99 protein-coding genes, 1 tRNA gene and 3 pseudogenes (2 of these 103 only partly in view) are annotated in these 115343 nt (G+C 68.5%); 50 read left to right on the top strand and 53 right to left on the bottom strand.

Features of this window, described 5'->3' with window-relative positions:
• The 5 genes from lepB to JQX13_RS39230 all read right to left on the bottom strand — a co-directional run.
• On the bottom strand, positions 1 to 659 hold the 5' portion of the coding sequence (gene lepB, locus JQX13_RS39250; protein WP_203404534.1) for a signal peptidase I. 598 nt of this gene lie to the left of the window's left edge; 659 of the gene's 1257 nt are visible here — the first part of the coding sequence; its start codon is at positions 657 to 659; its stop codon lies beyond the left edge, outside the window.
• Positions 660 to 662: 3 nt separating this feature from the next.
• Positions 663 to 2474 (bottom strand): translation elongation factor 4, encoded by a 1812-nt coding sequence (gene lepA / locus JQX13_RS39245; protein WP_203404533.1) that lies wholly within the window; start codon positions 2472 to 2474, stop codon positions 663 to 665.
• A 135-nt stretch (positions 2475 to 2609) separates the two neighbouring features.
• Positions 2610 to 3536, bottom strand: a complete 927-nt coding sequence (locus tag JQX13_RS39240) for an SDR family oxidoreductase (RefSeq protein ID WP_203404532.1) — start codon at positions 3534 to 3536, stop codon at positions 2610 to 2612.
• A gap of 61 nt (positions 3537 to 3597) precedes the next feature.
• Positions 3598 to 4557, bottom strand: coding sequence for a UDP-glucuronic acid decarboxylase family protein (locus tag JQX13_RS39235; RefSeq protein ID WP_203412414.1), 960 nt, complete (start codon positions 4555 to 4557; stop codon positions 3598 to 3600).
• Positions 4558 to 4578: 21 nt separating this feature from the next.
• The gene (locus tag JQX13_RS39230) at positions 4579 to 4767 is read right to left on the bottom strand and encodes a ribbon-helix-helix domain-containing protein (protein ID WP_203404531.1); all 189 of its coding nucleotides are present in this window, start codon (positions 4765 to 4767) and stop codon (positions 4579 to 4581) included.
• Between the two features lie 103 nt (positions 4768 to 4870).
• Between JQX13_RS39230 and JQX13_RS39225 the strand changes: the two genes are divergently transcribed.
• Entirely contained in the window at positions 4871 to 5473 is a 603-nt protein-coding gene (locus JQX13_RS39225; protein ID WP_343211038.1) for a hypothetical protein, read from the top strand.
• A 16-nt stretch (positions 5474 to 5489) separates the two neighbouring features.
• On the opposite strand, the gene manA is transcribed toward JQX13_RS39225, so the two are convergent.
• From manA to JQX13_RS39200, 5 genes are all read right to left on the bottom strand, one after another.
• A complete protein-coding gene (manA, locus tag JQX13_RS39220) occupies positions 5490 to 6689 on the bottom strand; it encodes a mannose-6-phosphate isomerase, class I (protein ID WP_203404529.1) in 1200 nt (399 codons plus the stop codon).
• 104 nt (positions 6690 to 6793) lie between these two features.
• Positions 6794 to 7672, bottom strand: a complete 879-nt coding sequence (locus JQX13_RS39215; RefSeq protein WP_203404528.1) for an SPOR domain-containing protein — start codon at positions 7670 to 7672, stop codon at positions 6794 to 6796.
• A gap of 152 nt (positions 7673 to 7824) precedes the next feature.
• Entirely contained in the window at positions 7825 to 8871 is a 1047-nt protein-coding gene (gene mnmA / locus JQX13_RS39210; protein ID WP_203404527.1) for a tRNA 2-thiouridine(34) synthase MnmA, read from the bottom strand.
• A 141-nt stretch (positions 8872 to 9012) separates the two neighbouring features.
• Positions 9013 to 10287 (bottom strand): CCA tRNA nucleotidyltransferase, encoded by a 1275-nt coding sequence (locus tag JQX13_RS39205; RefSeq protein WP_203404526.1) that lies wholly within the window; start codon positions 10285 to 10287, stop codon positions 9013 to 9015.
• An 11-nt stretch (positions 10288 to 10298) separates the two neighbouring features.
• Positions 10299 to 11042, bottom strand: coding sequence for a lysophospholipid acyltransferase family protein (locus JQX13_RS39200; protein WP_203404525.1), 744 nt, complete (start codon positions 11040 to 11042; stop codon positions 10299 to 10301).
• A 183-nt stretch (positions 11043 to 11225) separates the two neighbouring features.
• On the opposite strand from JQX13_RS39200, the gene JQX13_RS39195 reads away from it, so the two are divergent.
• The 4 genes from JQX13_RS39195 (at position 11226) to JQX13_RS39180 (ending at position 20480) form a co-directional block, all read left to right on the top strand.
• A complete protein-coding gene (locus JQX13_RS39195; RefSeq protein ID WP_203404524.1) occupies positions 11226 to 12509 on the top strand; it encodes a hypothetical protein in 1284 nt (427 codons plus the stop codon).
• Positions 12510 to 12594: 85 nt separating this feature from the next.
• Positions 12595 to 15978 (top strand): hypothetical protein, encoded by a 3384-nt coding sequence (locus JQX13_RS39190; RefSeq protein ID WP_203404523.1) that lies wholly within the window; start codon positions 12595 to 12597, stop codon positions 15976 to 15978.
• 1837 nt (positions 15979 to 17815) lie between these two features.
• Complete coding sequence (locus JQX13_RS39185; protein WP_203404522.1) at positions 17816 to 19414, top strand: hypothetical protein; 1599 nt, start codon at positions 17816 to 17818, stop codon at positions 19412 to 19414.
• A gap of 154 nt (positions 19415 to 19568) precedes the next feature.
• Entirely contained in the window at positions 19569 to 20480 is a 912-nt protein-coding gene (locus JQX13_RS39180; protein ID WP_203404521.1) for a fatty acid desaturase family protein, read from the top strand.
• 22 nt (positions 20481 to 20502) lie between these two features.
• Here the strand turns inward: JQX13_RS39180 and JQX13_RS39175 are convergent, their stop codons facing one another.
• Together JQX13_RS39175 and JQX13_RS39170 are read right to left on the bottom strand one after the other, a co-directional pair.
• Positions 20503 to 22017 carry an alkaline phosphatase family protein gene (locus JQX13_RS39175; RefSeq protein WP_239014120.1) on the bottom strand — a complete coding sequence of 505 codons (1515 nt, stop codon included), beginning with the start codon at positions 22015 to 22017 and terminating at the stop codon, positions 20503 to 20505.
• Positions 22014 to 22826: a hypothetical protein gene (locus JQX13_RS39170; protein WP_203404520.1), complete on the bottom strand. Its 813-nt coding sequence runs from the start codon at positions 22824 to 22826 to the stop codon at positions 22014 to 22016. Before JQX13_RS39170 ends, JQX13_RS39175 begins: the two co-directional genes overlap by 4 nt.
• A 337-nt stretch (positions 22827 to 23163) precedes the next feature.
• Here JQX13_RS39170 and JQX13_RS55685 point away from each other — a divergent pair, with 337 nt between their 5' ends.
• The 4 genes from JQX13_RS55685 (at position 23164) to JQX13_RS39155 (ending at position 25576) form a co-directional block, all read left to right on the top strand.
• Positions 23164 to 23295, top strand: a complete 132-nt coding sequence (locus JQX13_RS55685; RefSeq protein WP_275424906.1) for a hypothetical protein — start codon at positions 23164 to 23166, stop codon at positions 23293 to 23295.
• Positions 23296 to 23505: 210 nt separating this feature from the next.
• Positions 23506 to 24498: an IS1380 family transposase gene (locus JQX13_RS39165; RefSeq protein WP_203404519.1), complete on the top strand. Its 993-nt coding sequence runs from the start codon at positions 23506 to 23508 to the stop codon at positions 24496 to 24498.
• Position 24499: 1 nt separating this feature from the next.
• Positions 24500 to 24919: a transposase gene (locus tag JQX13_RS39160; RefSeq protein WP_203404518.1), complete on the top strand. Its 420-nt coding sequence runs from the start codon at positions 24500 to 24502 to the stop codon at positions 24917 to 24919.
• Between the two features lie 303 nt (positions 24920 to 25222).
• On the top strand, positions 25223 to 25576 hold the full coding sequence (locus JQX13_RS39155; protein ID WP_203412412.1) for a DUF2381 family protein: 354 nt from the start codon (positions 25223 to 25225) through the stop codon (positions 25574 to 25576).
• Positions 25577 to 26084: 508 nt separating this feature from the next.
• Here JQX13_RS39155 and JQX13_RS39150 read toward each other — a convergent pair.
• Positions 26085 to 26528, bottom strand: a complete 444-nt coding sequence (locus tag JQX13_RS39150; protein ID WP_203404517.1) for a hypothetical protein — start codon at positions 26526 to 26528, stop codon at positions 26085 to 26087.
• A gap of 438 nt (positions 26529 to 26966) precedes the next feature.
• Here JQX13_RS39150 and JQX13_RS39145 point away from each other — a divergent pair, with 438 nt between their 5' ends.
• Genes JQX13_RS39145 through JQX13_RS39135 form a run of 3 tightly spaced genes read left to right on the top strand, consistent with a single transcriptional unit; the run spans position 26967 to position 29913 of the window.
• Entirely contained in the window at positions 26967 to 28604 is a 1638-nt protein-coding gene (locus tag JQX13_RS39145) for a phage tail sheath family protein (protein WP_203404516.1), read from the top strand.
• A gap of 18 nt (positions 28605 to 28622) precedes the next feature.
• A complete protein-coding gene (locus JQX13_RS39140; RefSeq protein ID WP_203404515.1) occupies positions 28623 to 29156 on the top strand; it encodes a phage tail protein in 534 nt (177 codons plus the stop codon).
• A gap of 25 nt (positions 29157 to 29181) precedes the next feature.
• Positions 29182 to 29913 carry a hypothetical protein gene (locus JQX13_RS39135; RefSeq protein ID WP_203404514.1) on the top strand — a complete coding sequence of 244 codons (732 nt, stop codon included), beginning with the start codon at positions 29182 to 29184 and terminating at the stop codon, positions 29911 to 29913.
• Positions 29914 to 31440: 1527 nt separating this feature from the next.
• On the opposite strand, the gene JQX13_RS39130 is transcribed toward JQX13_RS39135, so the two are convergent.
• Both JQX13_RS39130 and JQX13_RS39125 read right to left on the bottom strand, forming a co-directional pair.
• Positions 31441 to 31764 (bottom strand): hypothetical protein, encoded by a 324-nt coding sequence (locus JQX13_RS39130; RefSeq protein WP_203404513.1) that lies wholly within the window; start codon positions 31762 to 31764, stop codon positions 31441 to 31443.
• A gap of 564 nt (positions 31765 to 32328) precedes the next feature.
• Positions 32329 to 32652 (bottom strand): hypothetical protein, encoded by a 324-nt coding sequence (locus JQX13_RS39125; RefSeq protein ID WP_203404512.1) that lies wholly within the window; start codon positions 32650 to 32652, stop codon positions 32329 to 32331.
• A 2901-nt stretch (positions 32653 to 35553) separates the two neighbouring features.
• On the opposite strand from JQX13_RS39125, the gene JQX13_RS39120 reads away from it, so the two are divergent.
• From JQX13_RS39120 to JQX13_RS39105, 4 genes are all read left to right on the top strand, one after another.
• Complete coding sequence (locus tag JQX13_RS39120; RefSeq protein ID WP_203404511.1) at positions 35554 to 36174, top strand: DUF4255 domain-containing protein; 621 nt, start codon at positions 35554 to 35556, stop codon at positions 36172 to 36174.
• Positions 36171 to 38189 (top strand): ATP-binding protein, encoded by a 2019-nt coding sequence (locus JQX13_RS39115; RefSeq protein WP_203404510.1) that lies wholly within the window; start codon positions 36171 to 36173, stop codon positions 38187 to 38189. Before JQX13_RS39120 ends, JQX13_RS39115 begins: the two co-directional genes overlap by 4 nt.
• Complete coding sequence (locus JQX13_RS39110; protein WP_203404509.1) at positions 38186 to 38458, top strand: hypothetical protein; 273 nt, start codon at positions 38186 to 38188, stop codon at positions 38456 to 38458. The genes JQX13_RS39115 and JQX13_RS39110 overlap by 4 nt, the downstream gene beginning before the upstream one ends.
• Before the next feature lie 157 nt (positions 38459 to 38615).
• Entirely contained in the window at positions 38616 to 39506 is an 891-nt protein-coding gene (locus tag JQX13_RS39105) for an ISL3 family transposase (RefSeq protein ID WP_203404508.1), read from the top strand.
• 230 nt (positions 39507 to 39736) lie between these two features.
• On the opposite strand, the pseudogene JQX13_RS39100 reads toward JQX13_RS39105, so the two are convergent.
• The 3 genes and pseudogenes from JQX13_RS39100 to JQX13_RS39090 all read right to left on the bottom strand — a co-directional run.
• A pseudogene (locus tag JQX13_RS39100) lies at positions 39737 to 40126 on the bottom strand (transposase); the annotation flags it as partial.
• 613 nt (positions 40127 to 40739) lie between these two features.
• Positions 40740 to 42767: a DUF4157 domain-containing protein gene (locus JQX13_RS39095; protein ID WP_203404507.1), complete on the bottom strand. Its 2028-nt coding sequence runs from the start codon at positions 42765 to 42767 to the stop codon at positions 40740 to 40742.
• 446 nt (positions 42768 to 43213) lie between these two features.
• Positions 43214 to 43459 (bottom strand): annotated as a pseudogene (locus JQX13_RS39090) (IS66 family transposase); the annotation flags it as partial.
• A gap of 89 nt (positions 43460 to 43548) precedes the next feature.
• Between JQX13_RS39090 and JQX13_RS39085 the strand changes: the two are divergent.
• Both JQX13_RS39085 and JQX13_RS39080 read left to right on the top strand, forming a co-directional pair.
• A pseudogene (locus JQX13_RS39085) lies at positions 43549 to 43770 on the top strand (Mu transposase domain-containing protein); the annotation flags it as partial.
• Positions 43771 to 43930: 160 nt separating this feature from the next.
• Positions 43931 to 44596, top strand: coding sequence for a hypothetical protein (locus JQX13_RS39080; protein ID WP_203404506.1), 666 nt, complete (start codon positions 43931 to 43933; stop codon positions 44594 to 44596).
• A 27-nt stretch (positions 44597 to 44623) separates the two neighbouring features.
• Here the strand turns inward: JQX13_RS39080 and JQX13_RS39075 are convergent, their stop codons facing one another.
• Positions 44624 to 45511, bottom strand: a complete 888-nt coding sequence (locus tag JQX13_RS39075; protein ID WP_239014118.1) for a DUF4157 domain-containing protein — start codon at positions 45509 to 45511, stop codon at positions 44624 to 44626.
• Positions 45512 to 45656: 145 nt separating this feature from the next.
• Positions 45657 to 45884 carry a hypothetical protein gene (locus tag JQX13_RS39070; RefSeq protein ID WP_203404505.1) on the bottom strand — a complete coding sequence of 76 codons (228 nt, stop codon included), beginning with the start codon at positions 45882 to 45884 and terminating at the stop codon, positions 45657 to 45659.
• A 143-nt stretch (positions 45885 to 46027) separates the two neighbouring features.
• Between JQX13_RS39070 and JQX13_RS39065 the strand changes: the two genes are divergently transcribed.
• Genes JQX13_RS39065 through JQX13_RS55680 form a run of 8 tightly spaced genes read left to right on the top strand, consistent with a single transcriptional unit; the run spans position 46028 to position 61816 of the window.
• Positions 46028 to 46327, top strand: coding sequence for a LysM domain-containing protein (locus JQX13_RS39065; protein WP_203404504.1), 300 nt, complete (start codon positions 46028 to 46030; stop codon positions 46325 to 46327).
• A complete protein-coding gene (locus JQX13_RS39060; protein WP_203404503.1) occupies positions 46324 to 47511 on the top strand; it encodes a hypothetical protein in 1188 nt (395 codons plus the stop codon). The genes JQX13_RS39065 and JQX13_RS39060 overlap by 4 nt, the downstream gene beginning before the upstream one ends.
• On the top strand, positions 47508 to 48392 hold the full coding sequence (locus JQX13_RS39055; protein WP_203404502.1) for a phage baseplate assembly protein V: 885 nt from the start codon (positions 47508 to 47510) through the stop codon (positions 48390 to 48392). Before JQX13_RS39060 ends, JQX13_RS39055 begins: the two co-directional genes overlap by 4 nt.
• Positions 48389 to 48757, top strand: coding sequence for a GPW/gp25 family protein (locus JQX13_RS39050; RefSeq protein WP_203404501.1), 369 nt, complete (start codon positions 48389 to 48391; stop codon positions 48755 to 48757). Before JQX13_RS39055 ends, JQX13_RS39050 begins: the two co-directional genes overlap by 4 nt.
• Positions 48754 to 51144 (top strand): baseplate J/gp47 family protein, encoded by a 2391-nt coding sequence (locus JQX13_RS39045; RefSeq protein WP_203404500.1) that lies wholly within the window; start codon positions 48754 to 48756, stop codon positions 51142 to 51144. Before JQX13_RS39050 ends, JQX13_RS39045 begins: the two co-directional genes overlap by 4 nt.
• Positions 51141 to 54980 carry a putative baseplate assembly protein gene (locus tag JQX13_RS39040; protein WP_203404499.1) on the top strand — a complete coding sequence of 1280 codons (3840 nt, stop codon included), beginning with the start codon at positions 51141 to 51143 and terminating at the stop codon, positions 54978 to 54980. Before JQX13_RS39045 ends, JQX13_RS39040 begins: the two co-directional genes overlap by 4 nt.
• Positions 54977 to 57637: a hypothetical protein gene (locus JQX13_RS39035; RefSeq protein WP_203404498.1), complete on the top strand. Its 2661-nt coding sequence runs from the start codon at positions 54977 to 54979 to the stop codon at positions 57635 to 57637. Before JQX13_RS39040 ends, JQX13_RS39035 begins: the two co-directional genes overlap by 4 nt.
• A gap of 9 nt (positions 57638 to 57646) precedes the next feature.
• Entirely contained in the window at positions 57647 to 61816 is a 4170-nt protein-coding gene (locus JQX13_RS55680; protein ID WP_275424905.1) for a TonB family protein, read from the top strand.
• Here JQX13_RS55680 and JQX13_RS39020 read toward each other — a convergent pair.
• Both JQX13_RS39020 and JQX13_RS39015 read right to left on the bottom strand, forming a co-directional pair.
• Entirely contained in the window at positions 61801 to 62157 is a 357-nt protein-coding gene (locus tag JQX13_RS39020; RefSeq protein ID WP_203404497.1) for a transposase, read from the bottom strand. The two genes, JQX13_RS55680 and JQX13_RS39020, sit on opposite strands and share 16 nt — an antisense overlap.
• A gap of 21 nt (positions 62158 to 62178) precedes the next feature.
• Positions 62179 to 62643, bottom strand: coding sequence for a transposase (locus JQX13_RS39015; RefSeq protein ID WP_203404496.1), 465 nt, complete (start codon positions 62641 to 62643; stop codon positions 62179 to 62181).
• A gap of 285 nt (positions 62644 to 62928) precedes the next feature.
• On the opposite strand from JQX13_RS39015, the gene JQX13_RS39010 reads away from it, so the two are divergent.
• Positions 62929 to 63147, top strand: a complete 219-nt coding sequence (locus JQX13_RS39010) for a hypothetical protein (protein WP_203404495.1) — start codon at positions 62929 to 62931, stop codon at positions 63145 to 63147.
• Between the two features lie 211 nt (positions 63148 to 63358).
• Here the strand turns inward: JQX13_RS39010 and JQX13_RS39005 are convergent, their stop codons facing one another.
• The 6 genes from JQX13_RS39005 to JQX13_RS38980 form a co-directional block, all read right to left on the bottom strand.
• Positions 63359 to 64597, bottom strand: a complete 1239-nt coding sequence (locus JQX13_RS39005; RefSeq protein WP_203404494.1) for a DUF4157 domain-containing protein — start codon at positions 64595 to 64597, stop codon at positions 63359 to 63361.
• Positions 64598 to 65042: 445 nt separating this feature from the next.
• Positions 65043 to 67331 carry a glycosyltransferase gene (locus JQX13_RS39000; RefSeq protein ID WP_203404493.1) on the bottom strand — a complete coding sequence of 763 codons (2289 nt, stop codon included), beginning with the start codon at positions 67329 to 67331 and terminating at the stop codon, positions 65043 to 65045.
• Between the two features lie 387 nt (positions 67332 to 67718).
• A complete protein-coding gene (locus JQX13_RS38995; protein WP_203404492.1) occupies positions 67719 to 68522 on the bottom strand; it encodes a tyrosine-type recombinase/integrase in 804 nt (267 codons plus the stop codon).
• Between the two features lie 261 nt (positions 68523 to 68783).
• Positions 68784 to 69008 carry a helix-turn-helix domain-containing protein gene (locus JQX13_RS38990; protein ID WP_239015447.1) on the bottom strand — a complete coding sequence of 75 codons (225 nt, stop codon included), beginning with the start codon at positions 69006 to 69008 and terminating at the stop codon, positions 68784 to 68786.
• Positions 69009 to 69669: 661 nt separating this feature from the next.
• Positions 69670 to 70509 (bottom strand): hypothetical protein, encoded by an 840-nt coding sequence (locus JQX13_RS38985; RefSeq protein ID WP_203404490.1) that lies wholly within the window; start codon positions 70507 to 70509, stop codon positions 69670 to 69672.
• 240 nt (positions 70510 to 70749) lie between these two features.
• Positions 70750 to 71343, bottom strand: coding sequence for a DNA-methyltransferase (locus JQX13_RS38980; RefSeq protein ID WP_239014117.1), 594 nt, complete (start codon positions 71341 to 71343; stop codon positions 70750 to 70752).
• Between the two features lie 233 nt (positions 71344 to 71576).
• On the opposite strand from JQX13_RS38980, the gene JQX13_RS38975 reads away from it, so the two are divergent.
• The 5 genes from JQX13_RS38975 (at position 71577) to JQX13_RS38955 (ending at position 74834) form a co-directional block, all read left to right on the top strand.
• Positions 71577 to 71774, top strand: a complete 198-nt coding sequence (locus tag JQX13_RS38975; RefSeq protein WP_239014116.1) for a hypothetical protein — start codon at positions 71577 to 71579, stop codon at positions 71772 to 71774.
• A 95-nt stretch (positions 71775 to 71869) separates the two neighbouring features.
• The gene (locus JQX13_RS38970; protein WP_203404488.1) at positions 71870 to 72331 is read left to right on the top strand and encodes a hypothetical protein; all 462 of its coding nucleotides are present in this window, start codon (positions 71870 to 71872) and stop codon (positions 72329 to 72331) included.
• 78 nt (positions 72332 to 72409) lie between these two features.
• Entirely contained in the window at positions 72410 to 73468 is a 1059-nt protein-coding gene (locus JQX13_RS38965) for a ParA family protein (protein ID WP_203404487.1), read from the top strand.
• Between the two features lie 163 nt (positions 73469 to 73631).
• Positions 73632 to 74186, top strand: a complete 555-nt coding sequence (locus JQX13_RS38960) for a hypothetical protein (RefSeq protein WP_203404486.1) — start codon at positions 73632 to 73634, stop codon at positions 74184 to 74186.
• A gap of 192 nt (positions 74187 to 74378) precedes the next feature.
• Positions 74379 to 74834, top strand: a complete 456-nt coding sequence (locus tag JQX13_RS38955) for a hypothetical protein (protein WP_203404485.1) — start codon at positions 74379 to 74381, stop codon at positions 74832 to 74834.
• Between the two features lie 73 nt (positions 74835 to 74907).
• On the opposite strand, the gene JQX13_RS38950 is transcribed toward JQX13_RS38955, so the two are convergent.
• The 4 genes from JQX13_RS38950 to JQX13_RS38935 all read right to left on the bottom strand — a co-directional run bounded on the left by JQX13_RS38950 (position 74908) and on the right by JQX13_RS38935 (position 78243).
• Positions 74908 to 75462, bottom strand: coding sequence for a hypothetical protein (locus tag JQX13_RS38950; RefSeq protein WP_203404484.1), 555 nt, complete (start codon positions 75460 to 75462; stop codon positions 74908 to 74910).
• Between the two features lie 605 nt (positions 75463 to 76067).
• Positions 76068 to 76370: a hypothetical protein gene (locus JQX13_RS38945; protein ID WP_203404483.1), complete on the bottom strand. Its 303-nt coding sequence runs from the start codon at positions 76368 to 76370 to the stop codon at positions 76068 to 76070.
• 79 nt (positions 76371 to 76449) lie between these two features.
• Positions 76450 to 77541, bottom strand: coding sequence for an XRE family transcriptional regulator (locus JQX13_RS38940; protein WP_203404482.1), 1092 nt, complete (start codon positions 77539 to 77541; stop codon positions 76450 to 76452).
• 27 nt (positions 77542 to 77568) lie between these two features.
• Entirely contained in the window at positions 77569 to 78243 is a 675-nt protein-coding gene (locus tag JQX13_RS38935) for a hypothetical protein (RefSeq protein ID WP_203404481.1), read from the bottom strand.
• 458 nt (positions 78244 to 78701) lie between these two features.
• Here JQX13_RS38935 and JQX13_RS38930 point away from each other — a divergent pair, with 458 nt between their 5' ends.
• The 17 genes from JQX13_RS38930 to JQX13_RS38850 all read left to right on the top strand — a co-directional run bounded on the left by JQX13_RS38930 (position 78702) and on the right by JQX13_RS38850 (position 95430).
• Positions 78702 to 79439, top strand: coding sequence for a hypothetical protein (locus tag JQX13_RS38930; RefSeq protein ID WP_203404480.1), 738 nt, complete (start codon positions 78702 to 78704; stop codon positions 79437 to 79439).
• A 46-nt stretch (positions 79440 to 79485) separates the two neighbouring features.
• Complete coding sequence (locus tag JQX13_RS38925; RefSeq protein ID WP_203404479.1) at positions 79486 to 80118, top strand: hypothetical protein; 633 nt, start codon at positions 79486 to 79488, stop codon at positions 80116 to 80118.
• Entirely contained in the window at positions 80118 to 81644 is a 1527-nt protein-coding gene (locus JQX13_RS38920) for a terminase large subunit domain-containing protein (protein ID WP_239015445.1), read from the top strand. The genes JQX13_RS38925 and JQX13_RS38920 overlap by 1 nt, the downstream gene beginning before the upstream one ends.
• A 21-nt stretch (positions 81645 to 81665) precedes the next feature.
• A complete protein-coding gene (locus JQX13_RS38915) occupies positions 81666 to 83027 on the top strand; it encodes a phage portal protein (protein WP_203404478.1) in 1362 nt (453 codons plus the stop codon).
• Between the two features lie 359 nt (positions 83028 to 83386).
• Positions 83387 to 84091, top strand: a complete 705-nt coding sequence (locus JQX13_RS38910; protein ID WP_239015443.1) for an HK97 family phage prohead protease — start codon at positions 83387 to 83389, stop codon at positions 84089 to 84091.
• A 151-nt stretch (positions 84092 to 84242) separates the two neighbouring features.
• The gene (locus tag JQX13_RS38905; protein ID WP_203404476.1) at positions 84243 to 85358 is read left to right on the top strand and encodes a phage major capsid protein; all 1116 of its coding nucleotides are present in this window, start codon (positions 84243 to 84245) and stop codon (positions 85356 to 85358) included.
• Positions 85359 to 85391: 33 nt separating this feature from the next.
• Positions 85392 to 85835, top strand: coding sequence for a hypothetical protein (locus JQX13_RS38900; protein ID WP_203404475.1), 444 nt, complete (start codon positions 85392 to 85394; stop codon positions 85833 to 85835).
• A gap of 81 nt (positions 85836 to 85916) precedes the next feature.
• Positions 85917 to 86516 (top strand): N-acetylmuramoyl-L-alanine amidase, encoded by a 600-nt coding sequence (locus JQX13_RS38895; RefSeq protein ID WP_203404474.1) that lies wholly within the window; start codon positions 85917 to 85919, stop codon positions 86514 to 86516.
• Positions 86516 to 87184 (top strand): hypothetical protein, encoded by a 669-nt coding sequence (locus JQX13_RS38890; protein WP_203404473.1) that lies wholly within the window; start codon positions 86516 to 86518, stop codon positions 87182 to 87184. The genes JQX13_RS38895 and JQX13_RS38890 overlap by 1 nt, the downstream gene beginning before the upstream one ends.
• Positions 87181 to 87522, top strand: coding sequence for a hypothetical protein (locus JQX13_RS38885; protein ID WP_203404472.1), 342 nt, complete (start codon positions 87181 to 87183; stop codon positions 87520 to 87522). The genes JQX13_RS38890 and JQX13_RS38885 overlap by 4 nt, the downstream gene beginning before the upstream one ends.
• Positions 87519 to 87989: a hypothetical protein gene (locus JQX13_RS38880; RefSeq protein ID WP_203404471.1), complete on the top strand. Its 471-nt coding sequence runs from the start codon at positions 87519 to 87521 to the stop codon at positions 87987 to 87989. Before JQX13_RS38885 ends, JQX13_RS38880 begins: the two co-directional genes overlap by 4 nt.
• Before the next feature lie 64 nt (positions 87990 to 88053).
• Positions 88054 to 88452: a hypothetical protein gene (locus JQX13_RS38875; protein ID WP_239014115.1), complete on the top strand. Its 399-nt coding sequence runs from the start codon at positions 88054 to 88056 to the stop codon at positions 88450 to 88452.
• A gap of 8 nt (positions 88453 to 88460) precedes the next feature.
• Positions 88461 to 88889, top strand: a complete 429-nt coding sequence (locus JQX13_RS38870) for a hypothetical protein (protein ID WP_203404469.1) — start codon at positions 88461 to 88463, stop codon at positions 88887 to 88889.
• A gap of 35 nt (positions 88890 to 88924) precedes the next feature.
• Entirely contained in the window at positions 88925 to 89335 is a 411-nt protein-coding gene (locus JQX13_RS38865) for a hypothetical protein (protein WP_203404468.1), read from the top strand.
• A 225-nt stretch (positions 89336 to 89560) separates the two neighbouring features.
• A complete protein-coding gene (locus JQX13_RS38860) occupies positions 89561 to 92218 on the top strand; it encodes a hypothetical protein (RefSeq protein WP_203404467.1) in 2658 nt (885 codons plus the stop codon).
• Entirely contained in the window at positions 92218 to 93015 is a 798-nt protein-coding gene (locus JQX13_RS38855) for a hypothetical protein (protein ID WP_203404466.1), read from the top strand. Before JQX13_RS38860 ends, JQX13_RS38855 begins: the two co-directional genes overlap by 1 nt.
• 24 nt (positions 93016 to 93039) lie before the next feature.
• The gene (locus JQX13_RS38850) at positions 93040 to 95430 is read left to right on the top strand and encodes a fibronectin type III domain-containing protein (RefSeq protein WP_203404465.1); all 2391 of its coding nucleotides are present in this window, start codon (positions 93040 to 93042) and stop codon (positions 95428 to 95430) included.
• Here the strand turns inward: JQX13_RS38850 and JQX13_RS38845 are convergent, their stop codons facing one another.
• The 6 genes from JQX13_RS38845 to JQX13_RS38820 all read right to left on the bottom strand — a co-directional run bounded on the left by JQX13_RS38845 (position 95431) and on the right by JQX13_RS38820 (position 98572).
• Positions 95431 to 95883: a hypothetical protein gene (locus JQX13_RS38845; protein WP_203404464.1), complete on the bottom strand. Its 453-nt coding sequence runs from the start codon at positions 95881 to 95883 to the stop codon at positions 95431 to 95433. It abuts the gene before it with no gap.
• Between the two features lie 56 nt (positions 95884 to 95939).
• A complete protein-coding gene (locus JQX13_RS38840) occupies positions 95940 to 96224 on the bottom strand; it encodes a hypothetical protein (RefSeq protein ID WP_203404463.1) in 285 nt (94 codons plus the stop codon).
• A complete protein-coding gene (locus JQX13_RS38835) occupies positions 96224 to 96634 on the bottom strand; it encodes a hypothetical protein (protein WP_203404462.1) in 411 nt (136 codons plus the stop codon). Before JQX13_RS38835 ends, JQX13_RS38840 begins: the two co-directional genes overlap by 1 nt.
• Positions 96628 to 97569: a hypothetical protein gene (locus JQX13_RS38830; RefSeq protein ID WP_239014114.1), complete on the bottom strand. Its 942-nt coding sequence runs from the start codon at positions 97567 to 97569 to the stop codon at positions 96628 to 96630. The genes JQX13_RS38835 and JQX13_RS38830 overlap by 7 nt, the downstream gene beginning before the upstream one ends.
• A gap of 113 nt (positions 97570 to 97682) precedes the next feature.
• Positions 97683 to 98015 carry a hypothetical protein gene (locus JQX13_RS38825; protein ID WP_203404461.1) on the bottom strand — a complete coding sequence of 111 codons (333 nt, stop codon included), beginning with the start codon at positions 98013 to 98015 and terminating at the stop codon, positions 97683 to 97685.
• Positions 98012 to 98572, bottom strand: coding sequence for a hypothetical protein (locus JQX13_RS38820; protein WP_203404460.1), 561 nt, complete (start codon positions 98570 to 98572; stop codon positions 98012 to 98014). Before JQX13_RS38820 ends, JQX13_RS38825 begins: the two co-directional genes overlap by 4 nt.
• 111 nt (positions 98573 to 98683) lie before the next feature.
• Between JQX13_RS38820 and JQX13_RS38815 the strand changes: the two genes are divergently transcribed.
• The gene (locus tag JQX13_RS38815) at positions 98684 to 100006 is read left to right on the top strand and encodes a hypothetical protein (RefSeq protein ID WP_203404459.1); all 1323 of its coding nucleotides are present in this window, start codon (positions 98684 to 98686) and stop codon (positions 100004 to 100006) included.
• Between the two features lie 39 nt (positions 100007 to 100045).
• Here JQX13_RS38815 and JQX13_RS38810 read toward each other — a convergent pair whose 3' ends face one another.
• From JQX13_RS38810 to JQX13_RS38740, 15 genes are all read right to left on the bottom strand, one after another.
• Entirely contained in the window at positions 100046 to 100669 is a 624-nt protein-coding gene (locus JQX13_RS38810; RefSeq protein ID WP_203404458.1) for a hypothetical protein, read from the bottom strand.
• Positions 100666 to 101811: a hypothetical protein gene (locus JQX13_RS38805; protein ID WP_203404457.1), complete on the bottom strand. Its 1146-nt coding sequence runs from the start codon at positions 101809 to 101811 to the stop codon at positions 100666 to 100668. Before JQX13_RS38805 ends, JQX13_RS38810 begins: the two co-directional genes overlap by 4 nt.
• Before the next feature lie 187 nt (positions 101812 to 101998).
• Positions 101999 to 103249, bottom strand: a complete 1251-nt coding sequence (locus JQX13_RS38800) for a hypothetical protein (protein ID WP_203404456.1) — start codon at positions 103247 to 103249, stop codon at positions 101999 to 102001.
• Between the two features lie 59 nt (positions 103250 to 103308).
• Complete coding sequence (locus JQX13_RS38795) at positions 103309 to 103479, bottom strand: hypothetical protein (protein WP_203404455.1); 171 nt, start codon at positions 103477 to 103479, stop codon at positions 103309 to 103311.
• Positions 103476 to 103829, bottom strand: a complete 354-nt coding sequence (locus JQX13_RS38790; RefSeq protein ID WP_203404454.1) for a hypothetical protein — start codon at positions 103827 to 103829, stop codon at positions 103476 to 103478. The genes JQX13_RS38795 and JQX13_RS38790 overlap by 4 nt, the downstream gene beginning before the upstream one ends.
• Positions 103826 to 104779, bottom strand: coding sequence for a DUF5131 family protein (locus JQX13_RS38785; RefSeq protein ID WP_203404453.1), 954 nt, complete (start codon positions 104777 to 104779; stop codon positions 103826 to 103828). Before JQX13_RS38785 ends, JQX13_RS38790 begins: the two co-directional genes overlap by 4 nt.
• Complete coding sequence (locus JQX13_RS38780) at positions 104772 to 105350, bottom strand: hypothetical protein (protein ID WP_203404452.1); 579 nt, start codon at positions 105348 to 105350, stop codon at positions 104772 to 104774. Before JQX13_RS38780 ends, JQX13_RS38785 begins: the two co-directional genes overlap by 8 nt.
• Positions 105347 to 105910 carry a hypothetical protein gene (locus tag JQX13_RS38775; RefSeq protein WP_203404451.1) on the bottom strand — a complete coding sequence of 188 codons (564 nt, stop codon included), beginning with the start codon at positions 105908 to 105910 and terminating at the stop codon, positions 105347 to 105349. Before JQX13_RS38775 ends, JQX13_RS38780 begins: the two co-directional genes overlap by 4 nt.
• The gene (locus JQX13_RS38770) at positions 105907 to 106575 is read right to left on the bottom strand and encodes a hypothetical protein (protein ID WP_203404450.1); all 669 of its coding nucleotides are present in this window, start codon (positions 106573 to 106575) and stop codon (positions 105907 to 105909) included. The genes JQX13_RS38775 and JQX13_RS38770 overlap by 4 nt, the downstream gene beginning before the upstream one ends.
• Entirely contained in the window at positions 106572 to 106763 is a 192-nt protein-coding gene (locus JQX13_RS38765; RefSeq protein WP_203404449.1) for a hypothetical protein, read from the bottom strand. The genes JQX13_RS38770 and JQX13_RS38765 overlap by 4 nt, the downstream gene beginning before the upstream one ends.
• An 84-nt stretch (positions 106764 to 106847) precedes the next feature.
• Positions 106848 to 106921 (bottom strand) — tRNA-Arg (locus tag JQX13_RS38760).
• A gap of 303 nt (positions 106922 to 107224) precedes the next feature.
• A complete protein-coding gene (locus tag JQX13_RS38755) occupies positions 107225 to 110494 on the bottom strand; it encodes a lantibiotic dehydratase (RefSeq protein ID WP_203404448.1) in 3270 nt (1089 codons plus the stop codon).
• A gap of 13 nt (positions 110495 to 110507) precedes the next feature.
• Entirely contained in the window at positions 110508 to 111755 is a 1248-nt protein-coding gene (locus tag JQX13_RS38750; RefSeq protein WP_203404447.1) for a lanthionine synthetase C family protein, read from the bottom strand.
• 210 nt (positions 111756 to 111965) lie between these two features.
• Entirely contained in the window at positions 111966 to 112133 is a 168-nt protein-coding gene (locus tag JQX13_RS38745; RefSeq protein WP_203404446.1) for a hypothetical protein, read from the bottom strand.
• Positions 112134 to 112393: 260 nt separating this feature from the next.
• Positions 112394 to 115343, bottom strand: partial view of a non-ribosomal peptide synthetase gene (locus tag JQX13_RS38740; protein ID WP_203404445.1) — the final stretch only. It continues 10433 nt past the right edge of the window; the window shows 2950 of its 13383 coding nt (coding positions 10434-13383); its start codon lies beyond the right edge, outside the window; its stop codon occupies positions 112394 to 112396.

Raw genomic sequence — 115343 nt, 5'->3', positions numbered from 1 at the left:
TGATCGCCGATCTCCAGCGTCGGCAGCATGGAGCCGGAGGGGATGCGGTACGGCTCGATGATGAAGACGCGGATGACGACCGCGATGGCCAGCGCCTTGGCGAAGCCGGAGACGAAGTCCCAGGCGCTCTGTTTGCGGAAGGCCCCGAGCAGCTGGGTGGCCTGCGTGTCGAGCGTCTTCGTCTCCTGCTCCAGCCGCGCGGCGTCCCCGGCCAGCGAGGCGGTCTCCACCCGCAGCGCCTGCTCGGCGAGCTTCGTGGACACCTCGGCGGAGATCTTCCCCGGCACGCGCTTGTGGATGCGCTCGATCTCCGAGATCAGCTCGCGCGCCTCGTGCCGCAGGTGGCGCAGGCGCTGCTGCTTGGGGAACGCGGTGCGCCAGACGAGCAGCCCCACGAAATAGATGAGCATCGCCAGCGCCAGGTACTGCATGAGCGGCTGGGCCCACCCGGCGGAGGACGGGGCGAACTCGATCAGGACGAGGTAGGGGATGAAGGCCAGGCCCAGGATGACCAGGGGCGCCCACAGGCTGGTGAGCAGCTCGCGCCACAACAGCGCGCGGCTGGCCTTGATCTGCTCCGGCGTACGGCGAGCGGCCATGCTGGCCTCGAGGCCCGCGGACGGCGGAGGAGTCGGGGTCGTCGCGGTGGAGGTGGACATGACCTATTCCTCCGTCTTCAGCACCGCGAGGAAGGCCTCCTGTGGGATCTCCACCGAGCCCACCTGCTTCATCCGCTTCTTGCCCTCCTTCTGCTTCTCCAGGAGCTTGCGCTTGCGGCTGATGTCGCCGCCGTAGCACTTGGCGAGCACGTTCTTGCGGATGGCGGAGATCGTCTCGCGCGAGATGATCTTCGCGCCGATGGCTCCCTGGATGGCCACCTCGTACATCTGCTTCGGGATGACCTCCTTGAGCTTCTGGCACACCTCGCGGCCGCGCTGGTAGGCGCGCTCCTTGTGGACGATGACGCTGAGCGCGTCCACCGGGTCCCCGTTGATGAGGATGTCCAGGCGCACCAGGTCCGCCTCCACGTACCCGGCCAGCTCGTAGTCGAGGCTGGCGTAGCCACGCGTGACGCTCTTGAGCTTGTCGAAGAAGTCGAAGACGACCTCGGCCAGGGGCATCTCGTACGTCACCTGCACGCGCGTGCCGCTGGTGCCCAGGTACTTCATGTCCTTCTGCACGCCGCGCCGGTCCTGGCACAGCTTGAGCACCGCGCCCAGGTAATCGTTGGGCACGTGGATGTGACAGGTGAGGACGGGCTCCTCGAACCTGGCGATCTTCTGCACCGGCGGCAGCTTGGCCGGGTTGTCCACGTGCAGCACCGCGCCCTGCGAGTCGGTGATGCGGTAGACCACCGAGGGCGCCGTGGTGATGAGCGACAGGTTGTACTCGCGCTCCAGGCGCTCCTGGACGATCTCCATGTGCAACAGGCCCAGGTAGCCGCAGCGGAAGCCGAAGCCGAGCGCCGTGGAGGATTCGGGCTCGTAGGTGAAGGCCGCGTCGTTGAGCTTGAGCTTGGCGAGCGCGTCGCGCAGGCCCTCGTACTGCTCGGAGTCCACCGGGAAGATGCCGGAGAACACCATGGGCTTCACTTCCTTGAAGCCCGGGAAGGGCGCGTCCGTGGGACGCAGCTCCTCCGTCACGGTGTCACCCACCTTCGCGTCCTGGAGCTCCTTGATGTTGGCCACCAGCACGCCCACTTCACCGGCGATCAGCTGCTGCACCGGGCGGGAGAACGGGTTGAACACCCCCAGCTCCTGCACCTCGAAGGCCTTGTTGTTGCTCCACAGCTTGATCTTCTGCTTGAGCTTGAGCGTGCCCTCGAGCACGCGCACCAGCGTCACGACGCCGCGGTAGTTGTCGTACCAGCTGTCGAAGATCAGGGCCTTGAGCGGGGCCGCCGGATCGCCCGAGGGCGGCGGCACGTTCTTCACCACGGCCTCGAGGATGTCCTTGATGCCGATGCCCTCCTTGGCGGAGGCCGGCACGGCGCCGGAGCCGTCGATGCCGATCACGTCCTCGATCTCCGTGCGCGTGCGCTCCACGTCGGCGCTCGGCAGGTCGATCTTGTTGATGACCGGGATGATCTCCAGGTTGTGGTCCAACGCCATGTAGACGTTGGCGAGCGTCTGGGCCTCGACGCCCTGCGACGCGTCCACCACCAGGAGGGCCCCCTCGCACGCGGCGAGCGAGCGGCTCACCTCGTAGGCGAAGTCGACGTGTCCCGGGGTGTCGATGAGGTTGAGGATGTACTTCTGGCCGTCGGTGGCGGTGTAGTTCATCCGCACGGACTGGGCCTTGATGGTGATGCCGCGCTCGCGCTCCAGCTCCATGTTGTCGAGGAACTGGTCCTGCGCCTCGCGCTTCGTCACCGTTCCGGTGGCGTCGAGCAGGCGATCAGCCAGGGTCGACTTCCCATGGTCGATGTGCGCGATGATCGAGAAGTTACGGATGTGAGCGTTTTCGGCCGGCATGGTAGGGGGCCTCGGGCTACGTCGAAGCCGGCTTGACTAACACCGAAGCCCACCAAAATCCATGCATCCGCGCACCCGGCGCGCAACCGGGCGGCCGACGGAACGCGTCACCCACCCCGGAGGGTGGGCGGACGGCTAACGGCCCGTGTGCTCCCGGAAGAACGACACCGTGCGGCGCAGTCCCTCGGGGAGCTCCACGGTGGGCTGCCAGCCGAGCACCTGGCGCGCCAGGGTGTTGTCCACACAGGACCGCAGCTGCTCGCCCGGCCTGCCGGGGGCACGCACGGCCGGCTTGTCCACCCCGGCCGACTGGGCCAGCAGGCTGTAGAGCCGGTTGATGTCCGTCTCCGTGCCCGTCCCGATGTTGATGGCCCCCGAGTAGTCCTTCTCCACGGCGAGCAGGTTGGCGCGCGCCACGTCCTCCACGTAGACGAAGTCGCGCGTCTGCTTGCCCTCGCCGTAGATGGTGCACTCGCGGCCGGCCAGCAGGCGCTGGCAGAAGATGGACACCACGCCGGCCTCGCCGTGCGGGTTCTGCCTCGGCCCGTACACATTGGCGTACCGCAGGGCCACGTACTTCAGGCCGTACTGGGCCTTGTAGTAGCCGAGGTACAGCTCACCCGAGGCCTTGGAGACGCCATAGGGCGACACCGGTCGCGTCGCGTGGGTCTCGGGCGCCGGGTAGACGTCCTGCTCCCCGTAGATGGCCCCACCGGTCGAGCTGAACACCACCTTCTGGACACCCGAGGCGCGCGCCGCCTCCAGCAGGTTGAGGAAGCCGAGGATGTTGGCCTCCGCGTCGAAGCGCGGATCCTCCACGCTGCGGCGCACGTCCATCTGCGCGGCCAGGTGACACATCACCTGGGGACGCTCGGCGCGAATGAGCTGCGCCGCCTCGGGGGCGCGGATGTCCATGACCTCCAGACGCACCCTCGGGTCCAGGTTCTCCTTCCTCCCACTCGACAGATTGTCGAGGGCGATGACCTCGTGCCCCGCTCGCACGAACACATCGCACACGTGCGAACCGATGAAGCCCGCCCCACCCGTCACCAGGACTTTCAACGTGCAGCTCCTGCCACCCCCAGGGCGGCCACTAGAAGAAGCGTCGAAACGTGCGGCGAAGTTAGGGGGTGGAGCCCCGGGCGGCAACCGCTCGGAACCACTCGATTGTCTCCCGCAGGCCTTCCTCCAGAGGTACTCGCGGCTCCCACCCGAGCAACTCCCGCGCCCGGCTGATGTCCGGCTGACGCTGCTTGGGGTCGTCCTTGGGGAGGGGCTTGTGGACGATCCGCCCACCCCCACCGGCCGCGGCCCGCACCGCCTCGGCGAACTCGAGCATCGTCATCTCGCGCGGGTTTCCGATGTTGACGGGCTCGGTGACGTCCGACAGCGCCAACCGCACCAGGCCGTCGATCAGGTCGCGCGCGAAGCAGAAGGAGCGCGTCTGCTTGCCGTCGCCGAAGACGGTGAAGTCCTCGCCACGCAGGGCCTGGCCCACGAACGCGGGCACCACACGCCCGTCGTTGAGGCGCATGCGCGGCCCGTAGGTGTTGAAGATGCGGACGATGCGCGTCTTCACCCCGTACGAGCGCGCGTACACCATGGTGAGCGCCTCGGCGTAGCGCTTGGCCTCGTCGTAGCAGGCACGCGGACCGATGGGGTTCACGTTGCCCCAGTAGTCCTCGCGCTGCGGGTGCACGAGCGGATCGCCGTACACCTCCGACGTGGAGGCCTGGAGGAACACCGCGTCCCTGGCCTGCGCCAGCTTGAGCCCGTTCTCCGTGCCCACCGAGCCCACCCGCATCGTCTCGAGCGGCAGCTTCGCGTAGTCGATGGGCGAGGCCGGCGAGGCCATGTTGAACACGTAGTGCACGGGCCCATCCACCGAGAAGGCCTCGGTGATGTCCTGGCGCACCACCTCGAAGCCCGGACGGCCTCGCAGATGCGCCACGTTCTGCTCGTTGCCGGTGACGTAGTTGTCCACCGACACGACCCCGGCGGCTCCGTCGTTCAGCAACCGCTCACACAAGTGCGAGCCCAGGAAGCCCGAGCCCCCCAGCACCACCACCCGCTGCCCCTTCATGCTCTTCTGGATCGTCATGACCTACCTGGAGCTCAGCTCGTCGAAGGACGCCTGGCCCGGCAACTGCGCCTTGTACTTCTCCAGCACGAGATCGATCCCCTGCCGGATGTACTCGGCCACGGGAACCTTCGTCTTCTGGTTCAACGCCTTGAGCAAGTCGTTCTGCTCGGGCGTGATGTAGATGGTCGTGCTGATCTTCTTTCGGGCCATGGCGATATGTGAAAATATATGGAGTTACATGGCCCTTGAAGCCCTGTTTTCGAGACCCGTGAATCGGTCATCAGGAACAGTGCCAGGAGTGGTGATGCCCTCGATGAGCAAGTGGATGGTGGGGCTCGCGCTGGTGGGTCTCTGTGGGTGCGCGTCCGACAAAGCAGCACAGAAGTCGGAGGAGGGTCAGGCGAGGGAGCAGGCGTCGCCCGAGCCCATCCAGCCGCCACCCGCCGCCAACGAGAAGGTGACGAAGAAGGACACCAACGCCGACGAGAAGCCGGACGTGTGGGTGTACACGGTGGACGAGCAGGGGGCGGACGGCCAGGGCCGCGAGCGGATGGTCCGCAAGGAGATGGACATCAACTGGGACGGCCGGGTGGACATCACCACGTACTACGACGCCCGCGGGGAGCGCGAGCGCGAGACGATGGACCTGGACTTCGACGGGAAGGTGGACTCCGTCTACTTCTACGAGAAGAGCATCAACATCCGGCGCGAGCGGGACCTCAACGGGGACGGCCGGCCGGACGTGTGGGCGTACTACGAGAAGGGCAAGCTGGCGCGCAAGGAACGGGACTCCAACGGCGACGGCCGCGTGGACTACTGGGAATACTGGGAGAACGACCAGGTGGATCGCATCGGCGAGGACCTGGACGGTGACGGCAACGTCGACAAGTGGAGCCGCAGCACCCCGGCCGAGTGAGGACCGGGGCCGAGCCTCACAGGCCGGAGGTAGCGCGGAAAACGACTCCGTCGCCCTCGAGCGAGTAGGCCCCATCCGCCGCGCTCACGAACACCGAGGCGCCCCGGGGCAGCGCGATCGCCTCGCCGCCCACCGACAGCCGCGCGGCGCCGCTGGTGCACAGGAGGATCTCCGGCCCCCGACGCTCGGGCCGCGCGGAGACTCCGGGACGGAGCTGGAAGCGGGACAGGCGGAACTCCTCCGTCGGCGTGGTGTAGACGTGCTCCACCCCATCCGTGGACGTCGCCTGCACCAGGCCGATGGGACCGCAGCGGAAGTCCAGCACACGGAGCAACTCCGGCACATCCACGTGCTTGGGCGTGCACCCGCCCCGCAGCACGTTGTCCGAGTTGGCCATGATCTCCACGCCGACCCCCCGCAGGTACGCATGGAGGTTCCCCGCGGACAGGTAGATGGCCTCGCCCGGCCGCAGCCGCACGAGGTTGAGCAGCAGCGCGCCGATGACGCCGGGATCACCCGGGTAGAGTTCCCCGAGCCGCACGGCCCAACGCAGCTCCTCGACGAAGCGGCCCCCCTGCCCCACCCGTGCCGCGCAGGCCGAGACCACCGCGTCCACCAGGGGCCCGCGCTGCTCGCGGGGGCACGTCATCAGCGCCTCGAACAGGCGCGCGACCCCCCGGGCATCGGGCGACGCACGCAGAGGGGCGAGCAACGACTCCAGGGCGCTCAGGCCAAGCTCGTCGAAGAGCGCGAGCGTCTCGTCCGCGCGGCGGAAGCCGCACAACGCGTCGAACGGCGTCAGCGCGCAGATCAGCTCGGGCTTGTGGTTCGCGTCCTTGTAGTTGCGGTTCGGGGCGGTGAGCGGCACACCGAGCCCGTTCTCCCGCGCGTAGCCCTCACGCGCCTGGGCGAGACTCGGGTGGGTCTGCAGCGACAGCGGAGTCTCCGCCGCGAGCACCTTGAGCAGGAACGGCAGCTCCGCCCCGAACCGGCGCGTCACCCCCGCACCGAGCTCCCGCTCCGGCGCGGAGCGGATGGCCTCCAGCAGCGTCTGCACGCCCGTGCCCCGACGCACCCGGGACGGGCCTCCGGGATGGGCCCCCAGCCACAGCTCCGCCTGGTTGGAGGAGGAAGGCGAAGGCTGTCCGAGCAGCTCGGCGATGGCGGTCCGAGAGCCCCAGGCGTACGGCTGAATGACGTTGTCGAGGAGATCCATGCCGAGGCGCCCATACCACTCCGGGTGCCGTCCGACCATCCACGACTGTCTCACGCCGGCCGGCAGGAGGAGCGTCCCCTCCTCCCGCCTGGCCCGCGTCCGACCTAGTTGGAGGCGACGAAGGCCTGGATCTGGGTCTCGCGTTTGAAGTCGGACAGATACCGGGAAGCGGCGTCCTTGGAGGGGAAGCTCCCCATCCGGACCCGGTACCAGGTGCCCTTCTGGGGGACCTCGGCGGAGATGATGTACGGCGCGTAGCCCCGATCACGCAGCTTCGCCGCGAAACGCTCGGCCTCCGGACGGTTCTGGAAGGCGGAGATCTGCAGGGTGAAGGCGCCGCCGGGAGCCGCCTCGGTGGGCCGCTGGGTGGCCCGGGCGATGGCCTCCTTCATGCCGCCCCCCGGCGGGGTGGTGGTGCGGGTAGGTACGGGAGCGGGCTCCACCTTGCCCGGAGAGGGAGCGGGCCTGCTCTCGGCGACCTTCGTCTCCGCGGGCTTGGACGCGGCCGGCTTGGGCTCGGCGGCCTTCGGCGCGGGGGCGTAGTCGTCATCCGTGGGCGAGGCGATGACCTCGTTCCGCTCGGGCACATCCGCGGGCGCGGAGGGCTCGGCGGCCTGGGTCTCGGTGGGCGCGGGCGGCTCGGCCGGCTTCGGCTTGGGAGCCGGCGGAGGAATGGCGACCGTGACGGTGCCGGGCTTGGAGGGCGCGGTCTCCGGGGTGGTCCTCTTGGTGAGCTCGTCCTGGAAGGTGAGCGGCTGCTCGGCCTCACGGGCCTGCTGGAGCGCCTGGGCGTTGGCGTCGAGCGCGGACAGGAGATCCGGCGCGGCGGCGGCCTGGGCGTTTCCGGCGAGCTTCTTGCCCACCACCACGCCGAGCACGAACACGGCCCCCATCACGATGATCCCCGCGATCAGCAGGCTGACGATCTGCCTGTTGTCGAGCGAAACATCGAACTTCTCCTTCATCCGGTGGGCATCGCGCATGACGTGACGTTCCTCGTGTGTACGGCGCCCCGGCGCGGCCACACGAGTGTCGCGGCCTGTAGCGTCGAGGTGCGTCGGAAGGTACGCCCCCCCTACAGGCCGGTCAAATTCAGGGCGCGCACAGCGTTACGCCCTGGGTGTTGCCACGAGACTCAAACAATCCACCCACCGCCGAGCACGCGATCTCCGTCGTAGACGACAGCGGCCTGGCCCGGCGTCACGGCCCGGGCGGGGGCATCGAGCCGGATGGACACGAGCCCATGAGGCGACACCTCCACGCGGCCGGCGGCACCCGGGTGACGGTGGCGGATGCGCACCAGCACGGACTTGTCGGAGGGCGGCGGCCCATCCACCCAGTGGGGCTGGAGGAGCCCGAAGGAGTCACGCGCGCTCTCGTCCGCGGGGCCCACGACGACACGGCGGGACTCGGGCTCGATGCGCTGGACGTAGCGGGCCTCCCCTCCCCCGAGGTTGAGCCCCCGGCGCTGACCCACGGTGAAACGGTGCACACCGGCATGCGTGCCGAGCACATGGCCCTCGGTGTCGACGATCTCCCCGGCGGGCTGGGGACCGGCGACCTTCTCCACGAAGCCGGCGTAATCGCCATCGGGCACGAAGCAGATCTCCATGCTCTCCGGCTTCTGGCTGGTGGGGAGGGCGTGACGCTCGGCGATGGCGCGGACCTCGGGCTTGGTCATGCCACCCACGGGGAAGAGGATGTCGGCGAGCTCCGACTGCCCGAGGGTGAAGAGGAAGTAGCTCTGATCCTTGGCGGAGTCGACGGCGCGACGCAGGACGTACTTGCCGTCCCGCTGCTCGACCTGGGCGTAGTGACCGGTGGCGAGCCGGGCCCCGAGCGCCCGCGCGCGCTTGAGGAGGAAGTTGAACTTCACGTCGCGGTTGCAGGCCACACAGGGGATGGGCGTGCGGCCGCCGAGGTACGACTGGACGAAGGGGCTGACGACCCGGTCCTTGAAGAGATCCTCGGCGTTGGCGACGTAGAACGGGATGTCGAGCTTCTGGGCGACGGCGCGGGCATCGTCGATGTCATCGGGACTGCAACAGCTGCCGCACTGGGCCTTGCCCTCGTAGGACCAGACGCGGAGGGTGATACCGATGACCTCGTGACCCTGCTCCTTGAGCAGGGCGGCGGCGGCGGAAGAGTCCACCCCACCACTCATGGCAACGACGACTCGCATGACGCCCCTTCTACACGCCGGCCAGCCCGGGTGCGACACAACCGACGCTAGAGGACAACACGCCCGGACAATTCCCCCACCGTGCTCCCTCTCCCTCTGGGAGAGGGTCGGGGTGAGGGTCTACCGCCCTACCCGCCCGGCTCAGGAGCCCCGAGCCTGCTGCCAACGCCGCAACAGCTCCTTCAGCGTCTCCGGCTCGTTGCGCGAGGGCTCGTCGAGCACCTGCTCGAGGAGGAACCGGGTGGCCTCCCCCACGATGGGAGAGGGGCCCACCCCGAGCGTGGCCATGATGGCGCCGCCGTTGAGCGCGAGGTCCTTCCCACTCAGCGGAGGCTTCGAGGCCGCCAGGGCCTGGAGCCGGCCGATGAGGGCCTCCACCTCGGGAAGCCGGGCCGGCTCCCTCGCCTGGATCCGGGCCCGGGCCACCGAGGCGAGCGCCTCGACGTTGGCGAGCCCCACCCTGGCCAGCAGGCGGCGGAGCGCGGGATCCGGATCTCCGACATGCCGCTCGAGCGCGGCGTGGGAGATCAGCAGGCGCACACGCTCGATCGTCTTGGTGGAGAACTTGAGACGGACACCAATCTCCTCGGCGCGCTCGGGGTCCACGAGGTCGGCCAGCAGGGCGGCGAGACGGATCTCCACATCGACGGGCTCGGCGGCGGCGGCGGCACGGGCCAACCGGGCCGCCTCGGCATCCGCACGGGCGAGCTCGGGCAGGAACACGTCGAGCAACCCCGTCTCGGCGAGCAGCTCGAGCCCGAACTCGGCGCGCTTGGAGAGGAGCAGCTTGACGAACTCCTCGCGGACGCGCTCGTGGGCCACCTTGCGGAAGACGGGGAGCGTGGCGGGGATGGCGGCCTGGGTGCCGGGATCGAGCCTGAAGTCGAGCACCGCGGCGAAGCGCACCGCGCGCAGCGGGCGCAGACCATCCTCGGAGAAACGCTCGGTGGCCGAGCCCACGCAGCGGACGACCCGGGCCTTCAGATCCTCCTGACCGCCGAAGGGATCGACGAGCTCATGGCTGAGGGGATTCCAGGCCATGGCGTTGATGGTGAAGTCGCGGCGCGAGAGATCCTTGACGATATCCCGCTCGAAGGTGACGGCGCTGGGGCGGCGGCCATCGTGGTACTCGCTCTCGCTGCGGAAGGTGGTGACCTCGACATGGGTCCCCCCCACGACCACGGTGACGGTCCCGTGCTGGATGCCGGTGGGGATGACCTTGCGGAAGGCGCGCTGGACCTCCTCGGGGAGCGCGCTGGTGGCGACATCGAAGTCCTTGGGGTGGACGCCCCGGAGCGTGTCGCGGACACAGCCGCCGACGAGGAACACGGCGTGGCCCAGCTCACGAAGGCGGGCGATGACGTCCAGGACGGGGCGGGGAACGTCGGCGTCGAGCAGCGGGGCGGGCGTCGTCATCGGAGGCGAGGCTAACCCAACGCCGCTTTCGGATCAGCGGGACGCGCGAGCGCATCCACGTACAACGCCCGCACCTGGTCCGCGAGCGCCGCGGGTTCCCGAGCGAACGACTCGGGCGGCAGCGGGGGCAGCACGCGCACGCGGATGGAGGCACGCGGATTCATCCAGGGACCATCACCCTCCACGAGCTGCGCGGTGCCTTCGATGACCACCGGCACCACTGGCACGTGCTCCTCGAGCGCGAGCTGGAAGGCCCCGCGCTTGAAGCGCAGCAGCTCCCCCTGCGAATAGGTGCCCTCGGGGAAGATGAGCACCGGCATGCCCCGGCGCAGCCAGTAGCGGCATGGCTCGAGCATCTGGAGCATGGAGGAGAACCGGCCGCGTGTGACACGCACGTAGCCCAGCAGGCTCATCATCCACCCCACGATGGGGATGGAGAACAGAGAGGACTTGGCCACGAACTTGTAGGGCCGGAACAGGCCCATGACGGCCAGGATGTCCGCGGCGGACTGGTGGTTGGCCACCAATACACAGGGCCCCCGAGGCAACAGCTCCCGCCCCTCGATCCGGGTGCGCCAGCCCGGTGACAGGTGCAGCCACAACCCGTGACACCAACGGCACACCAGCGCGTGCAGCCACCGCCGATCCGGATCCACCGGGTAGGCCACGAGGAACAGCACCAGCCCCAGGGCGAAGAGCACCGGAGCGGTGATGAGGAAGACGAGCCAGAACCAGAGGGTGACGGCGTATTTCATGGCCAAGGACGAGGAGGAGATCGCATGCGCGGAGACCCCGCGTCCACCATTCAGGCGGCTCGACAGGTCCGCTGCCTGCTTGTTACGCTCTGAACACGAGACGGAAGAAGTCCGAGGGGGGACGAGCAGCGTGCACCATCTCGGCCGCCCAGGCACTTCTCACTGATTTGGAGGAAGAGTGCCATGTGGCGTCTGCTAGCCAGGGTCGCCGTGCTCACCACCGTGGTGTCCTCCGGTGCGGCGAGCGCTTCGATAATAACTCTCATCGAGAAGAATCACAGCGCGAACTACGCAGGCCCGGAGCAGGTGCCGGATGTACCCGAGGTGGCACCCGCCGTCCCTGAGAAACCCACCGTCGTCGACCTGCTCAAGGCCTGGTACGCGGACGAAATCCGCAAGGACAACAAGGCGCTCGCCAGCGACCTGCGGAAGCTCGATACCAGCGCCTATGGCGCCTTCTTCGCGAAGTGCAAGGCCAAGGCGCTCGCCTGCGCCGACAAGCTGCCCGAAGAACTGAAACCCCAGGTGGAGGCGTATCTCCAGGCGTCGGAGACAGCGCAACAGGACTCCGCCCTCCGCAAGCTGCAAAAGGCCGCCGAGGGGCAGCCCAAGGAAGTCCTCGACTGCTTGAACGCGACCCTGGTGAAGCTGGACGCTCGGGGCGTACTCGTGGGCGGGCTGCTCTGGGGGAAGACGACCGATGGCGCCGAGCAACTCAAGCCGACCCGCCACAACCCGGGGCTGGTGTATATCCTCCGGCCCCAGGTGCTCACCGCCTGGCCCGGCCGGGCCGACTCCGCCTTGAGGGTGCTGGACCCGCGCCAGGGCCCCTGGAAGGTGCGGCTGGCTCACACCTACGAACAGAAGGTCGGGACCCATGGCCAGCCCTGGAAGAAGAGATTGCTCTTCAGGGTCCAGGAGTACACCGAGCTGACGAACAATGGGCACTTCCTGCTCGTCGACGACAAGGACGTTCCCCTGGGCTGGCTCGACATGGACCAGGCGGCCTTCTTCGAGGAGAAGTGGGCCGAGGACGCCGAAGAATCAAAATTCGCCTACACGAGTGGTGCGGCGGCCTTCGTGCACGGCGTCTGGTGGAATCCGGAAGGACGCACTGGCGACGACGTTTCCAGCGACCCGGACAAGCGTTACCAGGCCCCCGTCTACGTCTTCGACTTCCTCCGATTGCTCCAACTGGAAACGGATGCGACCGAGCTCCCCGTGCATGCACCCTACCCCGAGGTCTTGCATCTCGGCAAACTCAGAGCGCTCTACCGAGACGAGGATGCCCCTGAGTTCTTCGCATCCAGAATCAAACTGCTGGTGAGGCGCCGGTATGCGCCCAATGCGGCATGGAACTCCGGCGAGCAGGCTGGAACCATTGAAGCGTACAAAGGACTCCTCCATTACAGGATAGGTTCGGCGACCACCAAGACGACGCTCGACAAGATCTACCGGTTGCCCTGACCGGGGGGGGAGCACCATGGCTGGCAACGAGTATCCCTTCGTCAAATCAGGCGAACAGCAGCATCCGCCTGAAAACACGGGTCCCATGACCCGTATCTACCCTATCGACGACTACACGATACCGTCCGAAATCCTTGCTCACGCCACGAGATACCACTTCATCAAGGTCCCGCTGATCGGCCAGTACAATCCGCTCGCGGCCATCAACAATTGGTGTGGACGAACCTCCGCCACGATGCTGTGGAACTACCACCAACTCGTCGCTGGCAAGGTGAAGACTCGGGACGATTACATCAGCCACTGGCGCGGCCCCGACGGCAAGGGGCAGATGAACCTCCGCTTCCCCACGGGGGATATCGCCTTCGTCCAACCCAACGGAGAGTACGCCCTCCTGGGGCAGCTCGAAAAAGCCTTCACGGCGGCCCTGGTGGAGTCCACCATCCTGCCAGATAGGGCGGATCGTACCCAACGCCTCCAGGACGCGGAGAGGATCCGCGCCTCCCTGGATGAACAGCGCAAGCACTTCGGCAAGATCCTCCAATCCCTCGCGGACAACAACCCAACCCTCATCTATACGGGAATGTCCACCTCGTACGGTGGACACATCATCCTCATTTGCGGCTTTTGCGAGATGCCCGACAGCGACGGGAGCCTCAAGCTCTGGTTGCTCATCGCGGATCCTTCTCCGCCCAAGCTCAACAAGGGCCCCATGTGCACCCCGGTCAACAAGGGGGATGAGGAGGACTGCAAGTACCTGCCGAATCTACAGGAAGGACGCAACGCGCTCGTCTCGATCATCAAAGGAGACTGGCTGAAGAGTCGCGGCTTCCTCTACCTGGTGCGCGCGAGCAAGTTCTTCGAAAGAAATACCTTCGCGGGCGACAGGACGCTGTGGATGGACGACTTCTTGAACAAGAAGCCGGGTGGATACATCATCCACAAGCCCACGCCAACTCCGCTCAATCCCCGGCTGGTCCTCACCAAGAACGTCGTCAGCAGCATCTGCTTTCCTCTCCAGGAAAACCCATACGTCTTGTCGAGCCCCATCCGGTACTACTCCCAGGCGGAGACCGCGGGTTCGGGATTCTTCCCTCTCGGTTCGAATCAAGCCTTGCACGGAGGAGTCCACCTCCCACCCACTTCGGTATCCACTGACCACCCGGTCCGGAACATCGCTCCCGGCTACATCGTGGCAGCTCGGCTCTCGAAGAATCCCGCCACCACACCGGTCCTCGACTTCCTCTCGAGCCACAATGGTTTCGTTCTCGTACGGCATGAGGCCGTGGAGGTCCCTCAGCCCGGCAAGAACGTGAGCGAGGGGGGCACGCAAAAACCCACCCCGAAACCACTGCCTTTCTACAGCCTGTACATGCACATGCCTCCGACGGATTGGCCGAAAAGGCCACCGAAGAAGGAGACGAAAGAACAAGTCAAGAGGCCCGCGAAGGAACAATCCAAGGAGCAGCCCGAGCAGTCGGCCGACACGTCCTCCGAGCCTCCATGGCTCCGTCGATTCTACCTGGCCCGCCACGGCGCGGTGGTGAACCTCTCCGCCGAGCGCGGCCAGATCGGTCAGATCTTCTGGGCCGCGACCGACCTTCCCTCCGATGGGAACGCCAATGAGTGCGACGTTCACGCATCACTGAAGGATCTCGACCAGACCCAGAAGTTGATGCTCCGCAGCGACAATCGCTACCTGGGTTATGCCAAGAGCTCACCCGGAGACTTGAAACAAGGCTTCAATGCCCTCCAGGCCGGCGCCGTCGTGACCTTTTCGGGCCCCTTCCTCAACGTGAACCATGGCGATGTGCTGGGTTCCATCCGCCCGGACGCTACGCTCGAGACGAAGGGCGGCCTCCATTGGGAAATCCTCGCCCCCACGTCCAGGGAGAACGCGCTCGAGAAGGCGTGGAAGCTGGCCGACAAGGAGCTCTCACTGGAGTTCCCCGAGGTGGCCGAAGCGGGTGACGGCAAGGACAACCTCCTCGAGGAAGAGGAACTCAAGGAATTGCTGCTGGAAAAGCTGCCCACCGACAGGGACAAGGAGGAGCTCAAACACATCCTGGCGGCGATCAAGAGCAAGCATTACACCGGTTTCAAGAATGCAATGAGCCGGTTCATGGGCAGCACATCGAGCTTCGCGGAACTGCCGGCCGACCAGCAATACAAGGAGATTACGCTCGCCGCCGATCTGACCGCACAGCAGCGTGCGGCCATGAAGTTCTACGCCGTCACGATCAACATCGACAATGCATCCTACCGTGTTGTGCCAACCAAGGATAGACGGCCTCCCTACCCACTGACCATCAAATACCTCGTTCGTGGCGGCAAGGGTGAACAAGACAGGACCATCGCCAAGACGAACATCACCCTGGATGAGGCGACGCTCAAACAAGAGGAGATCGCACTTCATCTCAAGGTGCCAGCGGATACGGACGCGATCGACATCGTCAGCCCCCACTTCCATCTCGACGTCGCGGTCGGCAAACAGAACGAGGTCGACATCAGTCTGGCACAGGAGCTCCTCGCGGCGCGCTGGCGTGGAGTCGTGCTGAAACACACCACCGAGTGGAGCCTTGATGGGCTGAAGAAGCTCGTCCACAAGCTCTGCGAGGAGGACCTGCTGGAGACTCCACCCGGGGAATCCGACAAGGCCTTCGAGCAGCTCAAGCCCACCGCGTGGTACGGGCTCGAGCGAGGAAGGGTCGAGGACCCGCCAGAGGAGAATCCGAATCAGGCCTCCACCGAACCCAAACCCCACCCCGTGGTCGAAGTCCCTGTCCTGGGCCGCGACGGTCAGGAGGTGTCCCTCTTCGACGAGAGCTCGGGCATGCTGCCCAAGAGCGGGGAGGTCCTCAACGTCCACCCCGTCACCTTCCTGTGGCTCCTCAAGCTGCTACAGGAGAAGAATGCCTTCAACCTCGTCACGGAGTTCGATCCGGACCCGACCGGCGGCAGCGGCGATGTCCAGGATGGCGCCAGGCCCCAGTTCTGGGGTTGGTTCCCTCACGACACGAAGCCCACCGTGGTGGGCAAGCCCCTCTCCGTGGTCGCCATCCGGAAGGATTGGGGCCACGGGCCGGTGACGTTGGTGGCCGTGCGGAGCGGCGGAAGCTCCGACGGAGCACCTCGTGAGATCGAGCTCGTCCAGGGCAAGTACAAGGATGGAATCTTCGCCGCCACTGTCCTTCTGGGGGCAATGGAAGCTCGCGATCAAGGGCCACGAGGATGCGCTCCCCCTGACACAAGGAGGCGTCGAGGCGCCAGTCACCCTCAGCGTCCCCGAGCCCAGGCTCGTGGGGACCTTCGTGCCCTTGAAGGACCCCAAGAGCGGTCTCTACGGCACGGAACTCAACTTCCTCGAGAACTGCCCAGAGTCGCTCGCCGGCTACCTCGTCTACCAATTCACCAAGGTCGCCATCACCGCCAACAAGGAGTTCCTGGAAGCGGAGCACTGGCAACTGGATGACGAGACCGGCGGTTACATCGTCGGCCTCAAGAAGGGCGCCAAGAACGTCACCGCGCACTTCACCTTGAGCGACTATCTCAACGCGTCCGACTCCGCCCAGCGCGTGAGCACGGACCTGTGCAAGTCCGCCGAACTCTTCCGGAAGGCCAGCAGGGTCCGTCTTCGGGTGATCGACCTCTCGGATGACGGCCGCACCGTGACACTGGAGGCCCCCTCCGGCGCGAAGCTCGACACCCTCCTCGCGTGTGCCGCCAGCCAGCAGCCCAACCCCCAGGCCACCCGCATCACGGTCCGAGAGGAGGAGGTCGAGGGGCCCAGGAAGAAGACGAAGAGAGTCATCCGCGTCGACATCACGGCCATGAGGACGCCCCAGCCGCTTCAGTGGCAGGATGCACTCCATGGCAACCATGTGTATGCCACCCGGCTCACGAAGAATGACGGGCCCTTGGTGGAGCAGGATGGTTTCCTGATCGGACTCCAGCCCAAGAAGAAGGATGCGAAGGTCTCGGCCAGCTTCTGGTGGAGCGGCTACCGCAAGGTCGCGAGTTCCAAGAGCTTCAAGCTGAGCAAACACCTCGTGGATCAGGTGGAAGCGCTGCGCAGCAGGTTCGGCAAGCCCCTGAGCATCGAAATGGTGAGCGAGGACGGGCTCTCGGTGGGCGTGCGTTGCTACGATTGGGAGAAGAACAAGCAAGCACTCGAGGCGTTGGCAGAGGCACTCAGGTACCAGAAGCATGGAGCGGATGTGCCGTCCTTCATCCCGCAGAAGCTCGGCTTCGCGGAGCTCAGCGCACCCGCGAAGAAGAGCAAGCCCAAGCAGCCGGCGAAGGGAGCGAAGAAGTACCCGCAGGGCAAGAAGCGAGAGGTGCTGATGCTCACGGTGGAGCCACCCGAGCTCAATACCTCCGGATGGCTCCGACTCGACTTCGATCCCCGCGACATCTTCGCGGCGCTCCTGCGCCAGGCCGCTCCCACTCCAGATGAGCGGGTCTGGCTCAAGATGTCCCTCGTGGTTCCCAACGGCCGAGGAATCGAGTTCTACGAAGGCCCCAACCGCTCGCTGGTCCAGGTACCACGGGCTCCGGCCTCCACTGACGGCCTGCGGGCCGAAGTCGAAGGTGTCTTCAAGACGCTCGCGCATCCGGGCTTCGAGCCCATCCGCGTGACCGTCGTGGGCCAGAACCTCGCCATCCGGATCCCACTCCGGGGCAGCAAGGCGGATTGGATCAACGCGAAGCCGGTCATCCTCGTCGACAAGAAGCCCCATCCGGTGAAGCCAAGCTCCACCGGGCTGGAGCTCCTGATCCCGCTCGCGGAACAGATCCGGGACCGGGTGGAAGTCGAGGCGAACATCACCAACCCCGATGCCCTGTTCGACGGAGAGCGCATCGCCATTGCTCCGGTACGCTGGAGCGGCAGCACCATCCCCGTCGTTGGTCCCCTGAGACGAGAGGACGAGCAGCCAGGAAAGCTCACGTTCCGAGCCAGGGCACTCTGCTTCCCGACCAAATCCCCTCCCCTGAAACTGCGCTGCACGCTGGTGAGCAGTCCGTCCCCGGACGATCCGCCGGTGGATCCCAAGAAGAAGCGGAAGCAGAAAAAGAAGAAGTTCCCCGTCGAGTTCTTCGCGCGCAACGCACGCGTCACGTACGAAAAGCCCGACCTCAACGGAGAGTTCGAGGCGGAAATCGACATCCGAACCCTCGAGCCCGGCGGGGTCTACCGGTTCGAGCTCGTTCCTGGCACGCCCGATGGGAAGTTCTCGGGTGGAAGAGCAGGACCCCTCCATCTGGATTACACGGTTCCGACCCTGGAGCCCTGAGGCTGGAGCGCACGCATGGCGGATACGAACAAGGACGGCCAGCCACAGGCTCCCACCCTCCGGGTGGAGCTGGGCTTCGTGGGAGTCATCAACCTCGTTGCCTCGCCCATCACGACGCTCAAGCTCGACGCGCCCGCGCTTGCCCCCGCGAGCGCGAGCGCTCAGGGCGAGGAGCCCGATGAGGACGATGACTCGCTGGGAGTGGATTTCCTCGATCCAGGCACCCTCTACATCCGAAAGCTCGAAACCTCATTCAAGGTGACGGGCCAGTACACGGGCTTCACGGAAAAGAGAGTCCCCGCCACCCTCACCTGGCTCGTTCATGACGAGGGAACCAAGGAAACCCGCGAGTCCGTGATCACCGGCACGCTGTACCTCAATAACGGAGCCTTCGAGTTCAAGGAGGTCGTGGGCCGGAAGGAAGACTACCCGAAGCTCAGGGTGCTGCAGCACCGGGTGTTCGGTAAGGGATGGATCGACTACCGCCTCACGCCGCAGTACCCGCACGCTCCGACCGCCGTGCTCTCCGAGTGCCTCCAGGAGAATGCGGCGAAGCTCGTTCAGCAATCGCCGAGCGCCATGTGGGACTGGGATCCCGAGCGTGTCATCAAGTTCGACAACCCGCTGGACGTGGACTTCGAGCCCCGAAGCAACCTCGTCATGGGCAAGGGCCTCCAGTTCACGCTTGTCGCGGGGACGCTCGTCCGGAAGCTCCTCCAGAAAGGTCACGGGGTGCGGCTCGTCATCGAGGAGCAGGACGACCAGGAGAAGAAACCCAACAGGAGCAAGAGCGACCTGCGCGCCGAGTTGGTCTGGAACCAGGACAACCAGGACAAGACGCTGCCCTGGTTCATCGGTTGCAGCGTGGATAGCACCACGGACTCCCTCAAGTTCGAATACCCCGAAGCCAATGAGGAGGGCTCACACGAGTTCCATTACAGCGTTCTCGTCGACTACCCGAAGGTCCAGCCCAAGCCCGGCTCCAAGAAGCATCCTCAACAGCCGAAGCCCGTGCAGGTCCTCAAGCCCAGGGAGCTCCTGGTTCTTCCGCGGCCCTCGCTCGAGACCTTCTTGCTCTCACTCGAACCCGCGAACGAGGACACTCCTCCACGGCTCGTGACCCGGGGAGCGATACGGGGCCTCGACGGCTCCTCCAACGTCTCGGTCGACGTCAGCCTCTGGCGTAGGTCCGACAAGGGGCGCCGGGTGGCCTTCACCCGGGTAGGCCCACCCGTGACACTCCCGGTGAAGGACGGCCGGTTCGAGGGCGACCTGTACAGCTTCTCCCATGGCTACGGGCATGGCTATGGCCCCATCTCCCGGGAAGACGACCTGTTCTGGGAGTGGATCTCCAAGTACGAGCGGCCCGCGCAGGGGGCGACTCCGGAGCCCGCGCTGTTCGCGACGATGTGCTTCAACGCCAGGCACCTGGCCAACCCGAGCCTGCCGGCCTTCGCGTCTCTCAATTTCAACGCCGAGGTGTTCGATGCCTTCACGGAGAGTCAGGGCAACCTGAGCAGCCCCCTGAAGGGAGGCAGCATCTGCTCCACCGAGTCACGAAATGGTCCCGCCCTGGTGGAGCGCATCAGAGCCACACTCAAGCGCTCCTTCTGAAGTCGGGTTGGTGGGCAACCTGCCTGCCTCCCACGAAGGGCGTACATTCCGCCACCCCGGAGGGGCGCCGCGTACTGTATGCTGAGCGACACTTTCGCCGGTGACGGGGCGTCCACCTCTCGTGGGCACCCGCCGGCCCCCTCGCGGAAGGCGCATGACCCTGTTCCGGCATCCCGAAGATCGCATCCCCGTCCTGCTGTTCTCGTGCGTGTTCGCGCTCGACCTGACGGTCTACTTCACGGCGCACAGCTGGTGGTTCCCCATCCTGTGGCTCGGCCTGGGCATCATTCCCAAGGGGTGGATCAGCGCGTGGAACCACCACCACCAGCACGTCACGATGTTCCGCCACGCGCTGCCCAACCGCCTGCTGGAGATCATGTTCGGGTTCCAGACGGGGATCACCTCCCATGCGTGGTTCCTGCATCACGTGCTCGGCCACCACCGCAACTACCTGGACCAGGAGAAGGACGAGTCGCGCTGGATGCGCCCCGACGGCACCGCCATGGGCGAGCTGGAGTACTCGCTGTCGACCGCGCTCACGGCCTACCCGCGGGCCTTCAAGGTGGGGCTCAAGCACCCCAAGGCGCTGCGCGTCTTCCTGGGCATGGGCGCGCTGCAGGTAGCACTGCTCGGCCTGCTCTTCTGGCACAACTGGTACAACGCCCTCTTCGTCTTCCTGCTGCCCATGTGCGTGTCGCTCTACGTGACCGCGTGGGCCACCTACTTCCATCACTCGGGGCTCGTCACGAAGGAGCACGCCGAGGCCTCCTACAACATCCTGCACCGCGGCTATAACCTGATGACCGGCAACCTCGGCTACCACACCGCGCACCACACCAAGCACGGGCTGCACTGGTCCAAGCTGCCGGAGCTGCACGCGCAGATGGCACGGGACATCCCCCCCACGCTCTACCGCCAGCCGGGCATTCCCTTCGTGTGGTCCGGTTCGGAGGAGAAGGTGGTGCTGAGTACGGATCAGGTGGAGTCGCTCGCCCAGCCGGTCTCCGCGCGAGCGTCCGATAGCCACGCTCCGGCCGACTCCCAGTTGAAGGATGCCACCGCGTGAGTGAGCGGCGGCGCCCAAGCGCTCAGGGGAGCCCCGCGTAGTCGAGCGAGGCTCCGTCGGCGCCAGGCAGAAGCGTCAGGCCCCGCTGGAGCAGGTGCTCGGACAGCGCGGGGAACAACTCGAGCAGTGTGTCCGAACGCACCGTCGCGGGCAGGCTCCGCTCCTCGGTGAGGAGCGCGCTCACACTGCCCTGCCCGCTCATGGCGCCGTGACTGGCCGCGGAGGCCAGGTCGAGGCCGCCCACGATGGGCACGAGGAAGCCCACCGACATGTACGGGTCGCGCAGGGACACCACGGCCTCCGCCGGGAACTCCACGCTGATGGGCTCCAGCGCCGTGCGTGCACGGAAGAAGAAGTCGGGATAGGTCCGCTCGGCGCTCGCGGCGAAGAGCGTCTCGTCGGTGAAGACGCCGGACTCCGCCCCGGGCGTGAAGGCGACCGGGAGATCGAGCGCGGCCCAGTCCACGTCCGCCGGCAGCCAGTAGGTGTCCGTGGAGCGCTGGTAACCGAAGCGGGCCGCGAGCGCGCCTTCCCGCCAGGCGTCCACCCACTCGAGGTCCTCGGGATAGCCGCTCCCCGGTGAGGAACCACGCGCGATCACCAGGTCGGCCGCGGGAGCCGTGGACGCCAGACGCGCCACCTCCGCCACCCGAGCCGGCCGGGTATGGAGGGCCACGTAGGTGACACGGGTGTGGAGCACGGCCACCGCCGCGGGGCCAGCCACCTTGTCCGCCCGCTCGAGCGTGTCCACGGGAGTGATACCCACGGCGCGCATCTGGTCCCGGAAGTCCACCACGTACTGCGGCGGCTTGCGCACGCTGTCCATTCCATGGTCACCGAAGAGGGTGAAGACGAACGAGCGCTCGGGGTGCCTGCGCTTGAAGTCCTGGATGCGCTCGCTCAGGGTCACGAGCACGTCCACGAAGTCCTCCTCGCTGCGAATATGCCCGATGACGTCGCCCTCCAGCATATAGGCGCTGAAGGTGTGCTGCTTCTCGCTCCTCCCGGCGAGCGCCACGAAGAGGTGATCGAGCGCGCGATACCAGCCGAAGACGGGCCGCTCGTAGCTCCAGACGGAGCTGATGTAGTCGGTCGCGTGGTGATCGAAGGCCTCGTAGTAGACGGGGGCCCGCACTGTCTCCGGCAGCAGGTGCGCGAGCGAGTCCAGCGGTGGAATGGCATGCACGAGCACGCCCTCCACCGACGTGTTGTAGAGCTTGTCGTGCCTGGGATCGTAGTGGCCGTACTCGTAACCCGCGAATCGCCCGGTGTGCAGGATGCGCGTCCAGCTGGCGTCACTGGTGGCCGGGAACATGGGGATGAAGCGAGCCACGTCCCACCCCGCGAAGGCCCCCCTCGCACGCGCCTTGGTCACCGCGCGGTGCGACAGCCCGTCGAGCCCGAGGTACACGTGCACCGTGGGATTGACGGACGGCTTGCCCTTGATGGGGATGCTGTTCATCAGCGCGGCGTGCTCCCAGTCGCAGGCGGGACCAGCGAGCGTCAACAGCGCGAGCGCGAGCGCGAGGCGTCTCACAGGTAGGCCCCCAGGCTGAGCAGCGGGCTGCTCTGCCTTCCGTCCGGGGTGAAGCGGTAGAAGTAGCCGAGCTGCGCCTCGAACCACCGCACCCGGACGCGGTAGGACGCACCGAGCAGGGTGAAGTCGTGGTTCCAGAAGCCCATCTCGCCCACGTGCGTGGAGAACGCATGGTGCTTGCCGACGAGCAGCTGGGCCACCACGCTGGCCCCCAACGTCGCACGACCCTCGTACACCTCGTTGCCGAACGTCCCCATCACCGTCGCGGTGCCGTGCAGTTGGAACCAGGAAACGGGCGAGAAGCTGGCCGTGGCCCCTACTGGCACCACGGTGAGCGCGACGTCCCGGGTGTCCACCCGGGAGACATAGTTGCTCGAGGTGAAGGCCTCGCTCGCGCCCGGCAGGAAGACGAGCGCCTCGGCGTGCGCGGCAATGGACAGCCGCTCGTTGCGCAGCAGACTCACCTTGGCGTGGACGTTGGGGGTCCGGAAGACGAAGGACATGGGACGCCCCCCCAGTTGGACCCTGTCGAGGAGCCCGATCTCCACCGCCTGGGTGCCGACATACAGGCGCTCATGGCCGAGCACGTGCCCGGTGTTCTCCCAGAGCGGATAGAGCCCGATCGGGGCCATCTTCGGACTCATGCCGGCACCCGCGCCTTCATCCGTGGGCTGGCGCGAGGCCTCTTCCCTCTGTGCCTCCGCCGGATGGGCCTGGGCGCCCGTCAGGGCCAACAGGCTGAAGAGGAGACAGAACGGAACGGGGCGGACCCCCCTCCCCACTCGCCACTGAGACGCGTTGTTCGACATGATGAGCCCTCCGCCGGCCTTCCACCTCTCGAGCCGCGCTCCGCGCGAAGAAGCTCTCGCCCCCTGGAACGAACCAGCGGCCTGCGGTTTAGGAAACCGCCGCCCCGGATTCAACTGCGGTGTAGACGGCGTCGTCAAAGATGGCGGTGCCTCATGGTTGACATCGTCCTGGCTCATCCGGACAACCCGGCGCGGCTCCGGCACGGAGCTGCGCCTGAGCAGGCGTGTGCCCAAAGGGGACTGCACAGCCTCTGCACCGGCCGGGCGCGCAGTTCGGCGGCTCCCGTCAGCGGCCCTCCTCGGCCCCTTTGCACCCTCATGCGCCGCCGCGACCACCATGAAACAGCCGCTCTCTTGCATCCTCGAGAAGCACGGCGACCACATCCTGCGGCAACTTCTGCCCGAGGGCTTCCTCCAGGGCATGCAGAACGTCAGGCGAAGCCGGGGGTCTCAGATCGCCGAGCAGTGATGGGTAGTGCATCTCCAACCAGCGTCGGTACCGATTCCACTCCCCTTCGATGCGGGAGCCCTGCATCTCAATCCTCGTACTGGTACTCAGCCCGCCTTATTCACGAGAGGTGCAGGAGGATGACCGGAAAAGGAGGGTGACGCGCCTGACCTCCCGAGTGGTAGAGGGGTGTTGTTCAGACATCCACCACCACAAGGCAGGAGGCGCGTCATGGGTGAAATCCTCAACGACTTCGGGCTGGAGTTCAACGGCTCCGTGAAGCTGGAGGCGAGGGCGGAGCGGTTGACGTCGGAGGCAGGGGCGGTGCTGCTGAGGGAGGTGGACGAGCGGTTGGGGCTGACGCGCTGGCTGGGGGAGATGTTGACGGACACGCGAGACGAGAAGCGGATAACCCACTCGCTGAGGGAGTTGGTGCGCACGGACCTTCTGCTGTTGGGGCAAGGGTGGAGAGACCACGACGACGCGGACGCGCTCAGGAGGGACGCGGTGTTGAGGTTGGCGGTGTCGGACAGCAAGAGCAGCGTGCCGCTGAGGGGGGAAGAGGGGGGAGCGGAGGGGTTGGCCTCACAGCCCACCTTGTCGCGGCTGACGGCCATGTTGGCGCGAGAGGAAAACCGGAAGGTGCTGCACGAGGCGCTGGTGTGGCAGACGGGGCGAAGGCTGAGGGCGCAACAGCCCAAGGGCCAGAAGCTCAAGCAGGTGACGGTGGACGTGGACGGGTTGCCGGTGGAGGTGCCTGGGCACCAGGAGGGCAGCGCGTACAACGGGCACTACGGAGTACGCATGTACCACCCGATTGTCGCCAGTCTCGCCGAGACGGGAGACCTGCTGGACGTGAGGTTGCGCGAGGGAAACGTGCACAGCGCCAATGGAGCGCTGGAATTCATCGACGAGTTGCTGGGGCGAGTGGAGAAGGAGGTATGCGAAGTGGCAGCGGTGCGCTTCGACGCGGGCTTTCCCGAGGAGAAGCTGCTGGCGAAGCTGGAGGAGCGAGGCACGCCCTACGTGGCGCGCGTGCGCAACACCAGCGTGTTGCAGCGGGAGGCGGCGCTGCCGCGCTTCATGAATTCGGGAGTGCCGCTGGGGGAGCCGGGCACCCACCTGTACGAATGGGAGTACCAGGCGCAGGGCTGGAGCCGTGCGCGGCGCGTGGTGTTGGTAGTGCTGGAGAGGAAGGACGAGCTCTTCCCGCACGCCTTCTGAGATGCCGGCGCAGGCGCTGCTGGAGCACTACCGCCAACGCGGCACGGCGGAGGGCCACTTCGCAGAGTTCATGGACGTGCTGGCCCCGGCGCTCTCCTCGGCCAGACGGCCCAAGTCCAAGTACCGGGGGCAGCCGCCCGTCCAGCGCTCGGTGTCCATCGACGCCTTCGCCAACAACGAGGTACGCCTGTTGCTCAATGCCCTGGCCTACAACCTGGTGCACGCCGCGCGCGTGCTGATGGAGCAGGCCACGGGCGAGGGCTGGGGGCTGCGCCGTGTGCGCGAGCGGGTGCTCAAAGTAGCCGCGCGGGTGCTGTTACACGCCAGAAGAGTGGTGCTGGTCATTGGCCGGGAGTCGGCCAGCCTCTGGCAGAAGCTGTGGACGAAGCTGGGCTCGCTGAGCACAGCGCACATCACGTAGCTGCCTGGAGTCAATTGCAGCTCACGTGTCGCACCCTCCCCACTCCCCTCTCCATCTCCTCCTGCTTGCTACCCGCTGCCACGGGGCGGGCTTCCTCTGCCTTGTGCCCGATAACTCAACCCAACGCGCTCGACCTCAGCCCTCATGCATGTCTTGAGCCAGTCGTCGCGAATATGGTGGGCTCACTCCCTGAAGCTCATTAGGTATCCCGCTGCTCCTTTCCGGCTGGCAGCGCACGGGCCGCGAGGTAGGCCCAGTTGCTGGTGGTGATCTTCACCGGCTGGAAGCACGTCCCTCAGACGGATTACCCTCAACGTCACCCAGCATCCGGGAGACGCCCTCGTCGCGCGGAAGGTCATCAGCTACCGGGCCGTCGGACCCAAGGGGCGAGGACGAGTGGCCGTGAAGGTGGAGTTGCGCAACACGGGAACGGTGCCCTGGACGCCTACGGGGGCGGCCCTGGTGGGCTCCAAGCGCGAGGCGCTGACGGGGCTGACGGTGTGGCCCCTGGAACCCATCCCGCCGGGGAGGTTCCAGAGCATCACCGTGGAGATGAACGCGGCGGAGATCGAGGCCCGAGGCACCTACACGCTCAAGCTGTGGGGCGAACAAGGCGGAGCTACGAGCGTGACCCTCGACGGCGCGACATTCCCCTAGACGTGCCGGGAGACGCAGAGGGCGTGAGCCCCTTCCGGGTGACACGCTGCTTGACGCTGGCGATGGCGGCCAGGGCCTGCTTCCGCACCTGGTTCCCCCGGCGCATGCGTCGGAGCCGACGTTCAGCATCCTCCACCATCGCCCAGCCCAACGGGGCCTTGGTGGGGTCACGGTCGGCCGCCCACTCCAAGGTTTCGCAGGCAGCGTGCATCCGGTATTCCAAACTCGGATACCCGAGCCGCCGCACGCGGAGCAGCGCCCCCCGATACTCCACCCAGGTGCGCGCCCGGAAGTGAGCGAAGCTCAAGATGTGATGAGCAACCAACCGTCTGATGTGCCGACGCTCCCACTCCGTCCCTGCCTCGCGCAGCAGCCTCTTCTGGAGAGCCAGATACTCCCGGTTCCCCTCCGCGAAAGAGGCCGACACATTCTGGAGTAGGGCCACGCTGAGCTTGTCGAACTCCATGGCGACTCGCCGCCAGAAGAACTCGCGGGAGGGTTTCATGGCTCAGGCTCCCGGACACTTCTTCTTGTTCATGCGCTCGGGCCAGAAGCCGTGTCGCGCGCAGTAGACGAAGCAGTCCCGACACTGGGTGGTGCCATACAAGCTACCTGGCTTCTTTCCGATCTCCTCGATGCAGCGGGCGTAGTAATCGGCACACCTCTTCTCCCTGTCCTCTTGACTCTCTTCGTTGTCATCCCGAGCCTCTTCCTTCTCTCCGTCTTCCAGGGAGCGGAGCCCGGGTGGGCCCTCGTTGATGGGTTCCGACCGTGCTGGGGGCGTCGCACCGCACAGTTCGTACTGGCCGGGATGCTGCTTGAGGCAACAGGTGACGGTGCTGTCCGTCTGGTTGCACTCCGCACTGTTCAAGGCGAATGAACCCGAGCCGTACCTGTAAGCCTCTGTAGAGGCACACCCCGAGGCCAACACCACGGCGAAGACGACCGCCACGAACGGAGTGGGGCAAGTTGCCCTCCCTACCAGGCCCCAAGAAGCGCATGAGCCCTCCCACGGTGGGTTGTCATGCGATCTCTGGACCAAGTCGCAAAGACCATCAATCCAGGTAATACCATAATTCCTCGTCGCGTGGGTTATCAACACGTCCAACCGTCTACTGACCGATCAGCCGGGTTTCAGGTGAGGCGTAGGACTTGAGAACTCCTCTGGATTGCGCCGGGGCTCACCTCCTCTGCCCCACAGGTTGGGCAGGCCGAGCCGTTCCGAGAGCGCCTTGGACCACCGGAAAGCCCGGCGGAAGTTGGGGAGCGTGGCATTGGTCGCATCCCACCAGCGGTTCGTCTGGGTCGTTACCTCGTACCACTCACTGTGTGTTAAGAATCCGACTGTCGCACCTTCGCTCCCGCGAAGTCCCTTCCCAGCAGGTGATCCATGGCTCTCGTCCGCCCGCCGCTGTCGGCTCCTGGCATCTACGTCCAGGAAGTCCCCAGCGGCGTCCGCACCATTGTCGGCGTCTCTACTTCCCTCACGGTCTTCTTCGGACGCGCGGAACGCGGCCCCGTGGGACAGCCCATCGAGGTCTCCTCCTTCTCCGAGTACCAGCACACCTTTGGCGGACTGCTCGATGACTCGCCCATGCCGTACTCCGTCCAGGACTTCTTCCTCAATGGTGGAGGCCAGGCCATCATCATCCGGCTGTTCGAGAACCGCCTCTCCAGTCCCCTGAGCCCGCCGTTCTCCGGCACCTTCGACGAGGACACGGCGCTCATCAGCCCCGATCCGGCCAATGTCCCGAGCAGCCCGCCGGTCCCGGCGCTGTCCCTGCTCGCCTCCAGCCCCGGTGCCTGGGGCAAGAGCCTCACCTACTTCACCGATACGAAGAACATCACCCAGACGGCCCGGGACCGTTTCAAGAAGGATGGCAAGGGTGGCTGGGATGCCAGCGACCTCTTCAACCTGACCATCAGCTACGCCCGGCCTGACGGAACCAAGGACCTCGAGTCCTTCGCGGCCGTGTCCACCGACCCCCGGTCCGGTCCGCGCTACCTGAAGATGGTTCTGGAGCAGACGTCCAGCTACGCCCGGCTGGTCGACACCGGCAGCTCGCCCATCAACTCCCCCCCCGTGGACACGCACAACGGGGACGTCCAGGACTCGGGCAAGCTCTCGGAGGGCACCTACCTGGCGGCCCTGGACCAGCTGGACAGGCTCGACATCTACAACATCGTCTGCATCCCGTCCGACAGCTTCCTCGGCTCGCACGACATCACTCCGAACGTCTACGCGGCGGCTGCCGGCAAGTGCCGCGACGAGAAGGCCACCCTGGTGCTCGACCCGCCGTCCAACTGGACGGACCCGACGAGGGACATCCACCCGGATTCATTCGGCACGGTCTTCGGGTACGGCCCCGCCTCGGACCTGGCGCCCTACAGCGCGCTCTACTTCCCGCGCGTGCAGTCCGAGGACCCCCTCAACTCGGATGCCATCATCACCCGCCCCGCGTGCGGCATCATCGCCGGCATCATGGCCCGCACCGACGCCACCCGCGGCGTGTGGAAGGCGCCCGCGGGCCAGGAGACGGGCCTCAACGGCATCACCGGCCTGAACTACAAGCTCACCGACACGGAGAACGGCAACCTCAACCAGGTGGGCGTCAACTGCCTGCGCTCCTTCCCCGTGGTAGGCCCCGTCGTCTGGGGTGCGCGCACCCTGGCGGGCGCCGACGTGCTCAGCAGTGACTTCAAGTACCTGCCCGTGCGCCGGCTCACCGACTTCATCGAGCAGACCCTGTTGCGGCAGACGCGCTTCGCCGTCTTCGAGCCCAATGACGAGCCGCTCTGGTCCCAGCTGCGGCTGGCCATTGGCGCCTTCATGAACGACCTGTTCCGCCAGGGTGCCTTCCAGGGCAGCTCGCGCGACAAGGCCTTCTTCGTCAAGTGCGACGCCACCACCACCACCCAGGACGACATCGACAAGGGCATCGTCAACATCGAGGTGGGCTTCGCCCCGCTCAAGCCCGCCGAGTTCGTCGTCATCTACATCGAGCAGTCGGCCGGTCAGACCGCCTAGTGCCCCTGGAGCTTCCCCATGCCTGAGTTCACCAAGAACGCAAAGCGCGTCGACCCGTACAAGAACTTCAAGTTCGTCGTGAGCTGGGACGGCAAGCCCGTCGCCGGCGTGAGCAAGGTGAGCGCCCTCAAGCGCACCACCGAGGTGGTCAAGCACCGGGCCGGCAGCGACCCGAGCACCACCCGCAAGTCCCTGGGCCAGACGGACTGGGAAGCCATCACCCTGGAGCGCGGCGTCACCCATGACACCGCGTTCGAGCAGTGGGCCAACAAGGTCTGGGACTACGCCAACTCCTCGAAAATGGGCCAGGAGGTGTCGCTGGCGGACTTCCGCAAGGACCTCACCATCGACCTGTTCAACGAGGCCGGCCAGAAGGTCATCTCCTACAAGTGCTACCGGTGCTGGCCCTCGGAGTTCACCGCCATGCCGGAGCTGGATGGCTCGGGAAACGCGGTGGCCATCCAGTCGCTCGTGCTGCAGACCGAGGGCTGGGAGCGCGACCAGAGCGTCCAGGAGCCGCAGGAGCCCACCTTCAACGACCCAACCTCCTAAGGCCTCGGGGCCCCGGGCTTGAGCCATGCGGCAGCTCAGCGCGCATGACATCGTGCGCATCTGCGAGTGGGGCCGGGACAAGCATGCCTTGGACCGGGCCCTGGTGTTGCTGCGCGCGGCCTCGCCCGGGGTGGACCCGGCGGCGCTCGCCCGCCTGTCCATTGGCCGGCGCGATGCGCTCCTGCTGGAACTGCGCGCGCAGGCCTTCGGACAGAAGCTCGAGGTGCTCGTGCCCTGTCCCAAGTGCCGCGAGCGCCTGGAGCTGGAGTTCACCGCCGACGAGCTGCGTGTCCCCGCCCCCGAGACACCTCGCAGCCCGCTCGAGGTGCAGGGGTATGCGCTCGACTACCGCCTGCCCGACAGCCTCGACCTGGCCGCGCTCGCCCACCTGAAGGATGCACGCGAGGCCCGTGCCCGGCTCTTGCAGCGATGCATGAGCGAGGCCCGCTTCCAGGGGGCGCCCGTCCCGCTCTCCGCCGTGCCCGGCAGCGTCCTGGAGGCCCTCACGGCCCGGCTCGCCGAGGACGACCCCCAGGCCGACATCACCTTCCGGCTCGACTGCCCCGGCTGCGGACACTCCTGGCGGGCCGCCTTCGACATCCTGTCCTTCTTCTGGACCGAGCTGGAGGCGTATGCGCGACAGCTCCAGCGCGAAGTGCATGAGATTGCCAGGAGCTACGGCTGGACCGAGTCCATCATCCTCTCGCTCAGCGCCCCCGCCCGCCGCCGCTACATGGAGCTGATCAGCAGTGGATGACTTCCTCACGCGGCTGGCGCAGAGGGCCTCCGGTACCGCGTCGCTCGCACGCCCCCTGCTGCGCCCCCTCTTCGCCGGCACCCGCTCGCTCGCCACCGAGTACATCGAGGATCCGCTCGCGCCTCCGCCCGATGCGCCTCCGCGCGGCGCGCTCGAAGACTTTCCCCTGCTGGTGCCCCTGCCGTCCGGACGCGATGCCGCCTGGGGGGCCCTGCTCGGCAATGTGCTGCGAGCCGGGCCGCTGGAGCAGGTCGGCCCGCCCTCCGTGCCTCTGGAGTTTGGCGCTGATTCCGAGGGGCTGGAGGAGATTGCGCAGCAGACGGGCACTCCGCGGGGGGAAGCCCCTGCTCCCGTGCAGGCACGCTCCGCCGCGCCAGGTGATGCACCACCTGTTCCCAGCCCGGATGCCCAGGGCTCTGGGGCCGCGCTGGCTCCCTCCCCCCGCGAAGACATCGCGCCTCCAGCGCCCGTGCAGGAGGCCCCGCCTTCGGCTCCTCCTACCCTCACGCCTCCTCAGGTCTTCAGTCCCCCGGAGCCTCGAGAAGACGCCGCCACGTCCACACTTGCAGGGCCTGCCGTGGAGCGCGGCACCACGCCCCCGCCCCTCCTCACTGCCGCCCCGGGGGCAGTCACACCGCCCGGTGCCGCCACACCCCAACGTGTGTCTGCTTCCCTCCAAGGTGAGGCGTTCGCCGCCCCGCTCTCCCCTGTCGGCCCTCTCCCCTCCGAGCCTTCCGCACCGGCGCCCCAGCAGCAGCAACCCGCTTACCCCACCCGCCAGCGGACTGTTCCTCCCCAGGACACAGGCCCGTCGTTGACTCCCGCTCGCCTTGGGGACTCCGCCACACCGCCCCTTCCGGTGGCCCCTCCGGCGCCCGTGCCGCACGTGCCCGTCGCACCCGCACTCGAGCCCAGCACGGCCCCGCTTCTGCTCAAACCTGCCGGACCTGCCATCGAGAGCAGCACCGCGCCCCTGCCTCTCCTCGGTCCGGCACCAAGCTCCGTCACACCTGCCTCTGCCTCGCTCCAGCACGAGGAGCCGTCTTCGACTCCGGCGCGCGAAGTGGACTCCGCCACGCCGGCCGCGCCCATCGCCTCCTCCGCCGAGCCCAGCGCCGCGCCCGTGCAACGCGCTCTCTCCCTGCCTTCCGAGCGCAGCGCCGCCCAGGAGCCATTCCCTGCGGCGGACTCCGCGCCTCTGCCCCTCCTCACTCCCACTCCCAGCGCAGCCACACCGCCCGGTGCCGCCACACCCCAACGTGTGTCTGCTTCCCTCCAAGGTGAGGCGCTCGCCGCCCCGCTCTCCCCTGCCGGCCCTCTCCCCTCCGAGCCTTCCGCACCGGCGCCCCAGCAGCAGCAACCCGCTCACCCCACTCGCCAGCGGACTGTGCCTCCCCAGGACGCAGGCCCGTCGTTGACTCCCGCTCGCCTTGGGGACTCCGCCACACCGCCCCTTCCGGTAGCCCCTCCGGCGCCCGTGCCACACGTGCCCGTGGCACCCGCACTCGAGCCCAGCACGGCCCCACCTCAGCTCAAACCTGCCGTGTCCGCCATCGAGAGCAGCACCGCGCCCCTGCCTCTCCTCGGTCCGGCACCAAGCTCCGTCACACCTGCCTCTGCCTCGCTCCAGCACGAGGAGCCGTCTTCGACTCCGGCGCGCGAAGTGGACTCCGCCACGCCGGCCGCGCCCATCGCCTCCTCCACCGAGCCCAGCGCCGCACCCGTGCAACGCGCTCTCTCCGTGCCTGCCGCCGAGCACAGCACCGCACCCGCATTCGTGCCCACCGTGAGCACCGCCGAGGCCAGCACCGCGTCCCTGCCGCTGCTCGCTCCAGCCCAGCCCACCGCCACGGCCCCTTCGCAGCTGCCTGGCACTCAGCCGAGAGAGCCATTCGTACCCTCCAGGCCCGTGCCCGCTGCGCCCACTGCCGAGCCCAGCGCTTCTTCCCTGCCCCTGCTTGCTCCGGCGCAGGGCACCATGGCACCTCCTCAGCGTCCGGAGGCGATAGACACACCCGAACTCCCGGCGAGCATGCAGAGGGCTCAGCAACTTGCAGGGTCTGCCGTGGAGCGCGGCACCACGCCCCCGCCCCTCCTCACTCCCACTCCCAGCGCAGCCACACCGCCCGGTGCCGCCACACCCCAACGTGTGTCTGCTTCCCTCCAAGGTGAGGCGCTCGCCGCCCCGCTCTCCCCTGCCGGCCCTCTCCCCTCCGAGCCTTCCGCACCGGCGCCCCAGCAGCAGCAACCCGCTTACCCCACCCGCCAGCGGACTGTTCCTCTCCAGGACACAGGCCCGTCGTTGACTCCCGCTCGCCTCGGGGACTCCGCCACACCGCTCCTTCCGGTGGCCCCTCCGGCGCCCGTGCCACACGTGCCCTTGGCACCCGCACTCGAGCCCAGCACGGCCCCACCTCAGCTCAAACCTGCCGGACCTGCCATCGAGAGCAGCACCGCGCCCCTGCCTCTCCTCGGTCCGGCACCAAGCTCCGTCACACCTGCCTCTGCCTCGCTCCAGCACGAGGAGCCGTCTTCGACTCCGGCGCGCGAAGTGGACTCCGCCACGCCGGCCGCGCCCATCGCCTCCTCCACCGAGCCCAGCGCCGCACCCGTGCAACGCGCTCTCTCCGTGCCTGCCGCCGAGCACAGCACCGCACCCGCATTCGTGCCCACCGTGAGCACCGCCGAGGCCAGCACCGCGTCCCTGCCGCTGCTCGCTCCAGCCCAGCCCACCGCCACGGCCCCTTCGCAGCTGCCTGGCACTCAGCCGAGAGAGCCATTCGTACCCTCCAGGCCCGTGCCCGCTGCGCCCACTGCCGAGCCCAGCGCTTCTTCCCTGCCCCTGCTTGCTCCGGCGCAGGGCACCATGGCACCTCCTCAGCGTCCGGAGGCGATAGACACACCCGAACTCCCGGCGAGCATGCAGAGGGCTCAGCAACTTGCAGGGTCTGCCGTGGAGCGCGGCACCACGCCCCCGCCCCTCCTCACTGCCGCCCCGCAGGCAGTTACACCGCCCGGTGCCGCCACACCCCAACGTGTGTCTGCTTCCCTCCAAGGTGAGGCGCTCGCCGCCCCGCTCTCCCCTGCCGGCCCTCTCCCCTCCGAGCCTTCCGCACCGGCGCCCCAGCAGCAGCAACCCACTTACCCCACCCGCCAGCGGACTGTTCCTCTCCAGGACACAGGCCCGTCGTTGACTCCCGCTCGCCTCGGGGACTCCGCCACACCGCTCCTTCCGGCAGCCCCTCCGGCGCCCGTGCCACACGTGCCCGTCGCACCCGCACTCGAGCCCAGCACGGCCCCGCTTCAGCTCAAACCTGCCGGACCTGCCATCGAGAGCGGCACCGCGCCTGTGGCCATGCCCGCCGTGCCCGCCATCGAGGCCAGCACCGCGTCCCTGCCGCTGCTCGCTCCAGCCCAGCCCACCGCCACGGCCCCTTCGCAGCTGCCTGGCACTCAGCCGAGAGAGCCATTCGTACCCTCCAGGCCCGTGCCCGCTGCGCCCACTGCCGAGCCCAGCGCTTCTTCCCTGCCCCTGCTTGCTCCGGCGCAGGGCACCATGGCACCTCCTCAGCGTCCGGAGGCGATAGACACACCCGAACTCCCGGCGAGCGTGCAGGGGGCTCAGCAACTTGCAGGGCCTGCCGTGGAGCGCGGCACCACGCCCTCGCCCCTCCTCACTGCCGCCCCGGGGGCAGTTACACTGCCCGGTGCCGCCACACCCCAACGTGTGTCTGCTTCCCTCCAAGGTGAGGCGTTCGCCGCCCCGCTCTCCCCTGTCGGCCCTCTCCCCTCCGAGCCTTCCGCACCGGCGCCCCAGCAGCAGCAACCCGCTTACCCCACCCGCCAGCGGACTGTTCCTCCCCAGGATGCAGGCCCGTCGTTGACTCCCGCTCGCCTCGGGGACTCCGCCACACCGCCCCTTCCGGTAGCCCCTCCGGCGCCCGTGCCACACGTGCCCTTGGCACCCGCACTCGAGCCCAGCACGGCCCCGACTCAGCTCAAACCTGCCGTGTCCGCCATCGAGAGCAGCACCGCGTCCCTGCCGCTGCTCGGTCCGGCGTTGAACTCCGCCACGCCACCTCGCCCAGTGTCACCTCCGGCACCGGTGCCACCCGGGCCTGTGATGCCCTCAGTCAAGCCCAGCATCACGCCCGTACAGCGCGCTCCCGCCGTGCCTTCCGAGCGCAGCGCCGCCCAGGAGCCATTCCCTGCGGCGGACTCCGCGCCTCTGCCCCTCCTCACTCCCACTCCCAGCGCAGCCACACCCCAACGTGTGTCTGCTTCCCTCCAAGGTGAGGCGCTCGCCGCCCCGCTCTCCCCTGTCGGCCCTCTCCCCTCCGAGCCTTCCGCACCGACGCCCCAGCAGCAGCAGCAACCCGCTTACCCCACCCGCCAGCGGACTGTGCCTCCCCAGGACACAGGCCCGTCGTTGACTCCCGCTCGCCTCGGGGACTCCGCCACACCGCCCCTTCCGGTAGCCCCTCCGGCGCCCGTGCCACACGTGCCCGTCGCACCCGCACTCGAGCCCAGCACGGCCCCGACTCAGCTCAAACCTGCCGTGTCCGCCATCGAGAGCAGCACCGCGCCCCTTCCTCTCCTCGGTCCGGCGTTGAACTCCGCCACGCCACCTCGCCCAGTGTCACCTCCGGCACCGGTGCCACCCGGGCCTGTGATGCCCTCAGTCAAGCCCAGCATCACGCCCGTACAGCGCGCTCCCGCCGTGCCTTCCGAGCGCAGCGCCGCCCAGGAGCCATTCCCCGCGGCGGACTCCACTCCCCTGCCCCTCCTCACTCCCTCGCCCAGCGCAACCACACCGCAAAGCCTGGCACCTTCCGTGGAGAGGGCAGCCCCCACCCGCTCCGCTTCCACTCCTGCCATCACTCGCGCAGAGCCGCTCCCGGGCACTCGCGTGCCCGCTTCCCCGGAGCCTCTTGCCCAGCCGCCACCTCCTCACGCATCCCCTCCCGCGGTGCCCGAGGTCGAGCGCAGTCCCTTGCCTCTGCCGCGCCTCTCTCCCTCGACAGCCGCCGCCGTGCCGCATGTCCTGACGGGCTCCGCAGAGCGCCTTCCCCTCGCACCTCCGCGCGTCCGGCCCGAGTCCTCCACACCCCCTTCCCCATCCGAGGCGCTTGCTCCTGAGCACGCCGGGCCCCTGCCCCTCCTCACCGCCGCGCTGCCCTCCACGTCCCCCCTGCCCTCCCAGGTCAACACGCGCCTGGAGCCTCAGGGCGAATCCGCACCCGCTTCCAGCCTCACTGTCTCCGCCAGGCGCGAAGTGCCCACAGCACCGGACACCCCTTCCGTCTCCGTGACGGCTTCACCCGACACCTCACTTCCCTCAATGAAGCCACGGGCTGCCTCGGCCTCTCCGGCCTCCCGCCCCACGCGCGACGTGCCTTCCCTCTTGTCCCCCCTCCTTCCTTCGCCTCTGGCGCGCGAGCCAGAATGGCCCCAGCGCCAGGAGCCCCCATCCCCTCCGGCCCCCACCCTCCGCGTCACCATCGGCCGGCTGGAGATTCAGTCCGCCCCCACGCCTTCCGGCCGCTCCCCCTCCGCGCCGGCCCGCCCCACCGCCTCCGCTCGCGCTCTGCCCAAGCCCAGCCTCAGCCTCAGCGACTACCTGGCCTCCCGGAAACCCAGATGAGCAACCACCTCGCCATCGCCACTGTCACCGCCACCCTCAAGACACTGGTGAGCCGGTACGCCATCGAGGCCGTCCCCAGCGCCCATGTCTCCACCGCCAACCCGCGCACGCTCGGCACCAGCACCCTCATCCGGGGCGTCAACATCTACCTCTACATGGCCACGCCCAACGCCACCCTGCGCAACCAGCACGTCCCCACGCGCAGGCCCGATGGCACCCTGCTCTCCGTGCCCCGCGTCGCGGTGGACCTGCACTACCTCTTCACCTTCTATGGGGATGAGGAGCAGTTCGAGCCCCAGCTCCTGCTCGGCAGCGTGGCCGCCACCCTCAACCGCGTGCCCATCCTGACGCCCTCCTTCATCCGCGAAACCATCAACAGCCACCCCACCCTCCTGGGCGGCTCCAACCTGGACAAGCAGGAGCCCCACATCACCGTCGTCCCCACCCGGCTCGACGCCGAGACGCTCTCCAAGATGTGGTCCGTCCTCTATCAGGTCCCCTACAACCTCTCGGTCGCCTACGAGTGCGGCCCCGTGCTCATCGACAGTGACGTCGTCGCCCGGCCCAACCCCCCCGTCACGCAGGTGGTGCCTTCCACGGGGACGACGCGGTCATGAGCTGGGATGCGCTCAACCGCGCCTTCCTCTCCGCGGCCCTGAGGCGCGTGCAGTTCCTCCTTGAGCGGCATGCGGATGCCTCGCTCACGTCCCCCACGGACCTGCCGCCCTTCGATGCCGACGGCTGGCCGCACTGGCCTGAGTCCGAGCCGCGGCCCCCCGCTCTGCGCACCCTGTGCAACCAGCTCGAGCTCACCCCCTTCGAGCGCGACGTCCTCCTGCTGTGCACGGGCATGGAGCTGGATGCACGCGTCCCCGCCCTCTGTGCCCGCGCCCAGGGGGATGCCCACCGCTCCTACCCCACCTTCTCGCTCGCGCTCGCGGCGCTCCCCGGCTCGCACTGGGATGCCCTCTCGCCCCAGAGGGCCCTGCGCCACTGGAACCTCGTCACCCTGGGCTCCGGCGCCTCGCTCACCCTCGCGCCCCTGCGCGTCGAGGAGCGCATCTGGCAGTACCTGCTTGGCATTGACTCGCTCGATGAGCGCCTCGCGCAGCACCTCCAGCCGCTGCCCGAGTCCGGCCCGCTCGTGCCCTCGCACGAGGCGCTCGCCCGCCAGGTAGCCGCCACCCTCGCCAGCGCCGCCCGCGAGCCCGAGTTTCCCATCATCCAACTGTGTGGCCGCGGCCGCGGAGACCAGCTCGCCCTGGCCGCGCACGCCACCGGACTGCTCGGCCTGGAGCCGCGGTGTCTGCCCGCCGAGGCCCTGCCCTCCTCGCGCGAGGAGGGGGAGCGGCTGGCCCGGCTGTGGAACCGCGAGCTGCTGCTCGGCCCCCTGGCCCTCCTGGTGGACTGCCATGACCTGGACACCCACGCGCCCGAGCGCACCGCGGCCCTGGGGCGGCTGGTGTCCGCTGTGCGCGGCGTGCTGCTGCTCGCCACCCCCGAGCGCCGCCCCACGGGCGCACGCAGCACCGTGCTGCTCGAGGTGCCCCTGCCTCGCGCCTCCGAGCAGCGGGCCCTGTGGCTGGAGGCGCTCGGACGTCAGCTTCGTCCCGAGGCCTTCGCGCCCTGGCGCCTCCCCCAGGCCGCCGAGACGCTCGTCAACCAGTTCGAGCTGGATCGCCCCGCCATCGACTCCGCCGTCCTCCAGGCACTCGGCCAGCTGCAGCTCGAGGAGGCGCCCGGCCCCGAGCGCGTGCGCACCGCCCTCTGGCAGGGCGCCCGTGCCCAGTCCCGGCGCCACCTGGAGTCGCTCGCCCAGCGCCTGGAGGTGCGCGCCGGCTGGGAAGATTTGCTCCTGCCCGAGCACCTCCTCCAGCAGCTCTCCGAGGTGGAGATGCACGTGCGCCACCGCCTGCTCGTTCATGAGACGTGGGGCCTGAGCGCGGGTGGCTGGCGCGGCACCGGCACCGCCGTCCTCTTCTCCGGCCCTCCCGGCACCGGCAAGACGCTCGCCGCCGAGGTGCTCGCCCGGAGCCTGGAGCTGGACCTGTACCGCATCGACCTGAGCGGCGTGGTGAGCAAGTACATTGGAGAGACGGAGAAGAACCTGCGCCGCGTCTTCGATGCCGCCGAGTCCGGGGGCGCCGCCCTCCTCTTCGACGAGGCGGATGCCCTCTTCGGCAAGCGCAGCGAGGTGAAGGACAGCCACGACCGCCACGCCAACATCGAGGTCAGCTACCTGCTCCAGCGCATGGAGTCCTTCCGGGGGCTCGCGCTGCTCACCACCAACCTCAAGTCCGGGCTGGACCCGGCCTTCACCCGCCGGCTGCGCTTCATCATTGACTTCGCCTTCCCTGACAGGAAGCAGCGCGAGGTGCTGTGGCGCCGTGCGTTTCCCGCCAGCCTGCCCACCGCGAACCTGGAGCCGGCGCGGCTCGCCGTGCTCAATGTCTCGGGAGCGGCCATTCGCAACATCGCCCTGCATGCCGCCGTGCTCGCCGCCGACGAGGCCGCGCGCTCCGCGAGCCCCGCCGCCGTGCGCCCGCGCCATGTGATTGCCGCCGCGCGCCGGGAGTTCGAGAAGCTCCAGCAGCCCTTCCCCCCCCCGAAGGAGTTCGAGGGGTGGGAATGAGCACGCCCCAGCTCCACCTGGACATCGAGTCGCTCGTGCTGCCCGAGGGGCTCGTGCTCCACCCGGAGGGCTTTCGCGAGGCTCTCACCGCCCACCTCACCCGGCTGCTCGCGGAGCGCGGCCCGGCGGCCCTGAAGCTGCTGAGCCCTGGCAACCCCTTGCGCCTGGAGTCGCTCACCCTGTCCGTGCCTCCCGGACTGGACACGGAGAGGGCCGCGGCGCACGCTGCCGCCCAGTTCCTCGCGCACCTCACCGGAGAGAGCCCATGAGCTACGACAGCGCACAGCCCAAACGCCCCGCGCCTTCCCGACGCGCCTTCCCCCTCTGAGGCACAGCTCTCCCGGGAGAGGCCATCCCCGCCTCTCCACTTCTCGGCCGAACCCATCGCAGGGAGTGGTCTTGAAGTCAGGCAACTCCCGGCGACCCATGACCAGGAATCCGCGCTTCCTGGTGACCATCAACAATCAACTGGCGCACCGTGGGCACCATTGTCGAGCGTGTGGTGCCGAGCGTCTGAACGCGCAGCGGCTGGAGGAGTTGTACATCATCGGCGTGGACGAGCTGAGCCACCGCCGCCACCACCAGTACCTGTCCGTGGTGGTGGACCACCTCAAGTCGCGCGTGGTGTGGATGGGAGAGGGCAAGGGCGAACAGACGCTGCACGACTTCTTCGACGAGCTGGGGCCCCAGAGGACGGGGGAGCTCACGCACGTGACGCAGGACCTGAGCGCGGCCGTCACCAAGGTGGTGAAGCAGCGCGCGCCAAAGGCTGTCCAGGTATTCGACCGCTTCCACGTGCAGAAGCTCGCCAACGAGGCCCTGGACGAAGTGCGCCGCCAGGAGGTGCGGGACGTGTCCGGCACCCAGAGCGCCGCGGCCGTGAAGGAGAGCCGCTGGGCGCTGCTCAAGAATCCGTGGAACCTCTCGCTGCGCCAGGGGGAGAAGCTGCGCGAGGCGCAACGACTCAACCGGCGGCTCTACCGCGCGTACCTGCGCAAGGAGAGCCTGGCCAAGGGCATGGATTACCGCCAGCCAGTACGTGCCTCGGAGCACCTGGACGGTTGGAGCCGGTGGGCCAGCCGCTCCAAGCTCAAGCCCTTCGTCCGGCTGGCCAAGACAGTGCGCAAGCACAAGCAAGGCATTGTGGCCTACACCCAGACGGGGCTGAGCAACGGCGTGGTGGAAGGGCTCAACAACAAGATTCGTCTCGTCATGCGTCGGGCCTATGGCTTCCGCAACACCGCGGCCCTCAATGCGATGGTGTTCCTGTGCTGCGGGGGGCTGGTGCTCCACCCGCCGCTGCCGGGCATCGCGTAGCTGGCTGCACGGGACACCCGCTCGCCGACGAGCCGCTGCCGGACGGCGAGCCGCTGATGCGGTCCATGGCCGAACCTCCAGGCCGGGGACCGCCGCTGCCCATGTCTTGAACCTCACGCCACCGACGGCCGCTACGGTCTCGGAACCCTTCACGTCCGACTTCTCTCCGTGAGCGTTTGACGCTCCGCTGCCCGGTCGGACTGTCCTTCAACCCACTCATTGTGCAGAGGAGCCATTTTTCCCGCCGAGCCGGTGTATTGCCGCTGCACGCCCACCGAATGCTTGCCCTGCTTGAGCAAGCCCGTGTCGTCGACAATCCAGACTTCCACGGGCTCGCGTTGCGTCATGGCGCCAAGGGCGTACCGGGCGGCCTCCTGACGTACCTCCCGGTCGCTCCAGCGAGAGTCGACGGCGAAGTGCAACAGGCGCTGGTGCATCGCATCCACCTGCGTGGGGTCAGGGCAGGCACGGGCCGCGATGGGCTCGATGCTCTTGCGCTCCCCGTCTCCGAGCAGCCCCATGGCGTAAATAGCGAAGGAAGCCCGGCGGCTCTCCTCTTCCAGGATGTCGCCAATCCTTCGGAAATACGCCTCGAGCCGTTGAACCCCACCCGCGTCCATGAAGGTGCCCATCGTCGGACTCGCTCAATCGTTATCCACCTCCCAAGTAGTACGCACGAGTCGACCTTTGACACCAAGCAGCCGGCCAGCCGCTTCCTGGCTGCTCCGGTAGGGTTCCTCACACCACTAACTCAGTAGTGTTAACCGAAGCGGAAGGCCACATGCTCTTGGGCGACAAGGCGAGCCCGTGGGCAGTCCTGCGCGGTCGCAGACCCCTCGCATGCACGGACACTCCATGCGCGAGAACCGGGAGATCCTCTGTCCGCCCGCCGGAAGGCAGGGCGGGACGTATCGGGAAGGCCAGTGGCCGTACGCCGATGATGAACGGGCAGAGGAAGTCAGACAGGCTCGTAGTACCGACGAAGCCGCCGAACAAAGCCAGTGGCATGGCTGCGGAGGTGGTGGAGGGAAGGAGCCTGGCCAAGGAGAAGGAGGGAGAGCAAAACACGTCCCGGACACAGAGCCGGACAAAGCGTGCCCAGTGCGATCTTCCTCCTACGCCAAGGAGCAGTACGCCGTGGCGTCAGCATCTGCGGCAAGAGCCCAGTGCGCTAGCTGCGCCCGCTGGGATCCGTGCGGGGGGCGGCCCGAGTCTTGAGACGAAGGGCCGTCCCTACCGCGATCGTTTCTTGGTCTGCGTGCGAATTGTTGGAGCCCCGTCCCCTTGCGATCCTGCATTTTTTTGCACCTGCTCAACCTGCTTAACCTGTTCACGATGCTCCTTCAACTTCTCCTCGAGGATCCCGATCTCCATCTTGGAGATATTGGCATTGGTCGTTAGAGGAGCGAACCGTGCCTCCCCTTTGCACTCTTTTGTGGGATCGCCCTGCACCGGTGTGGGATCGCCCTGCACCGGATTCAAACACCACTCGATTTTTATCTCGTTCACTTTATGTTTGGCATTGGCATCCTGCCCATCGACCGAAAAATTCACCGTCAGGCTGCTGTACAGATTTCTATTTTCTTTTACGATGTTCGAAAGCAACCGGATGTTGGCCTCGACTGGCATCATCTGGGTATTGACATCCCGGGTGCCGACCACAAGGTTGCTGCCATCCGTTATCCCCCCTAGGGAAGCCGCACGGACATGGAGCCATTCCCACCTCTGCGTTGTCCAATCGGGAACACCCGCCAACATGGCGTACCCGGAAGCATTCGTCCCCCCCATGGCAGCAACCTGCCCGGAACCTCTTTCTTTGTATACAGGCGCCGCTTGGAAGCGCACCTCTTGAGGTAGATTCAGGTTTATTTTAATGGATTCCTCAACCTGTTTAAGCTTTTCAAGCCTTTCAAGCTCTACCTTTGGGTCCTTTGGGTCCTCTGGGGCGGAGATGTTCTCCGCTGGTTTCTTTCCCATCAGCACCGTACCGGAGGCCTTCTCACTCAAACTCACATGGTCCTTGGGTTTATAGACAGGCGACAAGTTCTCGCCATTGAGCGCAATGCCATTGAACCAGGTGTCCACCTGAACAAGGTTTGACCCCTCTTTCGGGCTGACCCCAAACACATCGTGCGCCCGACCCTTGGCGCTGAAGCTCCCCTCGTTGATAGGGAATACTTCTCTCGCCTGACTGTCTTTTCTGAGGAGGTTTTTCCAGCGTTCAATGATCTCTTTGCTAATCTGCTTCAACTCACCCTCGGGGGTACGCGAGTCTTGTGCCGCAATGCGGGGACTAGGCCGTCGCGATGCAGAATTGTTCCCCTCAGCCGCAGAATTGTTCCCCTCAGCCCTTAAGCTCTTGAGGGGACTCTCGTTCGTGTCAGCATTTGAATCTGCCGCTCCAGATGCCGGCTTATTGCCAGGTGCCAGCGCATTAGCTGCCAGCGCCTTGCACTTCGCGGCAAACTGTCCTGAGAGATTCACAAGGTTATCTACTACCTCGTCAACCTCTCTCTCGAATTCCTCCAGCAATGACACACCATCGTCATCCAGTCTGCTGCGGGCGTCTTCAATATAATCGTAGATCTTTTTGGCACGGTTTGGCCATTCTCTTGCTTCACCCAAATCGAAAGCGAGCAACTCAACCGGTACCTTTACATTGCGGAAGCCTTCTGTGGACTCTTGGGTTTCGCGCTTGAGCTGCACGACGTGGCCTGCGCTCCCCACGGTCGGCCCCTCCCCCTGCCCACCCGCAGACCGCTGGAGCCCTCCTTCTGCCGACTGTCCCGAAGCCACTTTGTCGGCTACCGCGTCGGCACGCGGCTCGTACTGGTCCCCCACCTGCCCCATGGCTCCCGCAGGCTGCACCCCGGCCCGCTGCTGCACCACGTGCGCCGCCTCATGCGCGGCAGTGGGCAGGTCCGGCGTCCCGGCGAACGCGATGTGCTCGCCCTGGGTGAACGCCGCCGCGCCCATCGCCTGCACCCCGGCCACCGCGGAGCGGTCGGTGTGCGCCGCGATTCCCGACACGTCGTGCCGCCCGAATGCTCTTTGGCTGCGCTCGAGGTCGGGCAGCGGCCCGCCCGGCCCGCGGGTGCCGCGCTTCGCGGCCTCGTGGACGGAGGCGCCATCTGGCTCGGCTCCTCCCTGCGAGGCCTGACCGCGCGGCCGGGACACCGGGATGTCCGCGAAGCGGTGGCCGAGTTCGGCCGACCGGTCCAGGTGGGCGAAGTCGCCCGGCGTGGGCGCCGGCTCTTGCATCCGGGCGACATCCACCCTCCCCGTCCGAGCGGCGGTGGCGACGACCTTCTGCTGAGGCGCTACGTGCTTGCTCATGCGGCACCCCGGGCGGTACGTCCAATGGCCAGAGGATACGCCATCCTCCTCGCATAGAGGAGATGAAGCGGCCAGGCAGCCACGGGCGTGGAGGCCCACCGAGCCCTACATTGCGGCGGCGCGGATGTGACCGCCGAAGTGGGGGAGTGGGAAATGGAGTGCATCGGCATCGACGTACACGAGCGGGACAGCCAGTTGAGGGGGAGGGCTGGTGCAGAGGGGCCGAGGAGGGCCGCTGACGGGTGCCGACCGAGCTGTGCGCCGGGCCGATGGAGAGGCCAGGCAGCCTCCTTGGGCATGCCTGTCCAGGCCTCCCTCCCATGAGGGGCGCGGCAGGGGCACCAAGTCTCTTGGCTGTGGCGGCGTAAGCCTCAACACCAAGCGCCCTGGGGTGGCGCTCGCGCCGGGGTCAGGCTCATAGTGGGGAGAAGAGAAGGGGCAGGAAGCCCGCGGCGATGCGCTTGGATACATTGGGTGAGGAACTCCAGGATGTTGCGCCCCTATAGGTCGAGCGTCGTCACCGCCGTCAGTATCCGCTCCACGAAACGGCTCCCCTCCGGTGACTGCGTCCCGAAGCTCGTCTTCCTATACAGCACCGCATGCCGCAGGAGTTGCTCCGCGTATGAGTCATGGTCCCGTCCCGCTGCGTGCACCGGGCGATCTCGAGCACCGATTCCGGGCCAAGGTGAGCACCCGTTCCGGAGCAAGGAAGGCGCGCGTCAACATCGACTACCACGTGGAGCTGGAGGGCCACTGGTACAGCGTGCCCTACCAACTGGTGGGCAAGGCGGTGGAGCTGCGCCACACGGAAGCGTGCGCCGAAGCCTTCCTCGCGGGCCGGCGCGTCGCCAGCCACATGCGTAGCGAGCAGCGAGGGCGTTTCACCACGCAGGCCGAGCACATGCCAGCCTCGCACCGGCAACACGCTTAAGACAACAATATGACGATGAAAGACCTGATGACGATGAAAGACCTGCCTTTTGAAGAATGGGAAAGGAAAGGGTATTATTGAGATTCGGGCTGGACACGGAGGGGGCCACGGCGCACGCTGCCGCCCAGCTCCTCGCGCACCTCACCGGACACAGGCCATGACCACCCTCTATGACCCCGCCTCGAAGACCCTCATGGGCTCGCTGGTCATCCTCCCCGCCAGCGGAGGCAGCCGGCAGGTCATCGTCTTCCAGCTCAACCCCGCCTCCCTGCGCCGGCGCCTGGAGCCCCAGCTCGTCGGCGGAGACAGGCAGGCCCAGAGCGCGCGCCTCATGTACGCCGCCGCCCCCACCGAGTCCATTGACGTGGAGCTGGAGCTCGACGCCACCCTGCAGCTCTCCCCACTGCCAGGCCAGCCCCCTTCGCCCGACATCCGCCCGCAGCTCGCCGCGCTGGAGACGCTCCTCTACCCCACCACCACCCAGGTGCAGACGCAGCAGGCGATGCTGAATGCGGGCACCCTGGAGATTGGCCCCTACCTGGCCCCCACCGTCGTCTTCACCTGGGGCACCGCGCGTGCCGTGCCCGTCAAGGTCACCAGCTACAGTGTCACCGAGGAGGCCTTCCTCGCCTCGCTCGCGCCCGTGCGCGCCCGCGTCTCCCTCAGCATGCAGGTCCTCAGCTACTCCGACGTCAGCCCCCAGGACCCCGCCTACTCCCTCTTCCTCGCCTACCAGAACACCAAACAGCAGCAGGCGGCTTCCGGCGGCTTCTCCTCCGCCAGTCAGCCAGTCATTGGCGTGGACCCCAGCGCACTGGGGTGAGCCTCCCGCGCCGAGCCACCTGCCCCGTCACTCCTCGGACTTCTTCTTCGAGGGGAAGAGCGAGAAACCGTAGGACATCGCCGCGCGTGGGAGGGGGGGGATGTCCGCCATCCACTGGCCGAACGGGTTGTAGCTGGCCCTGTTCTGCTGGTGCATCGCGTATTCCTTCTTCTGGAACTCGTGATGCGCCTGGAAACCGGTCTGCTGGGCCAGCTGGGAGTTGTCCTTGGCCACCTGGAAGGCCGGGCCGGCCGGGGCATGGTGGATGCCCAGAAAGGAAGCGAACCGGTTGATGTTGTGGAGCGCCTTGGCTGGAGAGTTGAAGGGCCGGTCCATGGCCAGGGTCTGCTTGGCCATGTCCTCGCGCGTCATGCCTGTCAGGGCCGGCTGCTTGTCCTTGTCCCCGTTGCACTGGATGGCGCCCGCCGCCGGAGACGCCGAGGGCTGGATGCCTGAACCCACGCCGGAGACGGCCACCGGCTGGCCCTGGGCGGCGAGCGCTCCCGAGCGGTCCGCCTCGGACTCGAGCGCCGGGTGGGAGTTGACGGGCAGCCCCGCCTCCTGGGGAACCCGCACGCGCCCGGCCCGCTGCTGCACCACGTGGGTGAGCTCATGGCCGATGAGCCGCTGCCCCTCGGGCGTGCCGGGAGCGTACTTCCCCGGCGCGAAGTGCAGGTGAGAGCCCCGGGTGAAGGCCCGGGCCCCAATCGAGGCCGCCTCCGGGCCGTGATGGACCCGCACGTCGGCGAAGCTCTGCCCGAACGCCGCTGACATCTTGCGCTGCACCGGATCCGGCAGCGGGCTGCCCCCGGAGCGGGCCCCGAACGTGGCGGCGGACTCGAGACGGTGGCCACGCGGCTCGCCTGCTTCAAATCGAGCCTGCACGGGCATGGGCGCCAGAGTGGCCTGAGGCACCTCGGTCTCGGGGGCACGGGCAGGAGTCGGCTGAGGACTGCGGACCGGCGGACGCGAGGCCTTGCTGTACATGGCCCTGACTCTATCCCCCCAAGGCCCCTCCCGTGCAGCCCCATCCTCCGCGACAGTCCGGTACCCGAACGGCTCAGGTATCCTCCTTCGTGTCCGGCGCCTCCTGGGGCCCCACGGCCTTCGCCAGGCTGGGAATCTCTGGGAGCTTGACGTTCTTCTTCCCGAAGCTCCGCATGACGTCACTCAGGGGCTTCGAGAGATCCTCCTTCGGACTGTGCGCCTCGAGTTGCTGGACCTGCCTCAGGACCACCCTCCGGACCACCGAGGAGGCCTTCAGCGGATCTCCAAGGTCGTGCACCATGCCCAGCATCGCGTGGGCAATCTCATGGTCCGCTCGTACCGACACGAAAGAAAGGGGAGCGGAGCATGGCCCTGAGTCTATCTCCTCTGCCCTCTCCTGTCCGGGCTCCAATTGTTCTATACCCTACACCCGGAGGCGCCCCCATGTTCAGCCCGAGCAGCCGCTACAGCCAGGTCCCCGAGGCCACCTACGAGGCGCCCGACGGCACCCAAATCACCTACAAGCGCCGGCGCTTTCCTCCGCTGCAGCAGCAGGGTGTCTTCGGGCAGACCCCCGTGCTGCCCGAGGAGCGCGTGGACCAGCTCGCCGCGCGCACCCTGAGGGACCCGCTCCAGTACTGGCGCCTGTGTGACTCCAATGGGGTGATGGACCCGCTGGAGCTGGTGGCCACGCCGGGCCGCCGCGTGCGCGTGCCGCTCTCCCTCGTGCCCGAGCAGAAATGAGCCCGCCCGGACTCCAGCTCCAGCTGCTGGTGGGCCGCATCGTGCCCTCGCCCGCCTCCGCCGCGCTCACCCAGGCCCTGCGCCGCGCGGAAGTGGAACTCTACGACGACAGACCCTCCGGCTTCCTGCTCCAGTTCCAGGTGACGCGCGACCCCGGCCCCCTCCAGGTCGACGCGCTGCTGCGGTCCACCTTCGTCCCCTTCCACCGCATCGTCCTCGTCGCCACGCTCAACTCCGCCCAGCATCCCATCATGGATGGGCTCATCACCCGCATTGACTTGCAGCCCGGCCAGCCGCCCCAGCCAGACATGCTCACCGTCATCGGGGAGGACGTCAGCGTCGCCATGGACCTGCAGGAGAAGTCGCTGCCCTACCCGGGCATGAATGACTCGCTCATCGCCGCGGCCATCATCGCCCAGTACCTGCAGTACGGCCTCATCCCCAACATCTCCTTCAATCTGGAGAGCCCCGTGGTGGTGCCGCTGGAGTGGAGCACGCAGCAGCCGGGAATGACGGACCGGGCCTTCCTCAACGCGCTGGCCAGCCGCAACGGCTATGTCTTCCAGGTGCTGCCCGGCCCCGTGCCGCTGAGCAACACCGCTTACTTCGGCCCGCCGCGCAACGCGGGGCTCGCCACGCAATTGACTTCCTTTGGCTTCGGCGGCGGCATGGGCTCGGCCCAGCGCGCGCTCACCCTCAACGAGCTGCCCGCCAGCAACGTGCGCTCGCTCAGCTTCTCCTATGACGCGCTCGCCCCCACCACCGTGGCCGGGCTCGTCCAGGACACGCTCGTCACCGACGCGGACATCCCCGTCCTGGCCCTCACCTCGCTGCGCTCCCCGGCCCTGGCCAGCACACCCGCCCTGCTCAGCCAGTCCAACATCCGCCTGTCCCTCTTGGACCCGCAGGGCATGGACCCCATCACCGCGCTGATGGTGGCCCAGGGCATGGTGGACCAGTCCACCGACCAGGTGCTCACCGCCACGGGCGAGCTGGACGTGCTGCGCTACGGCTCCATCCTCTCCGTGGCGGGCATGGTGGGCGTGCGCGGCGCCGGCCAGCAGCATGACGGCCTGTACTACGTCAAGCAGGTCACCCACCAGATTACCCCCGACTCCTACACCCAGAGCTTCACCCTCACCCGCGAGGGCTGGGGGACCACGGTCTCCACGGTGTCGCCATGAGCTCCCCCTCCCCACACGGGAACCCGCCGGACCTGGGCCGGCGCTACTACGGCAAGTACCGCGGCAAGGTCGTGGACAACATCGACTTGATGGAGCTGGGCCGCATCCTCGTGGAGGTGCCCGCCCTGAAGGGTGTGGAGGGCAGCTGGGCCCTGCCGTGCGTGCCCTACGCGGGCCCCCAGGTGGGCTTCCTCATGCTGCCGCCCATCGGCGCCAACGTCTGGGTCGAGTTCGAAGGCGGAGACCCCACCCACCCCATCTGGGCCGGCTGCTTCTGGGGGGAGATGGAGAAGCCCGTGCTCGCCGCCACCCCCTTCCAGAAGGTCATCAAGACGGACTCCTTCACGCTCGTCATCAATGACACGGACGGCACGGGCGGGCTGCTGCTCGAGGTGGGCCCGCCCGCGGTGGAGGTGCCCGTCACCATCACCATCGACGCGGCGGGGCTGCAAATCGAGACGGCCGAGGCCGTCATCTCCATGAGCCCGGAGGAGATAACGGCCACCATCCCCCCCACCACCGCCACCCTCACCGAGGGGGGCGTGGCCGTGGAGACGGAGGGCTCCGTCACCGTCACCGCCAGCGACGTCACCGTCACCGCCGAGGAGGTCACCGTCACCGCCAACATCACCGCCACCGGCGCGGTGGAGGTGACAGGCGACGTGGCGATTACCGGCGCCGTGGAGCTCACGGGAGACCTGACGGCGGGGGCCGCGGTGGAGATTGGCGGAGCCCTGAGCGTGGACGGCGCCGTTGACCTGGCCGGGGCGGTGGGCGTGGAGGGTGTCGTCAATCTGGCGGGGAACCTGTCCGTGGAGGGCGCCGTCGAGGTGGCCGGAGCGGTGGTCGCCGCCACGCTGACGGGAGCCCCGCTGCCATGAGCACCTCGCGCGCCGACCTCGCCTTCCCCTACGCGCTGGACCCGCGGGGCTACACCGCCACCAGCCCCTCGTACGACGCGCACGTGCGCGACCTCATCGAGCAGGTGCTCTTCACCAGTCCCGGCGAGCGCATCAACCGCCCGGACTTCGGCAGCGGGGTGATGCAGCTCGTCTTCGCCCCGCTGGGCGAGGAGCTGCTGGCCAGCACCCGCCTGCTGCTGCAGGGCAACCTGCAGCGCTTCCTGGGCGACCTCATCACCGTGGAGGCCCTGGAGGTGGAGTCCGAGGAGTCCCGGCTGAACATCACCCTGCGCTACGTCGTGCTGGCCACCGGGCAGCGCCGGCAGGACCGGTTCACCCGATGAGCCAGGCGCGTCACCTGCAGGAGCGGCGGCAGGCGCTGGCGGCCCGGCCCGGCCGCTACGGGCTGGACTCGGTGGAGGTGCTGGCGCTGGAGGGGCTCCGCTTCCGGCTGCGCCTCCACTTCATCCCCCACCTCTCCGAGGAGGTGGGCGACGTGCCTCCGCGGCTGGGCCCGCGGAACCTGACGGTGGTGGACGACGAGGGCCACCCGGTGCCCGTGGAGGTGCACTCGCCGCTGGAGCAGCCCGGCGAGGAGGCCTCCTGCGTGGACGCCACCTTCCGCCTGTCGAAGGAGACGCTGGCCCAGGCGCGCTACCGCCCGCTCACCCTGGTGCTCACCGGCCTGCCCGAGGTGGACGGGCCCTTCTCCCGCGCCAGCTTCTCCCTGGCCCACGAGCCCGCCGACGCCGGGCCCCCAGCGCCCTCGGAGCCCCCGTCCACGGCCCACGTGCTTCCCCCCAGCAGCTACCTGGCCCGCGACTACGAGAGCTTCAGCCGGCTGCTGCTGGACCGGATGCGCCTCACCGTGCCCGCGTGGACGGAGCGCCACGCGGCCGACCTCGGGGTGCTGCTGGTGGAGCTGCTGGCCCACCAGGGGGACCTGCTCGCCTACTACCAGGACGCCGTGGCCGCCGAGGCCTACCTGGGCACGGCCCGGCGCCGCACCTCGCTGCGCCGCCACGCCCGGCTGCTCGACTACACCGTCCACGACGGCTGCAACGCCCGCACCTGGGTGCACGTGAGGCTCGACCCCGCGGTGGACATGCTGGAGCTGCCCGCGGGCACGCGCTTCCGCTCCACCCCCGTCCCTCCGGACACGCACGCCTGGGACGCCCACCCGCTGGCGCAGCAACTCGTCTTGGAGAGCCTGGCCCCCACGCGGCTGTACGTGGAGCACGACACCCTCTTCCTTTACACGTGGGGCGCCCGGCACGAGGTGCTGCCGCGCGGCGCCACCTCCGCCACCCTGGCCGGCCACTTCCCCCGGCTGCGCGCCGGGGACGTGCTCGTCTTCGAGGAGCTGTACGCCCCGGGCACGGCGCTGCCCGGCAGCGGCTGGCTCCAGCACCGGCACGCCGTGCGGCTCAGCCAGGCGCCCGAGCTGTACGAGGATGACCTCCCCGAGCCGGCCCAGCCCCTCACCCGCGTGACGTGGTTTCCCGAGGATGCGCTGCCCTTCCCCCTCACCTTCAGCCAGACGCCAGAGCAGTCAGGGGCGCGGGTGGTGGGCAACCTGGTACTCGCCGACCACGGGGAGACACACACCCAGGAGGTGGAGGTGGATGCGGACGGGGGCGTGGCGCCGCTGCCGCTGCGGGGCCTGCAGGTGATGAGCGCCGAGCCCTGGGAGCAGGAGCACGCAAGCCTCCTGCCCGCCTCGGAGACCCTCACCCAGGCCCCCCGGCAGGCCCTGCCCTGTGTCCGCGTGGAGGAGCTGCGCGAGGACGTGCTGGCCACGCGCGTGCTGCCCTGGACGGTGCGCAGGGACTTGCTCTCCAGCGACCGCTTCGACCGCCACTTCGTCGCCGGGCTCGGGGATGGGGACGCGCTGGTGTTGCGCTTTGGCGACGGGCAGCTCGGCCGGCGCCCGCGGCCCGGGGCGCGGCTCCAGGTGTCCTGGCGCACCGGCATTCCTTCCTCGGGCAACATGGCCGCGGAGACGCCGCTGACGATGGACGCGCCGCCCCAGGGCGTGACCGGGGTGCGCAACCCGCTGCCGGCCCGCGGAGGCCAGCGGCCCGAGGACACCGAGCGCATCCGCCGCGATGCGCCCACGGCCTTCCGCACCCAGGAGCGGGCCGTCACCGAGGAGGACTTCTCCCTGCTGGCGCAGCGGCTGCCCGGCGTGAGACAGGCCGTCACCCACCTGACGTGGACGGGCAGCTGGAACATCGCCCGCGTCCATGTGCTCGCGCAGGAGGGACGTAGGCCGGCACCCCACCTGCTCCAGCGGCTCCAGCGCTACCTCCACCGCCTCCGCCTGCTGGGCACCGAGGTGGAGGTGCGACCTCCGGAGCTCGTCCCGCTCGCCATCACCCTGCGCGTGGGCGTGCGGCCCGGCCATGCGCCCGCCACCGTGCGCCTCGCGCTCGAGCAGGAGCTTGGCAGCGGCGAGCTGCCCGGGGGGCGCGTGGCCTTCTTCCACCCCAGCGCCTTCGGGCTCGGCCAGCCCGCGTACCTGGCGCCCGTGGTGGCCCGGGCCGCCTCGGTGCCCGGCGTGGCCTGGGTGGAGCCCCTGCGCTTCCAGCGCTGGGGACAGGATGCGAGCAGTGCGCTGGAGACGGGCCACATCCGCCTGGAGCCCTTCGAGCTGGTGCTCGTGGAGGGCCAGCCCACGCGGCCGGATCTGGGGCTCGTGCGCATCCAGCTCGAGGGAGGTAGGACGTGACGGACCACTGGCCAGGCAACCGACGCCGCCCCCCGCTGCCACGGCAGGACACCACCCAGCCCGAGGTGCTCGCCCGCATTCAGCGGCGGCTCGCCTCCTGGAGGCCCGGCGCCGCGTCCAGCCAGGACACCTCGCTGCGTGGGCTGCCGGGCCCTCCCCCGCCCAAGGCCCCGTCGTCCCCGCTGAGCCGGCTGGTGCCCCTGTCCATCTCCCAGGGCCCGCTCGCGGAGAATGACTTCTCCCAGGGGCTGCTCGACGCGTGGGCCGCCCTGGCGGACGTGCTCACCTTCTACCAGGAGCGCATCGCCCCGGAGAGCTACCTGCTCACGGCCACCGAGGACTTCTCGGTGCAGGAGCTGGTGCGCACCGTGGGGGTGACGCCACTGCCCGCGGTGACCGCGCGGGTGGACCTGTGCTTCACCGTGTCCGACAAGCGCGGTGCGCCCGAGGAGCTGGTGCTGCCCCAGGGGCTGGCGGTGCAGAGCCTCCCCGCCCCCGGAGGCCTGCCCCAGACGTACGAGACTTCGGCCGAGCTCCTCACGCGCGCCGAGTGGAGCAGCATGGCGCTGGGGCAACCCGGAGACTCGCTCCTCACCGCACCCGCCACGGCGCTGAGGGCGGATGCGCCCGCGCTGCTGCTGCAGGATGGGAGACACGGCGTGCGCGCCGGGGACACGCTGCTGGTGCGCGCGAAGCGGGCGGATGGCTCGGAGTGGCTGGGGCTGCCCACCGTCACGCGCGTGGCCAGCACCCGGCAGCGGGGGCTCCTCGCCTGGGACCTGCCGCTGGACAAGACCCTGGGCAGCGAGCTCCTCACCAGCCCCCAGGTCTGGGGATGCCGTCCGCCCGAGCCCCTGCTCGGCCACGACGCCACGCCCTGGGAGAAGCTCTCGCTGGAGGAGCGCCTCGCGGCCGGTGGCACCCCGGTGGGAGGCCTGCAGCGCCTGAGCGCCCCGGATTCCCCCTGGAAGGGACTGGGGGCAGCGCCGGGCAAGGTGCACTGCCTGCTAGCCGATCCTGATGACGGCATCTTCGCCGGCATGGAGGGCAAGGGCCTCCAGTGCTCCCAGGATGACGGGGCCACCTGGACGCCGGTGAAGGCGCTGGCACGCATGGAGGTGCTGTGCCTGGGGTATGACGCGCAGGGCCGACTCGTGGCGGGCACCCAGAAGCACGGCGTGCAGCGCAGCGCGGACGGCGGCGAGTCCTGGGAGTCGCTCGCCGGCAGGACCGTCGTCGAGCCCTCGCAGCTGCCCCTGGCGAAGTCGTCCCTGAAGGACTTGCGGCTGCCGCCCACGCCCGTGCGCTGCGTGGCGGGCTTCCTCTTCGGCAACGGCGCGGACACCGCCGCGTTCCTGCTGGCCGGCACCGACGAGGGCCTCTTCTCCTGGGATGAGAGCGCTGGCGTCTGGAGCCCCATCAACGACGGCCTCCCCCTGGCCAAGAAGGGCGGGCGCACCCCCATCACCATCCGCGCCATCGTCACGGACGAGGCCAACCAGCGCTTCCTCATCGGCACCAGCCAGGGCCTCTTCACCACCACGAGCATCGGCACGGAGTGGACGGCGAATGACCCGGGCCTGCCCGGACAGCCTGTGGCAGCGCTGGTGAAGGACGCGCGGGGCACCCTCTTCGCCGCGCTGGAGGGCGGCGGGCTGTACAGCGCCGCGGACACAAAGAAGCTCGCCTGGGTGCCGGTGGCGCCGAAGACGGCCTCGGGGGTGGCGGAGGCCAGCGCCCTGCTCCCGCTGGAGTCGAGCGCCAAGGGCCCCCCGGGCCTGCTCGCCGTCCTCTCCGAGGGCCTCTTCGTCTCCCGCGACAGCGGCACCACGTGGGCGCAACTGCCCACGACGGGCACCTCCACGGTATGGGCCGTCGCGGAGGCGTCGCCGAACGTGCTGCTGGCCGCCACGCCGGTGGAGGGCGTGAAGGAGAAGGAGTGGCCGGGCTGGGCGCTGACATCGGGTGAGCTGGTACTGGCGCGGGCACTCCCCCGGCTCCTCACGGGCCAGACGCTGGTGCTGGAGCAGCCCGCGCCCAAGGGCCCTCCGCGCCGCGCCCTCGTCACCGCGAAGCAAGTGCTCACGGAGCAGGTGAAGGCCTTCGGGCAGCGCCACCTCGTCACCCGCCTCCAGGTGGAGCCTGAAGAGGTGGTGACAGGCTTCGACCGGGCCCTCGTCCGCGTGCGAGCCTGCCCCACCGCGCTGCCCCTGCGGGAGCAACAGGTGCGCGAGCCCACCCTCCTCGGGCCCGAGGTGGACCTGGAGACGCTGCTGGGCAACGACGACCTCTTCGCCGCGCTGGTGGACGCGCCCCAGGCCTCCAGGGCCCCGCCGCGCGAGGACGTGGTGGTGGCGGGCGCGGTGGAGCTTCCTCCCGGCCGGACGGTGATGGTGGTGGGGCGGCGCCTGCGCGTCCTGGTGGGGCTGGGGACCGCACTGGAGCTCGTTCCGGAGGAGAGGCACGACCTGCCGCTGAAGCTGGAGGCCGGGCAGGTGCTGGAGGTGATGGCGTGGCCGGCCGGAACGGAAGGCGCGCCCCCGGTGTGGCGGCTGCGCGACGAGCATGGCGCCACCGGGACGGTGAAGGCCGCGGAGGGCAAGCTGCTGCTGCTGCCCGCGGCGAAGGACGGCGAGCAGGTGGCGCTGCGGCGGCAGGTGGTGGCCACGGCTCCGGAGCGGGGCGCCACGCGGCTGGTGCTGGACAAGGCGCTGGAGGAGATGCTGGACCCGGACACCGTGGCCGTGCGCGGCAACGTGGTGGAGGCCACCCATGGCACCACGGTGAAGGAGGTGCTGGGCAGCGGGGACGCCCGGCGCCCCCACCAACAGTTCCGCCTCAAGCGCTCGCCGCTGGTGTGGCGGGCCACGGCGGACGGGCCCGTGCCCGCGGTGGACGTGTGGGTGGAGGGGCAGCGCTGGCAGCGGGTGGAGGACTGGAGCGGGCAGAAGCAGCACAGCCGCGTGTACGTGCTGCGCACGGACGCGGACGGCAATGTGTGGGTGTGCTTCGGAGACGGCGTGCACGGGGCCCGCCTGCCCACGGGGGCGGAGAATGTGGTGGCAGTGTACCGCACGGGCGGAGGGCCGGCGGGCAACGTGGGGGCGGGCCGCATCACCCTGCTGCGCCACCGCCTGCTGGGGCTGCGCACCGTGGACAACCCCCTGCCCGCCACGGGAGGCACCGCCGCCCAGGCCCCCTCCGAGCTGCGCACCCAGGCGCCGCTCCAGCTGCGGACGCTCGGGCGCATCGTCTCCCTGGGCGACTTCGCGGACTACGTGCGCACGTATCCGGGCGTGGCCCGCGTCCGCGTGCGCAAGCTGTGGAACGGCCACCAGCACCTGCTCAGCTTCACCGTGGCCACCACCGAGGAGGACACCGGGCACCGCATGGGCGCGTCGCTGCAACAGGCCCTGCGCCAGGAGCTGGAGCGCTTCCGCCCGAAGCACTACACCCTGCAGGTGGACTCCTTCGTGCCACGCCCCTTCCTCGTGGAGGCGACGCTCACGGTGGACCCGGACTTCGACGCCGACGCGGTGAAGAAGAGCGCCGCGCAGGCCCTCGTGGACGCCTTCGCCTTCGAGCAGCGCGAGCTGGCGCAGCCGGTGGCCACCTCGGACATCCTCCGCCTGCTCAGCGGCGTGCGCGGGGTGCTCAACGCCCGCGTCACCTCGCTGCGGCTGAGTGGCACCACCGCCACCCCGGGCTCCGTCCCCACCGTGCTCCCCGCCGCCGACAGCGTCTGGGGCGTGCGCGCCCAAAAGGTCCTGCCCGCGGAGCTGCTGCTGCTGGATGAGGCGGGCCCCACCCTCACCGTGGAGAAGGCCACCTCATGAGACACTCCGGTGCGAAGCGCCTCTACGACGCGCTGCCGCTCGTCTACCGCATCCTGGATGCGGAGCAGGGCCAGCCGCTGCGCGAGCTGCTCGGCATCATCGGCGAGGAGCTGGACCGGGTGCACCAGGGCATCGACCAGCTCTACGACGACGCCTTCATCGAGACGTGCCGGGAGGAGCTGGTGCCCTACCTGGGCGACCTGGTGGGGCAGCCGGTGGAGGACACCGGAGGGATGCTGCCGCACCTGCAGCGGCTGCGTGTGGCCAACGCCCTGCACCACCGCCGGCGCAAGGGCCGGGGGGACACGCTGGCGCAAGTCATTCATGAGGCGTGCGGCTGGAGCGCCGTGGTGCTGGAGGACTTCCGGCGGCTGTCCACCACGCAGAGCGTGCAGCATGTAAAGCCGGAGCAGGGAGGCTCGGTGGACGTGCGCCAGCTGGGAGAGGCCCCGGAGCCGCCCGTGCCCTTCGTGGCCCATGGGGCGAGCGTGCGCGGCGCGGACGACTCGGTGGGCCCCCGAGGCCAGCTCAACCTGGACCACGTCCGCATCCTCCTCAGCCGCATGCAGGTGTACCCGGTGGAGCGCACCGAGCCCTGGCGGGTGGCGGACGGCCGCTACACCTTCCACCCGCTCGGCCTGGACACCCACCTTTATATGCGGCGGCGGTGGGAGGCGCCGCGGCGGGAGATACCGGCCACGCTGGAGCTGTCACTGCCCTTCGCGCCCGAGGCCCTGGCGACGGAAGTGTCGCAAGCCCGGGCGTGGCTGCGCGAGGAGCGGCAGCCCGGCGCTCGCCACGTGGGCGCCCAGGGCAGCCTGGAGGTGCTCCTCGGGGGGAAGGCCGTGCCCGCGGCGGACATGTATGTCCGCGACCTGGAGCACTGGCACCTGCCCGGCCCCAGCCACGTGGGCCTGCGCTCCGGACAGGTGCACCTGGAGCAGCTGACCTACCCCTCCGCGGAGCTCCAAGTGCGGCTGGGCGAGGATGGGCCCCACCTCCTCCGGCTGCCGCACACCGCCCACGCGTCGCTGTCCACGATCGCCCAGGCGCTGGAGAAGGCCTTGCGCGCCGCCAGCTCCCGGCCCGCCTTCACCCGCGCCCGCGTCCTCCCGCTGGGCGACCACCTGCTGGTGCTGCCGGGCCTGCCGCTGGAGGGAGACCCGGTGCACTTCGAGCCCGCGGACGATGATGCGCACAGCCTCCACGCGCTGGGGCTGTCCCGCGGGCAGGCCCGCCGCGCCGCGGTACTCGTCTCTCACGAGCTGACGGACGCCATGGACACGCAGGCCCAGGGCACGCTGCGCCTGCGGCTGGGCGAGGCTGCGCCCTTGGAGCTGCAGGTGCCCCTGTGGGAGTCGCCCGAGGACATGGCACACGCGCTCCAGGAGCAGCTCGCGGGACATGACGGCTGGCATGCCCATGCCCAGGGTGACCTGCTCTTCGTCATGGCGGAGGACCCGGACCCGGCGCACTACCTCCGGGCCGAGGAAGCACCCCAGCGGGACGCGGCGCGGCGGCTGGGACTGGCCCCGCGGGTGGCGGTGGACGTGCGCCGGGGCAGGTTCGCGCTCTCGCTGGGCACGCCGGCCCAGGCTCCCCGGGTGACCTGGGCCTTCGGCCGCGTCGCGGACGTGGGGGCGGGCCCCTACCCGCGCGGGGAGGACTTCCGCATCCCCGAGCAGGACGCGTGGTACGCCGAGGTCGGCAAGGCCCTGGTGACCACGAGCACGCAGGTACACCGCTTCAACACGCTGTCCGAGGCGCTCGCCGCCTGGACGCAGGCGCAGGAGACGTTCCGCAAGGGACTCATCCGCATCGTCGACAGCGCCACCTATGTCCCGCCCCTGGGCCAGCCCTTCCACCTCCTCCTGAGGAGTGCCTCCCTGCGGCTCGAGGCCATCGAGGGGGAGCTGCCCACGCTGGACGGCACGCTGCAGGTGGAGGCCTTCGGCGAGGAGAACCGGCTCTCCGTGGACGGGCTGCAGGCGCGAGGCCTGACGCTGGACGGCCGGCTGCAGGTGAAGGTGGCGCACTGCACCCTGCTGGGACCGCTCACCTCCGGGCCCAATACCGCCTGGCAGGAGGTGGAGGTGAAGCGCAGCCTGCTGGGGCCCGTGCGGCTGGAGGCGGGAGCAGCCCACCTCACGCTGAGGGACAGCCTCGTCCGCGCGCAGGAGGAGGAAGCCCTCAGTGGTTTGGCTGCCGGCTCGGTGGGCCCGCTGACGGTGATGGAGCACTGCACGGTGGTGGGCAAGGTCTACGTGGAAGCACTGGAACTGGCGCGCGAGTGCCTCTTCACCCGGAGGGTGCGCGTGGTGCGGCGGCAGGACAGCCAGCTGCACTGGAGCGCGCTCCCCTGGTCGTCGCGCGAGCTGCCACGCCACCGCTGCCTGCTCTTCTCGGCGCCGAAAGAGGAGGCAGGCCCGGGTGTCATCGCTTCCGCGCCCGGGTTCGTGTCACTCTCTTTCGGCGAGCCCGGCTACGGTCGGCTCGCGGAGGGCGGGCCGGCGGAGCTGCGCACGGCGGCGGCGGACGGGGGCGAGCCGGGTGTCTTCCATGACGTGCACGAGGAGCGCCGACTCGCCACGCTCCAGGACGTGCTCGAGGAGTACCTCCCGGCGAGCCTGAGCGTCGGCGTCTCCTTCATCGACTGAAATCCATTCATGACCAGTGACTACTCCCGCTCCACCTTCAATCCCCGCAAGCACTACAACGCCGTCCGGATGCAGCAGGGGCGCGTGCAGCTGGACGCGGACTGGAACGAGCAGGCCGACATCCAGGCGCACCACCAGCGGCAGCGCACACGGGATGTGATTGGCCCGAGCGGGGCGCCGCAGGAGCATGCGGGCTTCGCGCTGGAGGCGGAGCCCGCCGAGGGCGCGGCGGAGGAGGCTCCGCGCACGCGGCTCTTCATCGGCCCGGGCCGCTACTACGTGGACGGCGTGCTGTGCGAGAACGAGAAGCGCCTGGCGCTGGAGGAGCAGCCGGATAGCCCGGGAGAGCCTCCGCCGGGCGAGCCCGGGGTGTACCTCGCGGTGCTGGACGTGTGGGAGCGCACGCTGAGCGCCTACGAGGACCCGGAGATTCGCGAGGTGGCGCTGGGCGGCCCGGACACCGCGGTGCGCACGAAGACGGTGTGGCAGGTGCGCACCCTGCGGGTGAGCAACGACGCGGACGCGCCGGACCGGGGCCATAAGGACCTGGCGTGGCAGCAGCTGCTGTCGCGGCAGGAACACCGGGGAGAGATGCGGGCGCGGCGCAAGCCCGGCGTGGCCACGGAGCTACCGGGCAACCTGCTCTACCGGGTGGAGGTACAGGAGGGCGGCGAGTGCGCGGGAGGCCCCTTGGAGCACGCGGGCCAGTGGCCCGTGCTGGAGGTGGAGTCCCTGGAGGACGGAGCCCTGGGTCTGCGGGCGCGGCACGCGCACTCCGTGGACGAGCACCTGTGGCGGCAGGGGCGCTTCGTGGAGGTGGTGGCCGAGCACGGACGGCACCTCGCGCGGCTGAGCAAGGTGGACGCGCACACGGGCCGGCTGGAGCTGAAGCCCGCGCTCCCCGAGGAGAAGGGCGCCCCCCGGCTGCTGCGTCCCATCGCGAGCCTCAAGTGGTCGCGCAACAATGGCACGCAGGCCCTGCCCATCGCCGGGGTGCAGGTGACGGAGGACGGCCCCCGGGTGCGGCTGAGCGTGCCGCTGGGCACGCGCGGTGTGGAGCTGCGCGTGGGGGACCTGGTGGAGGCGGTCGACACGCCACGGGTGCTGCGCGGCGAGCCCGGCCCCCTGCGCCACATCCGCTTCGTGTCGGAGGACCGGCTGGAGGTGACGCTGGACGGGCCGCTGCCCGAGGGCCTGGGACAGCAGGCCAGGGACTGCCCGCTGCTGCGGCGGTGGGACCAGACGCCGGGCGCGCCCGGGCCCCTGGCGGTGGACACGCAGTGGGTGGAGTTGGAGCACGGCGTCCAGGTGCAGTTCACCGGCGAGGGCTCCTTCCACGCGGGGGACTTCTGGACGCTGGCGGCGCGCACGCGCACGGGCGACGTGGAGTGGCCCCGGGACGCGCGGCAGCAGCCGCTCGCGCTGCGGCCCCAGGGCGGGGAGCACCGCTACAGCCTGCTCGCGGTGTTGCGCGTGGACGCCCAGGGTGACGTGGGGGTGGAGGACCGGCGCCTTTTCTTCGCGCCGCTGTCCCGGGGCGCGGGGGAGCCGGACGTGCCAGCGGGGCCCATCTGCTTCCCGGAGGACGTGCGGGTGCTCGGCTCGCTGCGGGTGGACGCGGAGCTGGACGCGGGCAGCATCCGCGGGCAGCTGGCGCACAAGACGGTGGGCACGCACCAGCTCCAGCACGCCTCCGTGACGGCGGAGAAGCTGGCCCCGCACGGCGTGCACGCGCGGCACCTCGCGCCCGAGGTGGGCATGGTGCCCGCGGGCTCCTGCATCCTCAGCGAGTCCCCGCAGCCGCCGCACGGCTATGAGGAGAGCCACCTCACGGTGGCCGCCTTCGACCACCACGCGGAGTGGGTGGAGCGCACCGCGCTGCCGGGCGTGCCGAGCCGGGTGGTGCTGGTGACGCTGAAGCACGTGGCCTACGCGCTGCAAGACACCGGGCAGGTGTGGCGGTGCAAGGGGGAGGCGGAGGCCTGGGAGAAGGTGGGGCACCTGCCGCAGCCGCAGCCGGGCTTCACGGCGGTGGCGCTGGGCGACCGCATCCACGTGCTGGGAGGCCGGGACGCGCACGGCCACCCGCTCTCGCGCCACGTGGCCTTCGAGCCGCCCCGGGACGGAGAGAAGGGGGGGCGGTGGACGGAGCCGCTGCCCCCGCTGCCCACGCCTCGCGATGAGCCGGGCGCGGTGGCCTGCGATGGCCTGCTCTTCGTCCTGGGAGGCCTGGAGTGCTGGCCCCTGCCGTGGTGGGGCGTGGAGGACACGCTGCGCCGGCCCAGGCTGCTGAGCTGGCTCAAGCGCACCAGCGCGCAGGTGGAGGTGTACGACCCGCGGCTCGAGCGGTGGGAGGTGGCGAGGCCGCTGAAGGTGTCGGCCCGGCGCTTCGGCGTCCAGGCGCTGCGGGGACGCCTGCACGTGGTGGGAGGCGAACACAAGCCCCTGCTGCTGCCGGCCCGGCCGCTGGCGCGGCATGCCCAGCTCGACCCGCTCAAGGACCGCTGGGCGCAGCTGGCCTCGCTGGAGCGGCCGCGCTCGGAGGTGGCCGCGGCGGCAATGGATGACCGGCTGTACGTGGTGGGTGGCAGCTTCGCGGGCAAGCCGCTGGACGACGTGGAGCGCTACAGCTTCACGAGCGATGCCTGGCTGCCCCAGGAGCCCCTGCCCGAGGCGCTGCGCGGCGCCGGGGCGGTGATGCTCCCGGGCGAGCTGCTCGTCACCGGAGGCGCCAATGCCTCGGGGCCGCTCGCCGCGAGCCACTCGCTCGAGGTGGCGTCGCTGCTGTACGTCCACCGCAAGCGCGAGACCGCCGCCCTGGAGGCCCAGTCCGAGCCCTCCTCCCCGGAGGCGGCTGGTGCCTCCGAACAGGCGCAGCCCTCTCCTTCAGCGCCCGTGTCTCCAGCGGAGTCAGGGACGGGGAAGGCTCCAGGGCGGCAGGTGGCGGCACGCAGCACGAAGCGTCCCCCCAGGTTCCGCGCGCCGCGCTTCGAGCCCGCGCCCACGCCCGCGCAGCGCCTGGGGAGGCTCGGGCTGGGTGCGCTGGTGATGGCGGTGCTCGGGCTGGGAGCCGGCATCATCTGGCCCACGCCGTCCACGCCGCCCCCTCCGCCCCCGGACAGGGTGCAGGCCCAGGGCTTCGACCTCTCCCACTTCCAGGGCGAGGTGGACTGGCCCACGGTGCTGAAGAAGAAGCCGAACTTCGTCTTCATGAAGGCGACGGAGGGGAAGCACTTCCATGACCCTCGCTTCAAGGACAACTGGGGCGCGCTGGCGGATGCGGGGGTGGCGCGCGGCGCGTACCACTTCTACCGCCCCCGGGACAGCGCGAGCGACCAGGCGGAGTTCTTCCTGAGCAGCCTTCCTCCGCTCCAGGCCGGTGACTTGCCGCCCGTGCTGGACGTGGAGGTGACGGACGGAGTGCACCGCGCGGACATCGTCGCCGGGGTGAGGACGTGGCTGGAGCGGGTGGAGGAGGGGACGAAGCGCCGGCCCATCCTTTATAGCGACACGTCCTACTGGAAGGAGCAGCTCGGCGGAGGCTTTCAGGACTACCCGCTGTGGATTGCGGGCAGGCCGGACGCGGGAGCCCCGTGGACCTTCTGGCAGGTGGGCGACCACGGGAAGGTGGACGGCATCTCCGGGTGCGTGGACCAGGACGTCTTCCTGGGCACGGAGGAGGAGCTGGTGGCGTTCATGCGGACCGGCAAGCGGCCCGAGCACGCCGCGCAGCCGCCCTCCAACCTGCCGCGCTGCGCTCGGCCCACCCACAGTGACGAGCCCCCCGTGCCAACGCGGGTGTCGGATGGAAGCACCCCCTCCGCGCGCGATGCCGGCACTCCGGCCGCCGACGCCGGGACGGCCCCGGTGGTGCCCTACCAGGAGGGCATGACGCCCATGCCGCCCCAGCTCGTGGACCCGGGCGAGCCCTTCATCTACCCGGAGGGGCCCCTGCACGCGGGCATTGAAGGCGAGGCCATCCTGCTGTGCGTCATCCAGACGAGCGGGCACGTGACGAACTGCCGCGTCCTCAAGGCGCCCGCGGACCTGGGGGACGCGCTCGTCCAGATGATGCACACGCGCCGCTACCAGCCGATGACGTTCCAGAACCGCATCGTGGCGGTGGAGTACGCCTTCTACGTGAACGTGAAGCTGCCAGAGGGCTACGAGGGGCGCTGAGGACGGCCCTCCACCTCTCCACCCAATCCGCCGTGAGTCCGGAGGAGCGCGGGCGGCTCCTCTCGCGCGCGCGGGAGGCCTTCCAGCGGGCCCTCGCACTCGTCCCCGAGCATCCCCTCGCGCTCGAGGCCCTGCGCAAGCAACTCCCATCCCTGACGCCACAGCTTCTTGAGATTGTGCACTGCGCACGCCAGAGAGAATTCTCCGCGTACCTTGGGCAGGCCCCGCAGCGAGAAGCGCGGCAGCGTCCCGTTCTTCACCTGGCCGATGACGGGCTCGGCCGTCACCTTGCGTCTGGCGTAGGCCGCCTTGCCTCGCTTCGTCAGCAGCTTGCGCCTCATCCGCTCCTTGAAGCTCAGGCCCTAGGGCGGGCGCCCGCGCGGTGCCGCTGCCGCCTCCTCCCCGTGCTTCGAGCGACCCGTGGCGATAAAGCGCTCCACGCCCTTGGCCTCCACCTTCTCGATGTCCTCCTGGCACAGGTAGCCCGAGTCCGCGCTCAGCTGCACGGGCACCAGCCCCGTGTTGGCCTGCGCCTGCGCCACCATCGGCTCGAGCTGACGTGCATCGTTGGCGATCTGCCCCATCTCCTGCGCCACTATCAGCTGCGTGTCCGCGTCCACCGCAACCTGCGCGTTGTAGGACTGCTGGAAGGTGCCTCCCCGCGGCATTATCCGCGAGTCGCTGTCCGTGAAGTTACGCTGTGCCTTCTCGGAGGGCTTCGCCTCCTCGGGCTTGTCCTGGCCCTTGGCCTCGGCCTTCTCCCTGGCCTCCTTCTCCATTTCCTCCTTGGCCTTTTGAATCTTCTCCCGGCGCTTCTCCCTCTCCACCGCAACGCCAGCTTCTTCTCCGCCTCCACTTGGCGCGCGGCCTCCCGCGGCCGCTCGGCGCGCTTCTTCGATTCCCTAAGCTCCTCGGACAACTCATCCCCGCGCCGCCCCTTGCCGTAGCGCTTGTCTTCCTCGGCATCCAGCGCCGCTGCCTCCTCCAGCAGCCTGTCAATCTGCTCGTCCAGCTTCTTCATGGCCTCCTCCATGCGTCCGTAGCTCATGGCCTTGTGCTTGCTGGCATTGGCCTTCACCTTCGTGCCGTCCACCGACAGGTGCCCAAGCTTCTTGAGCCCCGACTGGCGGGCCAGCCGCATCAAGGACTGCTGGGAAAAATTCGGGCGCGCCTCATATGCGCATCGGATAGAAGAGCTCTACGAAGACAGCGATACCGTCATCAACTCCTGTACCTCGGATGAATGCCTGAGGGATCTGGTTCAAGAGGCGCTTGAGGATGCTCTTCCCGACGACGCGACCATCCTCAATCTGAAACATCCGTGTACTTAGCAGCGCATCGCGGACATGATCGACAAACACAAATCCCGAAAGTTCGAGTGGGAAAAGAAGAAGAAGAAGGCCTCGGCCTGATCTGTCTCACTGGTGTATAGGAGGGATCTGGCGCTGAGCCCTCGAAGGCGGCGGGAGCGTTGCTGGTTGGCTCGACAGGAGATGAGGTGGAGCTTGGCCCCGCTGCGCGCTAGGAACGCGCCGCCGACGCTTACTTCTTGTTGTCGAGGTAGCGGTTCATCAACAGTGTTTGCAGTTGCTCGCGCTCAACGGCCGTGATGCGTCCCGCCTGCTGTTGCTGCGCCACGAGCCAGTCCGAGAGCTGTTGCGCCACCGACTCGCTGAACGCCTCCTGCGTCAGATGGGCGTTGATCTGCTCGGTCAGCGACGAGCGCACGACATCGAAGTTGGTCGGCAGGTTGGCAAGATGCTGGGCCCAGCCCCTGGACGTCGAACTGCTGCCCGTCGAACTGATGCCGCCGCCCGCGCCGCTCACTGCCCCGCGGTGGACGGCGGTGTCGGTTGGCACGACATATTCCTGGCGATAGCCGCCACCCTGACCCATCAGCCGCAGCGCCTGGCCAGGGATCGGATGCTCGAGCTCGGTGCCGAACGCCTTGCCGCTCTGCTTCTTGGCGTTGGAGCTGTAGTAGGGGAGCACCGCGGGCGCGTCGGTGGTGAACAGGCCGCCCATCGACCGGTCATAGCCGCATTTCTCGCCCTTGATGCAGCTGTTGTCGCCGCAATGCACGCAGAGCTGCACCGGCGCGCCGCGGACCGCCTTGCTCTGGACCGCCTTGCTCTGGACCGCCTGCTGTCCGCCAGCGCAGCAGCCGCAACCGCATCCCGAGCCGTGCGCCGCGGACTTCGCCTGCAATTGCGCCGCCCGGGCGCCCATCACCTCGGCCTCGCGCTCGAGGCCGTGCTCGTCGTTGACTGCAAGGCCGTCCTGCATCTGCATCGTCGCGCGCACGCGCCCCTGCGCCTGCTGGATGATGTGCCACGCCTCGTGCGGCAGGTGCTGCTCCTGGCCCGGCGCGACGTGGATGTCCTGGTCCTGCGCATAGGCATAGGCGTTGAGCTGCGCGGGCTTGGACGAATTGTAATGGACCTTGACCCTGTCGAGCGACACGCCCGACATCGCCTCGATGCCCGCCTTGAGCGAATCGGGCAGCCCGGTGCGGTTCGGAGGCGCCATCTCGGCGAGGCGCTGCACCGGCTGGGGCGCGAGTGCTCGTTTCTGCAGAGGGTTTTGGATGCGGCTCTGGCTACTGACGGGAATGCGCTCCAGGTGGTGTCCGAAACGCTCGGCCGTCTCCTGCTGAGACTGGAGGCTGGGTGGCTCCGACAGGGGGAGCTCCGAGGAGGGCCTCTCCTCCAGGGTGGCCCGATGCGCGGCGGAGGACTGCTGTGGGCTCACCGGAGCGGGACGGGGGATCTTGGCTTTCATCACGCACCTTCTTGAGTAATTCCGCGGGTGCTCCCACACCTGCCAGCAATGTAGCAGCGTCCATACAGCTGCCGCTGGACTTCTCGGTGCTCCACGTCGAGCGCTCGGTGGCCACAACAACCAGCGGGAGCTGTATGGGGCAAAGCCCGGCGACCGCAGCAGCAACTTCGGGCTCATGGCCTGTGGATACGCGGGCCTCGAGGGCAACAGCTCCTACCCGCCCTACCGGTTCACCTTCGGGCCCCCCACCATCCACTCCCCTTAGTACTACAGCGGGACTTCGGTCCCGCTCTCCTGCATGTTGTGCTTCCTTGCTGGGTAGGTAACCACAACTTCCAGGGCGCAGAGACCAAAGTCCGACTGTAGTACAATCATCGATGCGTTCTGACACCCGGTCTCCTGTTACGGCGTGGGGCCTCCCTGGTGCCTCCGCCTCGGGCAAACCTCACGAGCGAGTGCCGATAGCCTGGGCGTGGGGCAAGAGAGGAGCCTCGGAGGTGAGGAGCTGCGCGTAGGTGTCGAAGGCTTCACCCATGAGGGTCCGCAGGGCCTCGGTGGGATGGGGGTGCCACCAGGCGTGATGGACGCGCTTGAGGTCCACGTTGGTGGAATGGATGAAGGCAACGAAGAAGGTGCTGTCCGCCAGGGAGAGCAGCCGCCGGGATGGAGCATTCCAGAGGAAGCGTGCATCCTCTCCGACGTTGATGTCTGGGAAGGGATTGCCGCGCCAGAAGTCCCGCGTGTAGCAGAGGGTGTTGCCGGCCACCCAGGGACGCTGCCCGTCCGGGTACTGGTACTGCCAGGAGCGGCCCGTGGCCGGCTGGTGGTAGTAGAGGCGCGTCAGCCCACAGACGTCGGCGCCCTCCTGGAGCAGGGACGAGACCTGATACGTGAGCCGGTGGGGCGCGGACCAGTCGTCATCGTCCCAGTGGACGAGGATGTCTCCCTTTGCGCTCTGGCAGGCGAGGTTGCGCTTGGCCCCGAGGGAGTGCTTGCGCTCCAGACGGAGGTAGCGGATTCGCGCGTCGTCGGGGAGGAGGTCCGAGACAGGGTCGGAGCCATCATCGACGATGACGAGCTCCCGGGAGGGCCAGTCCTGGGCGAGGAACCAGCGCAGGGCCAGGGGGATGAACGGGCGCCGGTTGTGGGTGGGCATGAGGCAGGAGACGAGCGGACCCGCCGTGGCCACCTCGATGCGCGGCTGTCCGGGAACGGCCTCCGTGCGCTCCGCGGCGGCCCGCTTCTCCAGGACCACGAGGCTGCCTGAGGCGTGCAGGCGCCGGAAACGTCCGGCGTGGAGGAGCTCCTGGACGAAGCGCTTCACCCCGGGGAAGTAGTCCGCGCAGTCATGGAACGCGACGAGCCCGCCCACGGCGAGCCAGGGCTCCAGGTGGTGGAAGTCGGCGGCGACGCTGCCGTAGTCGTGCAGGCCGTCGATGAGGAGGAAGCCGATGGGCTCGCTCCAGGGGACCTGGGGGGCTTGCTGGAAGTGGACCTTGACGCGAGGCTCGAGGCCCGCGAGCAAGAGGGTGCGCTGGAGCTTGTGGCGCGTGGGGCTGAGCTGCTGGAGGTTGCGGTCGCGTGCGCCGACGACACCATCCCCCGGGTCGATGGCATGGATGGGCGCGGAGGTGCCGAGGGCCTCGGCGACGCGGGCGAGGACGAGGGTGGCCTTGCCACAGAAGCTGCCCACCTCCACGACGGCATGCGGGGCGGGCAACGCGCCGAGGGCATGGGAGGCGGAGGCGATGAGCAGGTCGGCTTCTTCGTCGGAGAGCCAGCCCTCGACCTTGCGCATCTCGGAGAGGATGGGCCAGGTCAGGAGCAGGCGGGGCCGCGGCGTGTCCTCGCTCCGCGGGAGCGGGCCGGGGGCAGGCGTTGCGCCCTGGGGGGCCTGGGCCGCCACGGGGTTGCCTGGCGCCGCATACTCATGGAACCGGGCGCGCACGTGGGTGCGCAGCGGGTCGTCGTAGCGGCGGGGCACGGGGTGGGCCCAGAAGCTGTCCCGCCGGGCCATGGCGGCCTCCAGCTGGGGGACGGTGTAGCGGACGCGATACCTGACCACGTCATAGTGGCACGGGCTGGTGAGGACGCGGTGGCCGAGCAGGGCGACGAGGGTGGGGAAGAGGACCTCCTCCGTGGCCCAGATGCGCGAGCGCTGGAGGAGGTCGCGCAGCTGCGAGTCCGTGTCCCACAGCGTCACCAGGTCTCTCGCGGCGTCGGCGGAGAAGACGGTGGAGGGCCAGAAGGTCCAGTGGACGAACTTGGACTCTCCGTCGGGGAACTTGCGCAGGAAGGGGCGCCACAGCTCCAGTTCCTTGCGCGCGTGGAGGGCGGGCGCGGCCAGGGGGCCCGGATCGTTGGGCGTCTGCACGTTGCCGAGCAGCCCGGCCCCCGGGTTCTGGGAGAGGAACTCGCCCAGAAAGGCCGAGTACCCGGGGCGCAGCCCGAGCTGGTCCGAGTCCACGATGGTCATCGTGTCGAACGGGTGGTGCTCCAGGGCGAAGCGGAAGCAGTCGAGCGCGAAGTCGTGGAGCCAGCCCCACTTCATGGGGCGTGCGCTGGGGTGGACGATGGCGTTGTAGCGCTCGAAGGGAAAGCTCTGGAGCAGCGTCGTGTCACAGCCCCCGTTGTAGAGGAGGATGCGCGAGTCCGGGTCCAGGTGGTGGAGGTTGCGCACCAGGTCGATGACGCACTCGCGGCTCTCATGGACGAGGCAGGCAAAGATATTCATGACAGGAAGGCTTATGCCACGTTGATGGGCTCCCACGGGCTTCCGTGGAGCCCCTGGCTGCTCGGGTGGTTTGAGGCGCAACCGAGACCGCGCGTCAGGAGGGGTGGCCCTGGTACCAAACGGGTACCAAATCGGGCGAACACTCCTGAACGCCGCTGAACGCCACCGGACAGAAAAATGCCCTGCTTCCGCGGACTTGGGAAGCAGGGCGAGTGGCCCCGGCTGGAATCGAACCAGCGGCCTGCGGTTTAGGAAACCGTCGCCCGCTGGTTCTCTCCCTTGTTCCGGCGTCATCCGCCTTCGCATCCCATTGTTTTTATTCACGTTGCTGGCCTCCTCTTGTTTCTCGGTGTTGTGCTGCCGTGCCCGGCCTTCGTCGGATTTTTCTCAACGCCCACTCAACGGATTGAGAACGTCCGCCACCATCTCCGCCCCCTGCTGCAGGTGGGCTGGCAGAGCCCGGGCGTAGTGGTCCGCCGTCGTGCGCGGGTCCGCGTGGCCGAGAACCAGTTGCGCCAGGCGCAGGTCTCCGGTGCGCGCCACGGCCTGGGTGGCCCAGGTCGCCCGCAGCGCCTTGAAGCGCAACCCCTTGGGCAGACCCGCCCGCCTGCACGCCCGCTGGATGACCTCATGGATCCGCCAGTTCCTGCTGTACGGCTCCTTGCTGCCCGGGCGAGGGAAGAGGTACGGGCCCGGGGTCCGGAGCTGCTCCTGCAGCACCGGGACGAGGGCCTCAGCGATGGGTACGCGCCGGTCCCGGTTGCCCTTCGTGGTGTCCCGCCGGCCGCTACGGCGCACCACCACGTAGCGCTTGTCGAGGTGCACATCCTCCTTCAGGAGCGCGCTCACCTCGCCCTTGCGGCAGGCCGTCAGCAGTCCGAAGAGAGCAACGGCCCGGTGGTGCGGCTTGAGCTCCTCCATCAGCCGGGGCAGGTGATCAGGGTCGAAGACAGCCACCTCCCGCCGCGGGACGCGCACCTTCGGCGTCTCCTTGAAGGGGTTGGGTCCCTGGTAGAGCCGCGCCTTCGTCATCCGGGTGTAGAGCCCCTGCCCCGCCATGCGCAGGTGCTCACGCGTCTGGGGCGACAGGTCCGTGGCTGCGGCCAGCAGCTTCATCACGTCCGCGGGCGTCACCTCGTTCATGGGCTTGTCGCCCAGCGCTGACGCCACCCGCTTAAGTCGGCCCGCCACGTCCTTCCTCGAGGAGTACTCCACCGGCAGAAGATCCAAGTACCCCCTGATGCCCTCGGCCACGGTGAGCGTCGTCGGCCGGGCCTCGTCCAGGCCCTGGGCGATCCGCCACTCCTGCCTCTCCATGTCCTCGGCGTAGCGGCGGGCCTCCGTGAGGGTGCGCACGCTCGGCAGCGTCTTGCGCACCGCCTTCCCGTGACGGTCCTTCCAGCCTCCGATGTAGGAGCCGCTCTTGGGGTTCTTGTACGCGTAGGCCACCGGCTACACCCCCGCCCCGTGCAACTGGGCATCCCGCCACTCCCTGAGCTTCGCGGGGCTGAAGCGCAACGCGCCCCCCACCTTGAAGCTGGGCACTGCTCCTTCCGCTGCCTTCCGATAGAGGGTGCTCCTCGCAATTCCGAGGAACGTGGCCGCCTCGGCCACTGTCCACGCGGAGTCGTCCGGCATTGGCGCCACCATCCTTTCGTTGTTGTTGCAGTTGGTCATCGTCCTCACGCGGTCCTCGACAGCGCGCGGAGTGAGGGCTCCGCGCCAGCTCTGCTCTGTGTTGGTGATTCCCCCGCATCCCACCGCATGACCCACGTTACGCTGTGTTCTCTGGCTTACAATCTGCGCGCCAAACCCCTTGACCCAGAACAGAGCGGGCGGGTGCGCCAGAACGGCGCAGTGCGTCCACAGGCTGGCTGACCTGTCCCGAAATCCGGACGCCCAACTTGTCGCCCTCACTCGCAGTGGTGACGATTTTGGGTGGACGCAGCGCGCCACGTGTCAGGGCGGACCCAGGCCGCGAGCGATTGCCATGCAACGCATTGAGGCTGTCTGAGTTGGCGACTGACACCGAGCGCCGGGTCGCCATGCGTCGTCCACTGCGGACGCGCCACGCAGGCGCCGCTACGGCACGGTGCTCTCGGGTGCTGCTGCGACACTCCCCCATCGCTCACCCCAAAAAAACAGACGCCTCAGCGCGAGGGGCTAGACTCGCGCGAGGCGTCCTGGGCCGACCCCCAGGGCAGTCCGTAGGGGCGGGCTTCTCGGGTCGACCGTGCGACGGTGGTCGACGCGTTCTTGGTGTGGGGTGTCGCCGGTACCTGCTAGCCCACAGGTGGTCCGGCGACAGAGAAACAGAAGCCAAGGGAGATAGTTACAGCTACGGCCGGTCAAACGCAAGAGGATGTCGAGACATGGCGGCTGGTCGCGACTCCGGCTTGGCGGCCGGCAGATAGCATTTGCCTTCAAATTCATACAGCTTATCGGGACATGGCGTGACCTTGTCCGTTGCGACCCAGCACCCACCGAAGATCTCCGCCTCAACATCCCTGTCACACGGGGGCCGCTTCTGGTTGGCGAAGGGCTTCTTGGGAAGAGCGCGAGCCAGGATGATGGGCTCGCTGTCCGCCATGTTGGTGAGCACCAACCCTGTAGCCGCCTCGCTACCACCCCACCCTGCCTCATCCGCTAGGGCCAGCTCGTCGCCGGCATCCAGCCCGGCTGGGCCCAGCAGCGGAGAACCAGAGAGGTGCAGGAGGGCGGCAGCAGCGAGGGCTGTAGCAGCAGCTGCGAACGCCGGGCGCCTCCAGGAGGTCGGCTCCGCGCGGGGGGCATGGGAGGTGCGCGGAGTGGGCCGGGGGGCGCTGAGCAGGTGCGGCATCGTCTCCGGGCGGTTGATGGTGGTGTCGGCGGCCTGGGCGGCGTCCTCGAGCATGAACACGAGCTCCCCAGCCACATCCAGCGGATCCCCACCCTCGGGGGCGCGCTCCACCTCGAGGGCGAGGAAGGCTGGAGACACGGAAGAGGTGACGCGCACCTGCCAGTCGGCGAGGGGGGCATCATCTGCCTGGCGCTCCGTGCGCTGCACCACCAGAGCGGGCCTGCCCGTCTCCACGTGGTGGGCGCGGTAGACGCGGCCCAGCTCTCCGGTGCCCCTGTACCTCGGTCCGAGGCGGTACTGCCCAAGTGTGTTCCCTCGCTGCTGTTGGCTGTCGTTCAAGGCGCGGCTCTCCCGCGCCCTGTTGTACCTCACCCGCACTGACGCTGTCTCTCGGTGGATATTCACCGTCCCGTCAGAGCAGGACGACTCCTCCCCCCCTGCTCATCCCGCGAATCTCCCGCGCGGGAGTTTGGAGGGAGAATCGCGGGAGCCCTGCGGAAGTGGGGCGGGAGCCCTCTGTCGTTCGGGTGCTGCCCGCCCTCCGCCCCGCCGCGCGTGTTGCTGCGAGCAGCACCTGGTTCACGCCGCGCGGCTGGGCCCCACTCCTGCGGCGCGCTCCAGCCGGCGTGCCGCTGCCTCGCAGTAGCGCTCCTCGAGCTCAACGCCCACGGCCCGGCGGCCGAGCTGCTGCGCTGCCACCAACGTGGCCCCGGTGCCCGCGAAGGGGTCCAACACCAGCCCGCCCGCCGGGCAGGACTTCGCGACCAGGTGGGCCAGCAGCGGTACAGGCTTCTCCGTGGGGTGCGTGCGCTGGCGCGGGGGCACCGGAGGGAAGTCCTTCAGCACCGCACCATGGCGCTTCCCGGCGAGCGGCCGGCGCTTCGGCCCGGACGCATACAGCACCACCTCGTAGTCCGGCGCGTACCCGGCCGCGCAGTCGCCGGAGCCGCCACGCGCCTTCCACCAGATGAGCGCCTGCTTCACGCGGGCGTGGCAGGAGACGGCATCGAAGAAGTCGGGCCAGCTCTCCCAGTGGCAGAACACATAGGCATGAGCGTCCGGCGCGAGCACGCGGCCGACGACGGAGAGCGCCTGGCGCAGCACGCGCACGCCCTGGCGCGAGCCGTCCCCGCGGATGGGCGCTCCGCCCGCGCTGCCCCCCTCATAGGCCATGCCGTAAGGTGGGTCGGTGAGCAGCAGGTCCACGGAGTGAGACAGGGGGTCCAGCGACAGGTCGCGGCAGTCGCCGTGGTACAGGGTGACGGAGTCGTTCGAGTAGTAGGGTCGCATCGTGTTCCTCGGCGCGACGCGAGAGGGAGGCGTCGCTTGCAGAGAGGCGTGCACGAGCGGTGCCTGCCCCTTCGTCGCCAGAGACGCCACGGCCGCCCCTTCTCCTCGGCATGACGATGTTCCTCACCCCTCGCCACCGGAAGCTGCTCGGCCTGTCCGAGCCCGAGGAGACGCACACGCCACCGCCGCCCGGGCCCCCGCGGTGCTGCGAGAAGGCGGTGGCGGAGCAGTGTTACTGCCAGGCGCCCGGGTGGAAGTGCCCGGACCACGGCGTCCAGATGGCCCCGTGCCGTCCCAACTTCTCTCACGATTGATGGCCGACTAGCCCCGGCCTCCGCGCGGCCCCGGGAGGACATCCCCCCTCCTCCCGGGGCCCGTGTCTTTCCAGCCCACCACCAGGAGAACGCCAATGCCCTGCCCCGCCCCACCGTCCCCGCCCACCCTGGCCGAGCTGCTCGCCCAGCTCACCGCGCTCAACCCCGCCAGCGCCGAGAACCTGCGCCCAGAGGTGGATGCCCTCGAGCAGCGCCTCGCCGACGCCCGGGCCCAGCTCGCCGCCGCGGAGACGGAGTTCCTGCGGGTGTCGCTCGATCAGGCCGCCTATGGGGAGTGGACCCGGCGCCACGGCGACGCCGTCCGCCTCCGGAGCAAGGAGCGGCTTCTGGGCGTGGACGTCGGGTGCATGCGCGAGCGCCTTGAGCGGGAACTCTACCTCGCCCGCCGCTCCATCGCCCTGGGCCGCCATCTCTGCCCGGACTGCGGCGGAACCGGCGAGGGCGAGTTGCTCGACGGCGGCACCAGCCTCGTCGCCACGGGGTGCGACTCCTGCGAAGGGACTGGTTTCGTGGCCAGGTCGGCCTCCGGCGCCTGATAATCCCCGGCTCCACGGGACGCCACGGTGGCCTCGCGGGCCTTGCAGGCGTCCAAAATGGACGCTACAGTGGCCACCATGACCGTGACCATCAAGAAGACCAAGAACCCCCCCCGTTCGGCCATCTGCTGCTTCTGGAACAACAAGGGAGGTACGGGGAAGACGAGCCTCGTGTTCCAGTCGTTGTGTCGGTATGCCGAACAGCGTCCAGAGGAACGGATCCTTGCGATTGACATGTGCCCCCAGGCCAATCTCTCCGAACTCCTCCTCGGGGGGCTCACCAACAAGGGCTCGGACAACTTGTTGAAGTTCCAGGGGGCGATTCCCCGCTCAACGATCGGCGGGTACTTCCAGCTGCGCCTGCCCAGCCCGTACACTCCGCCGCAGTTCAATAGCGACGACTTCATCGTCAATCCCGCTGGGTCCAACAGCAGTGTGCCCAGCAATGTCGATCTCGTCTGCGGCGACCCGCTACTTGAGCTTCAGGTGAACGCGATGTCGACGCTGTCCAACGCCCAGATCCCGGGCACGAACACGTGGCTCGCTGTCATGGATTGGCTCAGGGACTTCCTCGCACCGATCCGCAGCCGCTACACGATGATCTTCATCGATGCCAACCCGAGCTTCTCCGTCTACACGCAGATGGCGCTCGCGGCGGCGGACGAACTCGTTCTGCCTGTCATGGCGGACGACTCATCCCGGCGTGCCGTGCAGAATGTCTTTTCCTTGGTGTACGGGCTGAAGGTTCCGTCCGAGATCTACACGCAACATGCGTTTGGAACACGCTTGACGGCGGCGGGCAGGCCGCTTCCGAAGATTCGTCTCATCGTGAAGAATCGCCTGACTCAGTACATGGGGCCGGCCTCGGCCTACGCCGACGTCCTCTCCTCCATCGAGAAGAACGTGATGGAGCTTCACCAGAACCAGCCCGCCTTGTTCGTCCCGACGACCCAGAACAAGCTGTTCGCTGACGTGCGCGACTTCCAGACGACCGGAGTGGTGGCATTCGCCAAGGGCGCCCCCTTCACCAAGCTCCAGGCAGGCCGAGTCGCGCTGGTCGGCCAACGCGTCAGGGTCAACGAGGAGTACCGCAAGCACTGCATCGGCGCGATCGACGACCTCGTCGCCAATCTGTAATTGGGGTATTGGCCTCGCCTTCACCCTAGGCAACATGAAGGGCCCAGCCTCCACCTCGGATGCCGGGCCCTTCGTGCTTCAGCGTTCCTCACGTGGTGCCACCACCCCTTCTGGGCGTGTACCCGGCCGCACTCCGCGAGCCGGGCGTTCCAGGAGGTTGCACATGCTGTCGTTCAAGACGTTGTTCAGTGCCGTGGCGGTCGCCGCTCTCGTCGTCGGAACCGCCGCCCTCGCCGAGTCCCCCGCGCCCTACACCAGCTCCACGAAGCTCGGGCTCAAGCAGGAGCGCATCCAGCGGGACCTCTACTCCGCGGCCCAGCGCCTGGTGGAGGAGGCGAAGCGGGTCATCAACTTCACGCCCGCCGAGGAGGAGTGCGCGAAGATCACCGCAGCCGAGCGCTTCCTCGAGGAGACGAAGAAGGCGCTGGAGGGGAACATCTTCGGCCCGGACACCACCCTCGCGGGCCATGAGGAGGCCAGCAAGCGCCTGAAGTCGATGAATGACGAGTGGTGCAAGGGCCAGGGTGGCGGTGCCGGCGCGACGAAGATCGCCAAGTCGCTCGGGAGGGTGCGCAGCATCGTGCGGCCCTTCATCCAGGAGCGCTTCGACAAGCTGAAGGAGATTGGCAAGGGGCGCTCCCCCACTCCGGCCGAGGCCGCCGCCATCGCCGCCGCCGCCATCGGTCTCCTCGTCACCTCGCCCGCATGGGCGTTCTGAGCCAGCGTGTAGGGTATGGGAGGGGCCCGGTCTCCACCTGGGAGCCGGGCCCTTCGCTCTTCAATAGGGCCCGAGGCAAGCCCCGGCCCGAGCGCAATGTCCTACCTGCCAGGTGGTTGACCCACTGTCACCCGTGGTGTCTACGTCGGGGCTGCGGTGCCTGGAACCTCGTCTTCCGCGGGAGTGGCTACGATGAGCGATAGTGGGTCAGCGGTCAGTGTTGATTACGGTGTGAACGCAGCGCTCCGACTCATGTCGGAGGCGATAGACAAAGCGTATCCGGACTACGACGGACGCGAGGCCGCCGCGAGGGAACTCCTAACCCAGCTCGAAGGCCTGCCGGAGCAGCAGCGCCGCAGAGACTTCAGGTTCGATACCAAGGCCATCTCCGGTGTCGTGCGGACTGTGGAGGTGCTGTTCCCAGCCAAGCCAAACGTCCGACGCACCAGTATTTACGTGTGGTACAGCGGAGACGGCTTCAAGCTAAGGCTGGACACCAGCAAGGAGCCAGAAACGCTGCATCTGCCTTACGATCCACACATCGGTGCCTTTGTGGCGGCGAAGCCGGGGCACGAAGGTGATGCCCCTCCGCCTCCGCTGGCGATGCTTGTCCAAAAGCTCTTGGACATGGCTCCGCGAAGCCAGTAACCGCACCACCAGAACGAAGGGCCCGGCTCCGAGATGGAGACCGGGCCCTTCGTGCTTCAACAGTTCATGTGGGTCAGTGCAGCGCCGTCCGGGCGGCCACCTTCGACGTCTTCGCCGCAGCGGTCAGCTTCTTCCCCCAGCTCCACAGCCCCGAGGCCCCGGCGGCCGTGAGGATGGCGCCCAGCACCAACGAGAGGGAGAGCGGCGTCCCCGTCTTCAGCGCGCCCACCAGAGAGAGCACGGTGGCCGTCACCATGGACAGGGCCACGCCGGCCACGTCCGAGGCCAGCCAGGGCACCCGGCCCACCAGGAACTTGCGCACCAGGAACACAGCCCCGAGCACCACAGCGCAGGCGAGCAGGCCCCAGTTGCGAGAGGCGACGGCCTGCACCACCAGCTTCAGCCACTCGCCGAGCCCCACCTCCGAGCTGGGCGGCGCCTCGTCCCCGGCCACCACCTGCGGCGCGGGAGGGGCGACGGTGCGCGGGGTGGCCTGGGCCTGCTGCACCAGGTGCGCGGTGACGGTGTCCGCGCCCGTGGACGAGGGCGAGCTGGTGTCGGCCAGGACGGGGGTGGAGAGGGACAGCAGCGACAGGACAGCGAGGGACGACAGGGACAGGCGACGCATGGGCGCTCCGTGTTGTGAGGGGCGGGTGTGCCCCGGCCAGAAGAAGGAGCGGCACCAACGAGAAAGGCCCGGCTCCGAGGCTGGAGACCAAGCCCTTCTCTCGTCGAACAGGGTTGCTGCGTTAGAGTTTCCGAATAGTTCCGAGGAGCCCCGTAACCCTGGTTGGCCCCGGCGGTCGCATTTCGACCTTGGTGACGTTGAGCGACCGAACATTCCCGAAGTCGTCAGCAACTTCGTAACCCCGTGTGTTGGCATCAATGAACACCGACACGGGAACGGTGAACGAGCACTCGCTGCCGTCTACGTCAATTTCGGGGAAGGAATGAAGGACCTGGCTGCCCAGAAGTAGATGCATGTTCTCCTCATGTGGAACATCACGGCGTGCGTCCCTCTCTAACCATGTAGAGGCATCACCTCCGGGGCTACACGAGCGCTAGCCTGGAGCCTGGCCTGAACGGGGAGCGCATTCCCGGAGGCAAGCTGCCCGGTGACGGAACCCGCGCCAGTGGAGCCGGATGGGCCGGTCGGCCAGAATGAGGGACGACATGGACAAGCATCTGAGTGCTACTGGGGGGCGGGCACGCTGCCCCACCCGGGTGAAAGGGTCAGCGGCTGGCGCGCGGGGAGTCGGCCAGCTTCTCGATGGCACGGGCGAGGCGGGAGAGCTCGCGATTCATCGCGTCGAGCTGGGCCTCGATGCGCGCGGCCTGCTCGCGGGCGTTGGTCTGGGCGGTGGAGACGCGGGACACCTCGCCCTCGGTCGTGGTGACTCGGCGCTCAAGGTGGCGGACGTCCGAGCCCAGCGCGCCCCAGACCACGCCCGACGTGAAGATGGAGAAGGCCAGCGGCACCGCGAAGGTGAGCCATGGTGAGGGCTTGGACTCAGGGGGGAGGGGCGGCGTGCTCATGCCCGGCGAGAAGGGGCGCTCTTGTGGGACGGCTCATGGCCCAGTCAGGAGCGAAGTGCTCCCCCCCATAAACAAGCACCTACGACGGACTGGATTTGAGCAAACGCAACGTAGGATGTGACGGTGTCATCGTCTTCAATCCATAATCGCTGCGCAGCCGCTCTACCGTTGTATCCAGCGCCTTGCTGAGTTCCTCGTCAGAGTAACCGAGCTCATCCAAATGGGCGGTGGCAAGCTCCCAGTGCAAGGTTTGCTTTTCAGGTGGAATCTCTACAGGCTCATGAGTACGCCACCCACGTCGACCCATCTCGATGAAGAGCGATCGGCTACGAGACGGTGAAATGAGTTCCAGGTCCCCTGCTCGCTTAATGAGCGAACTCATCGAGACCTTCCATGTGCGCTTCAGCGCGGCGGCGCCCTCAAGATCGAGTCGGGTCAGAAAACCACGGATGTCCGCTGCCGGCATGAGGAACTCTGCCGCGAACCTATCCGCCTCGCTCTCACAGTCGGTGGAGGGCAAATCCAGGTGGTGATGAAGGACGATGTGCGCGAGTTCGTGCGCGAGCGTAAACCGCATCCTATCGCCAGGGCAGTTCGTGCCGATGAAGATGAGCGGCGGCAGTCCATCACTGGGCTCGTACGCGCTCAACCCGGAGATAAGGTCTGTGCCGAAATCAGTGGGGATGATGATGACCCCCATTCCTTCAAGCAACTCGGTGAGGTTCTCCACCGGACCCCGCGGCATCTGCCAACGAACACGCAGATCGCGCGCTACCCTCTCAGGAGTTGTGCCTTGCTCCCTCAAGTTGACAGCTGGAATGCGGTTTTCAGGAGCATCAGCCGAGCGAAGTAGAACCTCCATCTGGATACGTTTGAGAACGACGTTCGCGTGGATACGAGCAAGCGCGCCCGCGCCCAATCGCACCTTCTTGCGATGGAAGGTGATGGGCAAGTGGAAGTGCTTTGGCCACCTCGTAAAAAACGAGGCACGGCAACCCAAAACCTCTCCGGCCCGCTCAAGCTGCCCAGGTGGAGGTTGTACCTGCCCGCTCTCGTACTTGGACACCATGCCCTGAGAGACGCCGAGCGCCTTGGCGAGATCAGCCTGCGTCAGCCCCGCACCGGCACGAGCCAGCGTCAGCATCTCAGGGTTGAACTTGGGCTCTGACATATCTCGCATGGGAAGCGGTGACGCTAGCTACGCGCCGCCCTCCCCTTCCTCCGTTCCTGACTTCTTTGTCTCGGGCTTCAGTTCGCTCTTGATGCGCACCCGCCGACCCCTGGGCGGGCTCTCGCCGGAGGCAGCCGGAGCCGCGGGTTGCGTCGGTGCGTCCGGTGCCACGCGGCGCACGTGGTTGAACGCCTTGCCGAGTTCGAGCTGATGTACACGCGCGTCACCAGCAAGCGGATACTCCCACTGCACTTTGTCGTCGATCGAGAAGAAGACCACGACCTCGATAAGCCTGTCGGCCAACTCGCTGAGCCGGTAGCCAACGGTGACGCGCGGAACGTTTCCGAATTCAGCGAGCGGCAACTGCGCGCGGAACTTGATCGCGGTGTCTGTCAAGAGGTTCCGCGTGCGTCGTTCGGAGTCCATCTGCTTGAAGAGAAGGAAGAAGCGCCCCTTCACGCCGAGCAGGAAGCGCTGTCCCTCATCCACGATGTGGATATCAGGAGCCGAACCGAGCCGCTCACGTGCTTGACTCTCGATGAGGCCGGCCATCGCATTGGCTCGGTATCGCCGTTTGGCACGAGGCATGAGCGGCAAGACGTTGTCCCGACAGCGCTTCCACGCCTCTTCCACACAGGCGAGCACCTCGTTGTGGTGCGGCGCCAACAGCTCCTGGACGGCTTCCTTCGAGATTATTCCCACGCCCACCTCCGGACGAAACGTGAGGACAAGCGCATACTTACGCCTCGTTCCGGCGCACCGTCAACCAGGATATTCGCAAAAATATTCCCGCACATCATCCCACACGAAACAACCCATGAGGCCTCGGCGGAGGGCTGCATGTGTGCCATTCGGCGCCAGTGTGCGCCAGAAATCATCACCCCCCACCCTCAAAAACCGGACCCTGGGCCCAACGCCGGATTGCTCGGCGCTCAGCGATCCTGCGCTCGCGGTTACCCCACGGTACCCCTCTGATCCACTCGGCCGAAACTGTCGGACGACCCCCCGATTTTTTGGGTTCTGGGCCCCTACCCCGGCCGTAAACGCCCGGAATCACGTGGCGGGTCCCGGCCGGAGGGGGCGTTGATCGGCGCAAAACTGGAGCGAACTACGCCCCTTCTGGTGGGTGTCACCTCGCAGTCAGCCCATGGAGGGCACCCATGACGACCCCGACCAGCAACAGCCCCACCCACAGCACCGAGCCCGTGAGCTTCGGGCAGATCGGCTTCGACGCCTACGGCAACCACCCGGGCCCCTTCGGCAAGTGGGCCACCTTCGACGGTCGGCCCATGCCGAGCTGGAACGACTTGGGTCAGAACATCCCCGCGGGCAGCGGTGCCCTGACCCAGGAGCGCTGGGAGGTGGCGGCGCAGACGATCATCTCCGAGTACGAGCGCCGCAAGGCCGCTGCCAGGCCGAAGAGCCCCGTCTACGTCGGCACCATCAACGTCGATGCGTCCCAGGCCATGGAGACGCTGGCGGAGCTGGAGTCCCGGGCCACGTCCGTGTGCGCCACCCTGGAGAAGGCGAACTCGCTATCGGAGAAGCTCGGCTCGTCCGAGGCCAGCACCGCAGCCACGGCGACGCAGGAGACGCCGGAGTCTGGCCCCGTCGCCTCGATGACGTTGACGGCCTGGACGCCCGAGGCCGGAGCGGCGGTGGTCAGCCTCGCTCAGGGCAGCGTGCCCGCCGGTGTGGTCGAGGACGAGGGCCGCATCGACCCGTTCCTCATGGGGCTTTCGGAGATCGCCGCCGCCACGCGCGACCTGGCCGAGGCCCAGCGGGCGATAGCTGCCTGCGATGACAGCGACGGCCCCGTCGCCGAGCTTATCGACGACGTGACGGAGGCGCTGCACACCCGGGTGAAGGCCCTCGCCCAGTTGCCGTCCGACGCCTGACGAGCCGCCTGGGAGGGGCGGTGTAGGTCCGCCCCTTCTCCGGGACATGGCTCGTCCGAGGGGAATGCCGCCGGAGCTGCTCGATGGCCCGGTGGAGGGCGACGGCGGAGATGCGTCCATCGCCCCGGACCCTCTGGACGGGTACGAGCCCACAGGCCTGCGCGGGCCTCGGACGTCCCTCACACCAGAGATGGTGCTCGTCATCGCGCGAGAGATCGCCCGCACGGGGCTCCTCCGCTCCGCTGCTGCGATGGCGGGCACCACCGAGGACTGCCTCGATAAATGGCTGCGGAGGGGAAAGGACGCGGCCGCGCGGAAGAAGCGCAGCCTCTACACCCAGCTCTACATGGAGTGCGAGTACGCCCGCGCTCACCGGCGGGCATACCTCATCAACCTCGGCGAGCGGTCCATCACGGACCGGCATATGAACCCGCGCTTCGCCACGTGGCTGCTGGCCGTCACGGAGCCGAAGGTCTTCACCGTTCCGCGAGAGGCGAATGCAGCGCAGCAGGGGAATGCGCTCGGCCCAGCCTTCGAGATGGTCACTCCCGAGCAGGCCATGCAGGCCCTGGAGGAGAAGGCCCGGAAGTTCCTCGAGCTGGAGGACAAGCGCGCCGCGATGATCGCCGAGGCAACTGCGGCTGCTGAGCCCGAGCACGCGACCCCCGAGGGTGCGTGATGGTGGCGAGCGCGGCGATACAGCAGTCCGGTGAGGACCTCTACAAGGGCGTCACCCTGCTGTCCTCGGCTACGCAGGGACGCTTCTCGCTCTTCGACCAGCTCGTCCTGAAGCACCGGGCCGCGCGCATCAAGGAGTCCCTCACCCACGCGCTCGGCCTCACGCCCGCCGAGGTGCTCGCCCTGTACTACGAGCCGCGCTACTCGCTGCGGCCGGTCCAGAAGACGCCCTCGGAGGTGTGGCGTACGTGGTTCTTCCTGGGCGGCCGCGGCACTGGGAAGACGCATGCCGGCGCCTCGGCCGTCATCGAGGAGGCCCGCGCTGACCCGAACGCGGTGATGCTCATCGTCGGGCCTACCGACTCGGAGATTCGGAAGAACCAGCTCGAGGGCTCGTCCGGAATCCTCACCCTCTCGCCCCCCTGGTTCCGTCCGGCCCACAAGCGCAGCAAGCGCATGCTGGTATGGCCCAACGGAGCAGTCGCGCACTACGTGCCGGCGCAGGCCGGGCCCGACAAGTTCCGCGGCTACAACGTGTCCTTCGTCTGGGCGGACGAGATCGTAGCTTGGAAGAAGCACCCCGAGGACGTTTACGACCAGTGCCGTACGAAGTGCGCTCGCATCATCACCCCACGAATGGAGAGACTCGGCATGCCAGCACGCGTTGTCATCACCACCACGCCGGCGCCCACCCCGCTCTTTCGACAGATACTCAAGGACAAGGATAGGCTCTTCCTCGCGCAGTCCACCACCTTCGACAACGCGGCGAACCTCGATCCGTCCTTCATCCGCCAGGCACTGGCGCTCGCCAACTCCACGGATGGCCGGCGGGAGTACGGCGGCGAGCTCTTCTTCCCCATGGACGCGACGCTCTACAAACGCGTCAACTGGGACGCCGCCCGCGTGGAGAGCATTGAGACCATCCCAGCGCGCCAGGGTAAGCCGCTCTTCGACAAGGTCGTGGTCAGTGTGGACCCGGCCACCGGCGAGAAGAAGGGCGCGGACCTGCACGGCATCGTCGTGGTGGGGATTCGCGAGGAGGACGACGGCCTGCTGCACACGTACGTACTGCAGGACCTGTCGCTTCAGGAGCCTGAGCCCACGGCCTGGGCGAAAGTCGCCGTGGACGCCGTCCACCGTTGGAAGCACCTGGCGCCGCCGAAGAAGACGTTCGTGTTCGCCGAGACAAACACGGGCGGGTCGATGGTGAAGAGCACCATCCGGGGCGTGGATGCCAAGGTGAAGGTGAAGGGCATGCGCGCCATGCAGTCGAAGGCCGAGCGCGCCGCCCCCGTGACGGCGCAGTGCGAGGCGGGCTTGGTGCACATGGTCGGAAAGCACCACAAGCTGGAGAAACAGCTCTCCGAGTTCACCGGACAGGAAGGCGGCCACGGCCGCGACGACCGGGCGGACGCATTCGCGTGGCCGATCTATCTCTACGTGTGCCCGAAGCGGCAGAACGCTGGAGCAGCTGGCCGAGGTGCGCAGCAGGCCCAGGCTGGCACGGAGGACGAGGACGACGAGTAGGCCGCGCCCCTTCTCTCGGGCATGCCCGCTCCCTCTCTGCGCTACCGGTTCCGTGCCGCACTGTCGGCCCTGCTGCTCGGCCCTGGGACCGGGCAGCCCGTCATCCACGCAATCCCTATCACCACGTTCCACCCGCGCCGCGACAGCCGCGCCGTGCTCGACGCATACGCGGAGGATGCGTGGTTCCAGGCAGTAGTGGATACGGTGGCCGACCCGCTGGCCGCCACCCGCTTCCGGGTCTTCAAGCCCAACCCGCTCCGCTACCAGCCGGGCTCCTTTCGCGCCAAGGCGGCCCAGGCTTCGGTAAGGGCCATGGCACCGGAACTCCGCGCGAAGTACCTCGCCGACGCGTCCGCCTCTGGCGAGTGGGTGGAGTTGGAAGACCACGAGCTGCTGCGAATCCTCTACGCGCCCCACCCGGACTACCCAGGGCAGTCCTGTCTGAAGCTGCTGGCGGTGTACCGGATGCTCCCTGGCGAGGCCTTCATGTGGCTGCGCCGTTCCGCAACGGGCGCCGTCGTCGGGTACGAGCCCATCCCGCCCCACTGCGTGACGATGACGCCGACACCGCAGGACCCGTACTACTTCGTCTCGCACAACCTGTTCGCTGGGCGTGTGCCAGCCTCGGACATCGTGTGGCTCAAGGGGTTGGATCCACGCAACCCGGCCGGGCGAGGCCTGGGCCGCGGTACCGCCCTGGCCGACGAACTCGACACCAGCGCCGCCATTCAGGCCGCACGCAAGGCCACCTTCAAGCGGGGTGGACTGCCCGCCGCCGTGGTGGGCGTCGACGAGGGGACTGCCGGGGACGATAGGGCGGAGGAGCTCCAGACGGATTACGAGGAACGCTTCACCAAACCGGAGAGCGCCGGACGCGTCTGGTTCGTGAGCGGGAAAGTGACGCTCTCCCAAATCCAACAGGATTTCCGCGCCCTCCAGATGGACGAAGCCGCCGCAGGGCTCGAGCACCTGGCGCGCAAGGTGTTCAACATCCCCCCGGGGATGATGGGCGACTCAGCCGCCGGCACGCGCGCGAGCGCCGAGGAGGAGAAGTACACGCTGGCCGACAGGGCGATAGCGCCGTGGCTCGACAAGCTCGTGGCCGAGCTGAACCACGGGCTCGTCCCGCGCGTCGACCCGGACGCGGTGCTCATCGCGGATGACCCGCGCCCAGAGTCCTGGGAGCGCACCTTCAAGGTTGTGACGTCGGCACCGAACGAAGGCGTCACCTGGAACGAGGTGCGCGCCCTGGGAGGGCTCCCGCCGGACCCGGAGCTCGAAGGGAAGCGCCCGCGCCCGCTGCCTGGGGCCCAGCCCGTGCTCGACACGCCAGCTACCCCCAGCAACCCGCCGCCGCCCCGCAGCGACGCCGAGCGCAGGTAGCCGCCGCTTCTCTTCATCATGCTCATCAGCGGCTGTTACCTGGACAGATTAGGCATTGAGCGCACCTCGGCGGTCGAACGCGTTGATGCTGCTCGCGACCTCTGGGTCATTCACCGCAAGCACCCCGATGGCCGCAAGGCGTGTCGTCAGATGCGCCGCGGTCTCCAGTTGGACCGCGCCCGGCATGGAGTCGCGCTCTACCGGCGCAAAGGGAGGGGCTGGTGGATGTTGAGCGCGATCCCGGTGAATCGCCGCCAAGGCTGGGTGAGGGTCAGATGAGGACCCGAGGCATCACCCTCAAGCGGATGGAGTCTCCGCCGCGGCTCTCTGTTGCGACGGCGGAGGGGCCCGTGTTCGCAATGCTGGACCCGCCAGGCGTTGACGACGCCCACGGCGACACCATGGACGCCGGAGCGCTACGCCTGCCCGAGGGCGTGAACGAGGTGCCCCTCTATTGGGTGCACTCGTACCACGTAGGCATCGTCCCTGATGCCTCGCCAGAGCAGCGCCTGCCCGTGGGCTCCGCCACCGTCTGGGAAGAAGAGGGGCAGTGGTACTTCGTCCCCTGCTTCAACCTCCTCACGGACCTCTCCCAGAAGGTGAAGGGCGCTGTCGACGCGGGCGACATCGCCGCCTGCAGCATTGGGTACCGGACCGTCCGCGCCACGCCCAACGGCAAGGGCCCCGATGGCAAGGGTGAAGACGTTCACGAAGCGAGGCTGCTCGAGGTGAGCCTCGTCGATGTTGGCGCCAAGGCTGGCGCCGTGAGGATCAAGATGGCCGACGAACCGAAGAAGCCCGAGGAGAAGAAGCCGGAGCCACCTGCCGTCGACATGGCGGACCTCTACACGATGGTGAAGGCCATCCACGCGAAGATGTTCCCGCCCGAGAGCGAGGCGAAACCGCCCGAGTCCGAGGGCAAGGCCACCGAGCCGCCCGCGACGAAGGACGACAAACCTCAGACCGACGTGCCCCAGGACGAGAGCGCCAGCGAGAACGAGGCGCCGCCCAGCACGGAGGACGAGGACCCTGTCACGAAATGGCTGCGCAGCCTCGCCGCGTAACCACCCGCCCCTTCTCCACGACGAACGGACACCTCCCTCTCACACGGAGCCGCGTGCAATGTCTCCCAAACCCCAGCCGTCGCCTGCCAACCCCCAGCCCCCTGCCCCGCCGCCTATCCCTCCTGCGGTGGCCGCCGCCATCGAGCCCATCGTGGTGAAGACCGTTGAGGCGGCGATGGCCTCCCGCGCCGCTGCCGCGCCCGCTGCCCCCACGCCCGTGGTGACCGGAGTGCGTGACCTGCAGATGGACCCGCCCGAGGGGCGGCTCTGGCAGGCCCGCGCGGGCGTGGCCATCAAAATCATCTACCTCGACCGGGCCAAGGCCCTCGGTGTGGCGAAGGGTGAGCACTTCCAGCGCCTGGAGCAGTACGTGACCCGCTGCAAGGCGGTGGGTGCTTTCGCCAGCATCTTCGGCCAGGGCGGTGAGCGCCTCCCCGTGGTGGAGTCCGCCGAGATCATCGAATTCCTGAAGGGGCCGTCGCTCCTCGTCAGCCGGCCGGGACTGCGCAAAGCCTCCGGGTACGGCGGCAAGTTCGTGGTCGGCAGGCAGAACGAGCGCGCGGTCGTGTACTGGGCGGCCGAGGGCGAGCCCGTCGAGAAGACGGAGATCAAGCACGGGCTGATGGAGTTGGGTGCGCACAAGGCCGTGGGTCGGGTGGGCCTCTCCAACGATCTGATGCGTCGTGGGGATTCGTCCGCCTCGGCTGACGTCGGCGCCGAGTTGCAGCAGGAGATGGCTCTACTCTTCGACAAGGCCGGACTCTTCGGGAAGGGCAACAAGCAGCCGCTGGGCATCCTCGAGGAGGTCGAGAAGGAGATGATCTCCGAGGCCACGGGTGCGCTCTCCGATACCGACGCGACCAAGAAGCTGGCGGACCTCGATAGCCTGCCGGCTGCGCTGGAGAAGAAGAAGCACAAGCTGGATGACTCGGCCTTCTACTTCATGCCCAGCGATACCTTCTGGCACCTGCGGGGACTACGGGATGCGTCCGGGTGGGTGTTCGAGGGCCTGCGCGACCTGAAGAATCCGACGATCAACGGGTTCCCGGTGGAGAGAAACCCCGAGCTCCTCTTTGGATGGGAGCACATCGGCTTCGGCCTGGCGTCCCAGCTCTACTTCGGCTCGGCCGCCGAGATGGAGATGACGATCGGCGAGAACGCCAGCGACTTCGTCAACGACATGCAGACGCTGCGGGTGGTGGGCTACGCCGACTGGAAGCTGCGGCACACCACCGCCTTCGCGTTCAAGAAGAAGGTCAAGTACTAACCCGGGCACGCCCCGAGAAGGATGAGACGAGAGATGAACTTCATCGTCAGGAACAACATCGGCGCCGTCGTCAAAACGGACAACCTGGCGCTCGCCCCCGCCGCTCGCTCCGCCGGAACGCGCCAGGGCAGCACCTTCGCTCCCGGGCGCTGGGGGTCGGCGGTGCTGGTCGGCCTCACTGGAGCCACCACCGGCACTCCCACGGGCTTCGAAGTCACCTACGAGGTGGAGACGCGGGACGGCAGCGACACCGATAACGAATGGGTGGCGCTGAAGAACATGGACGGGGCCGCCGTGGAGCTCACGGTGATCCAGGCGTCCAAGGCCGTCGAGTTGGACATCGACTTCCAGTACATCCCCGTGGGACACGACGAGCTGCGGGTGGTGGAGACGGTGAGTTTCACCGACGGCACCACCCCCACCGTGGTGACGGGCGCGCTCCTGGTGCTGGGCGGCTCCTCCACCCTGCCCGTCTGACGCAATACCCACGCAGCCCTCCCGGCCGGGGAGCGCCCCTTTTCTGGGGTGTCTCCCCGTCGCCGTTTCTGGAGGCTGCTCATGGACACCCCCTCCCCCACCATCCCCCTCGTCATCGACTTTCCCAGCCCCAACCGCTCCGCCCGCGAGGAGAACGTGCGCGTGGACACGGTGCTCATCCACCACACGGGCAACGTCAATGGGCGGTGGAGCAACCAAAGTGCGCTCACCTGGCTATGCACCAAGGGCAGCATGGTGTCCGCCCACTACCTCATCACCACGGGCGGAATCGTTTACCGACTCGTCCCCGAGGACCTGAAGGCGTGGCATGCGGGCGAGAGCCACATGCCGTGGGAGGAGCCGAAGAAGGGCGAGAGCGTCAACGACCGCTCCATCGGCATCGAGATCGTGAACCCCGGCGATGGCGTCACGCCTTTCACCGAGGCACAGTACAAGGCACTCGCCTGGCTCGTGTCGGACATCGTGCGAAGGCTGGAGTGGGATTGCGCCACATTCATGTACGGCGTCACGGTTGACCTGATTCCCACTGCTCGCGGGCACCGTGGGTACGTCCTCGGCCACCGCGACGTAGCCCCGGGCCGGAAGACGGACCCGGCGGACAACTTCGAATGGGCGCGCGTCCGCAAGGCTCTGGCGGCCCAGTTCCCGGGGGCGGTGTGATGGCGAGCGAGCTCGACTTCACCACGCTGGCGCGCGCGGCCGCGCGGCTCAAGACGTCCACCTCGGACGCCGAGCTGCCCGCGCTCATCACCGCAGCGAGTCAGGCCCTGGCGGACTGGCTGGGCTACGACGCCCACCTGCGCGAGAACATCCAGGAGACGGTGCCGAGCGAGGGCGGCCGCGTCCTGTTCCTCCGGGCCGGGGCGGTGCGGCGCATCGTGTCCGTCACCGTGGCCGGCGCCGAGGTGCCCCCCAGCGAGTACTTCCTGGAGAGCCCCAGGTACGGACGCGTCCTGAACCGCCGTGGAGGCTGGCCCTTTACCGGGCAGTGGACGGACGGCGTCGCGCCCATGCCGCTCCGTGCCCACGACACCGGGGAGATCGTGGTCACCTACGACGCGGGCTGGCGCACGCCCGGCCAGGTGGCTCTGGCCCTCGCAGCGGACCCGGCGAGCACCCTCACCAGCGACCTGCCGGCGCCGCTCGAGGAAGCCGCGCTCATCACCCTCACGGCCCTGCGCTCCGGCGCAGGGAGAGACCCCACCGTCATCAGCCGCAGCATCGGCGGTGGCTCCGTCACCTGGGCGGCTGACCGCACCGCAGTGCCCGCCCTGGCCCAGCAGCTCGCGCGCCCCCACCACAAGTCCACTCGGAGAAAGCAGACATGAGCCTCTTCCTGGAGGACATGCGCGAGACGTTCCACCTCCGGCGCTTCCTGCGCATGACGGACAACAACCGCCGCGAGGAGTACGGCCCAGTCGAGCCGCACCCGTGCCGCTGGGCCCCGGGCGCTCGTCGCGTCCAGTCTGCCGAGGGCAAGCAGGTGGTGGCCACTGGCACCCTCTACACCACCGCCGTCATCGCACAGGAGGACCTGGAGAAGGTGCTGATCTGGCTACCAGGGGCGGACCCCGCCGACTACAAGCGCAGCCGCAAGCCCGTGCAGAGCTTCGTCCACAAGGACCTGGAGACCGGCAGCTTCGACCACAGCGAGGTCGTCCTGTGAGGCTCCGGGACATCGAGCTCGACGTGGCCACGCTGCTCGAGGCCGCGGGCCTGGGCACGCTCTCCGGCGACACGCCCACCCTGTACCCGGGACCCTTCCCCACCAGTGCTCCGGACGAGATGATTGCCGTCATCGACGCAGGCGGCGATCCGCCGGAGAAGTACCTCGCCGACACGGGACTCAGTCTCCACCGGGACATGGTGACGGTGCTGGTGCGCGGCACCCGCGCGCCGGGCAGCGACAAGGAGACGGGGGACCGGGCGCGCGCGGCCTGGTCCGCGTTGTACGACCTGCAGCCCGACGGATACGTGCGGGTAGAGCCCACCGAAGGCAGGCCCACCAGGCAGACGCCAGACGACGAGGGGCGGCCACGGTGGGTCTTCTCCGTGGAACTGGAGTACCTGAGCGCCAGCGCCCCGGGCGCCGTGGTGCCCCAGCTCGCCGCAGAGGACGTCCCTCGCCGCTGATTCCCCGCCCCTTCTCTGGGGTATGGCAAGTCAACGGGCATACCGAGCGCGCGTGAAGGTGGAGGTGAACACCTCCGACCTGGAGAGGTTGCGCTCGGAGTATCGGGCCGTCCTGAGAGACCTGGACCGGCCCGTGCTCGACGCAGTCCAGCGCGGCATGGACCAGGCCGCCTTCAGCGTCCCGCGCGGCGGAGCTCCGGATGACCCGCTCGACCTGGCAGACACCGCCTTCGTGTCGCTGCCGCACCACAACCCCGAGCGGATGTCCACCACCGCCACGGGCGGCTACGCACACCCGCAGGCCGGGCCCATCCACGCGGGCTGGCATTTCGGGGAACAGACGAAGAATCCCCCGCCCAACTGGTTGCGCAACGCCTTCAAGCGCGGCGTGCGCTCGCTGCTGCGCAAGGGCGTGGCGGCTCAGCTGAAGAAATCCCTGGCGAAGCTCTTCCCCCGGAAGTGAGGCAGAACATGTCCAACTACGTCATCACTCACAAGGTCCCCATCCACATCACCGCCGAGCCCGACGAGGTGCTCGCCGACGCCAACAAGCTGGAAGCTGGCTCTTCATTCAGCATCACCGATGCGACCGAGTTCGAAGAACTGAAGCACCTCAACTCCGATGGCTACACAGAGAACGTGCCCGTGTGGTCGAACATCACCGGAACCATCGCCGGCACGCGAAAGTCGGGGAGTGCCACGCAGGCGGTGATGGAGACCGCGCGCAAGGCCAAGGAATCCTTCTTCATCCACGTGGTGGAGAACCCCACCGCCGTGGCCGGGAGCAAGGGCCAGCGGTACGAGGTGTTCATCGAGTCGGACGAGAAGAACTTCGAGGCGGGCACCACGCTCAAGTTCAACTACCCGCTCAAGTTCAAGGGCGGCCCCGTCGCGTTCTGACCGCAACTCCCAATCCCTCCCACCGGAGACACACAATGACTGACCTCAAGAAGAAGCTGGGCAATGCCACGTGGCGCAAGTACAAGGACACCACCATCGACGTCGACGGCGAGCCGCTCGCGCTCGTCATTCGTCGCGCCCCGGAGGGTGTGGCGGTGCAGGTCCTCGATGAAGCCAGGAAGGCGGGCGACATCGACCAGGACGGCAAGCCGATCGGAGAGACCGGTGCGATGCGCTTGCTCGCGCGCATGGTCGCCACGGTGACGTTCGAGCCGGGGGCGGTGCGGCCGATCTTCGACCGGACCTCGGATGAGGACCTCGCCAACATCAGCGTCGCGCCGTGGTTGATGGACATCAAGGATGATGCGACGGCGGCCCTCGCTGCCACGGGCACCGTGGTGGAGAAGCTGAAGGGAAACTCCGAAGCGACCCCGATCGAGCGTTAGAGATCAGGGTCGCGAGAATCCAAGGCTGGACGGAGCAAGAGACGGCGGCCCAGTCCTTTGAGTGGATTGCGACCATCGCGGCGGACCACCTGATCGAGCAAGAGGGCGAGACGCCAGACACCTCCGGCGCCTCGCCCGAGGTCTCCTCGAGCCCAGCCCCAGGACGCAAGCGGGTCGTCCGCACCACGCAGTACAGCGCGGCGTAGCAGCGCGAGGAGCAGCAACGTGGCTGGAGCTGGCAATGGACCGGGCGGGCTCAAGGTCGGAGATCTCTACGTCTCCGTCACGGCCTCCATCGGCGAGATGGTCAAGACGCTGGGCCAGGTGGTGGACGCCGTGGAGGAAGCGGCGGACCAGATCGAAGAGAACATGAGCAAGGCGGCAGCGGCCCTGGGGGACTTCTCCGATGGGCTGCTCTCCGTCGCTGGCCTCGCCGCCGCGTCCGTTGCGGTGGCGGGTCAGACGTCCTATGCGGCCTCGAAGGAGCTCGAGAAGCTCAAGGACTCCACCATGCTACTCGGCCGAGAGGTGGGCGAGACGTTTCTCCCCCTCGTCCGCGAGCTCAACACGCTCGTGAAGACGGCCATCGCCACGTGGCGCAACCTCTCCGAGCAGCAGAGGCAGAACATCGTCGACATGGTGAAGTACTCGGCCGTCGTCGGAGGCGTGAGCTTCGCGATGGTGCGGGCGCTCATGTTCACGAAGTCCTTCTTTGAGGGCACAGTGGTGCTTGTCCGCGCCTTGCGTGTCCTCGGAACGAGCCTTATGGCGACCAAGGTGGCGACGACGCTCTTCACCGGCTCCGTCCAGAAGGCGGGGTGGGCGCTCGTCTACCTGCGACAGGCGACCGTCGGGCAAGTCTTCGCGCAGATGACTTCGGGACTGACGTCCTTCACCGCCTCACTCAAGGAACTACCCTCCGCCACAAAGGGGCTGGGCAGTTCCTTCACGGCGCTGCTGCCGAAGATCGGAGCCGTCGCGCTCCCACTGCTCGCCGTGGCCGCAGCGGTTGGCGCCATCGTCCTCTTTGCAGGGTCGCTCTACAAGAGCTGGGACAACATCGTCTTTCTCTGGAAGGAGAGCACTGCCGACATCGTGGACAAGATGAAGGACCTCGGAGAGAAGGCCGCCGACTTCTTCGGCAAGCTGATGGGCTCCGTGACAGACTTCATCTCGAAGCTCGCCACGGCCATGCTCAACGCCGTCTTCGACAGAGTGAAGGCGGTCGCCAAGTTCCTCGAGGCGGTGGCCTGGAGACTTGAGGCCGAAACTCTGGCCAAGAACCTTGCGCAGGTTCAGAACCTCTCAGCCGAGGCCTTCATGAAGAGGCTTGAGGAGGGGGTCGCAGCCGTCGGGGGCGTCATCAGTGACACCGCCACTGCCGCCGGCAAGGCCCTTTCGGAGTCAACAAAGACCGCCCGGGAGAACGTGACATACGGCCTGAAGCACAGCCTGGAAGGCGCGGAGATGCTGGGCCGGGAACTGGTCAAGGCGCTGCACCTCGAGGAACTCTTGGCGCTGAAGGACAAGCTGCTCGGTGCTGTGCCCGATGTGGGCGATCCCAACTCCGTCACGGTAGCCACCGAGAAGGAGACGGAGACGGTTGGAGAGGCGGAGAGCGACTACCTCAAGCGCCTGGTCCAGCGTAGCGACGACATCATGGACGCCTATCTCTCCATGTTCGCGAAGCAGGCACTGAGCGCCGCTGGCCTCGTGACGGGGGCGCTCGTGGAGGCCGCGCTGCAAGTGAAGAAGAAGTCGGACGAGATCACCCAGGCCATGCGTGACGCCCGCGACAGTCTCAAGAGCAAGCTGGTGAGCCGCATCGGTGACATCGCCGACATCCTCAACTCTTTCGCTCAGGGCGTGGCCGCGGGCGGTATTTGGGGCGGCGTGATCGCGGTGGTAGCCGACATCCTCACCCGCTCCGAGGGCTTCAAAACGCTCGTTGAGATGATCAACACCCTCATCCAACTGGTGGCCGACTCGCTCGGGCAGTTGCTCGGCCCATTGCAGCCGCTGGTGGGCGCCATCGGCTATCTGGTGCAGGCGATTATGGGCGCCCTGACACCCATCCTGCAGTACCTCCTCGAGGCCGTGGATCCACTCATCCCCGTCCTGGTCGGGCTGGGGGAGGTGTTTGCGGCGCTGCAGCCCGTCTTTCAGATGCTCGCCGGTGTCCTCCAACTCACGGAAGTACCCTTGCGGCTGCTCGCCGAGGTGGGCCTGCGGCTCTTCTTCGAAGGCGTGCGGTGGCTGGCCATCGGCATCCTCGAAATCGCCAAGGGCATCAGCGGCGTGTGGAATGGCATCATCAAGGCCATCCAGTCGGTGTTCCGCGCCATCGGAGACATTGAGGTGTTCGGCGCGAAGCCCTTCGATTTCATGAACGACTGGGCGAGGAGCCTCAACGACGCGAAGATCTCCACCACCGGGCTCAATGACTCCATCTCCAAGCTGAAGGACATGACCTGGGACGCGGCTCGGGCCAAGGCCGAGGAGACGGCCGAGGTCCTCAAGAACCGCGAGGCCCTGGAGAAGGCGAACGAGAGCCTGTCCAACGTGCCCAACACGTGGAAGGTGACGCTCGCCCGCTTCAATGCCCAGAAGGAGCGGGACGGGCAGACGGGCGGAGTGACAATACCCCGTGACACGTACGTCACCCCGACGCGGCCCGCGGCACCGGGAACGTCCGCGCCGTCCTCGGGTGACACGCTGGTGCCCCCGGGCGGCCCCCTGGTGGGGGTCATCAACATGAACGTGCGCGATCTCTTCTCCGGACTCGGGGACTTGGCGCAGAAGTTGGATGAGATTGCCTTCCGGCATCGGGGCTCGGTGGGCAGGGTTGCGGGTCTGGCCGCGCGATTCGGAGGAACAGGCTGATGGCTCTCGTCACCATCAACGGCGTGGACGTCCAGTGTGAGGACTCGGAGCGGATGCCCGTGCGTCTGGGTGAGGTAGTGCGCTCCATCAACGGCATCCCGCGCTCGACCCAGAAGATCCAGAGGAAGGACGACTTCCGCTTCACCACCGGTCCGCTGCCCGAGGGAGAGTCGAAGGCGCTGCAGGCGCTCATCGACGGCGAGGGGCACGTGCTTACCTTCGAGGACAACTCATCGTCGACGTCACACCTCTACACGTCACGAGAGGTTGCCCCCTTGCTCGTCGACGCAGGCGTGGCGAGGTCCACGGCCGCACGAAGGAAGGGGTTGGCCGGGCTCACCGTCCCGGCCAACCAAATCGTCATGTGGAATGTCGGCTTCAGCGTGGACGAGGCGGCGACATTCATCGGGTGGGTGCGTGAGGGGACGGGCCCGTGGAGGCATGTCATCAACACGGCGGGACAGTTGTACATCAACGGGGTGGCGACGAGCGACGAGTGGCTCTTCGGGGACGCCTCGGGCGGGCTGCTGCGGATAGGTGATATCGATGGCCAGGGCGTTGCAACCGCCTATGACGACGTCGTGGCGCTGCCCTTCGAGGTGCCCGCGTCCTGGGTGGCTGGGATTTATGGCTTTCACAGCCTCTTCGCCTGGCCTGGCCCTTCCCGGGTGTATGCATGGGGGCCGCGCTTCCCTCCGAATGGGCTGCTGTGCGTCGGGCAGGTGGGCACCTCGAAGGCCTCGCCGCGGCTCACCAGCATCTCCGAGCGCTTCGACTTCACGCTCTACGGCACCTGAGCCGGTGCGCCCCTTCTCCGGGGCATGCGCCCTCTCCTTGAGCAGCAGCAGCGGCTTCTCCGCTCGTCCGGCCCCTACTCCACTCGCGGCCGCGTGCGAGTCCTGCTGGGAAGCACCTGGTACGACCTGACCAACCTCTTCGGCCGCGATTTCCTCGACAGCGTTGACGTGGACGAGGGGCTCGACAACCCGGTGGGGCAAGCCTCGGTGCGAGTCATGCGGGAGTTGGACGGGCTGAGCCTCGCCCCGCTCATGGAGACAAGCCGGGCGAACAACCTCCCCGGGGACTACGCACCCCTGCTGCAGGCTGGGCGGCCCTTCCGCGTGGAGGCGGCGGTGGTGCCGCTGGGCTTCGAGCCCTTGCCTGCGGCATGGCGTCCCCTGTTCTTCGGCCGAATCGATCGGGTGGACTCCGGCCCGGAGATCATCACCTTCACCGGCCGGGACATGGCCGGCGTCCTCCAGGACGTGTGGGTGCCCGAGGGCACGTACGGCAGCGACGACGGCACCCCGCTGGAGACGGTGTGCAACCAGATTCTCGTGGCGGCCGGGCTGTCCGACTTCGCCCTCTACACGCCCCAGGCCTCGCTACAACTGCTCGGCAAGTACAAGCAGGAGCGCCAGCCCGTCATGGACGCACTGTCGAAGCTGGCCGTGGGCCGCGGCTGGGAGGTGCGGTGGAAGTACCGGCCGGACACCGGGGACTGGGGCCTGTGGCTGTGGGGCCCGGACCGGGCCGGCACGGCGCCCACATGGACGTACGGGCCGAGCGACTACCAGTACCTCGGTGAGTTCACCACCTCGCTGGAGAACGTGCGCACCCGGGTGGAGGTGACGTACTCGGACGAGGAGGACCTGGACGCGGCCGGCCAGCCGAAGCGCAAGACGGTGGCGCGCGAGGACGAGGCGGCGACGCAGCGCTACGGGTACATCACCTCCGGAGGCATCGCGCTCCCGCGCACCATGTGGCTGGCAGAGGCCACGACGAGCGGCATCCGCACCCATGACGAGGCCGTGCGGCTCGCGGAGGCCGGACTCGCGGACCTCTCCACCTGCGACGTCGGCGCTTCGGTGGAGGTGCGCTTCCACCCGGGATTCGATCTCGCCGACCTGGTGCAGCTCGCCCCCAACGGTTTCCACTTCACCACCGCCCAGGTGCTGGCGGTGCGCCAGGTGACGCACACCCTCACCAGCACGGACGGCAAGACGCGCCTCGCCCTCAACGGGAAGCCGTCGCTCGGCGCCCGGCTGTGGCTCAGCCGCAACGCGGACGGGTACACGGCGCCGACGGTGCCCTTCACAGGGCCCGCCGCCCCCTCGGGCCTCTCGGTGACGAACTCGGTGACGGGGGCCGTGCTGCTCTTCACCGCCCCCAATGTCACCTCCGGAGGCCCCGTGCCCGAGGAATACGAGCTCCACGTCGGCACCTCTCCTGGCTTCACGCTCTCCGCGGCGACGTTGAAGGCGGTGAGCAGCTCCACACGCTTCGACCTGACGGGGCTCACGGCCGGCGTGAGCTACTACGCGCGAGTGCGCTCGAGGGATAGGAAGGGCAACATCGGTCCGGCCTCTGAGGAGGTAACGCTGGCACCTCGGTACGTGAGCCCAGGCGTGCTGCAGCCCCGAGTCTCGTATGCCACCCTTCCTCTCAACTCGGATTTCGAGGCACAGACCGATCCATCAGGTCCACCTGACGGGTGGGCAATGCTGTATGGATCCTGGGGGACGGACGTCGTGATGAGCGCGGATGCACTCAGCGGGGCTCGGTCCCTGATGTTCATCTCGGGCAGCGGACCAGCCCTGGTGTCTGACGCCGTCGCCGCACGACCTGGTCTCCGCTACAGCGTGGATGCGTTCGCCAAGGGCAGCACCGGCTCCACTGTGTCGGTCTCCGTCGAGTGGCTCGATGCTGGTCTCGTCTCTGTCGGCTTTGAGACCGCTGCGCGCACCTTCGGCGCCGGTGCGCCCTGGGCGCGTTCAGCGATTTCCGCCACAGCACCATCAGGAGCTCGCTACGTTCGAGCAAGAATCACTGCGACACTCCCGTCTCTCGGCAGCACCGTAAACGTCGACTCTGTCCAGATCGCCCAGTCCGACAATGTGCAGGAGGCTGCGGTGATGCCCACGTTCGTTGGAACCTGGGACAACTTCACCGACTACGGGCGCAACGGGGTCAGGTACTACAAGGACAGCTCCGGGCGCGTTCACATCGAGGGCACGATGAAAGGCGGCTCCACGGGGAGCGTGGCCTTCATTCTCCCGTCGACCCACCGACCACCAGCAACGCGAGACTTCGCTGTGTTGACCGCCACCGGTATGGGCAGCATCGAGGTTCGGAGCGACGGGAATGTGTACGTGGTGAGCGGGTCCACCACGTGGGTCAGCCTACAGGGAATCAGCTACAGATCTGCCTGACTACTTGCACACCACCGAGATGGCATTGGGGTGTGGAGCTCCCGTGGTCTGTATCTCGCAGGCCGGGCGCTCATTCATTGTCTTGACACTCATACCCCGGCCAGAGCCAACGGATCCTCCTTCCATGGCGTCCGCGTCAACACTGAGGCGATGCGCGAGAGGGGCGGAGAGGACCCCCACAAGCTTCGTTTCGGTGTTGGCAGGCACCTCAATAATGCCGGGCCTCCAGATATCGAGGGAGGGCCCACCAGCAAGATCCTGAACAGTACCGACGACATCGAGGCGGATGGGCTTATCGGTTGTGTTGCGCAGCACTACATCGACGTTATCCGTGAGCGCCGTCCCCGCGTCTGTCTCACCAACGACCGGTGGCGGATTGCCCCCGGGCGGAGGAGCGTCGCACGCGACTGCGGCAACCAACGCACACGCCAGAACGCTCAGTCGACGGAACATGGGCATCCCTCCCGTTTCACCATTCCGGATGGGACCCTAACCGCCTGACGGGTACGTCACAAGCCCGCGCAGGCGGCGCAGTCCACAGCCCAGCTCTTCCCACCGCCAGCAGCCCCCCTGTCCTCGAGGAGGCGAAGCCGCCCGGCGCCGGCCGGTACCGAGGCGCCACAGCGGCACTGACCTGCCCGGCGGTTGGGGCGGTGGAGGGCGGGCGCCGCGGAGCACTGGGGCTCGGGGTGGGCCAGGCCCTGCTCGGCGGTGTAGTCCGCCTCCTCGCCCTTGCGGACGAGCTTGCCGCAGGCCCGGCAGGTGCCGTCCTTCTGGGCGACAATAATCGGCATCAGGCCGCCTCGCGCTGCAGTTCGGAGAGGGCGTCCCGGCTGGCCACCTCGGCGCACCCCGAGACGACGGTGCCGGGCGGCCGGGCGTTGGAGTCCACAACGTGCCGGGCGTATTCGTCCGCCAGTTCGGCCGCGGCGGCGGACATGAAGGCTCCCGCCCAGCGGTACCCGCGCATCCTGTCCGGCTCCTTCACGGAGACGAACACCGCCTTGGCGCCGCTCGGCCAGCGCACCTCCTGGTAGGCGGGGTGCCACACCACTCCCTTGCTCTTCAGCAGTTCGGCCACCGCGAAGCCGGTGAGCCGGGCGCTCTCCCGGGACGAGGCGACGAAGCCGAGCCGCGTGTCCGGGTCGGACACCACCATGCCCAGCATCATCGCGGCCACCTCTCGAATCGAAAGACTCAGCATGCTGCCCTCCTCATGTCTTCTCGAAGGGTCGCCAGCCCGCGCTCCCGGGCGGCCAGCAACTCCGGGAGGGTGCACTTGAGGCGGCGGGCGAGCTCGCCGTCGGAGAGCTGCACCCGGGACAGCCCCAGGGGGACGGCCACGGCCATGCGCTCGCGCTGGGGGAGGCGACGGAGAGCGGCCACCGCGGCGGAGCCCAGCTCGAACTGCCGCGTCTCCTCGGCCTGCTCCTCGTCCTGCTCGTCGGCGAGCAGCTCGGCCTCGCGCTCGTCGGCGCGGGTAGCCCCCAGGGTGAGCCCGAGGGTGGTGGCGTGGTCCGCGCCCTCCGTCTTCAGGGCCTCCTCGTACGTCACCGTGGGCTCACGCTTCATCCGCTTGCGCGCGCGGGCGGCGAGCTTCCTCCCCCAGTGAGTGGGGCCGATCAGCTTGGCGTCCTCGAGCACGTTGCCCAGGTGCTGCCGGACGGCCTTCTTGACGTAGGCCGGGTACAGGGTGCGGCCAGGTCCAGCCCACCCGGGGGTGAAGCCCTTCCACAGTTTCTGGGCGCGCAAGAGGGCCTCCTGCAGAAGGTCGTCCCTGTTGAGGTGGGTGCGCTCGTGGTGCGCCAGGGCGTGCGCCACCTCGCCCTTGAGGAAGGGGGTGAGCAGCTGCAGCAGCAGAGCCTCGGCGGCGCGCTGCCTACGGCCGCCCTCCGCAGCGGAACGCACCTCGGCGAGGGCCGTCTCCATGGCCTCGGCGAGCTCCGGCGTGAGGAGGCTGTCGCTCTTCGAGCGACGGAAGGGCAACACCCGTTGCCGGGTGTCCACCCCTGGGAGGGTGCGCTGGCGCAGGTGGGGCCGGTGGGCCCGCTCCCTGCGCTGCACCTGGCGCGTGGGGACGGAAATCGGCAGGGACAGCTGGGTGGGGGACTCCAGCGCCTGCGGCCGCGCTGTCCTCACGCGAGAGGACGCGGGCGGTGTGGCTCGGGACAGGGACGGTGCTGGACAGGCCATCCTCTATCCGTGCCACAGGTGCAAAAATGTGCACGGAGTTGGCCAAGGACACTTCCCTGCTACTGCACAGCGGGAGCCGGGAGGCCCCAGTCGCGGGCCAGCGCGAGCACCTGCGCACGGAAGTTCTCGAAGGCGCAGCCCAACGCCACGCGCTCGTCCGCCAGCTGCTCAGCCCAGTCGAGTTCCACCGCGGCCTCACCCGTGAAATCCCGCACGCGCAGGCGCTTCGCGCGCCGCTTCGCCACGGCCCGCTTCCGGCTCGGCGCCTTCGCCAGCTCCTTGCACCGGGCGCACTTGGAGGGCAGCGGACCGCCCCCTGTCTTCACCATGAGGGTGGCACCACACCCGCAGGTGACGGTGGCGGGTCGCACCAGCTTCGTTACGCAGCTCATCGAGGACTCCCGGGGCGGTAGGTGGCTGGGGTGGCGAGAGCAGCAAGGGAGCGCGGAGCGCGGACACGGCCACTGCCCGGCTCGCGAACAACGCGGAGCCCTCCAGCGTCGGCTTCGACCTCGACCAACGGGTGGGCGCCCGGACCGGATTCAAGGATCTCCGGGAGGATGCTTGCCGTCGGAGCAGCGCCGGTACCAACCGGAGACACCAGCATCACCTGGACTCTCACCAGCGGAGTGGCCCCCTTCGCCTGGAGGTACTCCCACCGCACCAGGGGCGAGGCATCGTCCACGCGCAGCCAGGTGGCCACGGCATCCCGGACGGACTTCAGCGCCCCTCGCACGTTGTCGTCATCCAGCTGTCGTGGAGACACCCGGGTGAGGCGCACCACCACGAGCGGGCCAGCCGTCCACTCCGGGCAGCGGCGGCGGGTGGCGCGCTTCTGTGCGTCCGTCCTGCGGTAACGCGCCATGGGGTGCTCGCGCAGGTTGCTGGTGCTCGCCGTCTTCACGGGCACATCGAAGCTGTACGTGGGCTGGGTGGGGGCTGCTGCCATGACGCACCTCCTTGCCCAAGCAGAAGAGGCGTTGGTGCAGCGGGCGAGACTGGGTGTAGGTGAGAATGCGTCGCCATGGCCCATGCCCGATGGACGGACTATTCTTCCGACATGGCACTGCAAGATCTGACATCTCCAGACGCTGTCGAGGCGGCCATAGCAGAGTTCGACGGGCTCGGACGCGAGTCATTTCTGGAGAAGTACGGGTTCGGCCGAGCACGCTCGTTCTTCCTCGTGAGCGACGGCAAGCGGTACGACTCCAAGGCCATCGCTGGCGTGGCATTTGGCTACCAGTTTCCCGAGCGCGGGCCGCTCTCCTCGAGCGACTTCAGCGGAGGGGAGGCCACCGTACGCGCCAAGCTCGAGGAACTCGGATTCACCGTGAAAGACGACACGGCACCAGCGGCGCCCCGCTCTTCCGCGCCGGAGCGGATTCCGGGACGCGTTTATTCCTGGGACGAACTCGGCGAGATGTTCGGATTTAGACCCTCATATCTTGGACGCAGAGGTCGAATGGTGCCGCATCGGGGTGCGGTCTTGCTCATCACCGACCCCGAAGGGGCGAAGTCCTTCAACTGCGAGGACTACTGGGATGGCAGGGACCTCATCTACACAGGCCGAGCTAGGGTCGGAGACCAGGGGCTTGGAGATTTTGATTTTCGTATAGTTAAGAACTTAAGTACCCTCTTTGTGTTTGAGCGAGCGGGGACCCGGAAGCTGCGGTTCCTGGGAGTCGCAGAGTGCCAGCAGTACTGGTGGACCTATGGCGACGATGACAGTGGGGAGCGACGTCGCATCCTCCGGTTCCGCCTCCGTTTCAAAGGCACTGGTCCTCAGCGCCAGCTGCTCCAGGCAGGACCAGAACGTGAGCAGGTCAACACCATCGTCGAGGAGCCCGCAGCGGAGCCAGAAGTCCCCCTCCAGACTCAGCAGCCGGCTCACCGGGAACCTCGTCCTTTCGATGAGTCGCGTCGGCCAGCGGCGCTCACTCCGAGTGGTGAACGGGCGTCTCCAGAAGAGACGCTCGCTCTGCGAGAGAAGGCCGTTCAGAACCACCACGAGCTGCTCGCTGCGTTGAAGAGACATCTCGTCGCAGCCGGGTGGGACAGCATCGAGGAAATCCCTTCGGCAGTGGACCTCTGGGCCCGCGCCCCATTGGAGGGCGTACGCGTCATCTTCGAGGCGAAGACGCTCGACCCGTCTAACGAGGTGCACCAAACACGCGCAGCGCTGTCCCAGCTGCTGGAGTATCGGCACTTCCGCGGCGCCGCTGCCGATGAGCTCTGCCTCGTGACGAACGCCCCCATCAGCGATGCGCGTGAGCGCTTCCTTGCGACCATGGGCGTCGCTGTCATCACCTATGACGGAGAAGGCTTCCAGGTATCTGGCGCTCTGGCCCGGCCATGGTTGGCCGAGTTCGCGAGCAACCGCTGAGCGGCCGGGGCGGCTCCTCGTGAAAAGGCGCAGGGCACGTCATGGCACGTCTTCCTTGCCGTCCCACACGTCGAAGGCACTGGCCACGTGCGCCAGGTCGCGCAGGCTCCGCGGGCCTGCGTCCTCATGAGCTGGCCGCCGGGGCTTCGGCTCCGGGCGGGCCCGAGGCGGGGGCGGCGTCAGCTCGAAGGCGACCGAGGCCGCGGTGGCGCGCTGCTGCTGGGCCTCCCACTTCGCGAGCGTTACGGCGAGGTGCAGGACGCACAGGGCCTGGGGCCGAGAGAGCCCGCCCTCGTCGCTCCACGCGAGCTTCTTCTCCGCGCAGGCGCGGGCCGACGCGAGGTGCACGCGGAGTTCCAGAGCGCAGGGGGACAACTCGTCCGAGAGCGGGGGCATCGTGTCGGGCGCGCCGGCCCACAGCGCGCGAGCTTCTTCGACGCGCCGGAGGCACTCGGCGAGGACGGTCACCCAGGGCGACACGTAGGTGCCCGGCGAGGGCCGAGCCCGAGCTGCATCCAGGCGGGCCTCGACGCTCGCCCCCGGGCCCGAGGCCAGGGCCTGCGGAATGGACGGCCACCCGTGGGCAACGCGCTCGCGGCCCTGTTGCAGCTTCGCGAGCACCTGGGGCAGCAGCAGCGCCGGTGGTATGGCCGCGCAGCTCATGGCGCCCCCCTCGCCGAGAGCACCTCGGCCACGGCATCCCATGGCTCGAGCGCCACGAGCCGCTTTCGTACCGTCCCGCTCAGCGAGTCGCGCTCTTCCTCCTCGCGGACGGGTGGCTCGGCGTTGGCCGCCCAGCACTCGCGGCGCGCGAGCTCCCGCAGCGTCACGGCCTTGGTGCTGCCCTTCGCGTACCGGTCCAGGTTGCGCACCAGGGCCCGGCCGAAGCGGCGGCCGACTTCCTCCGGCACCCGAGCCATGGGTACCCCTTCGGCCATGCAAAGCGACAGCAGGGCTGTGGCCGCCTTCTCGTCCTGCCTCGCATCCCACGGGTAGGGGCGCTGCATCACCTCGCGGTGCACGGCATCCACGGCTTCCGGCACAGTGAGGCCCCCGGACGTCGAAGGCCCGGACTCGAAAGCGAGCATCCCCCCGACGTCGCGCGCCTCGGCCACGGTCGGCGAAGGCTCGGCTCTGGGCAGCTCGGCGGGCGGAGAGGTCGTCGGCGTCGTCCCGGCTGCTCGCAGCCGTCGAGGGGCAGGCACCTGGTCCAGCGCAACGGCCCGTGCTTCCCCGTCGACTTCAGCGGGAGCGGGCACCGGCAGGTGAGTGACTGTCCGTGAATCCCCCACCCCCTTTGGGGGGAGGGGGGGATCTTCTGTTTCTCTCTCTACTCTCTTCTCTCTACTCTCCCCCCGAACATCCCGCGCGGGTTCCTCCGTGCTCCCGCGCGGGATGCTGGAGGGAGCGTCGCGGGTGTCCTGCGGTGACGTGGCGGGAGGTTGGCGGGAGGCCCTCTTGCCGTCCGGCTTCTTTCTGTCCCTCTCCACCTTGGCGACGTGCGCGCCCTGCACCTCCGCCCAGTGGTGTGCAACAAGGTTGTCCCCTTCCCTCTCCAGGAAGCCCACGGCCAGGGCAGCCTCGACGAAGCGCCCTGGCTGCCCCGTCCACCGGATCGCACGCTCCAGCACCACTCCGGCGTGCCGACCCGTGAGACAACCGGTGGGGGCGGCCTTCGCCAGGTAGCACCACATGCGCAGCACGAACGCGTCCGCCTCCGGGTGCTCGAGCTCGGCCTGCAGCGCCAGTGTCTTCGGGTGCTCGGTGAATTCGCTGAACAGCTTGAACCATGGCAGACAAGTCATGGCGCTCCCCTCTCGACGCGGACGGGCCCACCGCAGGCGTAGAACCTGCGCAACACACCACGGCCAATGCTGGATCTACTCGTGCGGTAGACCGTTACGAGGCTACTTATCTCGTGACATTTATCCAGGACCCTCCAGTGCCTCGATGCAGCCCCAGCCCCACTGGGGGGTCTCACGACAGAGCCACTCATCGAGACACCTCCATCAGGTCCATCAGGGTGGGCTGGCGCTCGGCCAAGCAGTGCGGGCTGAACCAGATGCGCTCGCGCTGGGCGTTGGCGGTGTTGCCGGCGCTCGCCGCGTATCCGCCAGGCGCCTTCCATGCCACGCACCGCCAGTTGTCCGGCATCTGGTGCTCACCCTCGTAGCCGCACAGCGCGATGCGCAGCCGCGGGTTGTCCCCGTTGGCCAGGGCCCACTCGCGCACATGGTGGGCAACACCGAGGTCCTCCTCAGCGTAGAGGCTCGGGTCCCGCCCGGCCGCCGCGGAATACGGCGGGTCCAGGAAGACAGCCGTAATGCCGATCGCCTCGGTGACGGACGGTGTCAGCACTCGCCTCCAGTCCCCGCAGCAGACGCGGACGTACCGAAGCCGGGCGGACAGAGCCTGCATCCACTCGAGGATGGTGCCGCGCGAGCCGCTGGCCACTACGCCGCGCCCAGTGGCCCCCCGACTGCCGGAGATGGCCGGCATCTGCTGCCAGGTGCTCGAGGCTGCGGTGTGGACTCCGCGAGCCCCGCCGTCTCCTATAGATGGGCGCTTGGCCCAGTCAGCAGATAGGCTGAGGTCCCGGACTCGGCTTGCATGGATGCCGTTCCCGCTCGACAGGTGTGGACGTCGCTCGAGACCTACGGCCGAGCGCAGCATGCGGAGGCGCTCGTCCTGTGCGTGGCGAGCGTGCACCCCACGAGCAGCGCGCCCAGCGTTACTCCTCCCCTCCCAGTTCACGGCATTGGCGAGCGACTCACCGCGCGTCGCGAGTTGGTGCACTCCCCTCCCCGGCTTGTCGAGCGCCGGGCGCTTCGAGTACTCGGCGGTGTGGATGCCGCACGTCTTCTCGGCGCCGGCGGCGTCCTGCTCCTCCCAGGCAGGCTGGGCGCACCAGCCCGAGCCAATCCACTGGCTGATGCCCCACACCCACCAACCCGCCACCTTCACGTCGTAGAAGTCAGGCTCCCGGCGCATGCGCTCGCGGAACGAGACCTGCTCGACGAGCCACCGGTGACGCGCGTGGAGGTCCGCCTCGTTCACCGGCCAGTCAGAGTGGTGGGCCACGCCCTCGGGGTCGGCGTGGACGGCCCGCCAGAAATTGGCGAGGTAGCAGTCCTTGTCGTTGACCGTCTCCACCCGCGGCGGAGTGGGCCGGGCGAGCAGCACGGCGAGGCTGCCTGCGAAGGGCTCGACGTAGTTGGCGACGTCCCCGAAGGCCTGCCACACGAGCGGAGCCGCCCGGGACTTGCCGCCAAACCAGGGGAATGGAGCTCGCAAGGGAGTACTCACGGGGACCTCCGGAGGGCGACGACGAGGGCGAGGCCTGCAACAACTGGCCAGCAGAGGACGAAGACGAGGCGGGCAGCCCGGCACCCGAAGAGCGCGGGCAGCCACGAGAGAAGGAAGACGGAGGTGGTCAGACAGAAGGCCACCTCCAGCGGGCGGAGCGGCTTCACGCGGCCATCCCCTCCTGCACAGCCTGAACGAGGCGAGCCTGGGCCTTGGCACGCGCGGTGCCCTCGGTCCGCGAGAGCTTCCGCCACAACTTTTGACAGTCGTCGGACTCGCAGGTGTACCGATGCGATTCCCGGTGCTCCTTCCACTGGAGACGCGGGGGACGCACCACCCAGCACACGGCACACCGACACTTCGGCTCCACTCCCTGTGCCTCGGCAGCCCCCTCGGAGGGGGTCTCCGCGTAGAGGCGGGCGCGCAGCAGGACGCGCTCGGTCTGAGGGGTGCGGTCGATGAGCTCTTCCACGGCCTGACGCCGCTGCTCGGGAGTCGGCAGGGCGGGGCACGTCATGACTGAACCTCCGGGAACTCGCGGACGCGCAGGTCCTCGGGCCACTCGGACATGTCCCCGCCCTTCCTGTCGGTGAGCAACCCGTTGGGGGGCATGGGCGCGTCCAGGTCCCACCTCGTGATGGCGCCGAGCTGCTTCACGAAGCACGGAACCCCGGCCTTGCGGCACTGGCGCACGATGTCGCGCACCCACTCCACGTCGCAGGGCCGGGCCTTGGGGCCAGACTCCCCGCCGACGATCACCCAGTTGATCAGCGAGCGGAAAGCCCAGAGGTCCACAAACCCCGTGAGCGGCTCGATAGAGAGGAAGCGCAACCGGAAGCCCTGGGCCTGACACAGGCGCCACGCCCACTCGTCCGCCGTCTTCTGGTCGGAGATGCTGGTGCCGAGCCAGCAAAACGGGCGTGTGTCCTCGGGCACCAGGCGCCAGTTCTCGGGCCTCTTCGTGAGGAGCAGCCAGTCCAGGCCGGGCGTCGGAGGAATGGCCAGAGTCCCGCCCTCCCTTTCCAGGTCATCGTCCACGAGCGGCAGTGGCATGCGCGCCGTCTCCCGGATGACGTCCCAGAGGCGCTCGCGGGCCGTGTCCAGGTCGGCTCTGGCATGGTCCAGGCGGGCGATGGCGGAATTGCGCTCCTTCACCCCCCAGCCGGACGGCCACGACACAGGGGTCTCTGGCACCTCGAGCAGGTCGGCCAGGGAGGCGCAGAACACCCGGCGCCGCTCGCCCGCGCGCGCCGCGTCCCGGGCCCACTTCAGCGGCTCACGCCAGCCGCTCTCGGCCTTCACCACCCGCTGGCCGCCCTGCCACACCTCGCCCCAGGTGATGCCCTGCATGGCGACGCCCTGGTTCTTCTCGGCGTAGCAGTTGGTGCAGCCCGCGTGCACCTTCGAACAACCCCGCCACGGGTTGAAGGTGTGGTGGGTCCACTCGATAGAGGAGTTCTCAGCCATGGGATTCACCTCCTTTCGGGCTGGCTCCTTCGTGGGCGGTGGGCTCCAGGCCGCGCGTCAGGGACAGGGCGTTGCGCCCGTACAGCCAGGCCACCACCAGCTCCGCGGCCGTCCGGGCGTTGAAGTCCCGCCCCTGGGCCCCGTCGCGCATGGCGGCGAACATGATGAGGTTGGCCACCGCCTCCACGGTGAGGACCGGCACCTCCATCCCCTGCAGCGCGGCGCGCAGGTTGGTGAGGGCGACGCCCAGCTCCCGCAGGCGCTCGGACTGATGCTCGAGCGTGGTGGGGTTGTCCGTCACCCCGAGGACGAGGTGCGCGGCCACAGCCACCGAGAGCAGCCGCTCCCGCTCGCGCCCGGCGTCCTCCAGCAGCTGGCGGGTCCGCTCGTGGGCCTGGGCTTCCTGGTGCAGCCTGTCCGCGAGCTCCTCGGCGTTGTCGCTCGCCAGCTGCCGGGCAGCCTTCGAGCTCTCCAGGGCAGCCTCCATCCGCCGCACCTCGGCCCGGGCCTCCCGGAGCTCGATGTCCAGCGTCAGGGCGTTCGCCTGGTGCGCACAGCGAGGCGAGGTCATGCTGCACCTCCCGCCGCGCTGCGCTCCGCCGCCAGCTCGGCCTCAATGGCCTGGGCCAGCAACGGCAGGATGTTCTGGACGAAGCCCACGGCCTGCGGGTCGTCGCCGTAGTACGCGCACTCAGACGCGTCCGGCATCCCCGTGCCGTCGTACCACTCGTGGAAGTCCTCCTTGGAGATGGAGTTGACGTCCTTCCACTCCATGAAGTGCTGGCCGCACGCCACCTCCACGAAGTGGTCCCACTCCCGACGCGCCTCCTCCTTCGAGAGCGAGCCGTCACGGCGCCACTCGAGGATGCGCCTCCGAATGCCCTGGAACGTCTTCTCTTCGTCGTACACCTGCTCCGGCCGGAACTTCCCGGCGCAGTAGCTCGGCCACCTGGCGAAGTCCTTACCGAGGAAGAACTCGCGGAAGTCCTTGTGGCCGTGGTGGCTCCACCAGTGCCCGAAGTTGCCCCAGTCGGAGACGGCGGAGAAGACGCCCGTGGAGTCCATCAGGATGACGGCCCACCCGTGCTTGCTGCGCAGCACGTAGCGCCAGACGGTGACGGGCGTGCTCATCGCGCGCCTCCCACCCACAGCAGGCTGAGCACGGAGCGCACGCGCTCGCGCAGCTCGGTGTCGGCGCTGATCTCCGCCGCGCTGAGCGACTCCCAGTCGGCCGCCTCCGAGAGCAGCTCGGCCAGGGCCACGGCCTCCTGCTGCTCGCGAGGACTCGACGTCAACGCGAAGCCACTGCGGTCGTGAGTCACCACGTAACCGGACGGGCCCAAGAAGTTGATGCTGGGGTGCACGGCGAGCCCGCGGAAGCGCCACACGGCCGGGACGCGCACCAGCCCGCCCGGGGTGTTCGCCCGCACCAGCGCCACCGCCCCGCCATCAGGGGAGATGCAGGACCAGCGCACCGCCGCGTCGAAGTGACACAGCTCCGGCATGTCGAGGTACGCCGCTGTCTTCGGGTCCTCGTGCCGGAGGCAGTCCGGGCAGACCCCCCGGAGCGCCCAGGACCAGGTCACGGCGTAGCACTGGAGCAGGCACTCGTAGTGGGCCACCTGCGAGCGCCAGCTCGAGGACCCCTTGAGGTCCGGGAGCATCAGCTCGTGAAGCCGGCGGACCAGCTGCTCCAGCCACTCCCCCACCGCCTCGGGCTTCGGGCACTTCACCCGCTCGCAGACGCGGCAGGTCTGCTGCCACGCCTCCCACTCCGGGTAGGTGTCGCGATTCATCGCACACCGCCCTTCCCGCCCGCAGCGCGCATGGCAGCCAGGGCGTCGGCGATGACCGCCCCCAGGTCTGCGCCACCGGCCTCCACGACGCACTCGGCGCCGGAGACAGCGACGGCCCGGACCACGGACCCGCGCTTGCTGGTGGTGACGGTGAGGACGAGGCGCCGGGGGAGTCCCCGGGAACTCAACGGGGACTCAACGCACTGGCGGGCGCTCGCCCGATTCCTCGCCGCGCGCGCCGAATTCCTTCGGCGCGTCGCGGACTTAGAAAGTGGCCCCGGCTGGAATCGAACCAGCGGCCTGCGGTTTAGGAAACCGCCGCTCTATCCAACTGAGCTACGGGACCAGCTAGATAACCCACTGAAACTACTGGTTCTTTCTGGTGAGCGCCAGCCCAACGTCGCGAGCGCCCCGGCCGACGTACGACGGGGCCCGTTATAGCAGGCGGCTGGAGGCACGCAACGAAAGTGAAGGCCTCCCCGAACCGGCACTGCTCGAGAGAGACGAGCCCCTGACGCCTACCTGACAAAGAGCCAGGCCACCCGGAAGGCCGCCGAACAGGGGGTCCTCATGGCGGCCGAGCTGGTGGCCCGCTTCCTCGCCTACCTCAAGGCCGAGGGCCGCACCGCGCGATACCGGCGCAACTGGCTCAGCTCGTCGAACCCGACTTCCGCTGACGGGCAACCAGGGACGCGTCGTGACGAGCGAGGAGGTCGTAGAGGACCAGCTCCTGCGCCCGCGCCGCCGCCCGCATCATGCGGTTGGCATGCATGTGCAGGAAGCTCCCGGCCAGCTCGGGGATGGGGACACCTAGCTTGCCCCTGCCCGCCAGCGCGCTCAACTCCGTGACGATGGGCGCCAGCCTCTCGGAGCGGCGCTGGAGCACCTGAAGCCCCCGGGTGAGCTCCGGCGAGCCCGCCTTTTCGGAGCCCAGCAGCTCCTCCAAGCTCCGGCGCTCCTTCCGGAAGCGCTCGGTGAGTTGGTGCTCGGTGGCACGCTCAACATGGAACTCGCGGCCGAACATCTCGCGCAGCGAGGTCAACACCCGGAGCCGGGTGTCCAACCCGAGCCGCAGGTCCGAGAGCAGCCGAGCCATCCCACACAGTGTCAGGCGCCAGCGCGCGTCCGCGCCTTCATCTCCCCGCAGCAGCTCCAGGAGCTCCAACACGGCCTCGCTGTCCACCTGGAACAACCGTTCGGCGAGGAGGATGGCCTCCGGTCCCCCGTAACGCTCCACCTCCCGCTCGTAGGTGTCGAACTGGAGCTTCCACAGGAGCTGCTCCCGCTGGAGCGGCTCCAGCAAGCCGGGGAGCTCGCCAGCCAGCTCGCGCAGGTGCTTGGGGGAGCCATGGAGGCGCAACCGGAGGTGCCAACCCGGATCGCTATAACGAATGAAGAACCATCCGTCCGCCGCTCCCGAGCCGAGCGCGGACTTCACCAGCGGGGCCACCGTATCCGTGAGGAGGCGGTCCGCCGTTGCGGCGCCGGTGTAGAGCTTGACGTACAGCCACTCCGAACCGGGTAGGAAGCTGCGAGGCTGGCTGGAGAGCCTCGGCGCCCCCGCGGAGCGGGACAGGGCCGGCACGCGGGTCTCCTCCACCGTGGGCTGGGAGCGCACGAAGGGCACCACCAGATCGTGGACGAAGCGGCCCTCGGGACCCTCCACGCAGAGCTCGTTCGGCCCGGGGAACACCTCCACCAGCGTCGCCAGGGAGCGGCCCTTGAGCAGTTGGAGCAGGGTCTCGACGCCGAGCACGTTGTCCAGGTCGGTCGGGAGCAGGTTGTCCCCATCCTCCAGCGCGATGAAGCGAGGCATGCGCCGCTCGGCCCTGAGCGCCTGGAACGCGGCGAAGCGCTGGTCCCTGTCCAGCTTGCCGAGCCTCTCCAACGTGTCGCGCCAGAGTTTCCACGTCGCCGGGGACAGCACCAGCCGCCGATGGGTGACTCTGGGCAGGAAGCTCGCGTTGACCAGGGGTCCCCAGCTCCAGGTCACGCCTCCGCAGTGGTCCTGATGCTGTAGCGCGCAGAGGAAATGGTAGAGGGCAAGGCTCTGCTGCCCGAAGTTGTGCGCGTTGGTCATCCGGGGGATGACCTCGCGTCCCAGCCGCGCCGAGTGCAGGACGATCCGCGAGCCCTGGATGGAGATCCTCAAGTCGGACGCATCGAACTGCCGCTCGGGAGGAGCGCCGGACCTGCCCAGGTAGGTGAGCTCGTACTGGCGCAGGACCGGGCGGGCGAGGATGTTGCCGACCCGCCCCTGGGGCAGGTGGACGATCTCCGCGAACACCGCGCCGGGTCGGAGCGCCTCCTCGGCACGCAACACCTCCTCCACCTTGCGGTGGAGCAGAGGATCTCCGTGACAGAAACGGCCCAGGAGATTGGCGCCCGAGGGACCGGAGGCAGCGTGGAGGCGGAGCTGGAAGTTTCCCCGAGCGAGCGCGGCCTCCGACTCCGCCACCACGGTCGCGATTGCCGCGAAGGAGTCCGGCAGGGGCTGGCGCTCCTTGAACTCCAGACGCTCGAGGTCCTTGTCATCCAATTCGAGGGCCAGGTTGCCCGTGCGCAGGGTCTCCTCCAACCGGCGCAGGAGGAAGGCCTCGCGATCCCCGAAGCGCATGTGCCTGTCGGGGGCTCCGCCCAGGGCCAGCCCGGCCAGGAGCGGCGCCGCCTCCGCGCTGGGGGCGTTGGACTGCCGGAATCCGACGCCAGCCTCCTCATCCAGCGCCTCGAGCAGGGGAACCTCGCGTCCCTCATAACGCTGGAGGAACGCCTCGCGGAAGCGCTCCAGGGCGTCCCGCGGTGGACTGGGGGTGATGCGGTGGAGGAGCCGCACGCCGCGCTCCAGCTCGCGGGTGACCTCCCGCCCCAGCACGGACTCGGGCGCTGGCTTGACCATGTCCACCTGGAACAGCCGGGGCAGCTCGACGGGAGCAGGCAACCGCGAGAGCTTCCGGGCCACCTCGAGGTAGTGATCGAGCGGCGCGCCGGGGCCGCACCGATCCAGATGATCCAGGGCGGACTGGACCTCCATCAGCACGCCAGCGCAGGGGGCGCCGCGAGGGAGTCGTTGGAGCTGGGAGATCAGCTCGGGGACGGCCTCCGCGCCTGTCACCGATGGAGAGAGCTCGGACACCAGGAGCTGGCTGTCGATCAGCTCATCGATGTACTCCGTTGCCTCCGGGAGGCTGATCTCCGGATCCATCTCGACCAGCGCGCGCACCAGTGCCTCGGGCAGGGCTCCCGCGCTGGCATGCGTCAGCATCGCCTCCAGGTACTCGGTCGGCTCGACCGCCACCAGATGGTACGAGCGGGTCTTCTCGACCATCCGCGCCTCGGCGTAGCGCAGCCGCCCGCTCGCGCGGTACAGGCCGCTGTTGGGCCGGTGGGGGATGTGCGGGCGCAGCTCGGGCGCACGCGAGAGCGCCTCGGCGAGCATGCAGGCATAGGCCATGTCCAGGCGGGTATGGCGTTGGTAGGCGGCGCGGGGGGCGAGCCGGAGCCGCGTCCGCTCCCCCAGCGCGCCCACGGAGTAACCCGCGAAGAGGCCGAAGGGGGTGGAGCGCCCCGTCATGCGGGCCAGATAGCGGACGACACTGCGCTCCACTTTCTCCCCGCGCTCGCTCTCCGGATCGCGCTCCCACTGGCCCAGGCTCTCGTAGAGGGCCGGCGAGGCCACGAAGAGCGCTTCGCGCACCTCCATCCGCCGCAGAATCTCGCCCAGTCGCACCCGCAGGGTGAGGCGATCCCGGCGGAGCGCTGGCACGAGCCCAGGGGAGTCCGGCTGGAGACGCGGCGCCTCCAGCCCCTCTCCCCACCTGATCAGCTCGTCGAAGGGCAGCAGGGGCGTGCGGAGCACGAAGAACCCCGATGGGGAGAACGGGAGCTCCTGGGACCTCTCCTCGGAAGTGGGATGGATCATGGGGCGAATGGGCTCAAGCGGGGATGGCGGCCATGAGCATGCCGTCCCAGGTGGGCGTGAAGGGGTGACATGCGGCCTGCAGGGCCAGCGCGATACCCGTGGTGCCGCTGAGCAGGGAGCCATCCGGTATCCAGCCGATCTCCTCCTCCTGTTGGCCGGGCAGCAAGGACCAGGAGAGGAATCCCGCCAGGCCTTCCCCGGGGCGCCGCATCTCCAGCGCCCGGGCGAACCACGCGGTAGCGGCCTCCTTGAACAAGGGTTCCCGGGAGGCCTGATAGAGCCGGTTGTAGATATGCCCGAGGCCCGTGGCGCCGTGGCAGAGCCCCGCGTCCCGAACTCCCGCGTGCTCCGGCGGACGCCTCGCGGCCTCTCTCGCGATCTCCAGCACGGCCCGCTCCAATTCATGATCCGACAGGGCCCGGGCGGCGACGAGCAGGCAGAGCGCAACGCCGGGATCGCCATAGCACCAGGCGGAGCGACAGGCCTCGGCGGGGCGCTCCGGTGCGACCGCCGAAGGGAAGCGGGCTCCCGGGCTGTCAGGCATCGCCTTCGTCAGGAGCCAGCGGGCTCCGCCCGAGGAGAGCTCGCGAGCCTTCTGTCCGGCCACTCCCGCCCGGGCAATCAAGGCGAGCAGGGCCACGATCGCGGGAACCCCGTGCGCCGCCCCCAGGTTGAAGCACCCGTCGCGATACACGAGCCGCTGATGCGATGACAGATGTTGGGGTGGAGTCCACCAGGAGACTCCCGACCCGGTATGGGTGGAGCGCTCCTCCAGCCGGTCCACGAGCTCCTCGAGGCACATGGCGGCCGCCGGGCGCGGCAGGCGCTCGAGCGCGTAGACGCCAATGCCCACCAGCCCGAGGATCAGATCGTACTCGGCGCTCCAGGGCCTTTGAGAGACCAACCCCAGCAGCGTCTCATCGATCTCTTCCAATCCTTCGAGCGGTGAAACTCCCAACGTGCCGAGCCGCTCGATGGACCAGGCGATCCCCGGGAATCCCCCGTAGAGCCAGGGCGGGAGGGGGTGCGCCTCGAGCGCCGACGCGGCCTCCAGGATGAGCCGCTCCGCGTGGACGATGTGGCCACTTCCGGGCCGCGCGCGCTCCAACTCGGCGAACAGGAGGGCCAGACCCGCCTGGCCATTGGAGAGCGAGGGTCCCCTCACCGCCCGCGGCGCCAGAAGCGCGCTCGCGGCCTCGTCCACGACTTCCAGCGCACGCTCCCGTAGGGAGCCCTCGAGGAGAGGGAGCCATTCCGCCATGGTGATTGCCTCCAAACCCAGTCGAAGCTGCTTTGGTGGACAACCCAGTACTACGCTCCGCGCGCTCGGCGCGATGCGACGCCAGGGCAGGCCTGTGCTCACTGGACGGCATTCCGTGCGACGACAGGAATTGCGTTGAACGAGCCTCCAAATGCCCTGGGGCGGCGTTCGGAGGCCCTGTTTTTGTCGGGTGGCTTGGGGGCGGTGTTCCTAGTTGCTGCAGAGAACCGCGATGACGGAGCAGACAGCGGAATCACAGACCACGCTGCACAGGAGAGCCATGCTATCTCCATCACCGGCCTTGTTCCGCGTGTCAGCCGAGAGATTCCGGAGGGTCTCCTTGTTGAGGCGAAGCTTGGCCTTGTTCGTCTTTTCCATGTTGGGACTCCCTTTTGTACCACCGGTGTTGGCGGTGAGTGAGTATTTAAAGCAGGAGGGCAGGCGCAACCATCGGGCTCGGGGGCATGAGAATGACAAACATTGGCTGGCGGCTCGTTCTGGAGGATGAGGAGTTGCGGATTAATCCGCAGTTGCCGCGATAGGGGCAGTTGAAACGTTTGCTGCTTCCCGGAAGAGGCACGGCGCCGCTCGAGGTGATTTGACTCCTACACCCAGTGCCGAGGAGCGCCCGAGCCTGCTCAGCCGCGCGTTCTGGCGGGAGTTCCGCCCTCCTTCCCGTCCGCCTCGGCCAACCAACGTGCCAGCCGCTCCGCCAGCTCGCCCACGTGCGGCGCCCGGAGGATGCCGTGGTGGTCTCCCGGTACGTCCTCGACGGCGAGCCCGTTGGAGATGAGGCGCCCCCAGCCATGCGTGGGGTCCACCCCTGTCCTCCGCCGCGCGTCTCGCGCCCGGAGCAGCTTCACCCGTCCCGCGTAGGGCTCGGGGCGGTAGCGGGCCACGGCCCGGAGGTTCGCCCGGGCCACCTCCAGCAGCACTCGCAACTCCTCCACTCCCGTCGTGGGAGGCAACAACCCCGACTCTCGCGCATGTGTCCAGAGGGCACGGATCCGCTCCTCGGGGGACAGGCCCGCGAGGGACTCGGGCGTGAGGGACACCTCGCGTCCGGCGCTCCGGGCCAGATCCGCCGCGAAGCCCGCGAGCAACGTGGCGTCATCCGGTTCCTCCAGCTGGGGCGACTCGGCGGGAGCGAAGCTGTCGAGCAACACGAGCGAGGCCACCTCCTGTCCCTGACGGCGCAGCGCCCTGGCCATCTCGAAGGCCACCGTCCCGCCCAGGGACCAGCCCCCGAGGAGATACGGCCCCTCGGGCTGGACGGCGCGCACCTGCTCCACGTACCGGCGGGCCATGTCCTCCACGCTCTGGAGCGGAGCCTCGCGTCCGTCCAACCCCGTGGCCTGGAGGGCGTGGAAGGGCCTCCCCGTGCCGAGGCGCCGCGCGAGCTCCGCGTAGCAGAGGACGTTGCCTCCCACGGGGTGCACCCAGAAGACAGGCGTGAGCGAGCCCTGGGGTTGGAGCGTGACGCGGTTGCCCTGGACGGGGGCGGGAACGTCCGCGCGCAGCCGGGCCGCGAGCTGCTCGATGGTGGGTCCCTCGAAGAGCGCCGCCAGCGGCACCGCGTGTCCCAGCCGCTCCTGGAGCCGCGCCACCAGCCGCACCGCCAGCAATGACTGACCCCCGAGCTCGAAGAAGGAGTCCGTCACCCCCACCGGCCGCACCCCGAGCACCTCCTCCCAGAAGTTCACCAGCTCGCGCTCCAGCTCATCCCTCGGCGCGACCCTCTCCCGCTCCTCCCGGTGGACCTCCTCCGGCGCGGGCAGTGCTCGCCCATCCACCTTGCCGCTGGAGGTGAGCGGCAGCGCCTCCAGGTAGACGCACACGGAGGGCACCATCGCCTCCATCAACCGATGGCGCAGCCGCGCACGCAGCTCCCGCTCCTCGCGCGGCGTGGACTCGCCGGGGACCACGTACGCCACCAGCCGCGACTCGCCCGAGGGACTCTTCCACGCCCTCACGTGCGCCTGCTTCGCGCCAGCCAGCTCCCGTAGCACCGTCTCCACCTCGCCTGGCTCCACCCGCACTCCGTTCACCTTCACCTGCGCGTCCGCTCGGCCCAGGTAGTCGAGCCGCCCGTCCGCCCTCCACCGCACCACGTCTCCCGTGCGGTACAGCCGCGCTCCCGGCTCGCCACTGAGTGCGTCCGGCACGAAGCGCTCCGCCGTCAGCTCCGGCCTCCCCATGTAGCCCCGCGCCAGTCCCGGCCCGCCCAGGTACAGCTCTCCGGCCACGCCCGGTGGCACCGGCCGCATCGCCCCATCCAGCACGTACGCCCGCGTGTTGGCCAGCGGCCTTCCGATGGGCGGCCGGCCCTCGCCGGGCTCGCACTCCTCCCACGTGGCCAGCACCGACACCTCCGTGGGGCCATACCCGTTGACGAAGCGCCGCCCCCTGCCCCACCGCTCCACCAGCTCCGGCGGGCACGCCTCGCCCGCCGCCATCACCACCCGCAGGTGCTCCAGTCCCTCCTGTGGCAGCAACGCCAGCACCGAGGGCGGCAGGGCCAGCACCGTCACCGAGCCCTCCACCAGCTCGCGCCGCAGCTCCTCGCCCAGCGGCACCTTCCCTCCCGACGGCACGTACAGCGTCCCGCCCACAGCCAGCGCCAACAGGTAGTCCCAGAGCGAGACATCGAAGCCGAGCGAGGAGAACTGCAACACCCGGCTCTCCGCCCCGACTCCGAAGGCTCCCGCCTTGCCTCTCACCAGATCGCACGCCCCCTCGTGAGTCACCACCACACCCTTGGGTCGCCCCGTGCTGCCCGAGGTGTAGAGGATGTAGGCCGCGTTGTCCGGCAGGACTCCCGCCTCCAACGCGCCCGCTTCCGCCTCCCCCACGTCCTCCACCCGCACCACGCGCACGCCCTCGGCCAGACGGCACCGCTCCTCCAGGCCCCGCCGCGTCACCACCGCGTGCACGCTCGCGTCCTCCGCCATCCACGCCAGGCGCTCCGGAGGCTGCACCGCCTCCAGCGGCACGTACACGCCTCCCGCGAGCTGGATGCCCCAGAAGGCCACCACCGCCTCCACGCTCTTCTCCAGCAGCACCCCCACCCGTACCTCCGGGCCCACGCCCTCGCGCCGCAGCCGGTGCGCGAGCTTCCTCGCCCGCGTCCGCAGCTCCCCGTAGCTCAGCCGCTGACCGCTCCCCTCCAGCGCCATCGCCTCCGGCGTCCGCGCGGCCTGGCGCTCCAACAGCCGCCCCAGTCCATCCACCGGCCCGTCCACTCGCGGCCCGCGGCTCCACTCCTCCAGCACCCGCGTCCGCTCCTCCCCGCGCAGCAACTCCACCGCCTCCACCCGTCGATCCGGAGCCGCCGCCACCGCCGCCAGCAACGTCTCCAGGTGACGCGCCAGCCGCTCGATCGTCACCGGCTCGAAGAGGGCCGCGTCGTAGGTGAACGCGCCCCGCAGTCCCTCCGGCGTTCGCGTGAGGCTCAGCACCACGTCGAGCTTCGCCTCCACTCCCTCGTTCTCCATCGGGGACAGCTTCAGCCCGGGGAGTGAAACCTCGCGCGTGGGGATGTTCTGCAGGGCGAACATCACCTGGAAGAGTGGCGAGTGCCGCAGCTCC

The sequence above is a fragment of the Archangium violaceum genome (genome assembly GCF_016859125.1).
Taxonomy (GTDB): domain Bacteria; phylum Myxococcota; class Myxococcia; order Myxococcales; family Myxococcaceae; genus Archangium; species Archangium violaceum_A.
This window is presented reverse-complemented; position numbering and strand designations above follow the sequence as displayed.

Coding starts and splice junctions, on each gene's coding strand:
- lepA (WP_203404533.1), bottom strand. CDS start 2,474: ATGCCGGCCGAAAACGCTCACATCCGTAACTTCTCGATCATCGCGCAC.
- JQX13_RS39235 (WP_203412414.1), bottom strand. CDS start 4,557: ATGAAGGGGCAGCGGGTGGTGGTGCTGGGGGGCTCGGGCTTCCTGGGC.
- JQX13_RS39230 (WP_203404531.1), bottom strand. CDS start 4,767: ATGGCCCGAAAGAAGATCAGCACGACCATCTACATCACGCCCGAGCAG.
- JQX13_RS39225 (WP_343211038.1), top strand. CDS start 4,871: ATGAGCAAGTGGATGGTGGGGCTCGCGCTGGTGGGTCTCTGTGGGTGC.
- manA (WP_203404529.1), bottom strand. CDS start 6,689: ATGGATCTCCTCGACAACGTCATTCAGCCGTACGCCTGGGGCTCTCGG.
- JQX13_RS39215 (WP_203404528.1), bottom strand. CDS start 7,672: ATGCGCGATGCCCACCGGATGAAGGAGAAGTTCGATGTTTCGCTCGAC.
- mnmA (WP_203404527.1), bottom strand. CDS start 8,871: ATGCGAGTCGTCGTTGCCATGAGTGGTGGGGTGGACTCTTCCGCCGCC.
- JQX13_RS39205 (WP_203404526.1), bottom strand. CDS start 10,287: ATGACGACGCCCGCCCCGCTGCTCGACGCCGACGTTCCCCGCCCCGTC.
- JQX13_RS39200 (WP_203404525.1), bottom strand. CDS start 11,042: ATGAAATACGCCGTCACCCTCTGGTTCTGGCTCGTCTTCCTCATCACC.
- JQX13_RS39195 (WP_203404524.1), top strand. CDS start 11,226: ATGTGGCGTCTGCTAGCCAGGGTCGCCGTGCTCACCACCGTGGTGTCC.
- JQX13_RS39190 (WP_203404523.1), top strand. CDS start 12,595: ATGACCCGTATCTACCCTATCGACGACTACACGATACCGTCCGAAATC.
- JQX13_RS39185 (WP_203404522.1), top strand. CDS start 17,816: ATGGCGGATACGAACAAGGACGGCCAGCCACAGGCTCCCACCCTCCGG.
- JQX13_RS39180 (WP_203404521.1), top strand. CDS start 19,569: ATGACCCTGTTCCGGCATCCCGAAGATCGCATCCCCGTCCTGCTGTTC.
- JQX13_RS39170 (WP_203404520.1), bottom strand. CDS start 22,826: ATGTCGAACAACGCGTCTCAGTGGCGAGTGGGGAGGGGGGTCCGCCCC.
- JQX13_RS55685 (WP_275424906.1), top strand. CDS start 23,164: ATGAAACAGCCGCTCTCTTGCATCCTCGAGAAGCACGGCGACCACATC.
- JQX13_RS39165 (WP_203404519.1), top strand. CDS start 23,506: ATGGGTGAAATCCTCAACGACTTCGGGCTGGAGTTCAACGGCTCCGTG.
- JQX13_RS39160 (WP_203404518.1), top strand. CDS start 24,500: ATGCCGGCGCAGGCGCTGCTGGAGCACTACCGCCAACGCGGCACGGCG.
- JQX13_RS39145 (WP_203404516.1), top strand. CDS start 26,967: ATGGCTCTCGTCCGCCCGCCGCTGTCGGCTCCTGGCATCTACGTCCAG.
- JQX13_RS39140 (WP_203404515.1), top strand. CDS start 28,623: ATGCCTGAGTTCACCAAGAACGCAAAGCGCGTCGACCCGTACAAGAAC.
- JQX13_RS39135 (WP_203404514.1), top strand. CDS start 29,182: ATGCGGCAGCTCAGCGCGCATGACATCGTGCGCATCTGCGAGTGGGGC.
- JQX13_RS39120 (WP_203404511.1), top strand. CDS start 35,554: ATGAGCAACCACCTCGCCATCGCCACTGTCACCGCCACCCTCAAGACA.
- JQX13_RS39115 (WP_203404510.1), top strand. CDS start 36,171: ATGAGCTGGGATGCGCTCAACCGCGCCTTCCTCTCCGCGGCCCTGAGG.
- JQX13_RS39110 (WP_203404509.1), top strand. CDS start 38,186: ATGAGCACGCCCCAGCTCCACCTGGACATCGAGTCGCTCGTGCTGCCC.
- JQX13_RS39105 (WP_203404508.1), top strand. CDS start 38,616: ATGACCAGGAATCCGCGCTTCCTGGTGACCATCAACAATCAACTGGCG.
- JQX13_RS39095 (WP_203404507.1), bottom strand. CDS start 42,767: ATGCAAGAGCCGGCGCCCACGCCGGGCGACTTCGCCCACCTGGACCGG.
- JQX13_RS39080 (WP_203404506.1), top strand. CDS start 43,931: ATGACCACCCTCTATGACCCCGCCTCGAAGACCCTCATGGGCTCGCTG.
- JQX13_RS39070 (WP_203404505.1), bottom strand. CDS start 45,884: ATGGTGCACGACCTTGGAGATCCGCTGAAGGCCTCCTCGGTGGTCCGG.
- JQX13_RS39065 (WP_203404504.1), top strand. CDS start 46,028: ATGTTCAGCCCGAGCAGCCGCTACAGCCAGGTCCCCGAGGCCACCTAC.
- JQX13_RS39060 (WP_203404503.1), top strand. CDS start 46,324: ATGAGCCCGCCCGGACTCCAGCTCCAGCTGCTGGTGGGCCGCATCGTG.
- JQX13_RS39055 (WP_203404502.1), top strand. CDS start 47,508: ATGAGCTCCCCCTCCCCACACGGGAACCCGCCGGACCTGGGCCGGCGC.
- JQX13_RS39050 (WP_203404501.1), top strand. CDS start 48,389: ATGAGCACCTCGCGCGCCGACCTCGCCTTCCCCTACGCGCTGGACCCG.
- JQX13_RS39045 (WP_203404500.1), top strand. CDS start 48,754: ATGAGCCAGGCGCGTCACCTGCAGGAGCGGCGGCAGGCGCTGGCGGCC.
- JQX13_RS39035 (WP_203404498.1), top strand. CDS start 54,977: ATGAGACACTCCGGTGCGAAGCGCCTCTACGACGCGCTGCCGCTCGTC.
- JQX13_RS55680 (WP_275424905.1), top strand. CDS start 57,647: ATGACCAGTGACTACTCCCGCTCCACCTTCAATCCCCGCAAGCACTAC.
- JQX13_RS39020 (WP_203404497.1), bottom strand. CDS start 62,157: ATGAGGCGCAAGCTGCTGACGAAGCGAGGCAAGGCGGCCTACGCCAGA.
- JQX13_RS39005 (WP_203404494.1), bottom strand. CDS start 64,597: ATGAAAGCCAAGATCCCCCGTCCCGCTCCGGTGAGCCCACAGCAGTCC.
- JQX13_RS39000 (WP_203404493.1), bottom strand. CDS start 67,331: ATGAATATCTTTGCCTGCCTCGTCCATGAGAGCCGCGAGTGCGTCATC.
- JQX13_RS38990 (WP_239015447.1), bottom strand. CDS start 69,008: ATGACCAACTGCAACAACAACGAAAGGATGGTGGCGCCAATGCCGGAC.
- JQX13_RS38980 (WP_239014117.1), bottom strand. CDS start 71,343: ATGGCCTATGAGGGGGGCAGCGCGGGCGGAGCGCCCATCCGCGGGGAC.
- JQX13_RS38975 (WP_239014116.1), top strand. CDS start 71,577: ATGTTCCTCACCCCTCGCCACCGGAAGCTGCTCGGCCTGTCCGAGCCC.
- JQX13_RS38970 (WP_203404488.1), top strand. CDS start 71,870: ATGCCCTGCCCCGCCCCACCGTCCCCGCCCACCCTGGCCGAGCTGCTC.
- JQX13_RS38965 (WP_203404487.1), top strand. CDS start 72,410: ATGACCGTGACCATCAAGAAGACCAAGAACCCCCCCCGTTCGGCCATC.
- JQX13_RS38960 (WP_203404486.1), top strand. CDS start 73,632: ATGCTGTCGTTCAAGACGTTGTTCAGTGCCGTGGCGGTCGCCGCTCTC.
- JQX13_RS38955 (WP_203404485.1), top strand. CDS start 74,379: ATGAGCGATAGTGGGTCAGCGGTCAGTGTTGATTACGGTGTGAACGCA.
- JQX13_RS38950 (WP_203404484.1), bottom strand. CDS start 75,462: ATGCGTCGCCTGTCCCTGTCGTCCCTCGCTGTCCTGTCGCTGCTGTCC.
- JQX13_RS38945 (WP_203404483.1), bottom strand. CDS start 76,370: ATGAGCACGCCGCCCCTCCCCCCTGAGTCCAAGCCCTCACCATGGCTC.
- JQX13_RS38940 (WP_203404482.1), bottom strand. CDS start 77,541: ATGTCAGAGCCCAAGTTCAACCCTGAGATGCTGACGCTGGCTCGTGCC.
- JQX13_RS38930 (WP_203404480.1), top strand. CDS start 78,702: ATGACGACCCCGACCAGCAACAGCCCCACCCACAGCACCGAGCCCGTG.
- JQX13_RS38925 (WP_203404479.1), top strand. CDS start 79,486: ATGGCTCGTCCGAGGGGAATGCCGCCGGAGCTGCTCGATGGCCCGGTG.
- JQX13_RS38920 (WP_239015445.1), top strand. CDS start 80,118: ATGGTGGCGAGCGCGGCGATACAGCAGTCCGGTGAGGACCTCTACAAG.
- JQX13_RS38915 (WP_203404478.1), top strand. CDS start 81,666: ATGCCCGCTCCCTCTCTGCGCTACCGGTTCCGTGCCGCACTGTCGGCC.
- JQX13_RS38910 (WP_239015443.1), top strand. CDS start 83,387: ATGCTGGACCCGCCAGGCGTTGACGACGCCCACGGCGACACCATGGAC.
- JQX13_RS38900 (WP_203404475.1), top strand. CDS start 85,392: ATGAACTTCATCGTCAGGAACAACATCGGCGCCGTCGTCAAAACGGAC.
- JQX13_RS38895 (WP_203404474.1), top strand. CDS start 85,917: ATGGACACCCCCTCCCCCACCATCCCCCTCGTCATCGACTTTCCCAGC.
- JQX13_RS38890 (WP_203404473.1), top strand. CDS start 86,516: ATGGCGAGCGAGCTCGACTTCACCACGCTGGCGCGCGCGGCCGCGCGG.
- JQX13_RS38885 (WP_203404472.1), top strand. CDS start 87,181: ATGAGCCTCTTCCTGGAGGACATGCGCGAGACGTTCCACCTCCGGCGC.
- JQX13_RS38870 (WP_203404469.1), top strand. CDS start 88,461: ATGTCCAACTACGTCATCACTCACAAGGTCCCCATCCACATCACCGCC.
- JQX13_RS38865 (WP_203404468.1), top strand. CDS start 88,925: ATGACTGACCTCAAGAAGAAGCTGGGCAATGCCACGTGGCGCAAGTAC.
- JQX13_RS38855 (WP_203404466.1), top strand. CDS start 92,218: ATGGCTCTCGTCACCATCAACGGCGTGGACGTCCAGTGTGAGGACTCG.
- JQX13_RS38850 (WP_203404465.1), top strand. CDS start 93,040: ATGCGCCCTCTCCTTGAGCAGCAGCAGCGGCTTCTCCGCTCGTCCGGC.
- JQX13_RS38845 (WP_203404464.1), bottom strand. CDS start 95,883: ATGTTCCGTCGACTGAGCGTTCTGGCGTGTGCGTTGGTTGCCGCAGTC.
- JQX13_RS38840 (WP_203404463.1), bottom strand. CDS start 96,224: ATGCCGATTATTGTCGCCCAGAAGGACGGCACCTGCCGGGCCTGCGGC.
- JQX13_RS38835 (WP_203404462.1), bottom strand. CDS start 96,634: ATGCTGAGTCTTTCGATTCGAGAGGTGGCCGCGATGATGCTGGGCATG.
- JQX13_RS38825 (WP_203404461.1), bottom strand. CDS start 98,015: ATGAGCTGCGTAACGAAGCTGGTGCGACCCGCCACCGTCACCTGCGGG.
- JQX13_RS38820 (WP_203404460.1), bottom strand. CDS start 98,572: ATGGCAGCAGCCCCCACCCAGCCCACGTACAGCTTCGATGTGCCCGTG.
- JQX13_RS38815 (WP_203404459.1), top strand. CDS start 98,684: ATGGCACTGCAAGATCTGACATCTCCAGACGCTGTCGAGGCGGCCATA.
- JQX13_RS38810 (WP_203404458.1), bottom strand. CDS start 100,669: ATGAGCTGCGCGGCCATACCACCGGCGCTGCTGCTGCCCCAGGTGCTC.
- JQX13_RS38805 (WP_203404457.1), bottom strand. CDS start 101,811: ATGACTTGTCTGCCATGGTTCAAGCTGTTCAGCGAATTCACCGAGCAC.
- JQX13_RS38790 (WP_203404454.1), bottom strand. CDS start 103,829: ATGACGTGCCCCGCCCTGCCGACTCCCGAGCAGCGGCGTCAGGCCGTG.
- JQX13_RS38785 (WP_203404453.1), bottom strand. CDS start 104,779: ATGGCTGAGAACTCCTCTATCGAGTGGACCCACCACACCTTCAACCCG.
- JQX13_RS38780 (WP_203404452.1), bottom strand. CDS start 105,350: ATGACCTCGCCTCGCTGTGCGCACCAGGCGAACGCCCTGACGCTGGAC.
- JQX13_RS38775 (WP_203404451.1), bottom strand. CDS start 105,910: ATGAGCACGCCCGTCACCGTCTGGCGCTACGTGCTGCGCAGCAAGCAC.
- JQX13_RS38770 (WP_203404450.1), bottom strand. CDS start 106,575: ATGAATCGCGACACCTACCCGGAGTGGGAGGCGTGGCAGCAGACCTGC.
- JQX13_RS38755 (WP_203404448.1), bottom strand. CDS start 110,494: ATGATCCATCCCACTTCCGAGGAGAGGTCCCAGGAGCTCCCGTTCTCC.
- JQX13_RS38750 (WP_203404447.1), bottom strand. CDS start 111,755: ATGGCGGAATGGCTCCCTCTCCTCGAGGGCTCCCTACGGGAGCGTGCG.
- JQX13_RS38745 (WP_203404446.1), bottom strand. CDS start 112,133: ATGGAAAAGACGAACAAGGCCAAGCTTCGCCTCAACAAGGAGACCCTC.